This window comes from Vreelandella sulfidaeris (assembly GCF_042429665.1).
Lineage (GTDB): Bacteria > Pseudomonadota > Gammaproteobacteria > Pseudomonadales > Halomonadaceae > Vreelandella.
This window is the reverse complement of record NZ_JBHMAC010000006.1, coordinates 1-114,337: the sequence shown is the minus strand read 5'-3', so window position 1 is coordinate 114,337 and position 114,337 is coordinate 1. Positions and strand designations below refer to the sequence as shown.

At 51.9% G+C, this 114,337-nt stretch carries 97 protein-coding genes; 13 read left to right on the top strand and 84 right to left on the bottom strand.

Translation table 11 applies throughout. From position 1 onward, the window contains the following. Positions 1-122: 122 nt before the first annotated feature. From pssA to rluD, 6 genes are all read right to left on the bottom strand, one after another. Entirely contained in the window at positions 123-1,094 is a 972-nt protein-coding gene (gene pssA, locus ACFFLD_RS03995; protein ID WP_386036390.1) for a CDP-diacylglycerol--serine O-phosphatidyltransferase, read from the bottom strand. A 206-nt stretch (positions 1,095-1,300) separates the two neighbouring features. After that, entirely contained in the window at positions 1,301-1,792 is a 492-nt protein-coding gene (gene ilvN / locus ACFFLD_RS03990; RefSeq protein ID WP_007113940.1) for an acetolactate synthase small subunit, read from the bottom strand. Then, positions 1,792-3,516 (bottom strand): acetolactate synthase 3 large subunit, encoded by a 1,725-nt coding sequence (locus ACFFLD_RS03985; protein WP_386036395.1) that lies wholly within the window; start codon positions 3,514-3,516, stop codon positions 1,792-1,794. The genes ilvN and ACFFLD_RS03985 overlap by 1 nt, the downstream gene beginning before the upstream one ends. Before the next feature lie 465 nt (positions 3,517-3,981). Next, the gene (gene clpB, locus ACFFLD_RS03980; protein WP_386036398.1) at positions 3,982-6,561 is read right to left on the bottom strand and encodes an ATP-dependent chaperone ClpB; all 2,580 of its coding nucleotides are present in this window, start codon (positions 6,559-6,561) and stop codon (positions 3,982-3,984) included. A 166-nt stretch (positions 6,562-6,727) separates the two neighbouring features. Beyond that, a complete protein-coding gene (gene pgeF / locus ACFFLD_RS03975) occupies positions 6,728-7,483 on the bottom strand; it encodes a peptidoglycan editing factor PgeF (RefSeq protein ID WP_386036401.1) in 756 nt (251 codons plus the stop codon). Further along, positions 7,480-8,439 carry a 23S rRNA pseudouridine(1911/1915/1917) synthase RluD gene (gene rluD / locus ACFFLD_RS03970; RefSeq protein ID WP_386036404.1) on the bottom strand — a complete coding sequence of 320 codons (960 nt, stop codon included), beginning with the start codon at positions 8,437-8,439 and terminating at the stop codon, positions 7,480-7,482. Before rluD ends, pgeF begins: the two co-directional genes overlap by 4 nt. 237 nt (positions 8,440-8,676) lie before the next feature. Here rluD and ACFFLD_RS03965 point away from each other — a divergent pair, with 237 nt between their 5' ends. Both ACFFLD_RS03965 and ACFFLD_RS03960 read left to right on the top strand, forming a co-directional pair. Continuing rightward, positions 8,677-9,477 (top strand): outer membrane protein assembly factor BamD, encoded by an 801-nt coding sequence (locus ACFFLD_RS03965; RefSeq protein WP_386036407.1) that lies wholly within the window; start codon positions 8,677-8,679, stop codon positions 9,475-9,477. A 220-nt stretch (positions 9,478-9,697) separates the two neighbouring features. Then, positions 9,698-11,395, top strand: coding sequence for a methyl-accepting chemotaxis protein (locus ACFFLD_RS03960; protein WP_386036410.1), 1,698 nt, complete (start codon positions 9,698-9,700; stop codon positions 11,393-11,395). A 58-nt stretch (positions 11,396-11,453) separates the two neighbouring features. On the opposite strand, the gene ACFFLD_RS03955 is transcribed toward ACFFLD_RS03960, so the two are convergent. After that, positions 11,454-13,088, bottom strand: a complete 1,635-nt coding sequence (locus ACFFLD_RS03955) for an NAD+ synthase (protein WP_386036413.1) — start codon at positions 13,086-13,088, stop codon at positions 11,454-11,456. 136 nt (positions 13,089-13,224) lie between these two features. On the opposite strand from ACFFLD_RS03955, the gene ACFFLD_RS03950 reads away from it, so the two are divergent. Further along, on the top strand, positions 13,225-13,497 hold the full coding sequence (locus ACFFLD_RS03950; protein WP_386036416.1) for a PP0621 family protein: 273 nt from the start codon (positions 13,225-13,227) through the stop codon (positions 13,495-13,497). Here the strand turns inward: ACFFLD_RS03950 and thiO are convergent. Further along, positions 13,494-14,597, bottom strand: a complete 1,104-nt coding sequence (gene thiO, locus ACFFLD_RS03945; RefSeq protein WP_386036419.1) for a glycine oxidase ThiO — start codon at positions 14,595-14,597, stop codon at positions 13,494-13,496. The two genes, ACFFLD_RS03950 and thiO, sit on opposite strands and share 4 nt — an antisense overlap. Before the next feature lie 223 nt (positions 14,598-14,820). On the opposite strand from thiO, the gene ACFFLD_RS03940 reads away from it, so the two are divergent. Then, complete coding sequence (locus ACFFLD_RS03940; protein WP_386036422.1) at positions 14,821-15,357, top strand: GspH/FimT family pseudopilin; 537 nt, start codon at positions 14,821-14,823, stop codon at positions 15,355-15,357. Between the two features lie 77 nt (positions 15,358-15,434). Here ACFFLD_RS03940 and trxB read toward each other — a convergent pair whose 3' ends face one another. Further along, the gene (trxB, locus tag ACFFLD_RS03935) at positions 15,435-16,385 is read right to left on the bottom strand and encodes a thioredoxin-disulfide reductase (RefSeq protein ID WP_386036425.1); all 951 of its coding nucleotides are present in this window, start codon (positions 16,383-16,385) and stop codon (positions 15,435-15,437) included. Positions 16,386-16,605: 220 nt separating this feature from the next. Here trxB and acnA point away from each other — a divergent pair, with 220 nt between their 5' ends. Continuing rightward, the gene (gene acnA, locus ACFFLD_RS03930; RefSeq protein WP_386036428.1) at positions 16,606-19,338 is read left to right on the top strand and encodes an aconitate hydratase AcnA; all 2,733 of its coding nucleotides are present in this window, start codon (positions 16,606-16,608) and stop codon (positions 19,336-19,338) included. An 85-nt stretch (positions 19,339-19,423) separates the two neighbouring features. On the opposite strand, the gene ACFFLD_RS03925 is transcribed toward acnA, so the two are convergent. From ACFFLD_RS03925 to tssB, 30 genes are all read right to left on the bottom strand, one after another. Further along, a complete protein-coding gene (locus ACFFLD_RS03925; RefSeq protein WP_386036431.1) occupies positions 19,424-21,103 on the bottom strand; it encodes an NAD-dependent malic enzyme in 1,680 nt (559 codons plus the stop codon). Positions 21,104-21,290: 187 nt separating this feature from the next. Beyond that, positions 21,291-22,502, bottom strand: a complete 1,212-nt coding sequence (locus ACFFLD_RS03920; protein ID WP_386036434.1) for a YeeE/YedE family protein — start codon at positions 22,500-22,502, stop codon at positions 21,291-21,293. A gap of 141 nt (positions 22,503-22,643) precedes the next feature. Next, positions 22,644-23,657, bottom strand: coding sequence for an AI-2E family transporter (locus tag ACFFLD_RS03915; protein ID WP_386036437.1), 1,014 nt, complete (start codon positions 23,655-23,657; stop codon positions 22,644-22,646). Positions 23,658-23,954: 297 nt separating this feature from the next. Then, positions 23,955-24,209, bottom strand: a complete 255-nt coding sequence (locus ACFFLD_RS03910; RefSeq protein WP_386036440.1) for a hypothetical protein — start codon at positions 24,207-24,209, stop codon at positions 23,955-23,957. 12 nt (positions 24,210-24,221) lie between these two features. Then, positions 24,222-25,556: a hypothetical protein gene (locus tag ACFFLD_RS03905; RefSeq protein WP_386036443.1), complete on the bottom strand. Its 1,335-nt coding sequence runs from the start codon at positions 25,554-25,556 to the stop codon at positions 24,222-24,224. A gap of 126 nt (positions 25,557-25,682) precedes the next feature. Then, the gene (locus ACFFLD_RS03900; protein ID WP_386036446.1) at positions 25,683-26,720 is read right to left on the bottom strand and encodes a hypothetical protein; all 1,038 of its coding nucleotides are present in this window, start codon (positions 26,718-26,720) and stop codon (positions 25,683-25,685) included. Positions 26,721-26,942: 222 nt separating this feature from the next. After that, positions 26,943-28,136, bottom strand: a complete 1,194-nt coding sequence (locus ACFFLD_RS03895) for a hypothetical protein (RefSeq protein WP_386036449.1) — start codon at positions 28,134-28,136, stop codon at positions 26,943-26,945. A gap of 99 nt (positions 28,137-28,235) precedes the next feature. Then, positions 28,236-28,847: a hypothetical protein gene (locus ACFFLD_RS03890; protein WP_386036452.1), complete on the bottom strand. Its 612-nt coding sequence runs from the start codon at positions 28,845-28,847 to the stop codon at positions 28,236-28,238. Between the two features lie 191 nt (positions 28,848-29,038). Continuing rightward, complete coding sequence (locus ACFFLD_RS03885; protein WP_386036455.1) at positions 29,039-29,413, bottom strand: hypothetical protein; 375 nt, start codon at positions 29,411-29,413, stop codon at positions 29,039-29,041. A gap of 99 nt (positions 29,414-29,512) precedes the next feature. Next, on the bottom strand, positions 29,513-30,727 hold the full coding sequence (locus ACFFLD_RS03880) for a hypothetical protein (RefSeq protein ID WP_386036458.1): 1,215 nt from the start codon (positions 30,725-30,727) through the stop codon (positions 29,513-29,515). Beyond that, positions 30,727-34,296, bottom strand: coding sequence for a hypothetical protein (locus ACFFLD_RS03875; RefSeq protein WP_386036461.1), 3,570 nt, complete (start codon positions 34,294-34,296; stop codon positions 30,727-30,729). The genes ACFFLD_RS03880 and ACFFLD_RS03875 overlap by 1 nt, the downstream gene beginning before the upstream one ends. Before the next feature lie 11 nt (positions 34,297-34,307). Beyond that, positions 34,308-35,135: a DUF4123 domain-containing protein gene (locus tag ACFFLD_RS03870; RefSeq protein ID WP_386036464.1), complete on the bottom strand. Its 828-nt coding sequence runs from the start codon at positions 35,133-35,135 to the stop codon at positions 34,308-34,310. Next, entirely contained in the window at positions 35,135-37,219 is a 2,085-nt protein-coding gene (locus tag ACFFLD_RS03865) for a type VI secretion system Vgr family protein (protein ID WP_386036467.1), read from the bottom strand. Before ACFFLD_RS03865 ends, ACFFLD_RS03870 begins: the two co-directional genes overlap by 1 nt. Before the next feature lie 4 nt (positions 37,220-37,223). Then, positions 37,224-37,763 carry a hypothetical protein gene (locus ACFFLD_RS03860; protein WP_386036470.1) on the bottom strand — a complete coding sequence of 180 codons (540 nt, stop codon included), beginning with the start codon at positions 37,761-37,763 and terminating at the stop codon, positions 37,224-37,226. Continuing rightward, positions 37,757-38,641 carry a type VI secretion system PAAR protein gene (locus ACFFLD_RS03855; RefSeq protein WP_386036473.1) on the bottom strand — a complete coding sequence of 295 codons (885 nt, stop codon included), beginning with the start codon at positions 38,639-38,641 and terminating at the stop codon, positions 37,757-37,759. The genes ACFFLD_RS03860 and ACFFLD_RS03855 overlap by 7 nt, the downstream gene beginning before the upstream one ends. 71 nt (positions 38,642-38,712) lie before the next feature. After that, entirely contained in the window at positions 38,713-39,300 is a 588-nt protein-coding gene (locus ACFFLD_RS03850; RefSeq protein ID WP_386036476.1) for a GNAT family N-acetyltransferase, read from the bottom strand. Beyond that, on the bottom strand, positions 39,284-42,931 hold the full coding sequence (tssM, locus tag ACFFLD_RS03845) for a type VI secretion system membrane subunit TssM (RefSeq protein ID WP_386036479.1): 3,648 nt from the start codon (positions 42,929-42,931) through the stop codon (positions 39,284-39,286). Before tssM ends, ACFFLD_RS03850 begins: the two co-directional genes overlap by 17 nt. Positions 42,932-42,968: 37 nt before the next feature. Beyond that, entirely contained in the window at positions 42,969-44,420 is a 1,452-nt protein-coding gene (tssA, locus tag ACFFLD_RS03840) for a type VI secretion system protein TssA (protein WP_386036483.1), read from the bottom strand. A gap of 10 nt (positions 44,421-44,430) precedes the next feature. Continuing rightward, positions 44,431-45,084 (bottom strand): type VI secretion system-associated protein VasI, encoded by a 654-nt coding sequence (gene vasI / locus ACFFLD_RS03835; protein WP_386036486.1) that lies wholly within the window; start codon positions 45,082-45,084, stop codon positions 44,431-44,433. Further along, positions 45,081-46,685: a sigma-54 interaction domain-containing protein gene (locus ACFFLD_RS03830; protein WP_386036489.1), complete on the bottom strand. Its 1,605-nt coding sequence runs from the start codon at positions 46,683-46,685 to the stop codon at positions 45,081-45,083. Before ACFFLD_RS03830 ends, vasI begins: the two co-directional genes overlap by 4 nt. Positions 46,686-46,688: 3 nt before the next feature. After that, positions 46,689-49,337, bottom strand: coding sequence for a type VI secretion system ATPase TssH (gene tssH / locus ACFFLD_RS03825; protein ID WP_386036492.1), 2,649 nt, complete (start codon positions 49,335-49,337; stop codon positions 46,689-46,691). Between the two features lie 8 nt (positions 49,338-49,345). Next, on the bottom strand, positions 49,346-50,188 hold the full coding sequence (icmH, locus tag ACFFLD_RS03820; RefSeq protein WP_386036495.1) for a type IVB secretion system protein IcmH/DotU: 843 nt from the start codon (positions 50,186-50,188) through the stop codon (positions 49,346-49,348). 3 nt (positions 50,189-50,191) lie between these two features. Continuing rightward, positions 50,192-51,526: a type VI secretion system baseplate subunit TssK gene (gene tssK / locus ACFFLD_RS03815; protein ID WP_386036498.1), complete on the bottom strand. Its 1,335-nt coding sequence runs from the start codon at positions 51,524-51,526 to the stop codon at positions 50,192-50,194. Continuing rightward, on the bottom strand, positions 51,526-52,077 hold the full coding sequence (tssJ, locus tag ACFFLD_RS03810; RefSeq protein WP_386036501.1) for a type VI secretion system lipoprotein TssJ: 552 nt from the start codon (positions 52,075-52,077) through the stop codon (positions 51,526-51,528). The genes tssK and tssJ overlap by 1 nt, the downstream gene beginning before the upstream one ends. After that, positions 52,074-53,456 carry a type VI secretion system-associated FHA domain protein TagH gene (tagH, locus tag ACFFLD_RS03805; RefSeq protein ID WP_386036504.1) on the bottom strand — a complete coding sequence of 461 codons (1,383 nt, stop codon included), beginning with the start codon at positions 53,454-53,456 and terminating at the stop codon, positions 52,074-52,076. Before tagH ends, tssJ begins: the two co-directional genes overlap by 4 nt. A 3-nt stretch (positions 53,457-53,459) precedes the next feature. Beyond that, positions 53,460-54,482: a type VI secretion system baseplate subunit TssG gene (gene tssG / locus ACFFLD_RS03800; protein WP_386036507.1), complete on the bottom strand. Its 1,023-nt coding sequence runs from the start codon at positions 54,480-54,482 to the stop codon at positions 53,460-53,462. After that, positions 54,446-56,209 carry a type VI secretion system baseplate subunit TssF gene (gene tssF, locus ACFFLD_RS03795; protein ID WP_386036510.1) on the bottom strand — a complete coding sequence of 588 codons (1,764 nt, stop codon included), beginning with the start codon at positions 56,207-56,209 and terminating at the stop codon, positions 54,446-54,448. The genes tssG and tssF overlap by 37 nt, the downstream gene beginning before the upstream one ends. Before the next feature lie 18 nt (positions 56,210-56,227). Beyond that, the gene (gene tssE / locus ACFFLD_RS03790) at positions 56,228-56,659 is read right to left on the bottom strand and encodes a type VI secretion system baseplate subunit TssE (protein WP_386036513.1); all 432 of its coding nucleotides are present in this window, start codon (positions 56,657-56,659) and stop codon (positions 56,228-56,230) included. Between the two features lie 15 nt (positions 56,660-56,674). Then, positions 56,675-58,153 (bottom strand): type VI secretion system contractile sheath large subunit, encoded by a 1,479-nt coding sequence (tssC, locus tag ACFFLD_RS03785; RefSeq protein WP_386036516.1) that lies wholly within the window; start codon positions 58,151-58,153, stop codon positions 56,675-56,677. A 56-nt stretch (positions 58,154-58,209) separates the two neighbouring features. Next, on the bottom strand, positions 58,210-58,716 hold the full coding sequence (gene tssB / locus ACFFLD_RS03780) for a type VI secretion system contractile sheath small subunit (RefSeq protein WP_386036519.1): 507 nt from the start codon (positions 58,714-58,716) through the stop codon (positions 58,210-58,212). A 647-nt stretch (positions 58,717-59,363) separates the two neighbouring features. On the opposite strand from tssB, the gene ACFFLD_RS03775 reads away from it, so the two are divergent. Beyond that, positions 59,364-59,882 (top strand): Hcp family type VI secretion system effector, encoded by a 519-nt coding sequence (locus ACFFLD_RS03775; protein WP_386036522.1) that lies wholly within the window; start codon positions 59,364-59,366, stop codon positions 59,880-59,882. Between the two features lie 75 nt (positions 59,883-59,957). On the opposite strand, the gene ACFFLD_RS03770 is transcribed toward ACFFLD_RS03775, so the two are convergent. The 20 genes from ACFFLD_RS03770 to ACFFLD_RS03675 all read right to left on the bottom strand — a co-directional run bounded on the left by ACFFLD_RS03770 (position 59,958) and on the right by ACFFLD_RS03675 (position 78,980). Then, the gene (locus tag ACFFLD_RS03770; RefSeq protein WP_386036525.1) at positions 59,958-60,980 is read right to left on the bottom strand and encodes a tryptophan--tRNA ligase; all 1,023 of its coding nucleotides are present in this window, start codon (positions 60,978-60,980) and stop codon (positions 59,958-59,960) included. A gap of 70 nt (positions 60,981-61,050) precedes the next feature. Next, positions 61,051-62,676 carry a pilus assembly PilX family protein gene (locus tag ACFFLD_RS03765; protein ID WP_386036528.1) on the bottom strand — a complete coding sequence of 542 codons (1,626 nt, stop codon included), beginning with the start codon at positions 62,674-62,676 and terminating at the stop codon, positions 61,051-61,053. Next, positions 62,673-63,158 (bottom strand): PilW family protein, encoded by a 486-nt coding sequence (locus tag ACFFLD_RS03760; RefSeq protein ID WP_386036531.1) that lies wholly within the window; start codon positions 63,156-63,158, stop codon positions 62,673-62,675. Before ACFFLD_RS03760 ends, ACFFLD_RS03765 begins: the two co-directional genes overlap by 4 nt. Next, positions 63,155-63,598, bottom strand: a complete 444-nt coding sequence (gene pilV, locus ACFFLD_RS03755; protein WP_386036534.1) for a type IV pilus modification protein PilV — start codon at positions 63,596-63,598, stop codon at positions 63,155-63,157. The genes ACFFLD_RS03760 and pilV overlap by 4 nt, the downstream gene beginning before the upstream one ends. Then, complete coding sequence (locus ACFFLD_RS03750; RefSeq protein ID WP_386036537.1) at positions 63,595-64,179, bottom strand: pilus assembly FimT family protein; 585 nt, start codon at positions 64,177-64,179, stop codon at positions 63,595-63,597. Before ACFFLD_RS03750 ends, pilV begins: the two co-directional genes overlap by 4 nt. After that, on the bottom strand, positions 64,166-64,570 hold the full coding sequence (locus ACFFLD_RS03745; RefSeq protein WP_386036540.1) for a type IV pilin protein: 405 nt from the start codon (positions 64,568-64,570) through the stop codon (positions 64,166-64,168). Before ACFFLD_RS03745 ends, ACFFLD_RS03750 begins: the two co-directional genes overlap by 14 nt. 81 nt (positions 64,571-64,651) lie before the next feature. Further along, on the bottom strand, positions 64,652-65,632 hold the full coding sequence (ispH, locus tag ACFFLD_RS03740) for a 4-hydroxy-3-methylbut-2-enyl diphosphate reductase (protein ID WP_386036672.1): 981 nt from the start codon (positions 65,630-65,632) through the stop codon (positions 64,652-64,654). A gap of 94 nt (positions 65,633-65,726) precedes the next feature. Continuing rightward, positions 65,727-66,173, bottom strand: a complete 447-nt coding sequence (gene fkpB, locus ACFFLD_RS03735) for an FKBP-type peptidyl-prolyl cis-trans isomerase (RefSeq protein ID WP_386036543.1) — start codon at positions 66,171-66,173, stop codon at positions 65,727-65,729. A gap of 19 nt (positions 66,174-66,192) precedes the next feature. Further along, positions 66,193-66,747: a signal peptidase II gene (lspA, locus tag ACFFLD_RS03730; RefSeq protein ID WP_386036546.1), complete on the bottom strand. Its 555-nt coding sequence runs from the start codon at positions 66,745-66,747 to the stop codon at positions 66,193-66,195. Continuing rightward, positions 66,740-69,610, bottom strand: a complete 2,871-nt coding sequence (ileS, locus tag ACFFLD_RS03725; RefSeq protein WP_386036549.1) for an isoleucine--tRNA ligase — start codon at positions 69,608-69,610, stop codon at positions 66,740-66,742. The genes lspA and ileS overlap by 8 nt, the downstream gene beginning before the upstream one ends. Beyond that, positions 69,594-70,673: a bifunctional riboflavin kinase/FAD synthetase gene (gene ribF / locus ACFFLD_RS03720; protein ID WP_386036552.1), complete on the bottom strand. Its 1,080-nt coding sequence runs from the start codon at positions 70,671-70,673 to the stop codon at positions 69,594-69,596. Before ribF ends, ileS begins: the two co-directional genes overlap by 17 nt. 66 nt (positions 70,674-70,739) lie before the next feature. Next, positions 70,740-72,311 carry a murein biosynthesis integral membrane protein MurJ gene (gene murJ, locus ACFFLD_RS03715; RefSeq protein WP_386036555.1) on the bottom strand — a complete coding sequence of 524 codons (1,572 nt, stop codon included), beginning with the start codon at positions 72,309-72,311 and terminating at the stop codon, positions 70,740-70,742. 72 nt (positions 72,312-72,383) lie between these two features. Next, positions 72,384-72,650, bottom strand: a complete 267-nt coding sequence (rpsT, locus tag ACFFLD_RS03710; RefSeq protein ID WP_022521977.1) for a 30S ribosomal protein S20 — start codon at positions 72,648-72,650, stop codon at positions 72,384-72,386. 268 nt (positions 72,651-72,918) lie between these two features. Then, complete coding sequence (locus ACFFLD_RS03705) at positions 72,919-73,491, bottom strand: PIN domain-containing protein (protein ID WP_386036559.1); 573 nt, start codon at positions 73,489-73,491, stop codon at positions 72,919-72,921. Beyond that, complete coding sequence (locus ACFFLD_RS03700) at positions 73,491-73,946, bottom strand: helix-turn-helix domain-containing protein (RefSeq protein ID WP_386036561.1); 456 nt, start codon at positions 73,944-73,946, stop codon at positions 73,491-73,493. Before ACFFLD_RS03700 ends, ACFFLD_RS03705 begins: the two co-directional genes overlap by 1 nt. A 76-nt stretch (positions 73,947-74,022) precedes the next feature. Continuing rightward, the gene (locus ACFFLD_RS03695; protein WP_386036564.1) at positions 74,023-74,778 is read right to left on the bottom strand and encodes an amino acid ABC transporter ATP-binding protein; all 756 of its coding nucleotides are present in this window, start codon (positions 74,776-74,778) and stop codon (positions 74,023-74,025) included. Then, complete coding sequence (locus tag ACFFLD_RS03690) at positions 74,775-75,443, bottom strand: amino acid ABC transporter permease (RefSeq protein WP_386036567.1); 669 nt, start codon at positions 75,441-75,443, stop codon at positions 74,775-74,777. The genes ACFFLD_RS03695 and ACFFLD_RS03690 overlap by 4 nt, the downstream gene beginning before the upstream one ends. Before the next feature lie 174 nt (positions 75,444-75,617). After that, the gene (locus ACFFLD_RS03685) at positions 75,618-76,388 is read right to left on the bottom strand and encodes an amino acid ABC transporter substrate-binding protein (protein WP_386036570.1); all 771 of its coding nucleotides are present in this window, start codon (positions 76,386-76,388) and stop codon (positions 75,618-75,620) included. A gap of 159 nt (positions 76,389-76,547) precedes the next feature. Further along, positions 76,548-77,267, bottom strand: a complete 720-nt coding sequence (locus tag ACFFLD_RS03680) for a cell division protein ZipA C-terminal FtsZ-binding domain-containing protein (protein WP_386036573.1) — start codon at positions 77,265-77,267, stop codon at positions 76,548-76,550. A gap of 252 nt (positions 77,268-77,519) precedes the next feature. Then, a complete protein-coding gene (locus ACFFLD_RS03675) occupies positions 77,520-78,980 on the bottom strand; it encodes a flagellin N-terminal helical domain-containing protein (protein ID WP_386036576.1) in 1,461 nt (486 codons plus the stop codon). 572 nt (positions 78,981-79,552) lie between these two features. On the opposite strand from ACFFLD_RS03675, the gene rfbB reads away from it, so the two are divergent. The 5 genes from rfbB to ACFFLD_RS03650 are packed head-to-tail and all read left to right on the top strand — an operon-like array spanning position 79,553 to position 85,869. After that, positions 79,553-80,623 carry a dTDP-glucose 4,6-dehydratase gene (gene rfbB / locus ACFFLD_RS03670; RefSeq protein ID WP_386036579.1) on the top strand — a complete coding sequence of 357 codons (1,071 nt, stop codon included), beginning with the start codon at positions 79,553-79,555 and terminating at the stop codon, positions 80,621-80,623. Continuing rightward, complete coding sequence (gene rfbA / locus ACFFLD_RS03665) at positions 80,620-81,489, top strand: glucose-1-phosphate thymidylyltransferase RfbA (RefSeq protein ID WP_386036582.1); 870 nt, start codon at positions 80,620-80,622, stop codon at positions 81,487-81,489. Before rfbB ends, rfbA begins: the two co-directional genes overlap by 4 nt. Then, positions 81,486-82,595 carry a DegT/DnrJ/EryC1/StrS family aminotransferase gene (locus ACFFLD_RS03660; RefSeq protein ID WP_386036585.1) on the top strand — a complete coding sequence of 370 codons (1,110 nt, stop codon included), beginning with the start codon at positions 81,486-81,488 and terminating at the stop codon, positions 82,593-82,595. The genes rfbA and ACFFLD_RS03660 overlap by 4 nt, the downstream gene beginning before the upstream one ends. A gap of 11 nt (positions 82,596-82,606) precedes the next feature. Further along, positions 82,607-84,541 carry an NAD-dependent epimerase/dehydratase family protein gene (locus tag ACFFLD_RS03655; RefSeq protein ID WP_386036588.1) on the top strand — a complete coding sequence of 645 codons (1,935 nt, stop codon included), beginning with the start codon at positions 82,607-82,609 and terminating at the stop codon, positions 84,539-84,541. 2 nt (positions 84,542-84,543) lie between these two features. Then, entirely contained in the window at positions 84,544-85,869 is a 1,326-nt protein-coding gene (locus ACFFLD_RS03650; RefSeq protein WP_386036591.1) for a capsular polysaccharide export protein, LipB/KpsS family, read from the top strand. Between the two features lie 76 nt (positions 85,870-85,945). Here the strand turns inward: ACFFLD_RS03650 and ACFFLD_RS03645 are convergent, their stop codons facing one another. The 15 genes from ACFFLD_RS03645 to ACFFLD_RS03575 form a co-directional block, all read right to left on the bottom strand. Beyond that, positions 85,946-86,617: a PIG-L deacetylase family protein gene (locus tag ACFFLD_RS03645; protein WP_386036594.1), complete on the bottom strand. Its 672-nt coding sequence runs from the start codon at positions 86,615-86,617 to the stop codon at positions 85,946-85,948. Continuing rightward, the gene (pseI, locus tag ACFFLD_RS03640; protein WP_386036597.1) at positions 86,614-87,675 is read right to left on the bottom strand and encodes a pseudaminic acid synthase; all 1,062 of its coding nucleotides are present in this window, start codon (positions 87,673-87,675) and stop codon (positions 86,614-86,616) included. Before pseI ends, ACFFLD_RS03645 begins: the two co-directional genes overlap by 4 nt. Further along, positions 87,665-88,591 (bottom strand): GNAT family N-acetyltransferase, encoded by a 927-nt coding sequence (locus ACFFLD_RS03635; protein WP_386036600.1) that lies wholly within the window; start codon positions 88,589-88,591, stop codon positions 87,665-87,667. Before ACFFLD_RS03635 ends, pseI begins: the two co-directional genes overlap by 11 nt. A 41-nt stretch (positions 88,592-88,632) precedes the next feature. Beyond that, positions 88,633-89,127, bottom strand: coding sequence for a UDP-4-amino-4,6-dideoxy-N-acetyl-beta-L-altrosamine N-acetyltransferase (gene pseH, locus ACFFLD_RS03630; protein WP_386036603.1), 495 nt, complete (start codon positions 89,125-89,127; stop codon positions 88,633-88,635). A gap of 4 nt (positions 89,128-89,131) precedes the next feature. Next, complete coding sequence (pseG, locus tag ACFFLD_RS03625) at positions 89,132-90,226, bottom strand: UDP-2,4-diacetamido-2,4,6-trideoxy-beta-L-altropyranose hydrolase (RefSeq protein ID WP_386036606.1); 1,095 nt, start codon at positions 90,224-90,226, stop codon at positions 89,132-89,134. After that, the gene (locus ACFFLD_RS03620) at positions 90,217-91,017 is read right to left on the bottom strand and encodes an SDR family NAD(P)-dependent oxidoreductase (protein ID WP_386036609.1); all 801 of its coding nucleotides are present in this window, start codon (positions 91,015-91,017) and stop codon (positions 90,217-90,219) included. Before ACFFLD_RS03620 ends, pseG begins: the two co-directional genes overlap by 10 nt. Beyond that, positions 91,010-92,641 carry an aldo/keto reductase gene (locus ACFFLD_RS03615; protein WP_386036612.1) on the bottom strand — a complete coding sequence of 544 codons (1,632 nt, stop codon included), beginning with the start codon at positions 92,639-92,641 and terminating at the stop codon, positions 91,010-91,012. Before ACFFLD_RS03615 ends, ACFFLD_RS03620 begins: the two co-directional genes overlap by 8 nt. Continuing rightward, on the bottom strand, positions 92,638-93,795 hold the full coding sequence (pseC, locus tag ACFFLD_RS03610) for a UDP-4-amino-4,6-dideoxy-N-acetyl-beta-L-altrosamine transaminase (RefSeq protein WP_386036615.1): 1,158 nt from the start codon (positions 93,793-93,795) through the stop codon (positions 92,638-92,640). The genes ACFFLD_RS03615 and pseC overlap by 4 nt, the downstream gene beginning before the upstream one ends. Beyond that, positions 93,795-94,793 (bottom strand): UDP-N-acetylglucosamine 4,6-dehydratase (inverting), encoded by a 999-nt coding sequence (pseB, locus tag ACFFLD_RS03605; RefSeq protein ID WP_386036618.1) that lies wholly within the window; start codon positions 94,791-94,793, stop codon positions 93,795-93,797. Before pseB ends, pseC begins: the two co-directional genes overlap by 1 nt. Before the next feature lie 58 nt (positions 94,794-94,851). Beyond that, on the bottom strand, positions 94,852-95,808 hold the full coding sequence (locus tag ACFFLD_RS03600) for a glycosyltransferase family 2 protein (RefSeq protein WP_386036621.1): 957 nt from the start codon (positions 95,806-95,808) through the stop codon (positions 94,852-94,854). A gap of 10 nt (positions 95,809-95,818) precedes the next feature. Continuing rightward, positions 95,819-99,343: a glycosyltransferase gene (locus ACFFLD_RS03595; protein ID WP_386036624.1), complete on the bottom strand. Its 3,525-nt coding sequence runs from the start codon at positions 99,341-99,343 to the stop codon at positions 95,819-95,821. A gap of 186 nt (positions 99,344-99,529) precedes the next feature. After that, entirely contained in the window at positions 99,530-100,411 is an 882-nt protein-coding gene (locus tag ACFFLD_RS03590; RefSeq protein ID WP_386036627.1) for a flagellin N-terminal helical domain-containing protein, read from the bottom strand. Positions 100,412-100,702: 291 nt separating this feature from the next. Then, positions 100,703-101,584 carry a flagellin N-terminal helical domain-containing protein gene (locus tag ACFFLD_RS03585; RefSeq protein ID WP_386036630.1) on the bottom strand — a complete coding sequence of 294 codons (882 nt, stop codon included), beginning with the start codon at positions 101,582-101,584 and terminating at the stop codon, positions 100,703-100,705. A gap of 327 nt (positions 101,585-101,911) precedes the next feature. Then, the gene (fliD, locus tag ACFFLD_RS03580; protein WP_386036633.1) at positions 101,912-103,261 is read right to left on the bottom strand and encodes a flagellar filament capping protein FliD; all 1,350 of its coding nucleotides are present in this window, start codon (positions 103,259-103,261) and stop codon (positions 101,912-101,914) included. Positions 103,262-103,414: 153 nt separating this feature from the next. Continuing rightward, entirely contained in the window at positions 103,415-103,672 is a 258-nt protein-coding gene (locus ACFFLD_RS03575; protein ID WP_386036636.1) for a hypothetical protein, read from the bottom strand. A 573-nt stretch (positions 103,673-104,245) separates the two neighbouring features. Here ACFFLD_RS03575 and ACFFLD_RS03570 point away from each other — a divergent pair. Both ACFFLD_RS03570 and ACFFLD_RS03565 read left to right on the top strand, forming a co-directional pair. Then, the gene (locus ACFFLD_RS03570) at positions 104,246-104,587 is read left to right on the top strand and encodes a hypothetical protein (protein WP_386036639.1); all 342 of its coding nucleotides are present in this window, start codon (positions 104,246-104,248) and stop codon (positions 104,585-104,587) included. A 493-nt stretch (positions 104,588-105,080) separates the two neighbouring features. Further along, positions 105,081-106,109 carry a serine hydrolase domain-containing protein gene (locus tag ACFFLD_RS03565; RefSeq protein WP_386036641.1) on the top strand — a complete coding sequence of 343 codons (1,029 nt, stop codon included), beginning with the start codon at positions 105,081-105,083 and terminating at the stop codon, positions 106,107-106,109. A gap of 13 nt (positions 106,110-106,122) precedes the next feature. Here ACFFLD_RS03565 and ACFFLD_RS03560 read toward each other — a convergent pair whose 3' ends face one another. The 10 genes from ACFFLD_RS03560 to ACFFLD_RS03515 form a co-directional block, all read right to left on the bottom strand. Beyond that, positions 106,123-106,680 carry a YqhA family protein gene (locus ACFFLD_RS03560; RefSeq protein ID WP_386036643.1) on the bottom strand — a complete coding sequence of 186 codons (558 nt, stop codon included), beginning with the start codon at positions 106,678-106,680 and terminating at the stop codon, positions 106,123-106,125. A 110-nt stretch (positions 106,681-106,790) separates the two neighbouring features. Further along, complete coding sequence (locus ACFFLD_RS03555; RefSeq protein WP_386036646.1) at positions 106,791-107,384, bottom strand: exopolysaccharide biosynthesis protein; 594 nt, start codon at positions 107,382-107,384, stop codon at positions 106,791-106,793. Then, entirely contained in the window at positions 107,377-107,841 is a 465-nt protein-coding gene (locus ACFFLD_RS03550; RefSeq protein ID WP_386036649.1) for a tellurite resistance TerB family protein, read from the bottom strand. Before ACFFLD_RS03550 ends, ACFFLD_RS03555 begins: the two co-directional genes overlap by 8 nt. Before the next feature lie 35 nt (positions 107,842-107,876). Continuing rightward, positions 107,877-108,896, bottom strand: a complete 1,020-nt coding sequence (locus tag ACFFLD_RS03545; RefSeq protein WP_386036652.1) for a nucleoid-associated protein — start codon at positions 108,894-108,896, stop codon at positions 107,877-107,879. Positions 108,897-108,918: 22 nt separating this feature from the next. After that, on the bottom strand, positions 108,919-109,680 hold the full coding sequence (locus tag ACFFLD_RS03540) for an ABC transporter permease (protein WP_386036655.1): 762 nt from the start codon (positions 109,678-109,680) through the stop codon (positions 108,919-108,921). After that, positions 109,677-110,612 (bottom strand): ABC transporter ATP-binding protein, encoded by a 936-nt coding sequence (locus tag ACFFLD_RS03535; RefSeq protein WP_386036658.1) that lies wholly within the window; start codon positions 110,610-110,612, stop codon positions 109,677-109,679. The genes ACFFLD_RS03540 and ACFFLD_RS03535 overlap by 4 nt, the downstream gene beginning before the upstream one ends. A 50-nt stretch (positions 110,613-110,662) precedes the next feature. Next, entirely contained in the window at positions 110,663-110,941 is a 279-nt protein-coding gene (locus ACFFLD_RS03530; protein WP_386036660.1) for a peptidylprolyl isomerase, read from the bottom strand. Positions 110,942-111,011: 70 nt separating this feature from the next. Next, the gene (locus tag ACFFLD_RS03525; protein WP_386036663.1) at positions 111,012-112,085 is read right to left on the bottom strand and encodes a serine hydrolase; all 1,074 of its coding nucleotides are present in this window, start codon (positions 112,083-112,085) and stop codon (positions 111,012-111,014) included. Positions 112,086-112,151: 66 nt separating this feature from the next. Further along, complete coding sequence (locus ACFFLD_RS03520; protein WP_386036666.1) at positions 112,152-113,261, bottom strand: heparan-alpha-glucosaminide N-acetyltransferase domain-containing protein; 1,110 nt, start codon at positions 113,259-113,261, stop codon at positions 112,152-112,154. A 295-nt stretch (positions 113,262-113,556) separates the two neighbouring features. Continuing rightward, positions 113,557-113,949 (bottom strand): hypothetical protein, encoded by a 393-nt coding sequence (locus tag ACFFLD_RS03515; RefSeq protein ID WP_386036669.1) that lies wholly within the window; start codon positions 113,947-113,949, stop codon positions 113,557-113,559. Positions 113,950-114,337: the final 388 nt, after the last annotated feature.

The window sequence follows — 114,337 nt, the reverse complement described above, 5'->3', positions numbered from 1 at the left end:
TTACACCTCATTCACCGCTGGTAACGCTTGGCGTCCCCGGCAGCGGATGCGTACTTTACGGATTCGCGGCCGGGTTGGCAAGGGGGGGATTATGAAAAAGTTTAAAAAAGCTGCGTCGGCTGTTAATTCTTGGGTTTTGCTTTGCGCATCACGGCTAATACAGGGCCCGACGCCACATACGTACCAAATAACAGTAGCAGCATGACGGAGGGCTCAACCGAGATCATGACGAACCCCAGCACCACCGCTAGCAGCACTACAAACGGCACCGGCTTTTTAAAGTCGAGGTCTTTAAAGCTGTAGTAGCGGATATTGCTCACCATCAACACACCTGCCGCTGCCACCACTACCAGCATCAGCAATTTAAAACCAAACGCGTCCGCATCAAAGCTATGGAAGGTCCAGACACTGGCGGCGACAAGCGCTGCCGCAGAGGGACTCGGCAAGCCGATAAACCATTTTTTATCAACGCTGCCGATCTGAACATTGAAGCGTGCCAGGCGAAGCGCCGCGCAGGCCACGTAAAGAAAAGCGACTACCCATCCTGTCTTACCAATATCTTGAAGAATCCAGGTAAAGGCCACCAACGCCGGCGCCATGCCAAACGAAATCATATCGGCCAGGCTGTCGTATTCGGCGCCAAACTCACTTTGCGTATTGGTCATGCGGGCAACACGGCCATCTAACCCATCTAGTACCATCGCAATAAACACCGCGACGGCAGCAGAGGTAAACTCCCCATTGATACCCGCGACAACCGCAAAGAAGCCTGCAAAAAGCGCCGATGTCGTAAACAAGTTAGGCAGCAAATAGATACCTTTACGTCGGATCTTCTTGCCGTCCTCAACCGTCTCCTCAACCACCTCCGTATCACGCAGGAAAGCAGCGGCCAAATCTTCATTCCCCCCTACCTTTGACCGGTCTTGTTCGCGGCGCTGGTCAGGGTTGACTTGGTCGTGGCTTGCTTGATCCGTGCTTACTTGATCCGGACTTACTTGGTCTGTGCCTGCTTGACCATCGTTTGTCTGGTCAATGCCAGGCTTATCAGCACCGGAAGGCATTTGATCGCGATTGTCCTGTGTCATAGGTTTCATCCATTAAAAGTGAAGTCACGGGAACAGTAGTTGCTCTCATTCTACACGGTGGAGACCTCTCAGCCAGTCCATTACACCGAGGCTTAACCATTCAGCAGCACGAAAGTGATAAACGCAACGCGAGCCGCCAATAAAAAAGCGCCGCCCTAATTGAATCATAAGGGCGGCGCTCTAACGGTCGGATTAATGAGGAGTGCGCTTAACAGTTAAAGCGACAGAACCTTATCACCCCGTGCGATACCTGAAACCCCGGTACGCGCAACTTCAAGAATGCCTACCGGCGCCATGGCCTGTAGAAAGGCATCCAGCTTGCCGGCGTCACCCGTGATCTGCACGGTATACAGGCTTGGCGTCACGTCGACGATCTGCGCACGGAAGATATCCACCGTACGCTTGACCTCATCACGCGCCGCGCCCAGCGCCTTCACCTTGACCAGCATTAGCTCGCGCTCAATATGATTGCCTTCCGTCAGATCTACCAATTTAACCACATCAATGAGCTTATTGAGGTGCTTGGTAATCTGCTCGATCACCCGGTCATCGCCCACGGTAGTCACCGTTAGACGCGACAGAGAAGGATCTTCGGTGGGTGCCACGTTAAGCGTTTCGATGTTGAAATTACGCTGGGAGAACAGCCCGACTACACGTGACAGCGCACCCGGTTCATTTTCTAACAGAATCGAGATGATATGACGCATCAGGTACGCTCCGTTTTAGACAGCAGCATGTCGCGCATGGCACCTAACGGCACCTGCATCGGATAGACGTGCTCAAAGGGGTCGACCTTCACGTCAAGGAACACCAGCTCATGCTTGTCAGCAAACGCCCTTTCTAGCGCGGGCTCCAGCTCGTCCAGCGTATTGACGGTAATAGCGGTAAAACCATACGCCTCAATCAGCATATGGAAGTCCGGGAGCGACTCCATATAAGAATGTGCATGACGGGACTTGTAGTTCAGATCCTGCCACTGGCGCACCATACCAAGTGAAGCATTATTAAGGTTGACGATTTTAACGCCCACCCCATACTGCTTACAGGTAGAGAGCTCCTGCATCATCATCTGGAAGCTGCCCTCACCGGTAACGCACACGACATCGTCATCCGGGTAGTTCTGCTTAATCCCCATCGCCGCGGGGAAACCAAAGCCCATGGTGCCTAAACCACCCGAGGTAATCAGCCGGTTGGGCTTATCAAATTTATAGTACTGAGCCGCGAACATCTGGTGCTGTCCAACATCGGTAGTCACATACGCTTCACCCCTCGTAACGCGGCATAGCGCTTCGACCACTTCCTGAGGTTTGATCACCTCACCGGGCTTGGACGGCTCATAAAGCTTACCTTCACGGTCGGCTTTCCAGCTATCGATCTTCTGCCACCATTCGGTTAATGCTTCAGGATGAGCAATCGATTGTCCTTGCACCAAACTGATCATTTCATTGATAACGCTAGAGGCAGGACCTACGATCGGCACGTCCGCGCGCACCGTTTTCGAAATGGAACTTGGATCAACGTCGACATGGATGATCTTGGCAGTGGGGCAAAATTTCGACGTATTATTAGTCACGCGGTCGTCGAAACGTGCCCCGATGGCAATAATCAGGTCGGCATGGTGCATCGCCATATTGGACTCATAGGAGCCATGCATCCCCAGCCAGCCCAAACACTGCGAGTCACTTTGCGGATACGCGCCAATCCCCATCAAGGTCGTCGTAATGGGAAAGCCCAGTTGCTTCACCAAATTGGTCAAGCCTTCGCTAGCTTTACCCGTCACCACGCCACCGCCGGTATAAAACACCGGCCGCTTGGCCTTGAGCATCAGCTCGACAGCTTTTTTGATCTGCCCGGTATGGCCGCGTGTGACAGGATTATACGAACGTAGTTTGACCTTTTTGGGATACACATATTCATAGCGTTCGGTTGGCGCGGTCATGTCCTTGGGAATATCCACAACGACGGGGCCCGGGCGGCCTGTTGACGCCAGATAAAAGGCTTTCTTCAGCACTTCTGGAATTTCAGAAGGATGGCGAATCGAGAAGCTGTGCTTCACGATGGGCCGAGTGACCCCAACGATATCGGTCTCTTGAAAGGCGTCTTCACCAATCAGATGGCTGGCTACCTGACCACACAACACCACCATGGGAATTGAGTCCATGTAGGCGGTGGCAATGCCGGTGACGGCATTGGTGGCACCTGGGCCTGACGTGACCAACACACAGCCTGGTTTACCCGAGGCACGAGCGTAGCCGTCAGCCGCGTGGGTGGCTGCTTGCTCATGACGCACCAGAATGTGCTTAACTTTATCTTGGCGAAAGAGCGCATCATAAATATGCAGCGCTGCCCCGCCAGGGTAACCATAAATATATTCGATGCCCTCATCTTGCAAGAAGCGGGCGATCATATCTGCGCCGGAAAGCAATTCCACTGTATTTCTCCCCTAGAGGTCTCGAGTGCGATCCGCAGGTTATCCTGCGGTGTCGAGTGCGGCGGTATGCCGCTGCCGACCCGTGTCGGCACCTGATGCCAAACCCTGGCAGGAGGCCCGGTTAGGGCCTGCACTCTTATCGGGAGCATGTGTGTTATGTCGATATAAAACACATGCTTCCTTTCACGGCAGTTCGCCGTGTCGGGGCGTTGGCCAGGCTGGACGGTTAACCCAAGCCCGGAAGTCCTTCGGCGGGTAGAGGCCATTGCCTACCCTTCGCGCGGTGGTTAGGGGTTGCCTGTAGTGACCGCGCCCGCAAATCAGGAACCGACAAGATTCCATTAGCGCTGGCAGACTGTCAACCTCGTAACAGGCCAAACGCAACAATCGTCGTAGGAAGGCTAAAAAAAAGCCCCACCAGCGATGCTGACGGGGCGTTTAGCCTATTCAATTGCGCAAAGTGGCTTACTCAAATACCAGCTTACCTTCCTCCGCGCTGATACGAATGACACTGCCTGGCGCATATTTACCCGCCAACAAGTCTTGAGCCAATGGATTCTCAATACGGCTTTGAATGGCCCGCTTGAGCGGTCGCGCGCCATAGACAGGGTCAAATCCCACCACCGCCAGTTGCGCCATGGCCTCAGGACTCACCTCTAACCTCAAGTCATGTTCCGCTAGGCGTCCTTTCAAGCGCTCTAATTGAATACCGGCAATCGCCTGGATTTGCTCCTGCCCTAACGCATGGAACACCACGACTTCATCGATACGGTTAATCAACTCCGGTCGGAAATGATTGCCCACTACTTCCATGACCATGTTTTTCATCACTTCGTAGTCGCTATCGTCACCCCCCATGCGCTGAATAACGTCCGAGCCCATGTTGGACGTCATTACGATGACGGTATTACGAAAATCTACCGTACGCCCCTGTCCATCGGTCAAGCGACCATCTTCCAATACCTGTAGCAGGATATTGAAAACGTCCGGGTGGGCTTTTTCTACTTCATCCAGCAGCAGCACCGAATAGGGCTTACGCCTTACCGCCTCGGTTAAATACCCGCCTTCTTCATAACCCACGTAGCCGGGGGGAGCACCGATCAGACGGGCCACGGAGTGCTTCTCCATGAACTCCGACATATCGATACGCACCATCGCCTCTTCGGTATCGAACAAGAAAGTCGCCAAGGACTTGCACAGCTCGGTTTTACCCACCCCAGTCGGGCCAAGAAACAAGAATGAACCGTTGGGACGATTGGGGTCAGACAACCCTGCCCGAGAGCGGCGCACCGCATTCGCCACGGCTTCAACCGCCTCGTGCTGACCAATCACCCGCTGGTGAAGCGCTTCTTCCATACGCAGCAGCTTGTCCCGCTCGCCTTCCAGCATCTTGGAAACCGGAATGCCGGTCCAACGCGAAACGACTTCGGCAATTTCCTCTTCGGTCACATTGGAGCGCAGCAGCTGATGACTGGCGATATCCGCTTCGCCCTCGCCGCTTTCGGCAATTTTCTTCTCAAGCTCAGGGATCTTGCCGTACTGAATTTCCGACATCCGACCCAAATCGCCCTGACGGCGAGCCTGCTCAAGATCAAGCCGGGCTTGCTCCAAATCGGCCTTGAATTGAGCTGCCCCCTGAATACTGGCCTTTTCGGCTTTCCAGATTTCATCCAGGTCGGCGTATTCACGCTCTAATTCGTGAATCTGGTTATTGAGCGCTTCCAGGCGTTTTTTGGTCGCCTCATCGGTCTCTTTCTTGAGCGCCTCACGTTCCATCTTGAGCTGAATCAAGCGGCGATCCAGACGATCCATAGCCTCTGGCTTGGAATCCAGTTCCATGCGAATCCGCGAGGCCGCCTCATCAATCAGGTCAATGGCTTTATCCGGCAACTGACGATCGGTGATATAGCGAGTGGACAGCTTCGCCGCGGCGATAATCGCCGAGTCGGTGATATCCACCCCGTGGTGCACCTCGTAGCGCTCTTTCAGACCGCGCAGGATAGCGACGGTATCCTCTTCACTGGGTTCATCAACCAGCACTTTCTGGAAGCGGCGCTCAAGGGCGGCGTCCTTTTCGATATACTTGCGATACTCATCAAGAGTAGTGGCGCCCACACAGTGCAGTTCACCACGCGCCAACGCAGGCTTGAGCATGTTGCCTGCGTCCATGGCACCTTCGGCCTTGCCTGCGCCAACCATGGTATGCAGCTCATCAATAAACAGGATGACTCGGCCTTCCTCCTGGGAAAGCTCTTTCAGCACGGCTTTGAGGCGCTCCTCGAACTCACCGCGAAACTTGGCGCCCGCCAAGAGCGAGCCCATATCCAGCGAGAGGACGCGCTTATCCTTCAGGCCTTCGGGGACCTCGCCATTGACGATGCGCTGAGCGAGCCCTTCTACGATGGCGGTTTTACCCACGCCTGGCTCACCAATCAATACCGGGTTGTTTTTGGTGCGCCGCTGCAAGACCTGGATGGTACGGCGAATTTCGTCATCACGACCGATGACGGGGTCAAGTTTGCCGTCCAACGCGCGCTGGGTAAGGTCAAGAGTGTACTTGTTGAGCGCTTCACGCTGATCTTCGGCGTTGGCATCATCCACCGTGGCGCCACCGCGCAGGCTGTTGATCGCGGCTTCAAGCGACTTACGGTTAATCCCCACGTCTTTAAGCAGCTTGGTAATCGCCGAGTTCATTTCAAGCGCTGCCAGCAACACCAGCTCACTGGCAATAAACTGGTCGCCGCGCTTTTGCGCCTCGCGATCCGTCAAGTTGAATAACTTGATAAAGTCCCGTGAGGGCTGCACTTCGCCATCGAACTGACCCACTTTGGGTAAATTATCCAATTGCTGCAGCAGCCCGTCACGCAGGCGGGAACTACTGCCTTCCGCTTTTTCAATCAGGGCTTTAATGCCGGTATCTTTGGTATCGAGCAGCGCAAGCAGCAAATGCGCAGGGTCTAGCTGATTATGACCGCGACCCACTGCCAACGACTGCGCTTCGGCAATCGCACTTTGGAGCTTGGCGGTAAATTTATCGAAACGCATGGAATTCCTCCTGGGGATGGCGTGCGTTTGGACGCATCGCGTGGCCCACTAACGTGTCATTAGATGTGCTAATCATTACTTAGCTTGACAAGTTAAATGGCGTCAGTTCCATGCTTTTCAAGAGGCAGACGTGTAAACCGCAGACGTAAGGAAGGGCTTCTAAACGTTAGTTGATCCAGATCACGCTTGCCATGCGGCCGGTGTTACCACCGTCGCGGCGGTAAGAGTAGAAACGCGATTCGCAGGCAGTACAGAAGTGGCCACCACTTATGTGATGCACCCCTAGCGCCTCAAGACGAAAGCGCGCCAGCCGGTAAAGGTCGGCCATGTAATGGCCCAGCCGGTAAGGGCTGTGATCAAAGGCGTCGGCGGTATCAGGGTGCACGGCGACAAACGCACCGTACACTTCTGGCCCCACCTCAAACTGAGCGTTGGAGATAGCGGGCCCTAGCCATACCAGGATGTCGTCCGGGTCGGTGTTCATGGCGGCAATGGTGGCTTCCAATACGCCGCCTGCCAAACCGCGCCAACCGGCATGCGCCACGGCCACCTGAGTCCCTGCCCGATTGCAGAACATTACTGGCAGGCAGTCGGCGGTGAGCACCACACAGGCGTACTCACTTGAGCTTGCAATCGACGCGTCAGCGTTGGGAGTATCCGCTTGATAACCTTGCTGTACGCGTGCGCCATGGGTTTGATTCAGCCACAACAAGGGCCGCTCATCACCCATCTCCTTGTTTAACAACCGACGACATAGCGCAACATGATCAGGGTTATCGCCCACATGAGAGGCGGGATTAAACGCGGCAAATTCGCCCTGACTAGGCCCCGATTCGCGGGTAGTCACAAACGCGCGCACGTTACTCGGCGCAGGCCAATCTGGCGTTAAAAGCGTCGGCCGCAAATTAATGGCATCGCTCATCGCATGGTCTCGTTATCTTCGCGCAAATAATCCAACAACATTAACAGGTCATCGGGCAAGTCCGCACGAAACGTTAACGTTTCGCCACTAACAGGATGCAGAAAACTTAACTTACGCGCATGTAGCGCTTGGCGAGGAAATTCGCGCAGAATCTCTTTTAACGGCTCCGCGGCACCGGGTGGCAATTTCGCACGGCCACCATACATAGGATCACCAATTAGCGGATAGCGGGCATGGGCCATGTGTACCCTGATTTGGTGAGTACGCCCGGTTTCCAGCTTACAGCGCACATGGGTATGCGCGCGGAAACGTTCAACCACACGAAAATGGGTGATAGCGGGCTTTCCCGATGCCGTGACAGCCTGGCGTTTGCGATCTTTAGGGTGCCGGCCAATCGGCGCATCGATGGTGCTGCCAGACACTGGCTTACCGATCACCACGGCGTCGTACTGGCGTGACACGCTACGTGCCTGTAACTGTTCCACCAGAATCGTCTGCGCAGGGAGCGTTTTCGCCACCATCATCAGTCCGGTGGTGTCTTTATCCAGGCGATGGACAATCCCCGCCCGAGGCACTTCGGCAAGCGCTGGTTGATGATGCAACAGCGCATTGAGCAACGTGCCGTCCGGGTTTCCCGCTGCAGGGTGTACCACCATACCCGCGGCTTTGTTGATTACCATGACCGCATCGTCTTCGTACACGATATCAAGCGCGATATCCTGCGCTTCAAAACGCGTGTCGTCTTCAATCGTCGCCTGCAGCGCCAGCACTTCATGACCATGCAGCTTAGCTTTGGGCTTGGCTGGCACGCCATCCACCGTCAGCTCTCCCGCGTTAATCCACGCTTTTAAGCGCTCACGGGAGTAATCGCTGAACAACTCGGCCGCGGCCTGGTCTAAACGCGCGCCAGCTAGCGTGGCGGGCACACGCTGCGTGTCTTCAACTACTCGAGACATGACAAACCTCTTTCAAACGCAAAGAACCCCTTTAAAACGCCAAACACCTGAGCAAGGCGATCAAAATTAGCCGAGGCATGGAAATATTTCCGTTGACGACACCCGACGAAACACCGCTAAGCCTGCGTTTTATGTCGAGGTGTTTTATAGTGGGCGTACTGCGACCTATTCTACCATTTCTACTTACGGCCATCGCCGCTTTTTGGTGATAGAGGCTTGTTAGCAACGAGGATGATGATGCGCGTTTTTTCAGCTGCCAACCGCTTTGGCGCTCTGGCCTTAAGTTTTGCCCTTTTAGCGGGCTGTGCAAGTAACACGACTAGCGAAGAAGAGGACGACGAATTTGCTGGCGTACAGGAGCGTGAGCTCTATGAGCTGGCCCGCACAGCCCTAGACAGCAACCGCTACCCCGTGGCAATAGAACGCCTGGAAGCGCTCGATACACGCTATCCATTTGGCGCTCATGCCGAGCAGGCACAGCTTGAATTGATCTATGCCTACTATGAAAACAGTAACTGGGAAGAGGCTCGTGCAGCCGCCAGTCGCTTTATCCGCCTTCATCCAGACCACCCTCAGGTCGATTACGCCTACTACCTGCGCGGGCTTTCTGCCTGGCAGGCGGGCCGTTTCAGCTTAGAGCGCCTGCGTCTGATTGATATCTCAAAACGCGATCTGGGCGCCTCACGCGATGCCTATAATGATTTTCGTGAGCTGATTCAGCGCTACCCGCAAAGTGACTACGCCGCCGATGCCCAGCAGCGTATTGTCTATCTACGTGAACTAATGGCCCGCCATGAACTGCACGTAGCGGACTACTACCTGCGCCGAGGTGCTTATTTAGCCGCCGTTGAACGAGGCCGCTGGGTCATTGAAAACTATCCAGAATCCAGTGCCACCCGCGACGCACTCGCCACGATGGTCGAAGGGTATCAAGGGCTAAATATGGACGACCGGGCCAACGAAGTGCTGGCGGTATTGCGTGAGAATGCGCCCGACCATGAGCAGTTACAGAACGGCAGCTTTGAGCCCAAACATTGAGCGTAAATGCGTAAGCGCTCAACCCCCTACTGCTAGACCTATACAATCATTAACTTTCGACACCACGCTTCGGCGTGGTGTTGTCGTTTTTAGAAGGCTAAAAAGCGCACCCATCTTCTTGTACAAATAAAAATATTATATGTACAACTAGTGTACAAAAATATAAGATCGTCGCTTCTCACATAATAAAGCGCTTAAACAGCGCCTAAGGCGATATCTAATGCGACTCATGTTGTCTGGCACAAAGATCAGCACCCGGCTACTTACCGGCTTTTCCGCGCTTCTGGGCTTGCTGATTCTGCTTGCCGCCGTCGGCGTTTATCAGGTTAATCAAATTGACCGTGATCTAACCACCATTAACGACGTTAACGGCACTAAACAGCGTTTTGCCGTGGACTGGCGGGGTAGCGTTCATGACCGCGCCATTGTGCTCCGCGACATTGTTATCACCGCGGGCAACGGTAATCTCAGCGAGCTTGAGGGCGAAATAGAACGCCTGCGTGAGGTTTATCAGGTCGCCACCACAGGAATGGAGCGGGTAACCAGTGAACATGCTGGCACGCCGCAAGAACAAAGCATTCTCACCAGTATCAACGAACAAGCGCTGGTTACCGAGGCATTGACCGAACAGGTCATCGATGCTCGCCATGCAGATGATTATGCTCGTGCGCAAGCACTAATGCTGGAGCAAGCAGGCCCCGCCTACACCCAATGGCTTAATCGCATTAATCAGTTCATCAATCTTCAACAAGAAATAAACAATGCCACCACCGCCAGCGCTCGCGATACTGCTTCAGGTTTCCAAATGCAGATGCTGGGGCTAACACTGTTTGCACTGCTGGTGGGCGGCTTGATTGCGGTATTTTTATCGCGCCAGCTACTGCGTGAATTAGGCGCCGAACCTCACGAAGTCAAAGCCTTTGCTGAAGCTATTGGACGTGGAGAACTGACCAACCAAGGACGCCTGAAGAAAGGTGATAACCGCAGCATCATGGCCTCTCAGGTGGCGATGGCTCAGCAGTTACAAACCATTGTGGCCCAGGTGCGTACCTCTGCTGAGGCGGTGTCTAACAACAGTGAACAAATTGCAGAAGGCAATAATGACCTTTCCTCGCGCACGGAACAGCAGGCAAGTGCGCTGGCAGAGACCGCGTCGGCAATGGAGCAGCTTAATAGCACGGTAAAACTCAACGCCGATAACTCCGAGCAGGCAAGTCAGGAAGCTGCCAGCGCGTCCAACACTGCAAAACAAGGAGGCGAAGCCGTTAATCAGGTCGTGACCACGATGAACGATCTCAACAAGAGTTCGCAGGAGATCGCGGGCATTATTTCCACCATTGACGCCATTGCCTTTCAAACCAATATTCTTGCCCTGAACGCGTCAGTCGAAGCCGCTCGCGCAGGTGAGCATGGCCGTGGCTTCGCAGTCGTCGCTGAAGAGGTACGCCGGCTAGCGCAACGCAGCGCCGATGCTGCCAAAGAGATCAATGTGTTGATTACCAGCAACCTGGAGCGGGTAAGCCATGGTAATAAACGCGCCGAAGAAGCCAGCAAATCAACCGAACAGATTGTGGCCGCTATCGAGCGCGTGACCAACATCATGAAGGAGATCAGCAACGCAAGCGCTGAACAGAGCGCTGGCGTGCAGGAGGTCGGCCAAGCAATAACAGAGATGGATCAGGCAACTCAGCAGAATGCTGCCATGGTCGAAGAGAGCGCCACGGCGGCCAATAGTCTGCGCCAGAACGCTCACTCGCTACTCAATGCCATGGAAGTCTTTAAACTACCGACGAACCAACAGCAGGCACGGCCGCCGCATACCGCCTCGCTATCGACGCCGCCCGCCAATACCGCCAACAGGCTCTCACTGCCGGCCAAACAACCGTCACAGCTTGAGCCTGAGTGGGAAAGCTTTTGATTGTTGATTAAACCAAGGCTTTTGAAGCGTATTGATGCATGAGTTGACGCATGAATAGTTAATCGCCGGGCTGCCAGCCATTCACGATTGGATAGCGGCGGTCCCGGCCAAACCCTCGCGGCGTCACCCTGACACCGATAGGCGCTTGGCGGCGCTTATATTCGCAGCGGTCGACCAGCTTAACCACTTTATAAACATCATCTTCGTCGAAACCGGCGGCGATGATGGCCTCGGCACTCATGTCGCCCTCGATGTAGCTGACTAATATGGCGTCAAGCACATCGTAATCGGGCAAGGAATCACTGTCTTGCTGCCCAGGCGCCAGCTCGGCGCTAGGCGGACGCTCAATCACCCGTTCAGGAATAGCCAGCGACTGGGTATTACGCCAGCGAGCCAGGCGATACACCCAGGTTTTATAGACATCTTTAAGAGCATTATAGCCCCCCACCATATCGCCGTAGAGCGTGGCATAGCCCACCGCCATTTCGCTCTTATTGCCAGTGGTCAGCACCATCAAGCCTTTTTTATTGGAAATCGCCATCAGCAATACACCACGACAGCGCGATTGAAGATTTTCTTCCGTCGTGTCCCGCTCGGTTCCTGCAAAGCTCTCTGCTAGCGTGTCCGTAAACGCTTCTACCATCGATGCAATGGGCATGACCTCGTAGTGCACCCCCAGCATATCGGCTTGCTCGGCGGCATCCTGCTTGGAGATATCGGCGGTGTAGTGGTAAGGCATCATCACTGCCTGCACCCGCTGTGGTCCCAAGGCATCCACGGCAATGGCTAGCGACAGCGCAGAATCGATGCCGCCGGAGAGTCCCAGCACGACACCCTCGAAACCACTTTTGTTGACATAATCGCGCACCCCAGTGACCAAGGCACAGTAAAGGCTCTCTTCAGGTGCCACTTCAGCATCAATCTCGCCCGGCTGAGGTTCCCAGTTAGTCGCGCTGGTTTGTAAAAACTGAATCGGCATCAGCCCCGCTTGCCAAAAGGGCGCCAGCACCTGCAACTCGCCACTCGCGTTAACGCAGCACGAGCCGCCGTCGAACACCAGCTCATCCTGACCACCGATGGTATTCACATACACAATTGGCCGTTTAACGTCTAACGCATGCTGCTCCAACAAGCTCAGCCGTTCAGCGGGCTTATCCTGATGATAAGGCGAGGCGTTCAAGGTGATCAGGATTTCCGCGCCCGCCTGATTAGTGGCCCTGACGGGGGCGCCATCCCACAAGTCTTCACAGATCAAGATGCCGAGTTTTGCGCCCTTATGCTCATACACCAAAGGCTCAACGCCCGCCGTGAAGTAACGTTGCTCGTCGAACACCTGATAGTTGGGTAGCGACTGTTTGGCGTACTCCGCCTCCCATTGCCCATTAAAAAGCAGCCCAGCCAGGTTGTAACAACGCCCCTCGCGAACACCGGGATAGCCAATAATTACCAGCACGTCACGGGCGACTTTCGAGGCCATGAGGGCACGTGCTTCACGCAGGCGCGTTTCCATCGAGGGGCGCAGCAATAAATCTTCGGGTGGATAGCCCGACAAAAAAAGCTCAGGAAAGACAACAATGTCCGCCCCATGCTCAATCCGCGCTTCCCGCACGGCTTCAATCGCGCGTGCGGCATTGCCGGGAATATCCCCGACCAGAGGATCGAGTTGGGCCATTACCAGCGTTAAGTCTTGCATGGGCGTCAAAATCTCTTGAGAATCTTTAGAATTGGTTTACACCGTCATACACGCATTGTCCCGTAAGGGCCGCCAACTGGCAAAGGGCATGCGTCTATCCCACTGTCGAGATCCCACCACGGGAGACAAAATAAGGATGAACCTTTTGATCATTCGGCTGATTATCTTTGCCGTTGTATTTTATGTCGGTTTAAAGCTTTACGGCATCTACCGTGAACGCAAACTTGAGCACGATGCGCAGCATCAAAAAATCAACCGTCATGAAGGCGGTAAAATGGTCCGCTGCCGCTGGTGTGAGGTCCACGTGCCTGAAGATGAGGCACTGCGTGACCACGAGCAGTGGTTCTGCAGCAGCGCCCATCGTGACCGTTTTCTGCAGGAGCAGCAGGATAAAGACCAAACACCTTAACCGTGTACTAATCGCTCGGGTGTAAGCTGATAAGGCGCAGGGTCAATCAACGGCTCACGCCCCAGCAGTTGGTCTACCAGCAAATGGGTCGAGGCCGGCGCCAGCACTAATCCATTACGATAATGCCCCGCGTTGACAAACACATTGGGCCAGCCAGGTAGCGCGCCGATAAAAGGGATGCCCTCAGGAGAACCTGGGCGTAGCCCCGCCCACTGGTGCGCTACCGGGCAATCCGCCAGGGCAGGCAGGATCGCTTCAGCGCTCTGCCTGAGCGACGCCAAGGCCAGCGCGTCAGTGGTTTTATCAAACCCGACATCTTCAAGCGTCGAGCCCACCAACAACAGCCCATCTGCACGTGGAATGATATAGCGACCGTCTTTCAACACCACACGTTGCACCAAGCCTTTTGGTGCTTGATAAGCAATCATCTGGCCTTTGACGGGCTTGACCGGCAACTGCACGCCAAGCTGGGCCAAGAGCGCCCCCGCCCAGGCACCGCCACAAACGACAATCTGGCCCGCCGTTAGCGAGCCTTGAGAAGACGCCACGCCGACAACCTGGCCATCCTGATAAACGAAGCCACTAACGTCACACTGCTCGTGCAGCGTTACCTGTGCCATCGCGCTTAGCCGCGCCTTCAATGCTTTGGCCAAGCGAGGGTTGCGCACACTGCCCAATGTCGGCATCCACAGTGCGCCTTCATCGGTGACCGCCACGCCTGGTTCCTTGTCGCGGACAAACCCGGCCCCGACCCGCTCTAACGGCTTGCCTAATTGATGCGCCCAGTGAAGTGCGGCGTCGGCATCGTCCACCTTCAGGTAGAGCAGCCCTTTTTGGCGATACTCTGGATCAATACCGGTCTCTTCCAACAAACGCAGTGCCAGGGAGGGATAAACACCTTCTGACCAGCGTGATAGCTGCGACACCTCAGTGGCATAGCGCCAGGGATAAAGTGGCGACACGATTCCACCGCCAGCCCACGAGGCTTCTTTACCGCACTCGCCTCGCTCAACCAGCGTCACCTGCTGGCCTGCGTCAGCTAATTGCAGCGCCGTCATCATGCCGATCACGCCGCCACCAATAATTAAGAAATCGCTCACATGAATGTCCGTTTTGGCTTACATAAAAAAAACGTAGGGCCGACTAGGGTGAACTTTACCTACAGCGTGTTCGCTGCTGAACCATTCGCAACTGAACCATTCGCAACTGAACCATCCGCAGCTAAGCATTTTGAAAATAAGCAATTTGCAGCCAAGCAATATACAGATACACAAGGAAAGTGAGCATAGCGCGGGAAGAAGCAGGGTCAAGTGAGGCAAGTCAATGAATGACGGTGATAACAACCTTAACGTTGTCTCTAACAGTGGGTTCACACTGCTTGAGCTACTCATTACGCTGTTACTGGTGGGAATTGTGGCTGCCTGGGGGCTACCAAGCTTTCAACTATTAGCGGAGCGTACCGCGAGATACAGTGACATAAACCGACTGCAGAGCGCTTTTACGCTGGCGCGTAATAGCGCGATCAGCCAACGCAGCCAAATGACGCTTTGCCCTGCGACAGAGGATCGTCAATCCTGCGCTCATGAGTGGAGCGGTGAGTTGATGGTGGTACGGGGTGATAAAACACAGCACATAGCCAACGACGATATCTTGCGTATCTTCCCTACCCAGCGGAACACCCAGGTGGCCTATAGCCGAGGGTGGTCGAGAATACGCTACGACTCGCTTGGTTACACCAGTGGCTTCAACGGTAGTTTTACCATTTGCCCTGCTACTCGCACCGACGGGGCTCAAGGCAGAAAGCTGGTTCTCAGCCAATTGGGACGGCTAAGGATCGATGAAGCGTCGATTGATTGCTGATGGCTATCGACGCTTCATCGCCGCGGAATAAACTATCCAGCAGTACCGTCTAAGCAGTACTGTCTAAGCAGTACTGTCTAGGCAATGCCGTCTAGATAACGTTCGGCGTCCAGTGCCGCCATGCAGCCACTGCCCGCCGAGGTGATTGCTTGGCGATAGACATGATCCATGACGTCACCGCAAGCAAATACGCCCGGCACGCTGGTCGCGGTGGCGTTGCCTTCCAGGCCTGAGTGCACCTTGATATAGCCACCGTTCATGTCCAACTGGCCGGCAAAAATTCCCGTATTGGGGCTATGGCCAATGGCAATGAACAACCCTGGCGCATGAATCTCTTTGCTGGCGCCATCTTGGGTGGATTTAACCCGCACGCCCGTGACACCAGTATTATCGCCGAGTACTTCCTCGACTTCCTGGAACCACTCCAGCGCGATCTTGCCAGACTCGACTTTCTCCATTAGCTTATCCTGGAGAATTTTTTCTGCGCGTAACGTGTCGCGCCGGTGTACCAAGGTAACTTTAGAGGCAATATTGGCCAGATACAGTGCTTCTTCAACGGCCGTGTTCCCACCGCCCACTACTATCACTTCTTGGTTGCGGTAGAAAAATCCATCGCAGGTGGCGCAGGCAGAGACCCCTTGGCCCATAAACTGCTGCTCAGTGGGCAAGCCCAAATACCGCGCGCTGGCGCCGGTGGCCACAATCAACGCATCACAGGTATAAGTACCGCTATCACCTGTTAAGGTGAACGGCTTTTCACCTAAGCTGACCTCATTGATATGATCAAACAGCACTTCAGTGTTAAAGCGCTCAGCATGCTGTTTCATACGTTCCATCAATTCAGGGCCTTGTACCCCTTGGGCATCACCCGGCCAATTATCGACGTCGGTGGTCGTGGTCAACTGGCCACCCGCCTGAATACCGGTGATCAACAACGGCTTCAGGTTTGCCCGCGCCGCGTACACGGCGGCCGTGTAGCCCGCCGGGCCGGATCCAAGAATAATCAAACGTTCATGACGCGTTTCCATGACACCACCTTGTAAAGATCTGACTGAATAATTTTGCTGAGAGTCTGCCTGAAATGGCGCCAAGTACAAGCTATTGCAAGGTTTCATCTACGCTATTAGGCGAAGAAACCTTGAAAGCGACGGCGGAAACACTCATGTGTTATTACTATGGTAAGCCATACTAAAGGAAAACCGTGACCGACACGCTGAGCTAACAACCCAGCAATAAGAGGAGAATGGCATGAGCAAGATAACCGATACGCTAAATAGCCTAGAGGTGGGCAGTACCACCTACCACTACTACAGCCTCCCCCAAGCGGCAGAGGCATTAGGCAATATTGACCGGCTTCCCAAGACGCTCAAAATTCTGCTCGAAAATCAGCTACGCTTCGCCGATGACGAAAGCGTTGCCGAAGAAGATATGCAGGCCCTGGTGGATTGGCAGAAGGAAGGTAAATCCAGCCGGGAAATAGGTTATCGCCCAGCGCGTGTATTAATGCAGGACTTTACGGGCGTGCCTGGCGTGGTCGATTTAGCCTCCATGCGCGCCGCCGTAGAAAGCCTTGGCGAAGACCCCGCGAAGATCAACCCACTTTCGCCTGTCGACCTGGTCATTGATCACTCGGTCATGGTCGACAAGTTTGGCAATCCGGCGGCCTTTCAGGAAAACGTCGACATAGAAATGCAGCGCAACCGCGAACGCTACGAATTTTTGCGCTGGGGCCAGCAGGCGTTCGACAATTTCAGTGTTGTGCCGCCGGGTACCGGTATTTGCCACCAGGTTAACCTGGAGTACCTGGGCAGAGCGGTCTGGACCAAGCAGGAAGACGGTAAAAACTTCGCCTATCCCGACACACTCGTTGGCACCGATTCTCACACCACCATGATCAACGGCCTGGGTGTGCTTGGCTGGGGTGTGGGTGGTATCGAGGCCGAAGCCGCCATGCTCGGCCAGCCGGTATCCATGCTGATCCCGGAAGTCATTGGCTTCAAACTAACCGGTAAGCTACGCGAAGGCATTACGGCCACCGACCTGGTACTCACCGTTACCGAAATGCTGCGTAAAAAAGGCGTGGTGGGTAAATTTGTCGAGTTTTACGGTGACGGCTTGAAAGACCTGCCGCTTGCGGATCGCGCGACCATTGCCAACATGGCCCCTGAATACGGCGCAACTTGTGGCTTTTTCCCGGTTGATGATGAAACGCTGAACTATATGCGTCTAACCGGACGTGAAGATGAGCAAGTCGCGCTGGTGGAAGCCTATAGCAAAGCTCAGGGTCTATGGCGCGAGCCCAACGATGAGCCGATCTTTAGCGACGCTCTGCAGTTGGACATGACCGAGGTAGAAGCCAGCCTTGCAGGCCCTAAACGTCCCCAGGATCGCGTGGCGCTGAAAGACATGGCGGCGGCCTTTGACAAGTTCATGCAGGAAGATGCGAAAGCGAAGCCGACCGAGAAAGGTAAGCTATCGTCGGAAGGCGGCCAGACCGCAGTCGGCATCGAGCGCAGCTTTGAGCATGCCGACAGCCAAGCCGTGAAGCTTAATGCGCAGGACTTTAATCTCCACCCCGGCTCCGTGGTAATTGCAGCGATCACCTCCTGCACCAACACCTCCAACCCAAGCGTCATGATGGCAGCGGGCTTACTCGCGCGTAAAGCGCGTGAGAAAGGCCTGGTAACCAAACCATGGGTAAAAACCTCACTGGCACCTGGCTCCAAGGTAGTGACTGATTACCTGGCGGCAGCGGGCCTCAATGAAGATCTGGATGCCCTGGGCTTCAACCTGGTCGGCTATGGCTGCACCACCTGTATCGGGAACTCCGGCCCATTGCCTGAAGCGATAGAGACGGCGATCAGCAGTGGCGACCTTGCCGTGGCGTCGGTACTTTCCGGCAACCGTAACTTTGAAGGCCGTGTACATCCTCTGGTCAAGACTAACTGGCTCGCCTCGCCGCCCCTGGTCGTCGCTTATGCCTTGGCAGGTAACGTCCAGCACGACCTGACGCAACACCCGCTGGGAGAGGACAGCGACGGTAACCCGGTTTATCTGAAAGACGTATGGCCCAGCCAGGCCGAGATCGCCAGCGCCGTCGAGAAAGTGAACACCGCGATGTTCCGCAAAGAGTACGGCGAAGTGTTCGAGGGCGACGAAGTCTGGAAAGCAATCGATATTTCTGAAAGCAAGGTTTATCAGTGGCCTGAGTCGACCTACATTCAACACCCGCCGTTCTTCGAAGGCATGGGACGCGAGCCGGATCCCATTGAAGATGTTCACAACGCGCGCGTTTTGGCCATGCTGGGTGACTCGGTAACTACCGACCACATTTCGCCCGCTGGTGCTATCAAGCCAGACAGCCCCGCAGGGCGTTATCTGCAAGAGCATGGTGTTAAACCAGTCGACTTTAACTCTTACGGCTCGCGGCGCGGTAACCATGAAGTGATGATGCGCGGCACCTTCGCTAACGTGCGGATCAAAAACGAGATGCTCGATGGCGTGGTGGGTGGCGAAACACGTCACGTCCCCAGCGGCGAGCAGATGGCGATTTATGATGCCGCCATGAAGTACCAGGAGGAAGGCAAACCGCTTGTCGTGATTGCAGGTAAAGAGTATGGCACCGGCTCTTCACGGGATTGGGCGGCTAAAGGCACCCGCCTGCTGGGCGTTCGCGCCGTCATTGCGGAATCCTTCGAGCGCATTCACCGCTCCAACCTGATTGGCATGGGCGTTGTACCGCTGCAATTTGCCGAAGGCGAAAGCCGTCAAACGTTGAAATTGACCGGTGATGAAGAGATTTCCATTGCAGGATTAAGCGATCTGACACCAGGTGGCACGGTGAAAGTAGTGATTAAAAATGCCGATGGTGAACGAAGCGTTGATGCCAAGTGCCGAATTGATACGGCAAACGAGCTGTCTTACTACCATCATGGTGGTATCCTTCACTACGTGCTGCGCAAGATGATCGGCGCAGCCTAAAGGTAAAACCTACCAATGCTTGCATGCCCCCACCTCGGTGGGGGCTTTTTTTGCCGCTATTTATCAAACACCTATAGCAGCATGTTTAGAAAGCACGACGACGATAGGTGCGGTAATCCGGCGACCAGGAGGCTTTTTCGATCAGTTCCCGCAATGTCGTGCCACTGGTTTTCAACGCGACGCCGTTTTGCTGCGCTTGAGCCGCCACTTCAAACGCGATCGACTTGCTGATATCGCGAATACGCGACAGCGGTGGCAGCAAGGCTCCCTTGCCCTCTTTTACCAACGGCGCCTCACGGGCCAGGGCTCGCGAGGCGCTCATGAGCATTTCATCAGTGACGCGGGTAGCACTGGCAGCGATCACACCCAAGCCAATCCCGGGGAAGATGTACGCGTTGTTGCACTGAGCAATCGGGTAAGTACGGCCGTTATAAATCACCGGCGCAAAGGGGCTACCGGTGGCCACCAGAGCTTGGCCATCGGTCCAGCGGATAACATCTTCAGGTACGGCTTCTGCTTGCGAGGTAGGATTAGAGAGCGGCATGATGACCGGGTGTTCGCAGCCAGCATGCATCGTGCGCACCACCTGCTCGGTAAAGATACCGCGCTGACCACAGACACCGACCAATACCGTGGGTTTGATCTGTGCAATCGTTTCTTCAAGGCCCTGGCCGTTCCACTGCGCCACTAGCGAAGGGTCGTGGGCGAGGCGGCGCTGAAAATCGCGCTGCCACTCTTGATCACTGGTCATTAAACCATCGCGATCCACAACGAAAATGCGCGCCCGCGCTTCGCTTTCGGTCAGGCCTTCGGCTTCCATCGCCACTACTACTTGCTCGGCAATACCACAGCCTGCCGAGCCACCGCCCACAAACACGACGCGCTGTTGAGCAATGGTTTCTTCACGGGCCTGGCAAGCGGCCATCAAGGTGCCGACCACCACAGAGGCAGTGCCCTGCACATCATCGTTGAAGCAGCATAGTTCGTCACGGTAGCGCTCCAACAGCGGCACCGCATTGGCCTGGGCAAAATCTTCAAACTGCAACAACACATTAGGCCAACGCCGCTTCACGGCAGCAATGAATTCCGCCATAAAGGCATCATATTCTTCCTGGCCTACCCGCTCATGACGCCAGCCCATGTACATAGGGTCGTCCAACAACGCTTTATTATTGGTGCCTACATCGATCATGATCGGTAGCGTGTAAGCGGGGCTAATACCACCACAGGCCGTGTATAGCGCCAGTTTTCCAATCGGGATGCCCATGCCCCCGATACCCTGGTCGCCCAGGCCCAGTATCCGCTCGCCGTCAGTGACCACGATAACTTTGACGTTATCCTTGGTGGCGCTACGCAGGATATCGTCCATATGTTCGCGGTCGGGGTAGCTAATAAACAGCCCACGGTGATTACGATAGATATTGGAGAATTCCTGGCACGCCTGTCCAACGGTAGGGGTATAGATAATCGGCAGCATCTCTTCAAGATGCTGTGAAACCATACGGAAATAGAGCGTTTCATTATCGTCTTGAATAGCGCGTAAATGAATGTGCTTTTCAAGATCACTATGACACAACTGGTATTGGCGATAGACCCGCTCTAGTTGGTCCTCAATGGTTTCCACCTTTTGCGGCAGCAACCCGATCAAGTTAAACGCCAAGCGCTCCTGCTGAGTAAACGCACTGCCTTTATTCAATAGCGGCATTTCGAGCAAAGAAGGACCGGCGTAAGGAAGGTATAGGGGGCGTTTACTCTGGGTAGTCATAAGCACTCTCTTTGTGTCATTTACTGCTGCGATGCAGCAAAATCAGGCGTTTGCAGCGTTTGAGCGTAATGTAACATGCTCCTGCGACAAAGGTGGAAGAGACATGTCGAGAAGCAATGAAAAACGCCTCGGTTTAAGAGGCTTAAAACCGAGGCGTCATCACTTTACTCTAGCAGTTGCGTCACAATTAGCTTGTTTTGGCGACGGGTTTACGCCCCTCCACGCCATCAAAGAAAAACGGCCGCAATTTCACGCCCAACATGTTGCCTGCGAAAGCGGCGACCAGCCACACCCAGCCATGTAAGCTGCCTGACGCGATACCGCTGAAGTACGCGCCAATGTTGCAGCCATACGCAAGCCGTGCCCCATACCCAAGCAGTAAGCCACCAATCACTGCCGCCAACAGCGATTTCAACGGAATTTTAAAATTAGGCGCAAACCGTCCGGCCAAGCTAGCCGCGGCCAGTGCGCCCAGCATAATCCCCACGTTCATGACGGTAGTAATGTCACTCCATACGCTGGCTTCCAGCGCCGCCGCATTGCCAGGAGACTGCCAGTATCCCCACTGGCTTACATCACCGCCGACCAGCTCAAAGCCTTTCGCGCCCCATAGCGCAAACGCGGAGGTAATTCCCCACGGGCGGCCAGCCAATGCCAGGGTGACAAAATTCAGTAGCGCCAGCGCCACCGCACCGGCCACTAACGGCCAAGGGCCCGTTAACCAACGCTCATAGCCATGTTTAGCCACCTCAGGCGCCTGTTCAAGGTGACCATGACGGCGTTTTTCCATGATCCAGGTAAACACCGCAATCGCCGCAAACAGCACCAAACTGATCGCAATGCCGCCGCTTACCCCAACGACATTAACCAGCGATACCGGCTGAAAGGCAGGCAAGCTCTGCCACCAGGCAAAATGCGCCGACCCAATCACCGACCCGACAATAAAGAACACTAACGTCATCAGCATTCTTGCGTTGCCACCGCCTGCAGTGAATAGCGTGCCAGAGGCGCAGCCGCCACCTAATTGCATCCCCAGCCCGAATAAGAACGCCCCCACCAGTACGGAGATTCCAATCGGTGCGACAAAGCCCGAGACCTCATTACCAAACAGGCTACCTGCGCCTAATGCTGGAAAAAACAGCACCACGGCAATCGCCAGCATCACCATCTGCGCCCGCAGCCCACGCCCGCGACGCTCGGTGATAAACACCCGCCACGCTGACGTGAAGCCGAACGCGGCATGATAAAGCACCATGCCAAACAGCCCACCCACAATCATCAGCAGGCCCGTATTGGCCTCAAACACCACCCCGATCAGCAGTGCGCCGAGCACGATCGCCGCCATGGCGATGAGGGGCACACGGTAGCTCTGAGGCGCAGTCATCGTCGCTGTAGACATACATTCACCTTTAGCAATGCCAAAAGCGCCTGTTAAGGAACAGGCGCTTTCGGTCAGTATGGATAATGATGCACAGCTTAACGCTGTCGGTATAGAACGTAAAAGTATTTATCAGCCGCTAGTTATTACGTTTCTATCTAACTAGCTCGCGTCCTGCTCTCGGGTAACGTATAAGCGATTCAGCAGCACGAAGACCACGACGGTAAGCGGTGCTGCGAGCAATAAGCCTGCCAAACCAAATAGCGTGCTTGCCGCGAACAATGAAAACAGCAGCAATGCCGGGGGCAAGTGAACGGCGCGCTGTTGCACCAGAGGCTGCAGGATATTCCCTTCTATTTGCTGAATGATCGTATACGCAATAAGCACAAACAGCGTGGTCTGAGGGCTCACCGTAAAGGCAAGCAACAGCGCGGGGATAGCCGCGATCAACGGCCCCACCAGCGGCACAAAATCCAACAGGCCGGCCACAAGCCCTAAACCAAGCGGGGCGGGCACGCCTAATAGCCACATACTGACCCCCACCAATAGCCCGGTTACCACCATGGCCACTAATTGCCCGCCAAGCCAAAAACGCAGCGCCCTGCCGCTCTCGTCCAGCGCGTCCGCCAACTTGGGCCGGCTCTTGATCGGTGCCAGCAGCAGCAAGCCGCGCCGATAGACACTCGGCTGGGCAGCAAAATAGATCATGCCAACAATCAGCGCGAAAAAGCTAACAATACTGCCGCCCATAGACACCACGATCATTCCCACTTGGGACAGGCCGTTGCCAAACATGTCGCCTGCCCGGTCAGCCGCATCATTCACCAAAGGCGCCAGCTGTGAGCCTTCAAGACGTTCCTGAAGCTGCTCCCAGGCATTGGGTAACAGGCTGACTAATGATTCCAGTTCCGCAGATACCTGCGCCCCAAACGCCCAACTGATCAGTCCCAGCACCACTACCAATCCGATAATAACGGTTAACAGCGCAAGCCATCTGGGCGCGCCCAACCGCAGCAGGGGGATCATGCAGGTTTGCAGCACCGCAGCCCCCACCACCGCACCAAAAATCAAGATGAGTAGACCCACAATTTTCCACAGCATTAATGCGATGGCCCCCAGCGCTAATACAATGAGCGCCTGCTCCGTAAATGTCTGGTGTCGGTAGGTGTTTCGCATTCACTAATCCCTTTGTTGATGCGTTGACGTCACCAAGGGATAGTCAAAATGAATAACCGCTTGGCTTCGTTAAGGAACACTATAGAAGGTTAGTCAACATTAAGTGTGAGTTTCCAGGCTGCGCTTGGCGCCTCTTCATGGAAGGGATGGCTACACTAGCGCCATGATTGAAGCGGGACGATCCATTGCCAGCTTACATAGCCGCTTGAATATTTCGTTGAGCACTACCTTGTATTGCCCACCTTAAAGCTGAGTTCGTGAGTTTGACGATGCACAGCAAGAAAAGCTACCGGCTCGCTAAGCTGAGAGTGTCGTTTCCTCGCCGTAGACCTCAGCGAAAATGGCCGTAATGGGCCGGTTGGGCTGTTGGGCATGGCGCTCTTTGACCTGCCAGTTGCGGTTAAAACTCATGCTGTCGTGATCGGTACGAATAAACGAAGAGCCGGGAGCGAGCTCGGGCAGGTCGCTTTCGGCGCTGGCAGTGATGGCGTCGCAGCTGCTCCCGGCAGGTGCGGATGAAGGGTGGGCAGAAACGTCAGAAATTAACGTCACTCCTCCGCTTTTTCACACCGATTGAGCATTTGCTCTAAAGGGAAAGGTGGGATAAGCCTTTTGATTAGCTGTAGGTGCCGCTACTCCAAAATGTTTTTCAATATCACCCATCTCGATAAATTTCTCGCCACGCTGGTAGGCGGCCCGTAGGTGTTTACTGAGCTCGACTATCTCACTGGACGGCGCAGCCCACTCCGCCTTTGGCAAGGGTGTCGACCACTCCGCCAGCCAGTCGCTGGGCACTGCTTTGGGCAGGATATGTTTCATGCGGTACTCGGTGTACCAGTGAGCAAAACGGGTATGTTCCCAAATACGCTTACGCCGAAAGCGCCGCCAGCGGGCCATGTCGTTAGTGCGTTCGCATTCGGCTTTTTCACGGGCTACATAGGCGTCATACCACTCCACGCCCCACTCCCGGGCGGCGGGAGTAACGGCCTCGGTGCCTTCTTCCATAAAGCGACGAATGTACTCCCACTGGGACAGCGCCCCCGGCAGCCCGCCCACGCTAACGATGATGCCCGCACCAGGCAAGGTGTAGCCTGGCCGCTCTGGGTCTGGGGGCAGTAGCGCAAAGTTCCAGCCAAAACCGGTGATCGCCCCTGGCCCCAAGCTGGGGTTGAAACCACAGACTGCCACCACGTCTTCCCAAGGCACTAGTACCGTGCGGCGCTCGCGCTTGCAGAGTCGGCAGATGAGATCGTAAAGAGGCGGATATACAAAGAAAAAAGCGAACCCACCCACATGCATCAGCAGAAAACCGAAGGGAAACCCCTCTCGCGCCCCACGCAGCCACTCGCCTATTTCAATGAGGCCCATGAACCCAGAAATATTTACTGCAAAGCTGGCCGTCGACGCTAGCCAAAGATTGTGAGGGGCAGGCAGCCAGAAGCGCCCTGGAGGATCCACCACAAAAGCCACTTCCCGGCGCTGACGGTTCAAGCGAATGGGCGGCATACGCTTGAATAACGTATTGAGCCAGAGGATCGCTAGGGTAAATACAAATAGAAATGAAAAATACAGCCCACCCCCCCATGCGATAAGCACCATGTTGTATAAAGAATTTTTGGCAATCGCTATCATTAACAGCAGTAAGCCAAAGCCGCTCATAAATAGCGTTAAACCACTTAACATATGCCCAGCCGTCATCATACTGTCTGGGCTAGCACCCTGGCGAATATCCATGGTGGATTCATCGTGGCGCACATCGATATGGGCCACATCCACGGCGTAATCGCTCTCCACCGGTAGCGGCAACGGGCTTAGGCAGTACTGCTCACCCCCGGCTCGGCTTTCCCGCTCGCCAGCCCGCATAGGGGGCAGCGCTTTGTTGGGAGTCGTTTTAAACATTCGGTTTACATTCAATCACTTTAGGAGCGATACCGTTTTTTGGAGCCATACTGCCATTTTTTCACCTGACGTCACGTTGCTCCCATTGTTGATTGAACCGATGGCATATCTTTTATGAGGTTTGATTCAAGCTGTGAGTGACGTTTCCTCGGCATAGACCTCGGCGAAGATTGCTGTAATAGGCCGGTTGGGTTGTTGCGCATGGCGATGTTTGACTTCTTTTGATAGGCGCGTCAGCTCTTCACTGGGCTTGGCCCACTGCTCTTCGGCCAGGGGTTTTGACCACTCATCAAGGCTCGCCGGTAACGTCTTCTGTCCGGCCTTTTGGATAACGCGTATTTCCCATTCCGCCAGATGGAAGGGAATCGTCCATAGGTCGAGAATGTGCCACAGGTACCACATAGTGACCGCGAACAGACCTATCTCGCCCTCGCGGTAGCGGCGGTGCAACCGGCGCCGGGCATTATGGAAGGTGTGTACGCCCTCGTAGGGCGGATCACCGGGGCGATGCAGGCCGTGGGGATCTTGAATTTCTTCCCGAGTGTTGACCTCGTACTCCATGTAAGCCCGCACCGCTTCCCAAAGCCCTAAGGCCAATGGCATGCCGGGCTGTGATAATTCAATAAAGTGTTGCTGTCCGGTTTCAGGTTCGATAAAGCCGACCCCTAAGCCATACTGACGCTGCACACCATATTGCGTTACCCCCTGCGCTTGAGTCACCCAGGCTGCCACGTTTTCCCAGGGCACGATGATGGGCGGTTTGCCGCCTCCCGGTGCAAAGGCGACCTCACGGCGCTGGCGATGAAAACGGGTGGGCACAGCCTCACGGAACTTGAAGTGGTAGTGGGCTTTAATCACTAAGGCTAATAGTAATACCAATGTCGAGAACACTACGGCTTGAGCAAATACCTCATTAAAGAGCCCAGCAATCCCTGCGTAAAATAGTGCGATATCCTTCCCTATTATCCACATTAGCCCCCCCCCCAACATTGGAATAACAAAAACCAACATTAAAAAACCTATAAAGGGTATGCCTAACGTAAACTGCCAAGTGAAGGGAGTAGGAAGACTGCCTCCGAAATCTAGATAGGCATCGTTGACTTCACCAATGGCCTGATTAAAATCCAAGGGGGCTGTTCCGATAGGCAAGGGAGTCGGCGACAAATAGCTTACCTTGCCACCAGGAAAAGGCTTAACATCACCAGCCCGTTGGGGCAGGCCCGATATTGGATCGGAAAACGCTATGGTGTATGTCTTTTTTACCATTAGATACTTAGTCGTTGCGGGTGGCTGGAGCTACAATGATTCGGCCGCCAATACCAATATCATGCCAGTTAACATTAGCGGAGTCCGAAAGTAATCAATGAAAGCTTACCGCAACCGCCATTAGCGTACAGTGTCGTCGTTATTCTGATGTTTCGACACATCCTCGGAAGGCGGCGCTGATGCCGGGCGATCAATGAACTTGCCTGCCTTCCAGGGGAAACGGCCAAAGGCATTCACGTCTTCTGGTTCGCCCTTGCGGGTCTCGCGGTAGTTAGGTACTGAAAGCTCCATCAGATCCGGGCGGCCGCCCCAGTGGGTAGCATCCACCTCGGCGCGATGCGTATCGCGCAGTGCTTTGAGCTCTTCCGCGCTGCTATTGGCATACAAATCTCGCCAGTAAGTCGCGGGGCGGCCACGCTTATCTGCTTCGTCATAGACCTTAGTAGTGGGGTCGAGGTGACGGAAGGGCTCCACCTGGGAAATATCTGGCAATGGCTGGGAGACATCCATATAGCGCTGCAGCATATCCCAGGCGGCATAGAGCTGAGCAATGCTGCCATCCACAGTAAAACTAAACTCCAGTGGATCTTTGGTATGAGGCTGTTGACTGCGATGAGGGTAGCGATGGATCAGTTTGAACGAATGGAAATGTGAGCCTTGAGTACCCACTCGCATTTCGATATAGGCATCAAACTCGTAGAAAGGAAAATTACCTCGAGAGGATTTGACCATGCCCGTACGCCGACAAAAAGCATAATCGTCCGACCAATTACGGTTGCCTTTATAGAATTTTAATTCGTGCTTTTCCCAAAGTTGAAGAAGAAGCGTGGCTCCCCCACAAAAAGCCGATACAATGGCAAGAGGTATAAGCCCTTGTATCCATATATCCGCAGCAAAGATGAATAGCGGGGTTCCAAATGCAACTATACCAGTAAACATCCATCCACCGCCCACCCCCCCTCCAGCTCTAATAAAGCTAAATCCATGAGAGTAAATAACAAAGATAAAGCGTATCAAGCGATAAGTCATACCAATATTTTCATCAACCCGCTTTGACCAGCGCTTCTCGTTGATCATAGTATGATCGTGATAATCACTTCCCATATACTCGTACTCTCGAAACCAGCTTTCCGAGTATTGATGAGTGGTTGGGCTTACATGTAGATAGCTTCCCCAAGGCAGGCGGGTTTCGAGAATACGTCCGCGCAGCATCTCGTTCTGGGGAGCATAGCTTTGTTCGGGGATTTCATCAGCACGGTAAACGGTTTCGGCATAGCCTTCCACTGGCGTTAGCGGTTCGTTTTGCAAGCTCATCGGCGGCGGCCCTGCTTGATCCTATTCAAACTATTCCCGAGGAAAGCGTGTACACCCTCTCCCCGGCAGATAATCAATATACGTTTGGCGCTATGGGTATTAGCGTGCAGTGTCGTCGTTATTCTGACGATTCGCTACCTCCTGGGAAGGCGGCGCTGCTTCCGGGCGGTCAACGAACTTGCCTGCCTTCCAGGGAAAGCGGCCAAAGGCGTTAACGTCTTCTGGTTCGCCCTTGCGGGTTTCGCGGTAGTTGGGCACGGAGAGTTCCATTAAGTCTGGACGCCCACCCCAAAGGGTGCTGTCCACCTCGGCGCGGTGCGCCTCGCGCAGCGTCTTAAGCTCTTCCGTGCTGCTATTGGCATATAAATCGCGCCAGTAGTTAGCAGGGCGACCACGTTTTCCCGCCTCATCATAGGCCTTGGTGGTCGGATCGAGGTGACGGAAGGGTTCAACTTGGGGAATATCGGGCAATGGCTGACTGACATCCATATAGCGCTGCAGCATATCCCAAGCGGCGTATAGCTGGGTGATACTGCCATCCACCGTAAAACTAAACTCCAGTGGGCGCTTAGAAAAGGAGTCTGGACTGCGATGAGGGTAACGATGAATTAATTTAAGGGAATGGAACTGCGAGCCCTGAGTGCCTACAGTCATCTCGATATAAGCATCAAACTCGTAAAAAGGAAAGATCCCTCGAAATGTCTTGACCATGCCGGTGCGCCGACAGAAAGCATAATTATCCGACCAGTTGCGATTGCCTTTATAAAATTTTATCTCATGCTTTTCCCAAAGCTGGCGTAGAAGAGTTGCAGTGCCGCAAACCGCAGTTACAATGGCTAAGGGAGTAAACGCCTGAAGTAATGTATCAGCTGCAAATATGAATAAAAGAGTACAAACAGCAGTTACACCAAAAATAAACCATCCCCCCCCCCCTTAAAACTAAAGCCATGAGAGAAAATAACAAAAAAGAACCTAGCGATTCGGTACAGATCGTTGACATCTTCATCGACTCGTTTAGACCAACGTGACTCGTTGATCATGGTGTAGTCATGATAATCATCGCCGATATATTGATACTCCCGAAACCAAAGATCAGAGTATTGATAAGTAGTAGGGTTTATACCTAGATAACTGCCCCAAGGCAGACGGGTTTCTAGTATGCGCCCGCGCAACATCTCGTTTTGAGGGGCATAACTCTGCTCAGGAATAGCATTGGCGCGGTAGGCGGTTTCTTCGTAGCCTTCCACTGGCGTTAGCGGTTCGTTTTGCAAGCTCATCGGCGGCGGCCCTGCTTGATCCTATTCAAACTATTCCCGAGGAAAGCGTGTACACCCTCTCCCCGGCAGATAATCAATATACGTTTGGCGCTATGGGTATTAGCGTGCAGTGTCGTCGTTATTCTGACGATTCGCTACCTCCTCGGAAGGCGGCGCTGAGTCCGGCCGATCAACGAACTCGCCGGCCTTCCAGGGGAAGCGGCCAAAGGCATTCACGTCTTCCGGCTCGCCTTTGCGGGTTTCGCGGTAGTTGGGCACCGAAAGCTCCATCAGATCCGGACGACCGCCCCAAGCAGCACTATCGACTTCAACACGGTGTGCTTCACGCAGTGCTTTGAGCTCTTCCGCGCTGCTATTGGCATACAAATCGCGCCAGTAAGCCGCGGGGCGGCCGCGTTTACCCGCCTCATCGTAGGCTTTGGTAGTGGGGTCGAGGTGACGGAAGGGCTCTACCTGGGGGATATCGGGTAGCGGCTGACTAACGTCCATATAGCGCTGCAGCATATCCCAAGCAGCGTATAGCTGGGCGATACTCCCATCCACGGTAAAGCTAAACTCCAACGGGTGTTTGGTATGCGGTAGTTGACTGCGATGGGGGTAGCGATGAATCACCTTAAGTGAGTGGAACTGAGAACCTTGAGTCCCTACTGTCATCTCGATATAAGCGTCGAATTCATAAAAATGAAAGTCTCCGTTAGACGTCTTCACTATACCAGTACGACGACAGAAGGCCAGTTCATCTGTCCAGTTACGATTGCTTTTATAAAATCTAAGCTCGTATTTTTCCCAAAAGTAAAGAATGAGAGTGGCAAAACCACATAATGCAGTGACGCTCAGCGGCACACCTAGAAGTACAAAAGGAAATTGAGGTTCCTCAACAAAAAGCTGTCCTATCGTTACTATCAAACAGGCAAAAATTGCGATGCTTGTAAATATCACCCCTCCGCCGGCCCGCCGCCCGCCAGGAAGAATAAAGCTAAAGCCATGGGAGTACAGAAAAAGCAGGAAACGGCATATACGATATATTGCGCCTAAGTTCTCATCGACATATTGTGACCAGCGTCCCTCATTGATCATGGTGTGATCATGATAGTCATCGCCAATATATTCGTACTCCTGAAACCAACTTTCCGAATACTGATAGGTAGTTGGGTTTACTCCCAGATAACTGCCCCAGGGCAGGCGGGTTTCGAGAATACGCCCGCGCAGCATCTCGTTCTGGGGAGCATAGCTTTGTTCGGGAATGTCATCAGCACGGTAGGCGGTTTCGGCATAGCCTTCCAGAGGCGTTAACGGTTCGTTTTGCAAACTCATCAACGGCCTCTCTGCTGTTGCCATACCCAAGTCAATGCCGAGGGATGTGTTGTAAAAGTCATTTCGTCCTCAATAGGTCGATAGGTTCTGCTGGCCCGATCCCAAAACTGAATGCTGCCTTGGCCCGTTAGGTCGTCAAGATATAGACGTACCAAGCTAGCTTTCTGATGATACTCCCGTGTGTAATCCGGCTCATGCTGGAAACGACCATGGCTATTGCGCAACCAGCGTGGGTCTACACCTAGATGCGAGCTGGGAATACCCATGCGACGCCAATCACGGGGCAAACTGATTCCCAGATAACGGATAGCCTTATCTTCAGGATCTTCCGCCTCAGCCGAGGCTACTAAACGCTGCCCTTTTACGACAGGGTAATACTGATAGGTGAAGCCCATATCAGGTATTGGTGCCAAGTAGTCAGCGCTAACTCCTAATGGGGGAAGCTGGAACTCGCCATAACGTAACCCGGCGCAGCTGAACTTGATCGCGATATCGCAGTCCGCAAAGCGCGGAGACCGGCCAGCTAACGCTCGAGGAGATATCAGTTCAGCATAGGTATCATGCAAGCCCTGCAGTAGGTAAAGATAGGCCTGATGGGGACTACCTCTTCTTAACTGTTCCAGGTAATTATGAATAGTGACTGAATCCTGGTCATCTTCTTGCTCAGAGAGCTTCGCAAGGCGCCCTTCAAGCTCATCGCGGCGGCTGCCAAACGGACCATACTGTACCCAGAGAGAGAAACCGTCATCGCGGCTATTGGTTGCCAAGTATTGAAAGAAAACGGAGGCCGCCAGGCTAATTACGGTGATGGGTACGGGCCTTGATGTACCAATCCAGCCAAGCACACGATTAAGCAACTGATAACGTGTTAGCTGAGCTTTGGATATACGCCCAGCGGCTTCACCAAAGCCTGAACCATAAACAGTAGCTACTCCCATTGTAGCGGCTTGAGCGCCGGTCAACCATGCAGCTCGATGCTCGCCTCTTTGGGCAAGTTGATAGGCATCATTGGCCACTAGGGTGGTGGTCAATAAGCCTGCTATCAGTGTAGCGAAACCGCGCACTCGACCAGCTTCCCCCATAGCTTGGCGCCAACCATCTGTACTAGTGTAATTATAATCTAGAACATTGTTGACCTTAACGGCCCAGCCCCATTGGCTATTGGCCAGCTTAAGACCCTGAGCACTAAGAAGGAATACATCAACAGAAGCACTACCGATTTTTGCAATACTCTCAATGTTCGGCTCAGTGATGGCATCCGCGCTACTCTTCGATACATTAATTATTTCTAGTACCACCAGAACTGCCCAGAAAGCTGTATATCCGGTTCTTGCCCCATAAAAACGCCACTCACTCGTTTCACGGCCAGTAACGCGAACGGTCTGGCTTCCGGGCGAAGATACGGCATTCCCACCCAGTGCATTGGTGGTAGCAGTGGCCTGGAGTGCAGCACTGGCCTGTGCCATTTCTGTGGTCACTACATGGAAATCGTGAGGGGCGAGCCAAACAACTTTACCTCCCCTCAGCTCTGCCTTGATCGACAGGCCTCCTCCTAATGCGCCCTTTAACTCAGCATAGTCTGTGGCAATATCTATATGCATAGTCTGGCCAAGCTCAAGCCAGGGAATTGCAGCAATCAGCGGAGGGAGTGTGCTGAGAACAACGGCGTCAGCACCATTGAGCAACTGGCGCATGATACCTGCTGTAGGATTGGCTTCTTCGACAAGTTGGTTCTGCAGAGCCAGTAGGTCGTCTGCCGTCATCGTGGCCGCGCTAGCTTCTTGTGAAAGTATCTGCTGCGAGGCCTGGGTGATGCGATCCAGGTCTCGTGCATAGGCTTCCCCCCAACCATTTTCTATTTTGCACCACTCAAGATCGAATAGCAGGGATGAGGCAAGATGTTCGCCCTTATACAACGTATCCAAGGTCGAGCGACAGCGCGTAGGTGATTGATAATCACTCAGCTCGTCGGTTGTTCCCTTCGGGTCAAACGGCTGAGTTCCGTTGAGCAGGAGATCAATACTGCGGGCCAGGATGACATAAGGCTCAAGCAGGTTGATGTCATCAAACAGCATGGCATCGTGCAGTGTGTGAACCAGGGCACCCGGCGCGGTATCGTCCCATAGATCGGCCAGTGCAGATAACGCTTCATCGCGTCGTAACCGCGCCAAGCGGCGCTCTTCGATTTTGGTCAGCCGTGAAAACAGGCTTTCTCGGCTCCTATCCAATCGGCGATCCAGCCAGTCATCAAGATAGCGTGGATTGTTTTCACCATCAGGACCTTTGTCCATGAAGCAGTTGGCATGCACCAGTTCCGCCGAAGCGCCATGGGGGTGATATTTCATGCTTTCCGCCAGCACCATCAAAAGTTCGGTACTGGCCTGTATATCGGCGATGAGGTGTTCGGTTGCCTGCTTGGGGTCACGCAAGAAAATACAGCAGAGCTTCTGATCGCGTAACGGCGCCAGACAGTCACCTGTGGCCGCCGGTGTTGGCATGAGCGCCAACTGGGCTTCTTCGGCCTGTTCCTCATCCGGGCGCAAGGGGTTGCACCACTGTTGCAGCAACGTGCCACGTAGCGCTGGTGAGAAGTTGCGCTGCTTTTTCGCCATATCGATATCCGGCAGTGTGGCTTCCTGCTCATCGGAATCGAAGAAGGCTCGCTCGGAGGCGAGCTGGTCAAGCAGTGCATTCCAAACTTCTGTAGTAGGATCTTCAATATAGTCGCGTGGGCTGCCCCACGCTTGCTCATACACGGCATCGCGGGCGCGCATGGGCGGCAACCAGTCCAACCAGGCTTTGCCCGCACATTCATCACGATTGACCTCAAGCCCGTGCTGGTAGAGGTTTTGCCCCTGCCCTTGAAGCATGACGGCAACAGAGGACTCGTTCAGCGCTAGAGGCTGGCAACGCTTTTCGATCAGGTCTGGATTGGCTTCCAATTGTTCAATATGCGCCCAAGGCCAGGGATGGTCAGAGAAGGCCAAGCGTACATTGGCGGTCTCGCCATTGAGCTTGAGCGGTAAATGCAGGTGTGCCAAGGCAAGCCCTGAAAACTCCCGTACTGTCGGTACCTCGCCCTGCTCACGGTAGGCCGCAATATCGCTATCGAGAAATTGTAATGTGCCATTAACGAGACTGGATGCGACCAACTCACGAATCAACCGCCCCTGCAGAAATACGTAAATGAAACCACCACGGCAAGGCCCTGCTGCCAACTCATGGTGGTCGAGATACAGCATAGGAACGGTCGACACCATCAGATTATGCTGAAAAGCCCGTTGCTTGGGGATCAGGCCACATTGAGAAACTTCTTCTACCTGAAGCAACGGTATCTCGATATCGCCTATCTTCTGTACTAGGCGGTAGTCTGCCAGCTCCTCTTCTAAAAACTCTTTCTGTGACTCGACAATGGGTCCGAAACGCCCCTCCGACGCATCTCCTTCAACCAGGCGCTCAACGGCATCGTCTCCCTGATAAAGCCAGTATTCGTTCTGAGCGTTATCTTCATGATGGCCAGTGATTTCCAGATAGATTGCCTTGGGGCTGCATGCGTGGTTCTGTGGCATTCCTGTGTCCTTTATCGTGTCATCGCATCAGAGAGAGGGGCATTCGCGTACGCGCTCAACTCGTTGACAAACTGTTCAAGCGTATCACTACGCGCCAGCATACTTTCTACGTTTTCAACCGCTTGCTTACGCTTCAGGCTGACTTTCCAGGTGGCGTGCCAGTAGTGTTCCAGCTCGCGCCAGAGAAACGTAATATCTTCTTCTCTTTGCAGCAGGTCGAAACGGTGTAAGGCATCTCCCAGCAGTGCCGTTAACCGTGAAAACTGCCTCAAGCCTGCAAGCCGCTGCTGAGTGATGTTATCCAGTTTTAATGCCTCGCTCGGCTCGGTCCCTGTACTGTTAATGGAGTAATAGCGCTCATGAATGACATCCCCCTCGCGTTGGCATAGCGGCCAATGCCAGCAAGCGTCCTCGCCCATCAGTGCTAAGCAGTTGGCAGGTGAAAGCAGTTCCTCGCCCAGCAGTAGATGCAAAAGGGCAGGCTCATGAAAACGCAGTAGTCCTACTCCGCCTCCAAGCGTGCGGATGGTAAGCGCTGAAGCCAGACGCTCTTGCATCTCATCAATCGATTCTGGGGTATCGATCACTACTGATGCGGCTTGTCCCACCCACTTGAAGCCATAATGCTGCCAGACGTTATCATCGTGCGTGATATCCAAAAGCACCGGCCCGCTATCCCGCACCACTTGGTAAGGCGTGCCATCGTAGAGCCAGCGGAACATGGGTTGCTCCGTGATGGCGTAAAAGCGGCGCAACACCTCGCCCTCGGGCAGGCTAGCCGTATCAACCAACCAGTAACGATTATTCCTTGGTTCAGGTAGGTTTAATGCGTAACGCATTAGTTAGCCCCACCCCGACACGGGCAGTCAGCCAAGGGACAACTGCCATCGGTTTGCTTTTGGCATAGTTGCACGATGCTGGCTTCTACTGCAGATGCTTCCAGTAGTGCTTCATGAGTCACGTGCGGGGTCGCTTCATGCGTCTCCGCGACCGCCTGCCCCGGTAACTGCGGCGCTTGCGCGGCTTGGCCACTCCCTGAACCCGGGCTACCACCGGAGTTGATCTTGACCTGCGGGCCGACAATGGTGACGCCGCTGGGGTCGATTTTCAGGAAGCTGCCGCCGGCTTTCAGGGTGATCTCGGCGCCGGCTTCAATCACGACCTTCATCCCGGCCTTGTGGTGTATCTCCTGTCCGGCTTCCACCAGCTGCGCCTGGCCGAACTTTTCATGGCGGGTGCCGTCCACGGTGAGGTGGTCATCGCCGTCTACCTTGCCGTAGCGATTGCCGTGCACCGTGTGGTGGTCGTCATTATCGATCTCGCTGATGCGGTCGTTATGCACCTTGAGGTGGCTGTCGTTCTGGATCTCTTCGGTGCGGTCGTTAAGCGTTAAAAGCTCCAGGTCTTTCTGGGCGTGCAGCCAGATCTGCTCTTCGCCCGCTTCGTCTTCAAAGCGCAGCTCATTAAAGCCTTCGCCCTTGTGGCTCTGGGTGCGCAGCACCGTGCGGGTCTTGTGCTCGGGCAGCGGGTACGGCGCGGTGTTCACGGCGTGATAGGTGCGCCCGGTCACCAGCGGCTGATCCGGGTCGCCTTCGAGGAAAGAAACAATCACCTCATGGCCGATGCGCGGTATCGCGATGCTGCCGTAGCCGCCACCGGCCCAGCCTTGTGCCACACGCACCCAGCAACTAGCGGTGTCGTTGGGTTCGGCGTAGCGGTCCCAGGGGAACTGGACTTTTACCCGGCCATGCTCATCACAGTGAATCTCTTCGCCTTCCGGGCCCACCACAAATGCGACCTGAGGGCCGTCCACGCGGGGCTTGGGATTGGGTGTGGCGCGCCAGGGGGCGTCGCCGGGCATGAGCGTGACCTGATTCACGTAACGCGTCATGCCGTTGGCATCGGCCTGGGTCATACCATCTTCTTCCAGCGCCTGGGGCTGTTCGCCCGTGTGGCGCACTTCCACTACCTGCCAATCACGATTAAGGCTTTCTGTATCGTGATCGGTCAGGCGAAAGCGCACGCCGGGAGCGAGTTCCGGCAGGTCGCTTTCAGCACTCGCGGTGATCGCTTCACGGCGCAGCTGCTCCAGACGGATACGGGTGAACGGCTGGCCCGAGGCATCCTGTTTGTAGCGGCCGGGGTAATCGAAGTGTTCGTAGTCGGCTTGCTGGCCGTGGGCTTCCACGTCGCGGCCCAGGTGTTCGTGCAGCTGGGCGTAAGCCGGGTTCTTGAAACTGTAGTCTTTCAGCGTGGCGGTGGCCGCCGCCACGCGGGCGGTGTGGCTGAGTTTTCGCACATGGCGCGTGGGCGCAGTGCCGCCGGCGCGGCTGTGGTAGGTGCGCTCGCCCAGGCTTGTAAGTACCTGGGGATCGTCAGAGAACACCAGCCGGTGAGTGCTCTCTTCGCCTTTTTCATCAAACAGATGAAAGTAGAACAGGCCCTCTTCGGCGGCCAGGCGCTCGATAAACGCCAGGTCGGTCTCGCGGTACTGCACGCAGTATTCGCGCTCCGGCAGCTCACGGGTGACGGCGAAAGCCACATCGGTGATGCCACGCTCGTCGCACAGGGTATTGATGATGGTGAGTGGGTCGACTTTCTGGAAGATACGCGAGTTGTGGCGCAGCGAGAGCCGCCAGAGCGCGGGGCGCAGCACCAGGGAGTAGAAGGTGCGTCGGTGGCCGCGGTCGCCGCGGCCAAACTCGCTGACGATACCGTGCACTCGGCGAAGCGGCTCGCCGTCCTGCCAGATGGTGAGCAATGCTTCGCGGTCCAATAGCTCGGCAGCGTCCAGGCTGCCGTCGCGGCTGGCCAGGTTAAGCACCAGTTCAAACGGCTGGGAGAGCGCTTCGCGGTGGGTAAAGTCGATTACCGCGATGTCATCAACATCGGGTAGCGTTAGGGTGAATTGCAGGCCTGTCATTACATCATCCTCTGATTTCGTTATTTAAGCAGGAACCAACATTCTTATTAAAAGAAAGTGGATCATCACCGGAGGAGGTTCTTTCAAGTCTGTAAAACCACCCGTCTAAAAACATCCATAGCTCATCTTCCACCACTTCAAATATATAAGGGAATTCACTGGATTCTTTGCTATAAACATTCAACGTTTTGATATTGTCTCTTTCATGACCATAGCCGTAGAAATCCCCAAACCTTTCAGCTGAACTAGGAACAACACCCTCATCATTTGATACTAAGTGGTCTTCCATTTCATAAATAGGGTTTTCATAGATCGTTCCATCCCAAAATGAAAACTCACTTTCTTTTACCGCCACTAGCGTATTGACCTGTTTAAAAGCGTCCTCACTACTCGTTAGACCGCCACGGTAGCGTTCAACATTGGACACGACATAGATCCCATACAGCCTTTCAAGCGTTTCATTTTTTTCAACAACATCAGCATTAATGGTTGATAAAGGAATAAGAACAAAAAAAGATATAAGTGCTTTCAATACATTTACCATCTTTCGTACACTCCCTTTGAAAACATCTCCCACTCTGCTGAGCGCCGATTTATGAGCCCTTTATTCACTTTTCCTTGAGAGATATTCCATGCCTTCCACGCATTTTCAAGAGAAGAGTAAGGTGTTTTAGCCTGAGGATCGTTTATCAACTTAGCTGCCGATGAGGAGCTAAAGCCGCTAGCTCCAGCGTTATAAGCCAGCATAACAGCAGCATCAAATTGATGAGACTTAAGGGAGATTTTAATAACACGGTTGACTATATTTACGAACGGTGCAAGGTCATCAACAAACAGTTGTTCGGCTTGTTCAGGGGTGATGCCACGTTGGTAGATCGACCATTCTTGTTGCCCGACAAGATGCCCATAGCCAATAGTGGCACCGGGTGACCACCGGTCAATATCCTCACCTGTTTGATCGTCATAAGGCATCAAGCGCAGCCGCTCAATACCCTTTAACCATTGCTCACCGTTAATACTTAAAGCCATAGAACCAGAATGACTAGCGGCTTCGGTATCAGCTGACTCCGGCGTGGGTGAGCTGATCGCCGTTGTCATAAAAGCCATTGCAGAAGCTCCAGTAGCCCCAAGGATATCGCCCCCCTCCCCTGAGCCAGAACCAATGACCATGCCACCGCAATCGACTGCGTGGCCGGTCAAGGCCGCTGGTTTACCGTCAATCAGAATCGTGCCGGAACCTTGGGCAATCGCCCGTGGGTGCATAGAGTGCTTGGGTTTATCATGGGGCTCCAACGGGTCGCCCACCCGTGCCACTGGTTTGCCATCCATGATCACCGTGGTGCTCCCCGCGATGACGGGGGTAGGCGGAAAACCATCGTGGTCGGTTCCTATATCACCAACGAGTACAAATTTCTGGCCCATTATCACTGCTCCTGTTCCGGTCCCGCGTATTCGTTCTACCTGCCGCTGTGCGATTGTGCTTACTTGCTTAGTTACTCATCCCACTGGGCGGGAGCTTCATAGCTTGCGACTTCCAGGGCATCCACGTATTGACGGGTAAAGCCTGCCGCCTCCAGGCTGTCGATGGCCGAATGGCAGGCCAGCGGCAGGCGTGTTTGCAGCGGAACCCCGCTTAAACTGCGCCTTACTGCCATCATCAGCCTCGTGCCGTGGCCGCTGCCTTTCCACTCCTGGCTGATGTAGAAAAACCTGAGCTGCCAGGCGGCTTCGTCATCTGGACGGCAGGCAAGCACCATGCCCAGTGGCGGGCCGTCACCATGACGCAGCGCCAGCAGGCGACCCTGCCAATAAGCCACCTGGCCATTGTCCCGCTGCATCCACAGCTGCCGATTGACGGTGAACTCAAGCGCCCGGCGCAGCGTGTCGAGCACACTTTTATCGCGCAGCACCCAGGGAGAGTGGCCTTTGGCATCGGCCTGATACACCGCCTCGATAAAGCTATCGATGTCTTCGTTACGCGCCTCCACCAGCGGGTGTGAACGCTTTACCCCATGGCGCTTGTGGCGTGCAGTTGTCTTGGCTGAACCAGAGGTAAACAGCTGCTTAAGTTTGGTCAGCATTGCTACCTCGCTCTGCGTAAAGGGCGGAAGGTAGTTGGAAACCTGCCGCCAGCGGACGCGTGAAGGGGTTGGGTGCGCCACTGGCAAACAGCCGATAGCGCATGGTACCGCCATCAACGTTGAATCTTAGCTCAAGCTCGCGCTCGCTCACGCTGGTGATATCGGCCTGCTCCAGTAGCCGAAACCATGCCCAGGCGCCATCCTGGGAAACGCTACGCGGTGAGCGGTTCACTTCGCTTGGCACCATGGTGAGTCGGCTTTCGGTACCGCCACGCAGCGCATTTGGCCAAATCATCGACACCCGCTGGCTGGCACTGTGGGCATACTCGATCAGTTGGCCATCGACACTAATGACGCTGCGCCGCTTGTCGGGTGACAGGCTGATGGGCTCGAGCGCAAACTCCACGTCCAGCGCGCCGTCACGGCTGAAGTAGGCACGCCTAATTTGCTCTGCCTGCTGAATGGCGGTGTACAGGCTATCGCGTAGCAGCGAATTACCCTCGGCATCCACCAGGTACTCAGGCGCGCCTTCGATAAAAGGCTGCAGGCTATCCTGATAGAAGGCATCCAGCGTGCCGCCGGGGGCGAAGAAGTCTTCGAAATCGCTCAACGCCACTTCCTGTGTGGCGTTGGGCGCCAGCGGGTAGCGGCCCGCCAGGCGCTCCTGGTAAGGCGCGACCACATCATCGAGCCACTGGTTTTCAAGATGGCGTGTGGCGCTTGCCATCATCAGCTGCCAGCTTTGATCGGTCAGGTTATGCAGCATACTGGCCACCGGCTCGGGGGTGTTGTCGGCAATGCGCTGCAGGTTGTAGATGGGGTCGTTGCCCCGCAGTGATAGCCGGTCACGCACGCTGACAAAGGCGGCACGCCCTGCGTTACTCGACTCTTCAATTTCCAGCAGGTAATCGCGCAGCGCCGTCACGGCGGTTTTGATTTCTTCAAGCGAGGAAGGATTATCGTTGCGCGCCTGGCTCAGCTGATTGATCGGCGTAAACGGCTGCTCAATGGCAAACGCAAGCTGGTAACGCTGCGATTGACGTAGTGCCTCGCGGGCCTGTTCGTCGTCTTCGGGCAGCTCTGGGTAGAGGCTGGTATTGCGCTCAACCTCGGCCAGCAGCCTATCAAGCGGGCGCTGACTGCCGACCAGGGCATCCGCCACCACAATGGCCTGGTGGATATCCGGCAGGGGCACTAGCTGAGTATCACGCAGGGCATCGCGCCAGCTGGCATGGTAATCCGCCACGTAGTGCTCGCGCAGGGCCACCTGCAGTTGCTGCCTGTCGGCATCGCTGAAGTTGATGTTATCGCGCTGACCCAGTACCCACGCATCAATCAGGGCAAGCTCCGTCGCCCGGTCAAGCTCCTGCAGGAAGTAGTTTTCAAAGCCTTCACGGGTGAGCAGGTGTGGCAGGCTCACATTCTCTGGGTCATCATTACGCGACATGAACACGGTGTTGAATAACGTGCCCACGCTGCGGCGCAGATCCAGTGGCTCTCCGTGACGGTTGCCTGCGACCTTCAGCGATGCGTATACACGCTCGTCGATGGCCTGGCGCGAAAGCTCCTGCTGAGCAGCGGCAATGCTTCCCTGAAGCGGCGCCATGGCCTGCTCGGCGCTTGGGCTTCCTTCAGCAATACGGCCTTCCAGGTCGCTATGCTCGAGCGCGTAATCCAGATGCACCAACAGACGCCGCTGAACCTCGCCCTGCTGGGGAAAGTAGCCCTGCCAGCGGTTTGCCATAAATCGCTCGACGCGTTCCGGCTGACGGCCACTGGCATCCGACATCATGCGCAGCACGCGCAGCAGGGAAAGCTTCGTGTTGCTGCCTTCGTCAGCACGGTTCATGTCGTCCATGATGCCGATCATCAATGCTGGCAGGAACTGACGCTCCAGCATGGCGAGATAGGCGCGTTCTACCTGAGCACCGATGATATGGCCCTGATACAGCCCCATATCCGCCAGGTACGGTGTATGTGTACGGTATCCATCAAAGGTTTCCAGGGCATGGCGCAATCGGTCAAGCGGGTCGAGAAGCTCAAGACCGGTAGGATCATCGCTCTGAAACGCTTCAGGCTGGGTGGCCAGGAATGTTTCAGCGCGCTGCTCAACTGCCGCCAGCGACACGCTGTTTTTCTGGTAGAAGTGGGTCCAGCCGCCCACCAGCCCAACGCCCAGCACAAGGCATGCCGCCAGGCTTGCCTTGCGCACGCGCCTGCGACGCTGGGTAACACGGGCGTTGTCGCCGGCCAGCCCCGCTTCGGGGTAAATGACCTTCTCAAACAGCTCTTCGGTAAAGTAGAGAGCGCTGCGCGTGGCTCGATGGGCTGGCTGCACGCTGTCATCCATCCCGTAGCGACGGGCTGCGGCGTCCACGAACGGGTCTTCCGGCACGCCCTGCTGATACACCGAGGTAAAGTAGGTACCGCGCACCATGGCAGCGGTTGAAAAGCGGTCGCTGGAAAGCGCTTCGGTCAAAAAGCCAAACAGCACCTCGCGCAGCCCTGCCAACTGGCGCACAAAACGGAATACCGACTCGCGCTCTTCACGGTCGCGGCACTCGGAAAGCATGGTGGGCATCAGCTGGTTCAGGCGCGTCAGCATGGCGTCGTAGTCAGCCTCGAACTCGGCCTCCCACTTGCCTGGGGTGTTCATGGAAGCTGGGGTAAAGGTAAAGCCCAGCGGCGCCCGGCGGGCAGCGCGGGAGTAATGGCGAAAGAAGTCATCAAAGCCGTGCAGCAGGTCCATCTTGCTGAAAGTGACATAGACCGGCAAGCGGGTGCCGTGACGCTCCATCAGTTCGCGCAGCCGGCTACGCAAAAGCGCGGCATAAGCCTTGCGAACGGCTACCTGCGCATGGCTTAAACGGGCAAGGTCCAGCACCAGCACGACGCCATCCAGCGGGCGCTGGGAGCGATTGCGCTCAAGCCAACCAACAAAATGATCCCACAGCCTGCTTTGAAGCTCCTGAGGTTCGCCACCTTCCATCGCACCCTGGGTTAAAAGCTCGCCGTCCGGGTCGATCAGTACCGCCTTGTCGCCGATCCACCAGTCAAAACCGAGCTGGCCCTGCTTGCTGCTCTGCCCCGAGGCCTTCATGACATGGGTCAGGGCAAAGTTCTGGCCCGAGCGGTTGATCAGGCTGGTTTTACCGGCGTTCTCAACCCCCATCACCAGGTACCACGGCAGGCGATAGCGGCTGTTGCTGCCTCCAAGGCTCTCTGTGAGCTCATTGAGCACCTGATTCAGCGAGTCTTCCTGACGCTCTACCTGAGACATGATCGGGTCTTGCAGGCGTGACTCTTCCTGCTGACGCTCTTCATCCAGGTTGCGCAGGCGCCGGGCAAGGCGTACCCCCCAGATAACGGCCACCAATGTGACAACAGCCAGCGTGGCCAGCAGGCGATTGGTGAGCGGTGCCAGGGGCATCACATCACGCACTTCCCAGCTTGGCCCCCACCACCAGATAGCGACCACCAGAATGATCAGCAGTACCGCCCACAACAAGGTTGAGATCCGCAGGAGCCCCTTGGCTTTATTCCCGTGAGCGTTGGCCCGGTTTTTTGCTGTTTGTGCCCGCGACAAGCCAGGCACCCAGCGGCTCAGCTTCGAAGTTATAGTTGACCACATTAGCCTTTGTCCCTCGTCCCTTTAATGATGACCATTGTCAGTGCGTTTCTTGAATCGCGGCTTTAAGGCGTGATACCAACGCGGGTTCCCACTGCTCTAACGCCAGTTCCGTTACCGTCTGGTACAACGTGCGATAGTGCTGCTGCGCGAGACTTTCCAGCTCCGTTTCATGCAGCAGATCCGCACTGGCCAAGCGCCAGTACGCACTTTCTCTTGGTGTTCTGGCACTGCTCAGGCCTTGATCAAGCACCTTGAGCGCCATGCCTAAATCGCCGCTGGCCACGGCTTCGCGCGCTTCTTCAAGCCCGGCGTGCCAAGCCTCGCCCCCCCCTGCCGAACCGCCACTGTTTTCGTTGCTGTATAGCCAGCGGGTCGTTTCTTCATCGACAAATAAAGCGCCGCTGTTGAAGGTGAGCTTCTCGATACCTGGCAGACGCTCTACAAACCGCTGCGTTTCATCACGGATTGCCTCCGCGCAGCGGGTGTGGCCAAGCTGCTTGGCAAGCCCGGCGCTTAGCCGGTGCCCTTCCAGCCAATAGGGACTTAGCGCCAGGCTATTTTCGATACGCTGCCAAAGCTCGTTGTCGCCCCCCTTGGCAAGCGCTTCGCGGTAATCGGCGATGCGGTCCGCCGACACCGGCGCAAGCTCGGTTTTGCCGTTTTCCTTGGCCGCGGGCAGCGCTTGAATCGTGCTCCAGACCGCGTAGCGACGCAGGCGATAGGCCAGCGGTTCACTCGGGGACTGTTCGCCCAGGAACTCCGCCATCTTGAGCAGTGCCTGACGGTTCGAGCGCTCGTTGCCCGCCTCCAGGCGAAGCTCGGGGGCCTTGGCCGCCGATGAGGCGGTGGCTGTCTGCTCCCGACTCGCGGCGGGCTGGCTTGCCGACGGCTCGGGTGGCGTTTGCGACGCGGCTTGCGCTGTTTGCTGGGTCGGGCGCTGCGCCTTTAGCTGGCGGCTTAGTTCGGCAAGCGCCTCATCCGGAAGCGACTTTTCAGCCACCTGATGTTCAAGTTCGGCAAGCGATGCCTGGCATGCTTCAAATTCATCGTCGGCATTGTGGAAGTCGAGTGTTGATACGAGCTTGACGCTGCGCTGAATCAGTTGCTGAAAAAGCCTGGGACGCATTTTGGCGCCGCGTTTTCCTGCAAACGGGTAGGCATGCTCCCACCAGGGCTGGTCGATACTGCGGGCAAGCAGCCGTAACGAAAGCGCAAAGCGCACGCCGTTACTTCCGTGCTGCATGCAGTGGATTAAATGGCCCAGCACTTTCAGGTCTTTGCTACGCTCGCTCAGCATACGAATAGCCAGCGTTTCGGCGGTCTCCCACTCCACATTGGCATGCTGGAGGGAGCCAATCTTCATCATTTCCTCATCCAGCAATAGATAGTCGTTACTATCTTCTAAAGGCTCGCCCACCGGTGCGCCCTCATCATTGGCGGCCAGAGGGGCCAATAAGGGGTCCAGGTGTGACTCGGCGGTAATGCGCATAAAAACTCCCTTACCAGCGGCACGCTTCGCGTAACGGAGCGATATCCTGACGTAGTCCCGCCACGTTAAAACGCAACCCATCCAGTTCAGCCACATCGCTTTGTAGCGTCACCACCTCGGCATCCAGCAACTGACGCAGCGTATCGATGGCGGGCAACCCGCGGCCGCCGCTGATGATCCGACCGCCGTCACGTACGCGCCACTGCTGTTGTATCGTGCGTCCATTGCCCGTGAGCTCCAGATCCACACGGGCACCGTTGATGGGAGTGGGCATGTGCAACTGGAAACGCGTGATCAGCCTCTCGCAGGCCATCACCATGATGGGTCTGGGTGGCGTGGTACCGAGTGCCGGCACGCTGATCAGCACGTTATCCCCCGCTTCATGCACCATCGGACCAACGTTTTCATTGGGCCGGGCGGCTTCCTGACGCTCGATAGCTCGCCACAGCGCAGGCAGCTCGTCGTCAGCCACGCTGATATTGGCCTCCAGGAAAAGCGCGTCGTAACAGTTGAGGCGCTCCAGGCGGGAGGTGTCTTCCGCGCATGTCTGCGCACTTTTCAGCAACGCGTTTTGCTCGTCTGCCTGAGAGGTCGTGCAGGCCAACAGGCAGAACATCAGCACGCCACCGATCGTGCACTGGCGTTTTAGCAGCATCGCGTTCATTTAATATCCAATTCCAATAGCTGACATTTGTGGGCAAGCGTCCGTTTGGGCAGTCCGAGGCTTTGTGCCGCCTGGGCACGATTACCCCCAAAGCGTTGCAACCGCTGACGGATAATGGTGGATTCGATATCGCGCATCGTCTGACGCAGGTCATCAATGTCGCTCGGCAAAGAGAGCGCCCCCTCTTCTGAGGGGGCCTCCGCCTCTTCCCGACCGCTACCCGATACTTGGCTATCCTGCTCGCCGGGTAACAGGTAGGTGTCAATGTCGGCGCCCTGGGGCGTCATTGCGCAGGCGTAATCCACCACGTTTTTAAGCTCACGCACGTTGCCTGGGTAATCCCGGCGGTACAGTAAGCGCAGCGCTGCTGGCGTAATGCCCATCTCGTCGCGTTCTTCGCGCGAACAGAAATCGGTAATGAAGGACTGCGCCAACGTGGCAATATCGTCCCGGCGCTCACTCAAGGCCGGCAGAGTGATAGGGAACTGACCTAACCGATAGTAAAGATCCGCCCGAAACCGCTGCTCCTTGATTTGCTCCCGCAGCGGTTGATGAGTCGCGGCCACGACTCGCAAGTCAGCGCAGCGCTCGTCATTTGCTCCCAATGGCCGATAACGACCACTTTCGAGTACGCGTAATAGTTTGGCTTGCAGCGACAACGGCATATCGCCGATCTCATCGAGAAACAGCGTGCCGCCATCGGCCTGGCTGATAAGCCCTTCGCGGGCATGGTCAGCCCCCGAGAAAGCGCCCTTGCCGTGCCCGAACAGTTCAGATTCCAGCAGCGCTTCAGGAATTGCGGCGCAGTTGATCGCCATGAAAGGGCCGCTCGCCCGCGCCGAAAGCTGATGAATAGCACGGGCCACACGATCTTTACCTGTTCCCGTTTCGCCTTGTAGCAACACCGCCAAGTTGGTTTCGGCCGCCCGAACGATATGCCTGCGCAGTGCCTGCATGGCGGCGGAATGCCCTAGTAAATCTTCGGCCAACTGATCGGCCAGCGCCTGACGCCGCGTGCCATCATTGAGCTTGGCCAGAGAGTCCTGGAGTATCTGCGAGCGATGCCGCTCGCCCTGCTCTCGGGCAAGGCGCATCCATAGCCGGCACAGCAGTGCTTCAAAAGCCGCCATACCCGGGTCTTCAGCCAATGCCTTCAGCCTTGCCGGAGTATCTGCCAGCAGCATGACCCCCAACCATTCACGCCCGCCCTCGACCCCACGCAGCGGCCTGATGTGAAGATGCAGCGCGGCACCTAGTGTTGCCACCTGCGATTGAAAACCGGGGTGGTCCAGACGAATACGCGCATCAGCAACACTCAGCGTTAGCGGCTTGCCGCTACGGATGACGTGGGCATACGGATGGTGGAAGTCGCCGCAGTCAAACTGGTCCTCATCGCCATCGCGACCCAGCCAGCGCCCACTGCCATCGATATAGAGGCACTCCGCCAGCGCAAGCCCTAGATGGCGCTGCAAAAGCGTGGCCGAGCGTTGGCGCAAGGCAGCCGCTGAAAGGCTCTCCACCAGGGTTAACGCCAGCGGCATGGCCGATAGCTCAACCGATAGCGCCGAATCAGCGGCGGTGTGGGCGACGGGCTGTGTCATCGGCTAGGCAACCTCTGCAGTGAAGGTGCCACTTTGTGGGTCGACCCCCAGCACTACACTGGAAACTGTCTCGCGGCGCGCCATGCGTTCAAGCAGCGCTCTTGAAAGCGGGGGCAGCAGTTCACCATCAATCACCGACTCCAGCATTCGTGCGCCATTTTCGCTTCGCGTGGCCCGCACACATATTGCCTCGGCCAGGGCGTCTGCCAGCACCACGTCAGCCTTGCGATGGCGCTCACGGATACGCGTGGCCAAAGTCGTAAGCTTGGCTTTGACGATATCGCGCAGCGTATCGCTATCCAGCGGCAGGTAAGGCACTACTTCCATGCGCGCCAGCAGGGCTGGCTTGAAAAAGCCAGCGAGCACCGGGTAGAGCGCCTCATCCAGGGCTGAGGCATTCTCCCTATGGGTAACAATCGCCTCGTAACCAAGGTTGGAGGTAAGAAAAAACAGCACGTTCTTACAGTCAATCAACCGCCCTTCACCATCGGCCAGCTCGCCTTTATCAAACGCCTGGTAGAAGAGGTTCAGTACATCGGGGTGGGCCTTTTCGACTTCATCAAGCAAGACGACCGAATAAGGACGCTGACGTATCGCTTCGGTCAATAATCCACCCTCCCCAAACCCGACATAGCCGGGGGGAGAGCCAATCAGCCGCGAAACGGTGTGCTTTTCCTGGTACTCGGACATATTGATTGTGGTCAGGAACTGACGGCCGCCGTACAGCTGGTCGGCAATCTGTACCACGGTTTCGGTCTTGCCCACCCCACTGGGGCCAACGAGCAGGAAAGCGCCTAACGGCCGGCCCGGGCGGCGCAAATCGGCACGTGCCGTCAGCAGGTGACGGTGAATGCGTTCGATGGCGATGTCCTGGCCCTGGATCTGCTCGCCAAGGTGGCTGGGGAGTTCGGTCAGCCGGGTCAGCTCATCACTGGTCATACGCTCGACCGGCACCCCCGTCCAGTCGCCAATCACCTGAGCGATCTGGGCTTCTTCGACGCTAGGGTTTACCAGCGCATGAGCCTGCTGCAGGCGCGTCAACTGTTGTTCGCGCTCGGCAAGCTCAGCGTGTAGCTGCTCGGGCAAACGCACCTCAGCCGAGTGATCGTCGTCCTCTTCATTTTCGTCAGCGCCGTTGGTATCCAACAGTTGGCGGTGCAGCGCGACAATGGCGTCAACACATTCGCGCTGCTCCTGCCAGGCGGCTTCAAGCGTGGCGAGTTCAGCGTCTAGCGTAATTAGGCGTTCACTGAGAGCCTCGGCCGTCGAGGTATCGGGTTCACGACCCAACAATTGTTCACGAGCCAGTTGGTCGCGCTCGCGCAGGGCGGCGACATGCGCACTTTGCAGGTGGCTTAACTTGCGTGGCGGCGTATCCAGCGCTTGCGCCAGCCGCGTACACGCCGTGTCCAGCACATCGATGGCTTTATCAGGCAGTTGCCGCCCGGCAAGATAACGGGCAGAAAGCGATGCCGCGGCGCGCAGGCCACTATCGCCAATCAGCACTCCATGGGCGCGCTCATACACATCCCGCAACCCGCGCAGGATCACCAGCGCCTGTTCAACACTGGGTTCGGAAAGCGCCACCGGCTGAAAACGCCGTGACAGCGCCGGGTCCTTCTCGAAGTACTTCTTGTACTCGCGCCAGGTGGTCGCCGCGATGGTGCGCAGCTCGCCCCGCGCCAGGGCCGGTTTGAGTAAATTGGCAGCATCACCACCGCCCTCCTGATTACCGGCACCAATCAGCGTATGCGCTTCATCAATAAACAGCAGCGTAGGCCGTGGGGCATTCTTGACTTCATCAATCACGGCCTTGAGACGTTTTTCAAACTCGCCTTTTACCGCCGCGCCGGCCTGCAAGGCGCCCAGATCCAACGTCAACAGTTCAACACCTGCCAGTGCGGTGGGCACCTGGCCTGCCACAATACGCGCGGCCAGCCCTTCCACCACCGCGCTTTTGCCGACGCCTGCGTCGCCAATCACGATAGGGTTGTTTTTACGCCGGCGCCCCAGGATATCGAGCATCTGGTCGATTTCGGGATCGCGCCCGAGCACCGGATCCAGCTCGCCATTGCGCGCCTGCTCAGTGAGCGAGGTCGCAAAGCGGGCAAGCGCGCTGTCATCGCCCGAGCCGGGTGCGCCTGCACGCGGCGTGCGGGCATCCGAGTCCTGGGGCGCTTCTGCCGAATTGGCAGTCAGGCGGTTAAGGTTGCGACGCAGATTTTCCCGGTTGATGTCAGCAAGCAAACGCACTGTACCAGCGCCAAGGTAGCGCTCGGGGTTGTGCAGCAACGCAGTCAATATCGCGCCACTACGCAGCGTCTGGTGCTGATACTCGGTTGATGCTAGCAGCCACGCATCCTGCAGTAACTCGACCAGCAGCGGTGAAAAGCTGGGCGTCGCCACTTCCAGGTCACGTGGTGGGCGCGTTTCTTCCGCCAGTTGAGCACGCAAGACCGCTGTATCGAGTTCCAGGCTTTCACAGAGGCAGCGCACATCGCACAGCGGTTGATCAAGCATCGCCTGCAATAAATGCCCAGCGGTCACTTCAGGCGCCTGCTGCTGCGCGCAAAGCACTGCCGCTTGCTCCAGTCCTTGGCGAGCAATGGTGTTGAGGCGGTCAATAAGCGCCGGTAGCTCTACCCTGAGCATGGTATCTCCTAGCGATAAAGTTGATTGAGAAGGGTGGCAATCTGTTCGGCCTGCTGATCTAGCGACCAGGAGAAACCTAGGTAGGTCGCGACCATGGCAATGGCAAAAAGCGCAAAGATGCCCCAGGTCGGGAAACTGGCAGTACGCTGCGTGCGGCCCTGCACCACGTTTTTAAGCGGCTGAGTCAGTGTGTCTTCAGCGGGCTGCTCCAGCGCCGAGAGCTGATCGCCCAAGGTACGAACAATCTGCTCATACTCATCACGTCCATGGGACATGACGCGGTAACGGCCTTCAAAACCAAGGCACAGGCATAGGTAGATAAAAGCCAGCATGTCACGATAGCGCTGAGGCTCTTGCTGCAGACGCGCCAGAATGGAGAACACTTTTTCCCCGCCCCATGTTTCGTTGTGAAACCGGGTCAACAGCGAGTGTTCGGCCCACTTGCTTTGCCGCCCCCAGGGCATGCCCATTACCGCTTCATCAATAAAGGAGCAGAGTACATAGCGGTAAGCAAGCAGTGTGGCGCGATCGTAGCCCTGTTCGGTCAGCTCGATCTCGATAGCGGCAATTTCATCGACCACCTGGCGATAGAGTCGCTCTACATCACCCGCACTATCGAGCTGGCGAACCCTGACCACCATGCCTAACAGGCTGCTGGCGGCGTCCACCAGCGGATTGAGGTTATGCCCACGTAACCGGAACCAGTAGTCTTCGTCAGCATCCAACTGCTCGGCGTGACTATGGATGAGATGCTCAAGCCCACGCTCGTTAATGAGGTCCTCGTGGCGCATCTTATGCGCCGCCGCGCGCCCCCGCGTCGAGCCTTGTCCATCTGTGACAAGATGTTGCATGGTTTAACTCCTGATCGCCCAGAACTGCATTTCCAAACCCGGAAATTCCCCGGCCACGTGAAACGCAAAGCCGCTGGCGCCATTAAGCATTCCCCACGCTTCGCTTTGGCGGTCCAACTGGAAGTAGGTATAACCGGCGTGATAAGGCAGCTCCCGGGGTGCCACCGGCAGTGGCTCAAGCGGTACACCGGGAAGCTGCAGGCTGATGAGATCGCGGATACGTTCGACGCTGGCGACCTTGGTCTGCTGCAAAAACAGCTTGCGCAGTCGCTCGTTGGGCATGTCAGCACGCACGGCCAGAATGAACTCGGCGGATTCGATCAAACTGAGATCTGAAAGCGGTGCGACCAATAAGCCAAAGCGGCGCGACTGCAGTTGGATCGCTACCGCACGCGGCTCAAGCACGGTGGAAAGCGCTTGGCGCAGCATTTTCATCAACGGCTTGAAGGCCCGCTCAGGATGGTCGTGATCATAAGCCGGGCACTCGGGCGGCAGCCGTGATTCATCGGTAAAGGTCACCAGCTCACAGGCAATTTCATGCATGGTGTCGTAGAGGCGTTCAGGGTGCAGTTGCCCCAGGCGCGCCAGATGTTGAAAGCGTGGCTGGGCGCGGTTGAGCAGTTGCAGCAGCATGAAGTCAGACACATCCGCAACGCCTGCCTGATGAGGCGTAGAAAGCCGTTGTGCGATATTACGCGCACGCTCGCGCATCAAACCGGCCATTTCGCCAACAAACCGCTGTAGCCCGGGCGCGGCCTGAACGTTCATCAGGGTGGGCAGGAACTGCTCATCCAATACCAGACTGCCGTCCGGCCTACGCTCGACAATGCGCGCCACCGCCAGGCAGGCATAGCCGCTTCGGTCATCGCGCTCAAGCAGCAGACGCGGTGAAACCCGCGCGACCTCAAGCTCAGCGGTGGCACCATCCTGCGAGTGGAGGTCACGAACACTGCGCGATGAGAGGCGATAACGGGCAGGCAGATCGTCTTCAGGCCAGCGCACCTCACCAACACCGTCGGTGGCCAGCGGCAGGCCCAGATAGACGACTTGGTTGGTGATGCTTGCATCAGCAATTTCAAGCGGCGTCGGTTCGATATCATCTGCGGGCAGGTCAAAGGCCACGCCATCGGGTGTTACGCCGCTGGCCCGGCTAATCGCTATTCGTCCGAAGCTGAGAAATTCGTTGTTCAACTCAAGAGACAAAAATCCGTAAAGGTAATGGCTAACCCCTTTGAGGCGTGTGTCCAATAGCCCTTCAAGGCTGCGCTGCTGCTGTTGAAAGTGCTGGGGCTTGATAAACAGCCCTTCACTCCATACCACTCGATTTCGGCTAGCCATTACTCCTCCTTCCTTAGCTCTACTTCACTGTCACGGAGGTGAACCAACAGGTGGTAATGCTCTCCACGGCTGGTGACTTTCACGACTTTCTTCCATTCCGCTTCATTGGGCGTGGCATAAAAGGCAATCAACCCGATGTAGCGCGTCTCTTCATCGATCTCGAATGGCTCGTAGAACTTCCACTGCCCCGGCAACAGGGTAAAGTCGTCATGGGTCAGGTAGTTGGTGCCCAGCGCGGCTTCAAGGTCTGCATGCAGTTGGCTAAGATCGGCCGCCATCAACATGGAATCATCTTTCAGTTGCAGCACCTGAAAGCGCAGCGGCGTGCCTTCTCCCTCCACGTTGGGATTCACATTGGGCTCGGCCACCATGCTGAGATCCACCGTTGTCGGGCGGTCTTCGGGGTAGCCAACCGGAACGGAAGGGTCTCGCATGACCTGCCATGTCTTGCCTGCGGCCTCACGGGTCGATGCGCAGCCGGCCAGTAGAAGAAGCAGACAGAACAGTCCGGCAAGACGGACTGCCGTCAGGTGCAGGCCTGCCGTGCTCATGCCTCCTCCCGTTGCTGGCGGCGTACTGACTGGTCATAGCCTTGCTCGAATACTTCCCAGAACAGCTTTTGAAAGCCCTGTTGGCGGCCTGAATTCAGCTCACGGTAGTAGTGCTGATACATTTCCCACGCCCAGCCGCCTTCGTCTTCGATGCGATTTCCAGCGCCACGATAGGCGTGAAAACGCTTGAGTAGCGCCTCGGGCGAGAAGGCATCCAGAATAGCGCCAAGAGCCTGACCGATGGCCTCTTCAACCGCCGCCTGGTGCTGACCCTGGTGGCGCAGACTCTCGGCGACCGCTTCTGGGGCTGAAAGATGAACGGGGCTACGCTGAGCCGAGAACATGGTTTCCGCCGTCTCTTCAAACGAAAGACCCAGGCGTAGAGGATTGTCCTCGATCGGCTGGAGGCGTCGGTCGCGAAGCGGGTACTTGCTATCATTCTGGCTCTGCTGTAGCTGGCGCAGTCCATCGATGGTGGCGCGCAGCGTTTGGCCCGCGTCTTCAAGGAACGCCTGCTGCTCTTCGCTATCCCGAAAAGGCAGATCAAGCCCTAAGCCTCTCAGTAACGGGTCGGCACCCACATGACCAAGCGCCTGTGTGGTTGGCTGCTGCCAGCGATCTTCCAGTTGCTCGCCAACAGAGCGCTCCAAGTCGTTTAGCTGCCGTTCATCCATGTCACTGCTCCTCTGGTTTGTCGTGCCGTTCAAGGGTTTGATATCGGGAAGGCGCACCGCTTCATCGCGCTGCTCTTGCTGCCGCCATTCACGAAAGTGGCTGCGGTACGCGTCGGAGCCCACTTCCAGGGGCTCCAGGCTAGATGGTGGGGCTGCGTCTTTATCCAGTGCGACCATGGGGTCATGCTGCAGCGAGCCGGGTACAACGCCCCCTAGCGCTTCGATCGGGTCTTCCTGCTGGGTCTGATGACGCCGCCCTTGCTCACTTCCCATGGGCCAGGCGGTGTGCTCATACGCCGTGACGTCTTCGTGATCTTCATCAATAAGTGTGGTGAGCGAATGCACCCCGGGCTGCCAGGCCTGGCGATCACCTGTATGCACCTTCAATCGATACACCCCAATCGTCAGCTCATCACCATCGCGCAGGGCCACTTTTCGGTTACGCCCAACCGGCAGCGTGGCGCGATTGATAAAGGTGTGGCCACTGCAGTCAATCAGGCAGAACTTGCCATCGATCTTGGTAATTTCGGCATGCTGGGGGCGCACTCTCCCGGCGTGGTCCTGCAGCAGCCAGTCGTCGTAATCACTGCTGCCAAGCGTTCCTCCCTCACCCAGGAACACATAGCTACTGGACGAACGACCTTCCAGCTGTTCGCTGTTCACAACCACTAGCGTTACGGCATCAAACGGATCGACTTGCTGCATGCGTTAACTCATCATCTGAATGCGTACACGGCGACGCGTCGAGCTATCGTCGCCATCAGGATCTACAAAGGTTGTCCAGCCCAGCTGGCATGACCCGGAGTCGCCAAGGCGCATGGGCTTTACCTCGCTTTCGAGCAGTTCAAGCTCCAGGTCGTAGGCAAGCGGTTCGCGGAGTACAAAGCTGACCAGCGTCTTTAGCGGCTGATGCTCTTCTCCGTCGGGCAGAAAGTCCCGGAAACGCGCCAGGCTCAATCCACGCAGGCACAGCGCAAACTTGCCGTTCACATCGGCCACGCGCTCGCCTGCGACCATGTCCACACCCAACGTCATGCCCGACACTCCTGTGCGGCTTCGCTGATTCAAGGGAATATCTACCCAGCGATGAATCCATTCCTCGATTTCCACCTGGGCCAAGTCAAAGCAGTGGCTGACGATGCCAATCACCACATCCGGGGAACGCGAGCGGCCTGCCAGCAGCCCGGCGTAAGCCAGCATCTTGCTCCAGTTGATGGGTGTTTCACCGCGCAGGTCGCTGTCCGCAAGCCCCACCAACGCAAATACGGCCGCTGAGAAGCCATCCCGAGCATTGTCCTGATAGCGCACATAGTGGCGATATTTCCGCCAGTTCTGATGCATCAGGGTCAGCAGGCGATGATTGAAGAAATCCAGGAAGTCGCCCGCCGCCCCCTCCTGATGCGCAGACTCATGCGCCAGCGCCTCCAGGTAGTAGCTGGGTAGCGGTGATTGCGCGCCCTGCAGCCCCAGGAAACTGACTTCCATTGCATACTGGCCATGCTCGTCGACATCCAACGCCAGCACGTCGCTACCCGGAAAACCGAGCGAGGCAGAGGTCTTGTAGCGCACCCGCTGAAATAAAGGCACGCTACCGCCATGCCGCTGCTCCTGATCATCCCCGTGATGACGGTGCAGCAGCTCTACCAGTTGGAAAAATTCGTAGCGGCGCGCCTTATGAAGCAGGGGCGCCAGCGCTACATCAGTGGCTGCTGCCCTTCCTGTAAACTCCATACGTAGCGCTCTTGGTTATGACGATTGATGACCTGCAACTCGTGAAACGAATTAATGCTGGCGTACAGCGACAAAAAGCGGGCAAGTACACTGCCAAACAGGTACAGACTGCCTTCATCGCCAAACGCGTCCTGATCAAGCGTCATGACCGAGCGCAAACCGCGTACCGGCAGCCCTTTGCGCAGACGATCAACCGGCTGGGTGTCGATGCTGATAATGCCCGTCAAGCGCTTTTGGGCAATGCGCTCTGCCTGGCGGTCTACCAAGGCGCGAAAGTCATACGCCCTGAGTACCGAGCAAAGTGCGTCGCGATTGAGGAGCGAAAGATAGTTAAGCGACAGATTCGAGATCAGTATCCACAAGAGCCCATCATCAATGGCTGGGCGAAGCACTGGCGTGGGTCGGGTTATGTTGGAAAACGTGGCAAACGAGGGGCTCTTTTCCGTGCCCACGCACACATCGCCAACGGTTAACTGCTCTGGCAGCTCACGATTGGAGCAGGTAAGGGCAAGAGAAATGGTTTCTCGTCGCCCCAGACAGGCCTTTTCGTCCTCACGTATAAACGCAATATCGTGATCGAAACCATCGCTGCGCAGGCTGTTACCAACGCGCACACGAAAATGAAGCGCCTGACGCCCTCGGTCACGCTCGATTTGATGCTGAAAACTTTCAAAAGGCACATACCGACGCGATGCTGTCTGCGAGGTACTCTGCTCTCCTTCCAGACGCCCTACCACGCTATCGACACTAAATATTTCATAATGCGAGGGGGCCTTGCTGCTGGGACGAATGCGGTATTCACTACGCTCGCCGGTCAGGTCAATAGGCTCTGCATCGTGCTCGAAAAGATTAATGGCAGGCGTGCAGTAAAGAGCCAGGTGCTCATTCTGGATGCGCGCATCGGTCGGCAATGGCCGCGCAAAGACAAAGCGGAGCGTGACCCGTTTTGCAGGCTCGGCTGGCAATACCTGGTTTAATCCCTGCACATCAAAAAAATGGAACGCCTCTGGAAAACAGAGATACTCCTGCAGGATGCGATACCCCTGATGGACATTGCTTGGGTAGGGCAGCAACGCCTGTTCGCGCTCAAACCCCACTGGTTTCAGTGCACTGGCGGGTAGCGTCTGCCGCTTGCCATCAACATCCAGTTCAAGGCGAGTCAGGTAATGACTCATCCACAGATAAAGCGTGCGCGCTGTGTAGGTATCCCCCCCCAGATGCAAACGCAGTGACGTTATTCCCATCTCGTTCATGGGCTGATCACTGCGTACATCCATCGAAAACTCGACCAGCGATGTGTCACGCGTGTGCCGCGCTTCTACCCCAGCATGCTCCAGCGGATAAAGCGCGACATCATGGCAGGTACGAAACAGGCAAGACGTGCTCTCGACCGCGTTACTGGCAAGCTGGGTTCCCCGACTCACTTGCTGATGCTGACTCAAGGAGTGCCACAGGGGAGTGAACTGCACAACCGTCATGCTGGGCACGGGCCGCAAATAGTTCGGCCACAGCATGCTGATCAATGAGTGGGTGAGCTCCGGGAACTCATCTTCCACTTTCTCCCGCATACGCCCGGTCAGAAAGGCAAAACCTTCCAACAGTCGTTCAACGTCCGGATCCGTGCTGCGCTCAGACAGGAATCGGCTGAGGTTCGGGTTTGCTTGTGCAAACTCGCGCCCCTGACGTTTTAGAAAATTGAGTTCATCACGATAATAACGGTTGAGCATGCGTGCCCCTCGGGTCAATCAATTGAGACACTGATAACGCTTGTTGTTTAACAGCAGATCGATAGTGGTAAGCGCACTTTCCTTGCCTAACGCTACCGTGGCATGAACCTGAAAACGCAGCTGTAACGGGTCGCCTGAATCAGGCAGCGACTCAACATCAACCCGCTGTACGCGCGGTTCAAATCGCTCAATGCACTGGCGGATGGCCTGCTGAATATTGAGTTCCAAATCAAGCACGCCAATGGTGGCGTCATTGAAGTCGAGCAGGCCCAGGTCAGGCGCACAGGCATTGTTGCCCGGGTGGCTATTAAGCAATTCAACCAGGTGCCGTTTGATCGACTCGACCACCTCCACCAACCGCTCCTCTTCTTTAAGCGGTGCAGATTGGTGGGGGGTAGCAAGGCGCTCAAACAACCGACTGCTTAACAATCCGCTACTGTCAGTTGCCATGACATCGCCAGCCCTTTATTCCTTGTCGAGACGTCCGACCAGTGATAGCTCAAAATTCGCCCCCATGTATTTGAAATGCGGGCGTACCGACAGGGACACCTGGTACCAGCCTGGCTCCCCTTCAACGTCTGACACCTGGATCGAGGCGGCACGCAGAGGACGGCGACTACGCACATCTGCCGGCGGGTTTTCCTGATCGGCCACATACTGACGAATCCAGGCGTTAAGCTCACGCTCAAGGTCCTGACGCTCTTTCCAGGAGCCAATCTGCTCGCGCTGCAGCACTTTGACGTAGTGCGCCAGGCGATTGATGATGAACATGTAGGGAAGCTGGGTACCCAGCTTGAAGTTTGTTTCTGCCGCCTTGCCTTCGGTGGTATTGGGAAACACCTTCGGTTTTTGCACCGAATTGGCTGAGAAGAACGCCGCGTTATCGCTGCCTTTGCGCATGGTCAGCGAGATAAAGCCCTCTTCGGCCATCTCGAACTCACGGCGATCGGTAATCAGAACTTCCGTTGGAATCTTGGCCTGCAGTTGGCCAAATGCCTCATAGGTATGAACCGGCAGGTTTTCAACGGCGCCACCGCTTTGCGGACCAATGATATTGGGACACCAGCGGTATTTAGCGAAGCTGTCCGTCAAGCGCTCAGCCAACAGATAGGAGGTATTACCCCACAGATAGTGTTCGTGATCTTCACTAACCGTTTCACGATAGTTGAAGGTCTTTATGGGATTCTCAACCGGATCGTAGGGTGTACGCAGCAGAAAGCGAGGAGCCGTCAGCCCCAGGTAGCGCGCATCATCGGACTCACGCAGGCTACGCCAGCGGGCATACTTAGGGCCTTCAAAAATGGCCTTGAAGTCCTTGATGTTCGGCAGCTCTTCAAAACTTTCAATGCCGAAGAACGAAGGTGCCACTGATGACATGAAGGGCGCATGCGCCATCGCCCCCACCGCTGCCGAGTACTGCAGAAGCTTCATATCGGGGGTTGAGGGCGAGAAATCATAGTGGCCGATAATTCCCGCCACCGGCTCACCACCAAACTGGCCATAGCCTGCGTTATAAACGTGATGATAAAGACCGCTTTGACTGATTTCTGGCGCGAACTCAAAGTCGTCAAGCAACTCTTGCTTGGTCGCGTGCAGGACATCCAGCTTGATATTTTCACGAAAATCGGTGCGATCAACGAGAAGTTTCAGGCCGCGCCACGCAGACTCCAACTGCTGGAAATCACTTTCATGCAGAATTTCATCGACCTGATGGCTAATCTTTCGGTCAAGCTCAACAATCATGTTATCGACAAGCGACTTATTGACCGTCGGGGTTTCATCATCACTGTTTAAAAGCTCTGCAATGAAGGCTGCCACACCCTGCTTGGCAACGTCATATCCTTCATCTGCCGGCGCCATCCGCGTTTGCGCCATCACCTGGTCCAGAAGCGAACCCTCTGCTGCTTCTGTTACTGTCGCTTGCTGCTTAGCCGTTTTACTCATCGCTGTGCCTCGAAATCGTTATGCCGTTTGATAGATGCGCTGCTTGCGATAAATCGTTAATCGCTCTTGCGATCTTTATCTAGCAGCTCAAGCTCATTCAGCAGCTGCTGGCGAGCATCATCGTTCTCAAGAAGCTTCTGTAAACGGTCACGAAACGCGGGAACATTTCCCAGTGGCCCCTTAAGTGCTACCAGCGCCTCACGTAGCTCAATCAGCTTGCGCAGCTCGGGAACCTGTTTGGCGATTGCATCCGGGGAGAAGTCCTCAAGTGACTTGAACGTCAGGTCAACGGCCATATCGCCAGGCTCATCACTGTCGTCCAGGCGATTAGGCACCGCGGCCTGAAGCGTCAACCCAGCTTCACGCATCACCGACTGAAAATTATTTTTATCGACTGAAACGGCCTTGCGCTCTTCAATGGGCGTTTCTTCTTCCCCACCTTTAAAGTCGCCAACCACCAGCAGCTTTAGCGGAAGCTCGGTATCGGCCTGCTGACCATCGGTAGCTGGCACGTACTTGATATTAATGCGCTCTTTAGGCGCAACGGTCCCTTGTTTAGCCATGATGTTTAGCCCTGGTGGAAAGGTGAACCAATGTAAACGTGAATAGTTCTCAGTAATGGCACGTTAACTAATTCTCGAAACATCGCCAAACCCCTCTTTTACTCACCACTAAGTCAAAGTCCCTTTCCTTTCAGCTCACACACCACTTCTTTCTCCAATTTGTATGGTTTTTGGACGAATTTAACTGAACATAGGAGTAAAATTAACATTCAAAAAAATACTAATTAAAATTTGTAAGAAATGTCTTACAAATTCTATCGGCAATCTCTTAAGGTTATTGACAGAAATAACGCACAAACAAAATTAATAAAAATAGATAAGACGAGCGTTGGGCTACTTATTGACGCATTACTTACCATTCAAAAGCTAACAATCAGAACCTTAATGTTACTAAAAGAAACTTAAAGCAAAAAAATCTGTTCAAGTCATTTTTAAAAACGGGCTGAATAGGAATAACTAAGCAAGACATTGCCTAACAAGCAAAAGCTTGCTAAAAACAAGCAACTTATTGCCTAATAAAAATTATCAAATAAATAAATAATACTATATATTATTGAAAATTAATAAATTTTAAAAGATGGCATAGCCTTTGCTCTATTTAAATGGCGACGTAATTAACTATTAACGCTTAAGTTTAGGAGCACATCATGCCAACACCATGCTATATCAGTATCGAAGGGCAAACCCAGGGCAACATCACTTCCGGTGCGTTCACCCCTGATTCCGTAGGCAACATCTACGTTGAAGGCCATGAAGACGAAATGCTGGTGCAAGAATTCAAGCACGTCGTCACCGTACCGACCGACCCCCAGTCAGGCCAACCTTCCGGTCAGCGCGCTCATAAGCCTTTTATCTTTACCGTTGCTCTCAATAAATCCGTGCCCTTGATGTATAACGCTCTGGCATCCGGCGAAATGCTGCCTAATGTAGAGCTGAAATGGTACCGCACCTCCGTTGAAGGCAAGCAAGAGCACTTCTTCACTACCAGCCTGACCGATGCCACTATCGTGGATATCAACCTGCGTATGCCGCACGCTCAGGACATCAACAAGTCAGAGTTTACCCAACTGATGGACGTCTCTCTGGCGTACCGTAAGATTGATTGGGAACACACCGTTGCCGGTACTTCTGGCTCGGACGACTGGCGCGCTCCCATCGAAGGCTAAGCCTTCGTTTGATGCTCGCACAAAAAAACCCCTTCCAACTGGAAGGGGTTTTTAGTGGGAAATGCATCGTTTTATCTAAATGAAACGCCCAAGACCTACTGCGCTACGCAGTCTTTCCATCGTCATAGTTGCCTCTTCACGCGCCCGTTCAGCGCCTTTTTGCAACACCGCCTCTATGTGGGCAGGATCTTCCATCAAGGCATTATAGCGCTCACGAGGTTCGCTCAAGTGGGCATTCAAATATTCAAACACCTGATTCTTGGCCTCACCCCAGCCAATACCATTCTCATACTGATCGCGCATAGCCGCGGTTTCCTCTGCCGTCGCAAAGGCAGAATAAATCTGAAACAGTGTGCAGCTATCGGAGTCTTTGGGCTCACCAGGTTCAAGCGAGTTGGTCTTGATCTTGCGCACCAGTTTCTGAAGCTTTTTCTCAGGGGCAAAAAGCGGAATCGTATTATCATAACTTTTGGACATCTTGCGTCCGTCCAAGCCATTCAGAAGCTGTATCTTGTCGTCTACCACGGCCTCAGGGAGAGCAAAGTGCTGGCCCTTGTAGAGATGATTGAAGCGCCCGGCGATGTCGCGGGCCATCTCGATATGCTGAATCTGGTCACGCCCAACCGGTACCTTATTGGCATTAAACATTAAAATGTCTGCCGCCATCAGCACAGGGTAACCAAACAGCCCCATGGTGATACCCTTGTCTGGGTCCTGGTTTTCTGCCTCTTCGTTCTCAGCCACCGCTGCTTTATAAGCATGAGCACGGTTCATCAAGCCCTTGGCGCAGACACAGGAAAGCATCCAGGTAAGTTCGGGGATTTCAGCTATATCGGACTGGCGATAGAAAATAGCGTTGTCGGTATCCAGCCCAAGCGCCAGCCAGGTAGCGGCTATTTCCAAACGCGATTGCTGAACGCGCTTGGGATCCGGGCACTTGATCAACGCATGGTAATCTGCCAGAAAATAGAACGACTGCACGTTCGGGTCCTGGCTTGCCTCAATGGCGGGCTTAATGGCGCCCACATAGTTGCCTAAATGGGGCGTACCTGTGGTGGTGATACCGGTGAGGACGCGGGTTTTATTAAACGATTGCATATGGGATGCAGATCCTTCAGGGTGCAAAAGAGATAACATACCATAGCTACCTACCTACATATATTCTCGACTACTGCCAGCGCGGTTTAAATCCTGTTGCAGTGCCGCTGCTAGACTCTGTCTCAATGTACTGCCCATCTGCAACACTGTTTATTTCATTAAAAATCAAATGGCTGCTACCTATAGCGTTAATTTTATTTGCCCATACACTCCCTGACACTCTGCTGCCCATCAGCGTCACTCCTGCGCTGGGCGCATATATATTACCGACCAGATGGCTTCCACCACTTAATGTCACCGCATCTTCCACCCCGGCATAGCTTGAATTAATCGTCAAAGGGGCTTGGCCGTTACGTGTTGCAGACCCGCTTCCCATCTGTAAATTAGACGCTAGAGTTGTTTTCCCTTTAACAAAAAGCTCCAGCCAGGCATTATCTTCGATAATTAGTCCATTACCACCTCCGCTAACACTAAAAGCTCCTTCGACCACCATACGAAGTTGGGCAGGCTTTGCCTGGCTATCACTTTCAACTCCTGAAACGATGAAAGTCGAGTTGCTCGCTAATATTAAATCATCGACAACGATAGCATTATTAATAACTTGAGAATGCTTCGTCCAACCATTCTGACTACTATCACAAGTGACATATTTATTGTTACAAATATCAAAACCCAATAAGTTCCAAAAAAAATTCAAAAAAAAGTTAATTATGCATCTTAAATCTAAAAACCCACACTGATCAAACACGGGCGATCCAGATGTTCTAGGCTTTTCATCATAATAAAACAGCCCTTCTGGAGTTAATGCCCATTGGCGACGTGGGTAGTCACCCATCGCTATATTCCCCACACTTTTACCATACTGCTGTTTTAATGTGGCTGTATGCTGAGCCAGAGCTGACGAATCAAAAAAAACATCACAGCGTTGAGGAGTACCTGTGATGTTAGCAGCGTTGCCAACAATGCGGGTTCCTGATGGCTGAAAGATGACACCTTGAGCATATGCATTACCTGTAATGGCCGAAGAGCCAGTTAACATAATATCTCGTTGAGATCGCACATTACCGTAAGCGTCAGCATCTCCGTCTAACGTAATGCTATCACCCTGCTCACTGCCTAAATTATAGAGAAGATTGTAGGTTTGTGAGTCAGCCGAAATAAATCCCGCGGGATCTTGTGAACATACGGTGTCGTTAGAGCGACAGCTAGCAGCCAAAGAACTTCCGTTGAGCAACATTTGCCTGCATGCCAAGAATGGCGAACGAAAATTCTGCGCGGTTCCTGATGCATTGAAAGTAATCACTGTAGGTGCTTTAGCGCCAGCCTGCGCTCCCCATGCTTCTAACGTAATTTGGTCGCCACTGCGAGACACATTCACTATCAGGTTGCTATCAGCTTCACTAAGACTATTGCCCGAGAGAGCTATTAATTCATCTTCGCTAAGCGTTTTACTCTCTCCATCATCTAGATCAGCCAAGCTACTTTTTAAAAATTCGGTTAAGTTGTCCTTGTTTTCATCACTGATAGTTGCCGCCAAAAAACCCTCACCCCCCATTTGCGACTGCACAGAGGCGCGATAGTTGCCCGCCAGTCGTTCATCAATCAAGGCGCTCTGCATACCTGACATGCCTAACATCAGCGCGCCTGATAACAGGGCCATCACAATGACTAACGCGGCGCCTTGTTGCTGTTTCATGAGGTTGGCTCTAGTGAGGTGATAACTTTATTGCGCTCGCTGACGATAAAGCGAATCTCGTCGCAAATATTCTCGCCGCCTTCTCGGCAATCCCCGATCGGCAACGTTAGTGTATGAGATATGCCATCACCGTTGGTGGTTGAAAGTTCTGGGCAATCTGACTCGCCATCAACTCGGGCAAGATCTACTAGCGGCTGGTTATTATCCATGTTCTGCAACACACAGTAATAACGAGTGCTGCTACCCGAACCGCGTTGATCAGAGACAATCGCATAGTTAGCAATGTCTCCTTTACGTCCCGCTTCTGAGAGGGTGCTGGCAGCAAAAATGAGAGCTTCTTGTTTACGGCTCACTTGGTCAACGGTTCGAAACGTTTGAAAAGTCGTTAAAAACAGCTGGCCAGCGCCTAGAATAATGACCGTACCGATGGCCATGGCCACCATCAGCTCAACCAGGGTAAAGCCTTGCTGGCTATTACTCATGGCGTGCTCTCAATACGCACTATGCGTGGAAGGCTAAAGGTGTAATCAAACGGGTCGCTGCTTTCGTCACTCCCCTCCACTTTTACGCTCACATGGATTCGGCAGCCATCACCCTTCTCCCGCTCAATACTATTTTGTGCTTCATTAACGCTACGTAAAGGCGTTACATTACTGCCCTGAAACCAATGCGCCCTCCATGCCGCTTGTACCGCGGTAACATCGATATTGTCACAGTTTTTGCCTGCTTCCAGATCAGCTAGCGCTGCCCAGAGCCTTTCCTGAGCATCTACAGCCGCCACACTGGCTACCGAGCGCTGGTAACCTGCGTTGGCGCTTTGCAGCGCTTTAAGTTGCATGGCAGCCACGCCGATCAAGCCAATAGAAAGAACCAGCAGTGCGATAAGTGCCTCTATTAAGCTAAAGCCTCGCTGGTGGGTCATAAAAATGACTCCTTCCTACGAATGCTGCCCGTTGTGTTAACACTCAGCGTAATAGGGGCAATCGCGTCCTTCTGAGGGTTAGAGCTAATCGTAATATCACAAGGCGTGGAGGGACATCCCTCAAGACTCGCATCCCCCAGCCCTTGGAAGGTAAGTGAAAACGCTTGCTCTGGCGTTGTTATCGAGGATAGCTGACCTACCCTCAATACCTTATCGGTGTCAGTACTTGTTGCTACCCAGTAGCACCAGCCTGAGTAACGGTAGCGGGTGCTCTCCTGACCGCCTTCGCCTGTGGTATCCGCGACTTCGTTACTGCGACACGATTCAGGTCGACGGTTAGCGGTGGTGGTATCGGGAGACGAAAACATGACGTCTATATCCGTGCGCTGTTTAATTGCTTCGCTGCGGGCAAAGCTCAACACGGAGATCATCTCGTTAACATCGCTTGCTAGCTGTTGGCGGACAACAAAGGTCGCGAATTTAGGCACCGCTATCATTGCGATAATCGCAGCGATCATGAGCGTAATTAACAGCTCAATCAGAGTAAAGCCGCGCTGTTTTCTGGGCTTACCAGCAGGCATCGGGTAACCGTTCGCCGCTTGAGCTGAGGGTCAACTCGTTGCAACCGTCATCTTGATTGGGCTTTTGATTGGATTCGGCGGTGAGTAGATAACCGTCGCCGGTACTCGTCATCTCAATCGTATAGTTGCTTTCAGGGGAGGAGCTACTGATAGAACAATTACTGTACGTATAGGAACGCGTATAGCAGCGTTCCAATTCAGATGCGGCCTGCATCAGGTCCGCATGAGCATCGGTTCGCACTGATTTTTGTACGTAGCGGGTGTAGCTGGGATAGGCAATGGACGCGACAATGCCAATAATCACCAGCACTATCATTAGCTCAATGAGGGTAAAGCCGCGCTGGCCATTCACGAAAGAACGGCCAGTGAAAGAATGAGAAACATAAGGCACGCAGCTTTGCTCCTGTATTAGTCGACTCATACTCTTTGAGTATGTCGCAAACCAATACACTTTGCATCACGAAACCTATGATTAACTGCTAGCGATTACCTTTTCTCTCAACTCTTTAGGCATTGAGAATGTAATGGTTTCTTCACGCCCCTGAAGCTCTTCGGGTATCGCGGCCCCCAGGCTTTGCAGCTTGGTGATCACCCCTTTCACCAGCACTTCAGGAGCACTGGCACCGGCGGTAACGCCCACACGTGCCACGTTTGCAAGCCACTGTGGATCGATTTGCTCGGCATTATCGATCAGATAAGCGGGGGTGCCCATACGCTCAGAGAGCTCTCGCAAGCGGTTTGAGTTAGAGCTATTGGGGCTGCCGACGACCAGCAGTAAATCGCACTGGGCCGCGAGCTCACGCACCGCATCCTGCCGGTTTTGAGTCGCGTAGCAGATATCATCATTACGTGGCCCCTGAATCTCGGCAAACCTCTCACGCAACGCGTCAATCACTTTGGCGGTGTCATCCATCGACAGCGTTGTCTGGGTCACGAAGGCGAGCTTGGAAGGGTCACGCACGTCTAGCTTAGCGACGTCGTTTTCATCCTCTACCAAGTAGATACTGCCACCGTGTGACGTGTCGTAACGCCCCATGGTACCTTCTACTTCTGGATGCCCTTGGTGCCCTATCAGGATGCACTCTTGCCCACGCTTAGCGTAGCGCAGTACTTCCAGGTGAACCTTGGTCACCAGCGGACAGGTCGCATCAAACACCTTCAAACCGCGCCGTTCGGCGTCGGCCTGCACTGCCCGCGAAACACCATGAGCAGAGAAGATGACGATGACATCGTCAGGCACTTCATCCAACTCTTCGACAAAGACGGCCCCACGGTCACGCAGCGTTTCCACGACGAAGCGGTTGTGGACAACCTCGTGGCGCACGTAAATGGGCGGGCCAAAAACGTCCAACGCGCGGTTAACGATATCAATAGCGCGGTCTACACCCGCACAAAAACCGCGCGGATTAGCCAGCTTGATTTCGATGGGCTGTGTTTGCTGCTCTGGTTTCATAAGCTCGGTCTGCATAAGCTCTGGTCGCATAAGCTCTGGTTGCATAAATAATGCCTTGATGCCAGAAGCATCGTTGGATGAATTCTGCCGCCTGCTAGTGGGTCGTGACGGGTTTCACGTCAAGCACTTCGACCTCAAACGTGAGCGTACGCCCCGCCAAAGGATGGTTGAAGTCGACCTCGATTCGATCACCCTCGATAGTTTTGACCACTCCGGGCAATTCAGTTCCCGCTTTATCGGCAAACGACATTACCATACCCACTTCCGGGGCCTCGTCGCCAAAGTCAGCCCGCTTCAGGGTCTGAATATTCTGCGGATTGTGTTGGCCGAAGGCATGTTCGGGGGTTATCTGGAACGTTTCGTTCTGACCTGGGGCCATGCCTTTAATGGGGTGTTCAAAGCCGGGCGGCAAGTTACCGTCGCCAACCTCAAAGGTGGCCGGTGCCTTGTCTTTAGTGGAATCCACCAAGGTGCCATCTTCCAGCTTTAAGGTGAAGTGCAGCGTCACTTCCATGCCATCATCTATACGGTAGTCGCTCATTAAAGCTCTCAATATTCAGTTAATGCGAAGCGGCATGCGCCTTTTTGCGCCGCCGTTCTCCCATGATAGATTCCCAAATCAACCCAACCGCTCCCAGGGTAATCGCAATATCCGCCACATTAAATGCTGGGTAGTACCATCCGGCAGCGTGGAAGGAAAGGAAATCAACCACGTAGCCATGCACCAAACGGTCATAGAGATTACCCAGCGCCCCGCCGATAATCAGTGGCAGCGCAATCGCTAATAATTTTTCGTCGTTTTTAATACGCGACAGCCAAACGGTTAAGCCTATGCTGGCTCCTATCGCAATCAGTGCAAACAGCCAACGCTGCCAGCCGGGATGAGTCGCTAAAAAGCTAAACGCCGCCCCCGTATTGTGCAGAAGCGTGAGATTAAAAAACGGCAGCACTTCCACTGGTTGCGCATAGCCAAGTTGGCTACTGGCCACGTACTTGGTGGCTAAATCCAACACGATGATCGCCACCGCCAGCCACAGCCAGCGCAGTGGCCGTCGCATGGGCGGACGCTGCGCTTCTTCACTGCTCGACTCATTGCTGGACAGAGTATTAGGCATAGTAACGAATCTCACCGCTGCCGTCGGGAAGATTACTGATACAACGACCACATAGATCTGGATGCTCAGCATGTGCGCCCACATCTGGACGATGGTGCCAGCAACGCTCGCATTTGGCGTTGTCGCTGACTTTAACGGCCACTTTCAAACCTTCAAGTTCCGTTGCTTCCGCATCGCTCACCTCAGCCTCACTCGCAGCAGACAGCGGCTTAAGCGTGACTTCGCTGGTCAGCATGACGAAGCGCAACTCTTCACCCAGTTTGGCCAGGGTGGTGTTCAGTTCGTCACTGACATACAAGGTAACTTCTGCTGCCAAACTACCTTTGATCACTTTGGCATTACGCGCATCTTCCAGGCACTTATTGACCGAGTGCTTAACTTCCAGCACCTGCTCCCAGAAGGCACGGCCTAACTCGGCACCTTCGTCAAGGCAGCCAAGGTCAGTGTAGTAGGTCTCAAGCAGTACGCTATCGCCACGCTTACCGGGGATATTTTCGTGGATCTCTTCGGCGGTGAAGGAGAGAATCGGCGCGATCCAGCGGCTGAGCGCTTCAACCACATGATAGAGCGCGGTTTGTGCACTACGCCGCGCGACAGAGTCAGTTTGCGTGGTGTATTGGCGATCCTTGATGACATCCAGATAGAAGCCACCTAGCTCGCGTGCACAGAAGCCATGCACTTGCTGGTAGACATCCAGAAAGCGGTACTCTTCATAGGCTTTCTCAATGCGTGCCTGCAGCTGGTAGGCACGATCCACCACCCACTGATCCAGCGCCAGCATATCGCCAAACGCGACCTGGTTGCGCTCAGGGTCGAAACCATTAAGGTTCGATAGCAGGAAACGAGCGGTGTTACGAATCCGGCGGTACACGTCGGAGGTGCGTTTCAAGATCTCATCTGATACTGCCATTTCGCCGGAGTAATCCGTTGACGCTACCCATAAGCGCAAGATATCGCCACCCAGCTTATCCATCACTTCTTGCGGCGCGACCACATTGCCCAGTGATTTGGACTGCTTACGCCCCTGCGAATCAACGGTAAACCCGTGGGTCAGCAACTGACGATACGGCGGATGTCCGTCAATCGCCGAGCCCGTTAGCAGTGATGAGTGGAACCAGCCACGGTGCTGATCCGACCCTTCGAGATACAGGTCAGCGCGCGGGCCGCTTTCATGACCGTGCGGGTGCGAGCCACGCAGTACGTGGCGATGAGTGGTACCGGAATCAAACCAGACATCCAGGGTATCGGTGACTTTATCGTACTCGGCGGCTTCTGCGCCCAGCAGCTCGGCCGGGTCCAGCTTGAACCACGCGTCGATGCCTTCATTTTCAACGCGCTTGGCGGCCTCTTCCATCAACTCGACGGTACGCGGGTGCAGCTCGCCGGTTTGCTTATGAAGGAAGAACGGAATCGGTACGCCCCAGTTACGCTGACGTGAGATACACCAGTCCGGGCGGTTCGCGATCATACTGTGTAGGCGCGCCTGCCCCCAGGCGGGAGTGAAGGCGGTGGCTTCGATACCTTCCAGGGCACGTTCACGTAGCGTTACGCCATCTTTCCCCTGAATGTCCATGCCCACAAACCACTGCGCCGTTGCGCGGTAGATCACCGGCGTCTTGTGGCGCCAGCAGTGCATATAGCTGTGCTTGATCGGCGTGTGCGCCATCAGCGCCTTCACGTCGCTCAGCTTCTCGATGATATGAGGATTAGCCTTCCAGATCATCTGCCCGCCAAAAAACGGCAGGTCATCGACATAAACACCGTTTCCCTGAACCGGATTGAGCATGTCGTCGAACTCCATGCCATGCTCGCGGCAGGTGATAAAGTCATCCATGCCGTATGAAGGCGCTGAGTGAACAATACCGGTGCTGCCAACCTCGGACTCGACATAATCCGCCAGGTAAACCGGCGATAGACGATCATAGAACGGGTGGCGGAAATTGATCAGATCTAGGTTTTTGCCTTGAGTGGTGGCAATGACCTCACCCTGCAAGCCAAAGCGCTCCAAGCAACTTTCTACCAACTCTTCGGCCAACAGCAACAAACGCTCGCCGGTATCGACCAGTGCGTAGGTAAACTCAGGATGTACGTTGAGCGCCTGGTTGGCTGGAATGGTCCACGGTGTTGTAGTCCAGATCACTACCGCTGCCGGTTTGGTCAGCTCAGCCAACCCAAACGCAGTCGCGAGTTTATCGGCATCTTCTACCGGGAAGGCAACGTCGATGGCATCGGACTTCTTATCCGCGTATTCGACTTCAGCTTCCGCCAGCGCGGACCCACAATCAAAGCACCAGTTGACTGGCTTCAGGCCTTTAAAGACATACCCCGCATCGACCATATCGGCCAACGCGCGGATCTCGCCGGCTTCGTTGGCGAAATTCATGGTGCGATAAGGGTGGTCCCAGTCACCGATAATGCCCAGGCGCACAAAATCAGCCAACTGCGTTTCAACCTGCGCGCCAGCGTATTCACGACACAGCTCACGGGCATGTTCTGGTGCCAGGTGCTTGCCGTGGGTGGTTTCTACCTTGTGCTCAATCGGCAAGCCGTGGCAGTCCCAACCGGGCACGTAGGGCGCGTCGAAACCGGCTAAATTCTTCGATTTAACGATAATATCTTTCAGAATTTTGTTAACGGCGTGACCAATATGGATACTGCCGTTGGCGTAGGGAGGGCCATCGTGCAGCACAAACAGCGGCGCCCCCGCACGCGCTTCGCGCAGGCGCTGGTAAATATTCATATCCTGCCACTGGGAAACCCGCCCCGGCTCTTGCTTAGGCAGCATGCCGCGCATGGGGAAATCAGTTTCAGGCAAATTCAGCGTGTGCTTATAATCCATGGTCTGGTCAGCCGTTGTTAGCATCGGCGGCATCATCCGCCGAATATGAATCAGAAGAAATCGTATTTGAAGACGCAGTATTTGAAGACCCGGTATTTGAAGACATGGCCTCACGCCCAAGTGGGGCCGAGGCCAGCGGAAGAGAATAGTATTGCTCGCCCGCCGCTGTTAAATACTGTCGAGCACGGGCCTGATCACGTTCAATTTGCGCTTTAAGCGCCTCAAGGTCGTCAAACTTAACCTCGCCCCGCAGGCGCGCACAGGGGTAAACCGTCATGTGCTGGCCGTAAAGATCGCCCTTAAAGTCCAGCAGGTGTACTTCCAAGGTGGGTCGCTTTGCGCCTACCGTCGGACGAAAGCCGACATTGGCCACCGCCGGGTAGCGTTTACCATCATCCATTTCCGCTACCACCGCGAAGACGCCTCGCAGCGTTAATGGTTGCGGGAGCAGCGGCAAATTGGCGGTAGGAACACCAATGGTGCGGCCTAGCTGCTGATCGCGAACCACCCGGCCAGCCAATGAATAGGGACGTCCTAACAAACGCGCAGCAGCGGAAAAATTACCGCTTGCCAGCAGCGTTCTAACCCGCGAACTGGATACGCGCTCGTCGTCGACCGTGAAGGTACGCGTATGCTCTACCCCATACCCCTGCGCTTGCCCGACCTCCGCCAGCAGCGCAAAATCACCACGGCGATCACAGCCAAAGCGGAAATCATCGCCTACCACCAAGTGCTTAACATCTAACCCGTCAATCAATACCTGGTCGATAAATTCACGTCCGGTAAGACTGCGCAGGGCATCGTTAAACGGCAACACCAGTACCTGCTCGGCGCCGAAATCCCGGAGTAGTCGCACCTTTTCACGTAGCCGTGTCAGCCGTGGAGGTGCTTGATCACCAGCAAAAAACTCGCGCGGCTGAGGCTCAAATACCACGACCGTCAGCGGTACATGAAAGCGCGCGGCGTGTTCACGACACTGCTGAAGAATGGCTTGATGACCACGATGCACCCCATCGAAATTTCCGATCGTCGCAACGCAGCCACGATGAGCCGCTTTCAAGTTGTGCAGACCTCGAATGACGCGCATGGCACCTCAGCCGTTGGAGGATATAAAGCCTCTGATTATAACGAACACACCCACCAGGGCGCAGTATTACGAGTGAATTTTAAAATGACGAACGCGCAGACCAAGTGCCGCCAGCCACGTGAAGTAAAGCCCGCCGCCCAACACCACTAACCCGGAGACCCAGCTGATTCGTTGCCAAAGCCCGAAAGAGAGCCAGTCATGCCAGTCTGGTGCTACAAAATAGAGCGCCAGGCTCATCAACGTACTACCACCCAAGAGCTGGAAAGCAAAGCGTTGCCAGCCTGGCTGAAAAACCAATACGTCGCGCTTATATAACAAATAACCCAATAAACCAGCATTTAAAAACGCTGAGAGCGCAGTAGCTAGCGCCAACCCCGCATGGGCCAGCGGCCAAATCAGCAGTAGGTTAAACACCATATTAGCGACCATGGCGATAATGCCGACTTTGACAGGGGTGCGCGTGTTCTGCTGAGCATAAAACCCTGGCGCCAATACCTTAATGAGCATAAACGCCACTAAACCGAACGAATAGGCTCGCAGGCTCATGGCCGCCATTTGGATATCGGTGTCAGTCATTGCACCATAATGGAAAAGGGTAATTAATAGCGGTTCAGCCAGTACCGCCAGCGCCAGCGCGGCGGGCAAGCCCAACAGTAGTACCATTCGAATGGCCCAGTCCAGCATCGCTGCAAAGTGCTCTTTCGATTTTTCAGCATGACGTCTGGACAACGCAGGTAAAATGATTGTACCAATCGCCACGCCAAAAACACCCAGCGGCAGCTCCACCAAACGGTCCGAGTAATAAAGCCATGACACGCTACCCGCCGCCAGTAGCGAGGCTAAAACGGTATCCAGCAATAGATTTATCTGCGATACCGACACCCCGAACAGTGCAGGCCCCATCAACTTGAGTATGCGCCGCACCCCCTCATGGGCAAAATTGGGCCATGGGGTAGGTAGCAACCCTAAACGCACCAGAAATGGCACTTGAAAAGCGAGCTGCGCGACACCTGCAATTAACACTCCCCAGGCCAACGCCATGGCAGGCTCTTCCATCAACGGCATTAACAGAAGTGCTGAACCGATCAGTGAAAGATTTAACAGCACCGGGGTAAAAGCAGGCACCGCAAAACGACTCCAGGTATTCATGACACTACCTGAAAACGCGGTGAGCGAGATCAGCAATAAATAAGGGAAGGTAATGCGCAGCATTTCCGCTGTCATTGCCAGCTTTTCAGGATCGCGCCCAAAACCAGGCGCAAACAACCAGACAAGCCAAGGCGCACACAGCATTGCCAGCGCGGTAATCAGCGCTAATACGGCCGTTAAACTGCCGGCGGTGGCATTCAGCAGCTCGCGTATGTCTTCTCGGCTACGCTGGCTCGAGTACTCTGAAAGCACCGGCACAAACGCCTGATTAAAGGCCCCTTCCCCAAATAGCCTGCGCAGAAAATTAGGGATTTTAAAAGCCACAAAAAAGGCATCGGCGCCGCTTCCTGCGCCTAACAACGTCGCCACCACCACGTCACGCGCAAGCCCCATCACCCTTGACAACATGGTCATGGCACTCACTACCAGCCCGGAGCGCATGAGGCCACTGCGGACGGTGGGGGGATTAGGTGTTTTGATCGCCGTCATAGGTTATCCAGCAAAAAGCATCCAGACACAAAAAAACCGGCCGTAGCCGGTTTTTTTAGGGCGCCTGCCGACTTACGCCGCCAGTGCCTTAATACGCTTGTTCAAACGGCTCTTCAGGCGAGCTGCTTTCTTCTTGGACAGCACGTCTTTGTCAGCAATACGGTCAACGACCGGCTGCATAGCCTTGAACTCTTCCATTGCCTTGGCGTGGTCGCCGGTGCCGATCGCTTTCACTACACGCTTGATGTAGGTGCGGACCATGCTGCGCTGGCTGGATTTCAGGACGCGACGGTTCTCGGCCTGGCGGGCGCGCTTGCGAGCTTGCTTGCTGTTCGCCACAGGGTATCTCCTTGGAGAATAAAGGTTGCCGATAAGCGGCAACGAAATTAAATATATATTTGTCGACTGCGCTATCACAGCTCGACATTTCCGCAACAACCAATTGATTTGGCAGGCGATTCACCCTACCAAAAAGTGTAACGGGCAGTTAAAATACGCTGCCCATTCACGGGTCTTGTCTGAGAGGATGGCGTAGTCTATCACGCGCTACGCGTGCTTGCCAGCGTCATTCAGAGCAAGAAAAGCACTCACCAGACTAGGCGAAACTTCAAAGCATTAAACGGTATCGCCTAAGCTCGCTGACGGTTTCAGGAAGCCGCTGATTCAACAACAAACCAAGATACTCATCCACATCAAAGGGCGGATGCTGCAAGCTTTTCCTATGCCGTTGAGCCGCCTGGATAACGTCGCCAGGGCTTAATGCCATCATGTCCGATAAAAACTCATCAGGGTGGATTGCCATAATATCGTAATCAGCGACAATAGCGTCTGGAAAATCTTTGAGGTTAAACGTAATAATCGCTTCAGCACCACTATGAATAGCGCAAGCGAGCACATGACAGTCATTGGGGTCTGGCAACTTAAGCCCATTAATTAATGGCTCAAAGCCTACTACAACCGCATCACGGGTATGTTTATCCATTAGCTCACGGACACGTTCTAGCTTTTCCCATGATAGATCACTGCGCTGAGCTAACAGGCTTCTCATCCATTCCTCATGTATTTGGCGCGACCAGCGCGCCCGATACAAATCGGTCATTGCCAGATATATAAGTAAGCTTCTTAGCGGAGCAGGGTAGAGGACGCAGGCATCGTAAACCACCGTGTAGTAAGAACTCATTAATAGCCCAGACCCAGTGACTGGTCGAGCGACGACAGTTCATCAAGCACCTTAAGCCGCTGCTGATCCACCTCCTGCTTGTACGTCATCACATCTGTGTACTTAACTTTTCGACGATTACCTACACGATGGTAAGGAATGCTTCCTTCATCCAATAGCTTGATAAACGTTGGACGCGACATATTCATCAAATCGGCCGCTTCCTGAGTCGTCATTTCAGCATGAACAGGAATCAATTTTACGCTATTACCTTCACCTAACTCTGTCAGTATATCGACCAACAAACGAAGCGCACTTACGGGTATCTCTACATGGCGCGCACGACCATCTTTGCCTGGGAGAACTACCTGCTGCGTAGACGCATTAGCTTCTACATAAGCAGCCAACTCGCGGCTCGAAAGCTTTGCAAACGCGGACTCTTCTTGGCTAGGTAACGTGTCAGTAAGCAACACCATTATCTCATCTCCTCAAAAGGGATCACCTACCAGAGTAGCATTATTCGAAATTTTCGCAAAACCGCATTGGTACCATTTATGGCGAAGGCTGCCCGCTGGCGGCGAGGATTTTATGCAAGAACTGACGTGTGCGTTCATCTTTTGGTGCAGTGAACAACTCTTCAGGCGGAGCTTGCTCAACGATGCCGCCATCATCCATAAAGACAACCCGGTCGGCCACATCTCTGGCAAACTGCATTTCATGCGTTACCACGATCATTGTCTGCCGCTCTACCGCCAACTGCTTCATCAGGGCCAAAACCTCTTCCACCCACTGAGGATCAAGGGATGAGGTTGGCTCATCAAACAGAATCACATCGGCATTGGCGGCCATGGCGCGGCCAATGCCAACACGCTGCTGCTGGCCACCAGATAGAGAAGCCGGATAAGCATCGGCTTTTTCCGCCAAACCAATACGCTCCAGAATCTCCCTGGCTCGCGCATGTGCCTGCGCCTTTGGCAGCTTATCCACCACAATCATGCCTTCGCTGATATTCTCAAGCGCGGTTTTATTGGCGAACAAACCATAGTTCTGAAACACAAACGCTGTGCGGCGACGCAGTGCCAGGATATCAGCCCGGCTGGCACGCTGAGTATCAACGCTTAAGTCACCCACTTTCAAACGCCCGGAATCGGGCCGCTCCAGAAAGTTAATACAGCGTAAAAGCGTCGACTTACCAGTACCCGAAGGCCCGATGATTACGATAATTTCCCCTTGGGAAAGGGTTAAATCAATATCGTTAAACACCGTATGGTCGCCAAACCGTTTAGTGATGCCTTGCAGCGAAATCATCGTTGATAGGCCTTGTTCAGGTAAATTTCCAATCGACGCTGCCCCCAGGAGAGCACCTCCACCACCGCCCAATAAATAAGCGCCACCAGCAGGAAAGCCTCTAAATAAAGAAAGCTGCCCGCCGCCTCTTTTTGCGTAGCGCCCATCAACTCGGTGACCCCTAACGTAAAGGCGAGCGAAGTCGCCTTGATCATATCGATAAAATAATTCATCAGCGTAGGCGTCGCCACGCGAGTGGCTTGAGGAAGAATAATACGCCGCATCAACTGGGACTGGGTCATGCCGATGGAGAGTGCCGCTTCGGTCTGGCTACGATCAATCCCGACGATCGCCGCGCGGATGGACTCGGCCATATAAGCCGAGAAATGCAACGTTAATCCCAGTACCGCGGCCGTTACCCCGGTAATCGAGATCAACGCACTGATCAGCTGCGGCAGGCCGTAGTAAAAAAGAAACAGCTGAACCAGCAGCGGCGTACCGCGGAAAAACGAGATAAACAGTAGCGAAGCCCCGTTCAAGAACGGCACCCGGGAAACACGCACCACCGCCAGCAGGCACGCCAGGATGAGTGCAAACACCATAGCTATCGTTGCCATTTCCAGCGTGAGCGGCAAATAGCTCAGCAGAATCGGCAACAGCTCCCACATATACTCAAGGTTAAGCATGGTCATTCAACATGGTTATTCAAAAGGGTTTTTCAAAAGAATTATTCAACATAGTCATTCAATAAGAGCATTCAGTACGGTCATTCAACGCGGTCATCAAAAACATGGCCAAATTGCTGATAAGCAAACGGCCGTGGCAATGCCACGGCCGCGTTATAACAATAGCCCAAGCGCTTAAGGTTGCGTGATATCGCTATCAAACCACTTTTCAGATATCTCGCTCAATTCACCACTTTCGTGTAGCTCCGCTAGCGCGGCGTTAACACGGTCACGCTGTTCGCGGCCTGTCTCGTCATCACGGAACGGTAGCGCGTTCTCAATGGTTGAGAAGGGCTGGCCCGCCAGCTCTAATGGTAAGCCTTTCTCTTTAATGACTTGCGTCGCGCTCACACGATCCATGACAAACGCTTCAACACGGCCCAGCGCTACATCCTGCTCAATGTTGGACTCATAGGTACGGATATCGATCTCATCGGCATTGGGCTGCTCACGTAGTAGCTGCTCGTAGTTAGACCCCAGGTTCACCGCCACACTTTTGCCGGATAAGTCTTCAACCCCCTGAATGGTGTCATTACCTTCACGCACAACGACTTGCGCACCGTCATATACATAGGGTTCGGTAAAGACATACTTGGCTTCACGTTCTGGCGTAATGGTGATCTGATTGGCAATGGTATCGACACGGCCAGACTCAAGCATGCCTGCCAAACCAGAGAAACTTGCGGTAACGAACTCGATGTCATCACCGGTGATCTCACCCACGGCATTCATCACATCGACCTCAAAGCCCTTTAGCTCGTCCTGTTCAACGAAGGTGAAAGGGAAATAACCGCCTGACATACCCACGCGGAGCGTGTCTGCTTGGGTAGAGGCAGCGAATACGCCGCTGGCCACGCTCAGCGAAAGCGCGGCGAGGGTAATATTAAATGTGCGTAATAGTGGCATAAATTTATTTCCTCATGTCGTGATAGCGACGATCCGAATAGCCGCACATAAACGCATGCAGCATTATGGCTACTATCTTACCCTCACGACAAAAAGCAAACAAAAGAATATAAAAATTAATTTTTATTCTTTTTCAGAATATACCACTTACACTAGACACTACCGGTGACGGATTGCATGGTATGTTTTAGTAGTCGCCACCTGACGTTCAGCATCCAATACGCTTCCACCTAACGCGGCCAACGCCTGCGCAAACGTGACAAATTTTTCCAACTGTACTTTATCAAACCCGCGTTTGCGCTTGGGCTTTTTAAGGATCACGCTCACACCACTAATCAAGAAATCTTCTTTCTGGAACGACTCTACGGGGGGCATCACCCCAGGCGGGTAGGCGTTGGTGACTAAAAATGGGTTCTGCGGAGTGACTCCCGGGACGCTATATACATGCAGTGCGTCATCGTAGTGAGCCTCCCACTGTTGCAAGCTTAGCTGAAGTTGCTTATTAAGCTCAATGCTGGGCTTTTCAAACATGACGAAGAGCACGTGATTATCGCTGTTGTCGTCAGCATCGACACTTTTAGTGTCCATTTCTAGGCTAACATCCGGCTCGGGTGACATAGAGACAGCGCCCAACTTAACAACGGCATTATCGATAGCGGCTTTATCAACAGCAATATCGTTACCTAGAGGCGGCTTTACCTCTGGCTTAGTATTAGATGCCAGCTTCCGACCGAACTTCAACCACTCCCCACCGCGGGACATTCCTCCTTCCAGCACTCCTTTCCTTCGCAACAAGTAATACATCAGGATTATCAAGCTATTGAAACTTAGCCAGCCCGCAGCGATCGTCATCATTAATGCTATTTTTTGCGGATTCATGGGTGGTCTCCCGCTAGTTAAGTAGACCGTGGTTTGCATTCTTGTAAGTGATCCAAACCTTACTATAACTTAATCATTATTAAATACTAAGTAAGATTTACTCTAGCGAATAAAGCCACAAAGGGAGGTGCTTCGGCGAGTAATCGGATACGGATTACCAAAGGGTGATAAGTCATCTTCATCAATTACTGGCATAAAAATGGGACCTTATACGGTCCCGTTTTGACTATTAGCTACCTATCGGTTAGCTAATTAACCCAGCAATGAAAGAACATTTTGTGGGTGCTGATTGGCCTGTGCCAGCATCGAAGTACCCGCTTGCTGAAGTATCTGCGCTTTAACCATATTGGACGCTTCAATAGCGTAGTCGGTGTCTTCGATTCTCGATTTAGCAGCCCCTAAACTCACTTGCTCATGGCTCAAGGTGCCAATGGCAGATTCGAAACGATTATTTAGTGCCCCATATTCACTCCGATAGCCATCTACCTGCCCCATCGCCTGCTGAAGTTTTTGCATTGCCTCAAGCGCTTTCTCTCTGGGGTCCAGCGCCACGCCTTTGAGTCCCAATGAATAGGTGTCAGAAGGTGTCGGAGCAATCGTGATACTCTCGGCTTTCTGACCAACGCCAGCACTTACCAATATATTGGTAGAGGTGCTAACAGGAGTTAATGCAGGTTCGGGATCGTCATATTCAATCGGCATATCATCCCAGGTAGCGCTGGCGTTAAAAGAGCCCTTACCCACTACGAAAACGATCAGGTTTTCCGTCACCTTGTCGATGGTTACTCGTTCTCGCATATTGTCAGTCAGCTGGCCATTGTTGAACTCGGTACTGTCATCATCCGCCGACGCCAGCGCAAGCCGATCACCGTCTCCACTAAAGGTAATTTTCATACCGTTGTAGTCGAGCTCAACAGGCGGCGAATTCAGGTCATAGCTTCCAGCAGCATCTTGAAACAAACTAGCATCGTAGCTGGCACTCGGTTGAAAGCCATTATCAGTCGTAATCAAAGCAGTATTAGCAGACGCTGTATCAGTGATGTTTTGAAATTGCCATACATAGTCAGGATGGTCACCATCAATAGGGGTACCTATCAGGTGCTTTCCATCTTGAGTGAATATCTGAAAATCATCATCGTAAGCCTGAGAATCAATTTCAAGCACAACGTTGGTAGCGCCAACGGGTATGTAAGACAAGGAAACCGTGCCCGAGGTAAAGCCCTTAAAGCTAGGCTCAAGAAGCTCGGTAATATGGGGTGCATTACCCAGTTTAACGGGTAACGGACGCGGTTCAGCGGGCGCGAGCGGTGTTTTCCCAAACGCCTCAGTACTGAATGCTAACCGATCGATCTCCTCAGCCAGTTGCTGATACTCGGCATTGATTGAGGAGCGATCAGCATCCGAAAGGGTGCCATTTGCGGATTGAATAGCCAGCTCACGTGAGCGCTGCAAAATATCGTTAATACTATCCAATCCACCTTCGGCAGTTTGCATCAACGAGATACCATCATTGATGCCTCGAGTTAAGGTTTTCCCAGCCTGGAGGGTGGAATCCATACGATTAACAATAGCCTGCCCAGCAGCATCATCTTTCGCCCCGTTAATACGCAACCCAGATGACAAACGCTCGATAGCTGTCGCCATCGAAGACTGGGAGCGCTGGAGCTGATTTTGGCCGCTTAAAGAGAGCAGGTTCGTATTAATAACCGCCATTCAGGGCATCCTTGTACACAATTCATTGCAATTGGTAACGGCAGGAGGAATAGGAACTTTAGTTTTTATAAAAAAATTTTCGAATCTCGCTACAGTACATTTCCTGCCCCGACCTACTGCCGATAGGCGATTAACTCTTTTTTGGCCTAAAGTAGCGCGACATGGAGCTTGTTGGGAAAGGTTTCGGGGGAGGCCTATCAGCCGTCAGCCCTAGGTGAATTCGCCCGCTGAGTCTAGTGATCGGTGCTTGAGCGCTTTAAGAACTGAAAAGCTGCACAACAATCAAGTGTTTAGTTACCTCTATACTCATCAAAAAGATAAAGTGAATTTAGGAATTGCTAGGCTCTTACTGTAACCGCGCATGCGTAGCTCCAAAGACCAATACATACAGCGCATCTCGTGGATCAACACTCTCTTCAGTGACAACCATCCTATGCTTAAATGACATTCATAAGCACCACGAACCACTCTTTTCTCTCGTTTGCAGCCGCAGCAGTATGACAAGATATCGATATGCGCAATGGCACCATTCATTCTGATTCAACAACTTCGCACCAAGGCACCCCATCATAATGACGACATTATTCATCACAGGCGGCGCAGGGTTTATAGGTAGCGCTGTTGTCAGATTTTTGATGACCCATACCGATTGGCAGATTATCAATATCGATAAACTGACTTACGCTGCCAATCTTGATGCGCTAGAAGGCGCTGCCGCCAGTAAACGTTATCACTTGGCCCAAGTTGATATTTGTGATGGCGCCGCGATAGAACAGGTTTTTCATCAGTATCAGCCTGATGCCGTTATGCATTTGGCCGCTGAAAGCCATGTGGATCGGTCCATCAGTGGCCCAGCAACGTTTATTGAAACCAATATTGTGGGCACTTACACACTGCTAGAAACGGCAAGGCATTACTGGATTAGCCTAAGTGGTCAGAAAAGAGAAAAATTCCGTTTCCATCACGTATCAACGGATGAAGTATATGGCGATTTAGCGCCTAACGACCCCGCTTTTTCAGAAACAACCCCTTACTCCCCCAGCTCACCCTATTCTGCGAGTAAAGCGAGTTCCGATCACCTGGTACGTGCTTGGCACCGAACCTATAGGCTTCCGGTAGTAATCACCAACTGCTCAAACAACTACGGCCCTTGGCAGCATGAGGAGAAGCTAATTCCCTTGATGATTAACCGCGCGCTCGCAGGCGAAGACTTACCTGTCTATGGAAATGGGCAACAGCGACGAGACTGGCTGTATGTAGAGGATCATGCCCATGCCCTTTATCAAACATTGACTCAAGGTAGCATAGGACAGACCTACAACATTGGTGGCAGCAATGAGTACAGCAATATCGAGGTTGTGAAAAAAGTGTGTGCGCTACTGGATGAGCTGGTCCCTAGCGCTCAAGGGACTTATACAGAGCAAATTACGTTTGTAAAAGATCGGCCAGGTCATGACCAACGATATGCTATTAATAATAACAAAATCACCCAAGAACTAGGCTGGCTCCCCAAAGAGACCTTCGATAGCGGGTTGCGAAAGACAGTGCATTGGGCCGTTAGACTCCATTCACTTAAGCATGATAACGAAACGCAGCCACGGGTCGAGATGGCACTAATAACAAACCACAAGGGCCACCCATGAAAGGTATCATCTTGGCAGGGGGCAGTGGTTCACGGCTATACCCCATCACTATGGGCGTTTCCAAGCAACTTCTGCCCATCTACGACAAACCGATGATTTACTATCCGTTGTCAGTGCTAATGCTAGCGGGCATTCGAGAAGTATTAATCATCACTACGCCTGATGACCAAACAAGCTTTCAGCGATTACTGGGGGATGGAAGTCGTTTTGGTATAAATCTTACCTATGCAGCACAGCCCAGGCCAGAAGGCTTAGCACAAGCATTTATTATTGGGGAAAGTTTCATTGGTGGCGATAATGTCTGTCTCGTACTTGGCGATAATATCTTTTATGGTCAAAGCTTTACACCCAAGCTCCGCCAAGCGGCTGCTAGGAATGGCTGTGCAACCGTGTTTGGCTACCAAGTAAAAGATCCCGAACGCTTTGGCGTTGTGTCATTTAATTCTGAACGACGCGCTGTCAGCATAGAAGAAAAACCCAAACGACCGCTCTCAAATTTTGCTGTTACCGGCCTCTACTTCTATGACAATGATGTTATTGAGATTGCCAAGCAAGTCCAGCCGTCCAAACGAGGTGAACTAGAGATCACCTCTATCAATAAAGCCTATCTTGAACGTGGCGACTTACACGTAGAGCTACTTGGGCGGGGGTTTGCATGGCTTGACACAGGCACTCATGCCAGCCTACTAGAAGCCGCACAATTCGTTGAGACGATCGAAAAACGCCAAGGTTATAAAATCGCCTGCCTGGAAGAAATTGCCTTCAACCAAGGTTGGTTAAGCAAGGAGGCTTTGATTAGCCTAAGCCAACCGTTGGAGAAAAGCGGGTACGGAGCTTACTTAAGACAATTAACGAGTGAAACATGAGCGATAAGCCCATTTATGTGACAGAGCCATACCTTCCTCCACTGGAAGAGTTCATTCCCTATTTGGAGAAAATATGGGAAAGCAAGCGGCTAACCAATAATGGTCCTATGCATGAGCAGCTCGAAGAGGCACTTTGCGGGTATTTAGGCGTGCCAGAGATAGCGCTCTTCAATAACGGCACTATAGCATTACTCACCGCATTACAAGCACTGAGAATTACTGGTGAGGTCATCACCACCCCATTTTCATTTGTAGCAACAGCACATGCCTTAACCTGGAATGGTATAACACCTGTTTTTGTCGATATTGACCCTAACACCTTTAATATTGATCCAACTAAAATTGAAGCTGCGATCACCCCCCGTACCGCTGCTATTATGCCTGTACATTGCTATGGAAACCCTTGCGACATCGACGCAATACAAGCAATAGCAGATAAATACAATCTAAAGGTTATTTATGATGCTGCCCACGCTTTCGGCGTTGAAGATGAAGGGGGCAGTATACTAAGACATGGGGATTTGAGTGCAGTTAGCTTTCATGCCACTAAAGTTTTCAATACGTTTGAAGGCGGCGCAATCATCTGCCCTGATAAAAAAACAAAGCAGCATATTAACAATTTAAAAAACTTCGGCATTGTTGATGAAATCACGGTCGTAGCAGCTGGCATTAACGGCAAGATGAGCGAATTAAATGCTGCTTTTGGCTTGCTACAGTTACAATATATCGACAATGCCCTCCAAAAGCGCAAGGCTCTTGATAATCTATACCGGCTTTCGCTAGAGAATGTACCAAGTATAACTTTACCAAACAGCTTATGCCCAAGAAAACACAACTACGCATACTTTCCTATTATAATTGAAAAAAATTATCCATTAAATAGGGATGAGCTGTATCACTTCCTTAAAGAACACAACATTCACACCCGCAGATATTTCTATCCGCTAATTAGTGATACTACCCAGTACAACAGCATGAACAAACAACATGATCTAAGCCACGCAAAAGCTATTTCTGAAAAAATCTTATGCCTACCAATCTTTCCTGATATGGAAGATGCCACGCTTAAAGAAATCATTACGCTGATCGAAAAACCCACAAAATGAATGATACCAATATGCAGAAGATAGTTATTGGCGTTTGCTCTGTAGGAAGTGGCGTGGGTCAGTCTGTAGTAGACTCATGTTCTTTTTTTAGGGAAAAAGTAACACTGATTGGTCTAGGGAATAACCCATTGGCCTACGGCGCATTCGATTGTGACGACTATGCACTAATCCCCAGCTACTATGACAGTGACTACATAACTCAGTTAAAGAACTGTATTCAGTATTATGGTATACAAGTTTTAATTCCTGGACATGATGACGAAGCCCTCCTATTAGCCAGGTATCATAAGACGCTATCATCACTGGGAACCAAACTTATTGTTTCACCTCACGAATTAATTAGCAAATGTCGATCTAAATCGACATACATAAATAGTTTTCATGAAGCAGCCAAATATTTCGTTAAAAGCTACCATCCTGATGAAATAAATGATCAGGATTTACCTTTAATAAGGAAACCAGAACAAGGGTTCGCTTCTAATGGAATCAGCATTATTAATACTAGAAAAAAACTTGATGCTTGCAAACATGAATCGGGCTATATTTATCAGGAAATAGCATCGCCTCGAAAAATCGACCCAAGCTATACTACATTCTCTAAAAAGCTAGCAACGGGCGGAAACTTACAAGTTTCAGAAATCTCACTGCAGTTAATTTTAAATAAAGACTCAACCGTAGTCGAATCATGTGCAACTTACAACTCTCTCAAAGATGGTATTCCTATTGAAATAAAGCCCTACCCGCTTTGTGAATTAGCAGAATTTATAAAAAACATAGCTTTGTCGCTAAAAAGACTTAATGCATTCGGCCCTATAAATATTCAAGGAAGAATGACGGACAATGGCTTTAAAGTTTTTGAAATCAACCCTAGGTTTACAGGCATTACTGGCTTAAGAGCGAAGCTTGGATTTAATGAAGTCGAGTATTGTGTCTTCAATTTAATATACAATCAATACACGAAGTCTCTATCGCTTGCTGACGGATACATAGGGATTAGACAAGTTGCTAGCAAAAAGGTACAAAAGGCTAGAGTAAAACCAATAGTAAAAGAAGATGTTCTCCAAAAAAGAATTCTTCTTACTGGATCAAGCGGAATGATAGGAAGTCGTCTTTTTGAACAACTATCAAGCCAGGGTCATAACATTGCTAAGCTTTATACACAAGAAAAAAAGACAAATGATAAAAACGCATACTCATTAGGAGATTTAAACTCAGGAACAATCAATCTTTCAAATTTTGATACCATTATTCATCTAGGTTTTGCTAGACCGAATAGCAATGATAATGAAATACACTCATCTTTAGTTAATAGCTTTGAATTAATCACCCAGACAATTCAAAGCTCGGTAGATCAATTTATTTTTGTATCATCACAGAGTGTATACGGATTTTCAGAAAATGAAACATTCACTGAAGAGTGTGAGACTAATCCGCAAAGTAGCTACGCGCGGGCCAAGGTAACTGTTGAGAATCATATAAAAAGCCTAACTAAATTATCGAACGAAACTAGATTCACAGTACTCAGGCTTGCTTCTGTCATAGCTCCTATTGAGAGCAATTTAGCTCATGAAGCATATTCATCAATGACAGCAGACCTACTTCAAAATAAAACTATCACTCTTAACACACCCAATCGTTTAATAAGTAAAATTGATATTAATGATGCATTAGACGCTATAGCCCATTTCGTTAACTACACTTCAAATCATGCATACGAAATAGTCAATATAGGCCCAGCTAAAACCTACAGCTTATTAGACACTATAAAGACAATAGCTACCGAACTAGGGAAACCCGAGAAATCGATTCACATCGACTCCACAGAAGACAGTGCAATTAACAATCTAGTGGTTTCTGCAGAAAAAGCAAAGAAGGAATATGGCTGGGAGGCGAAAACAAGCATCACTGAAACAGCAAATTATTTTAAAGATTATCTCGGATATTAAACATGAACTATGTCTACTGCAGCGACTTAAAGAACTATCAAGTCTTAGGAACGTTTCTAGAACTACTTTATTATTTAAAAGTAACAAAAAACGAAGATCCGATTCCTCTAGTAATTGTGGGCGCTCGTGATGCTAACAAGATTCCTTCTTTGAAGAGTTTTCTTTCAGAAAAGCTCGGCATCGAAAATGGAATTTTCCAAACAAATGACAAAATAAGCTTTAATGGCACTATTGAAAAGATAGCAGAATCTCTTACCTATGGAATTACTAATGTTAAGAAACTTCAATCATTAGAATATAATAGCATCAACATTGGAACAGGTATTGCTTCTAGCTTAATATCAAAGTATAGATGCACAAACCTTGAATTAATTAAAATTCGGAATGAGCTAAACACATATACCCAACAAACTGTTCTTTTCCTTGAAACATTTCAAGAACTAGCTTCAAAAACGGTGAAACCTGGCGACACGATATATATTTATAATGGCAGACATTACAATACTTACCCACAGTCTCTTTTCTGCGAGCAGCTTGGGTGTAATATATTTTATTATGAGCGAATGAACAGCTGGAAGAATCTTAAAATACAAAAACCCAGAATTCATGATTTCGTTGCCACCTCTCATATTGTCAAGAACTTATGGGAAAGCACCAACGATAATAAAAAGAAAATAATAGGCCAATCATTCTTTGATAAAAACATGAACAATCAATTCACACGCAATTTTTCAGAGAAATTGGATATAAATAAAAATATCATCTCTTTTTTTACTTCTAGTGAAGATGAATTTGCATCATTAGATCCACGAATTTGTTTATCCGATATTTTTGAGGACCAACGCCAAGCTATTGAATGGTTAATCAACTGGGCAGCATTGCAACACGAATACACGCTAGTTATTAGACTGCACCCGAATCAAGAACGTATATGCACAAAGGATTATAAATATTGGCATACCCTTTCGGGTAAAAATGTTGTTCTAATTCCTAGCTCTTCTAAAATAGACTCATATGATTTAATTAATCGCTCATCGAAGGTAATTACTTTTTTATCTACGATAGGAATTGAGGCAACTCGAGCCAGTATTCCTAGCATCACATTAGGCAACCCTATCTATAAAGGACTTGATGCAGTTTATGAGCCAACGAATATTGAACAGCTAAACTATCTTCTAGAAAATGACATAAAAACAAAAAAAAAGGAAAATACAACACCTTATGGATACTATAATTTAAAGCAAGGACCAAGCTTAGATTTCCTCCCTCATACTGGGTTTGCCTCTTTTGAAAGCTATCCTGAATTTCTTAACAGCAAAATTTCTTGAGTTAAGCATTAAAGTGCCAAGCAGCTGTCTTGCCCAATTGACTTGACAGCTATCTTCAAAAAATAAACAAGTTAGCTTATTTAATAATTCGTATTAATGTAAATGCCTCTGCTGCTTTAGTACCTACCGAAGCTCCTCGGCCCTCGCTTTGCCTTTTAGAATTCATGATTGATCGAGCGTGAGGCTCATTCCGCATTTCCTGCTTATATGCTTCCAGCGCTTTAAGCTTTGTTTCAAGATATGCTGAAATATCAACGAAAACATTAGGAATGAAAGGAGCAACTCCGGGTGTGTACCATTCAGTAGAAGATAGTACTTCAAAAGCATAGATTTCTTTGACAGAAGCACCTGGTACAGGTCTACATGCTGTGAGTACGGCTTGATGAGTAATTCGATGATCTACATTCAAATCACCGTTGTGGTGAGTGTAGATTACTTGGGGCTGCACTTCGTTCAGTACGCTTTCCAGCTTCTGAACGATGTCTAGTAAAGGTATGTTATCCATACGGTTGTCAGGAAAGCCAAGCATGTATGTATGCTTTATTCCCAAGATCTGGTGAGCTTTAGCAGCAGCTGCGTTTCTTTCTTCAAGCTCCACATTACTAGCTTCCGGACGGGAGGTTACACCGTCTGCCAGAAAGACTGCATAAACGCTATCGCCCTGAGCGACGTGTTTTGCGATAGTTCCACCGCAGCCCAGCGCTTCATCATCAGTGTGAGCAGCTACAAGAAGGATTTTTTTATTCACCCGATATACTCCCATTTCATAGCAGTGCCAGCAGACAAGTCTTGATTCACCCTCCGACCCAATAATATATCGATGTATTTCGGTGCCAAGCCATATCCTGGGCGTACTATTTTTAAGTTTTCTTCCGTCAGGACATCATCCTTTTTGACATTCTCAGCAATGTATAGAGAGCGCCGGAACTTAAGGGATTTCTTTTCAACAATAGTGCCACCATATACAACATTACCCACACTTGCCCAGGCACGCTCACTTTCTTCTACTAAAGATGAGAATTCATCCGGTTCAAGTGAGAACGAAGCATCCACACCTCCATCTGAACGTTTCAGCGTAAAGTGTTTTTCCACAACAGTTGCACCAAGCGCAGCCGCTGCACATGACACCCCAATACCAAGAGTGTGATCAGACAAACCAACCTGAAGCCCAAACATATCACGCAGGTGTGGAATCGTTGCAATGTTCGCGTCTGACGCAGTTGCGGGATAACTGGAGGTGCATTTCAGCAAAATGATTTGTTCATTACCCTCTGACCTAGCTGCACTCACCGCATCATGAATATCAGCTACAGTGCCCATTCCAGTAGACATAATCAATGGCTTACCGGTAGCTGCCGCTTTTCGGATCAGAGGAAGATCAACTAACTCAAATGATGCTATTTTGTAACAGGGCGTGTTTAACTCCTCGAGAAAGTCGATTGCTCCCAGCTCGAATGGCGAACTGAATACCGTCAAGCCTAGCTTTGCACAACGGTCAAATATGGGTTTATGCCACTCCCAAGGCGTTACCGCCTCCTTATACAGCTCGTATAAATTTCGACCATGCCATGGGCTTTGAGGGTCGTCGATCAAAAACTCTGGGGTAGTAGCATTTAAAGTAAGGCCAGCCGGGCTTGCAGTTTGTAACTTCAAGGCGTGCACACCTGATTTTGCAGCTGCATCAACCAATTCCATTGCACGTGCTAAAGATTGATTATGATTGCCTGACATTTCGGCTATGATAAATGGAGGATATTTTTGTCCTACCTTTCTTCCATTTATTAAAATATGATTATTAGTAAACATCGTTATCTCCCAAACACAAATTCACGCATGACTCAAAGAAAACAGGCCTCAAATCATCTATATGAATAGCAATAAAATTATCGTTCTCGCTAGAAACCGAGTAACCTTCAGAAATAAATAACATTTTGTGAATAGTAGAAGACCAAAGATTAATTCTATCAAAGTCTTCAGGCAAAAATTCAATATCATTAATAAGTGATCGAACAGAATCTTCGTCCGTTCCGTCAATATCAACCACGTGCAATACTTTTTTTTCACGGTAAAACTTACAGACACAATAGGCACTAACATGCCCCTTCTTTTTAGAAAAGCCAAACCAATAATTGACTCCTGGCTTAGATTCATAACGCCATTTAATAAATTTTTCGTCTTTTATAATTGAAAATATTCTATTCTTTGATGACATTTCTGAACAGGCAGCGAAAGCGCGCCTAACATCATCGCTTATCGTACCATAATGCCACTCATTTACTGGGCTGCCTTCCCTAGAAATCGCTTTTTTCTCTATAAACTTGACAGGGTATTGTACTCCCCAACCAACTTTTTTATGTCCTGGAAGTGCCAATGAATTTGGGATACCGTAAGCAACTTTAGCAACACTATTTCTGCTAGCATCATTAAGGGCTTCCTTACTAATCTTTACGAATAATTGTTTTCCTTGATGGCCAGGACAAACAAAAACGTTATTGCATAGTAAAGCTATCGAACGGCTCCCTTTCCAAATACAAGGTAAAGGATAAAGGCAATATCCCGCAACTAACTCACCATTATAAACCAAAGAATATTTAATATTTTCTTCATTAAAAATCCATTCGTAAATCTCACGACTCAACTCTCTTTTAAAAGCCGCTTCCCAGGACAAAATGAAATCATTTTTCTTTTCACTTCCAATCTTTATCAACTCATAATTACTCATTGCAAGCCTCATAACTCGAGAGAAAACTACTAAAACTATAACTAAATATAGTCATCAGCCAGTAGCGCAAAACGAGTTACTGACTCATAGCCTTTAAAACCTAAATAATGATCGTTAAAAACACCTTCAATTTTAAAATTAAGCTTTACATGAAAAAAATAACTTCGATTATTGCTCTGCAAAACTTCTGCATTTAGCTTATGAAACTTTAAAGTATTGAAAAAATAGTTAAGAGCCTCGCGGCACATACTGGTTCCTGTGCCCGGTGGAGCATCTGGTGCAGCGTAAAATCCCCAAAAGGCATGGCTAGAAGCCTTATCCATATCAGTGAAATAGACTATACCTGATGGTATTCCTTTATCATCAACGAATAGCAGCCATAAGGAGTCATTTTTTTTGGCCTTACGTTTGAACCAAGCTTTATGCTGATCAAAATCAATGATCGACTGAGAGAACATTTTTGAACGGATAGCAGGATGATTGCGCCAACCCAGCATGAGTTCCAAGTCATCTTCTTTTATTTCACGCAGAGTCATAGCCTTAATTTCCTGTCAGCACCCGACAAACATACTGCGCGCCATAACCATCCACTATCTTTCTCATAACGTCGGAGCGTTGGCTATTCGACTCGGGCTCGCTGATCACAGACCGAATAGCGCAAGCGATGGCGTCGGTAGTCAATTCGTCGGCCTTCCCAAGGAAAGTTACTAGGGAACGATTTCCTAGGACCTGATTAATTTTATCTTGATTACGTGCAATGCTTGCAACAATTACGTTTAATCCTAGACACATTCTTTCCCAATTCGTTGTTCCGCCCGCTCCTAGCATTAAGTCCGCTCGCACCATCAAAGCTGCTAAACTAGGCAGCCCTGAATAAAGCTGGGTATTGGCACGTTTATTAACCAGTTCTTGTATAACAGCAGACAATGGATAATTTTTGCCAATCACGACGTCAACGGATAAATGACTGAACTCTTGCTTTGCAAGAACTTTCAGGTACAACTCAGTCAGATGGAAGGGATCGCTCCCGCCCACGAAAATCAAGATTCTAGCTATAGAGCCGTTTCGCGAAGGTAGAGCATTGGCCAATACGGCGTATTCATGACTCAGTAAAGCGTATGTTGGCCCCAGCAATAGTCTACAATTTTCATTTACGTTGGATTGATACCGTCGCTTAAAACAACAACCCAATACGTTCTGATCTAACAACACCGCACAGTCATGCTCCCGATCTGCTAAGTCATCAATCACCATAATCTGGCTAACGGCTTCCGCCAATTTACGCTCCCACTTGGCATCAAGGGCATAATGATCGACAATCAACCACTCTGCGTTGGAGCTGGAAAGCACTTGAAGCGTTTGGTTTGCGTCGGTCTGCCATGGAACACCCAGCCAATCGGCATGAGCAAGCACTAACTCATCTTTTGCCAATGTTTCTAATTGTTCAGGTGGCTGCAGCAGGTGTAGTTCAAACCCCTTTTGCGTGATTATATCTGCCAGATGACCTTCATGATTTCTGCAAATAAATAAGCATTGATGCCCCTGCCGACGCAGCTCTTCAGCCAGAGTCAGGCAGCGCATGACGTGACCAGTACCAATCTGTACAGAAGCATCAGCACGGAAGGCTACCAGCATGTCCACCCTCCATCGACCACCAGATTGGCGCCATTAACAAAGCTGGAAGCATCCGAGATCAAAAATGTTAACGGGCCCTGCACCTCTGCCGCTTGACCAATCCTTCCCATCGGCACTTTACTCGCCAATGCTGTCACAAATCCCGGGTTGGATAGCTGTATGCTTTCAGATGGAAAAGGACCTGGAGAGATGGAATTGACTCGAATCCCCTCATTCCCGAATTCACAGGCAGCATAGCGGGTCCATTGCAACAAGGCAGCTTTAGCCGCACCATAAAAAGGCGGATTAGCCGTAATTTTGTCCTGATAAACTCTCTGGTCAGGGCTGACAATTCCGTACATAGAGCCGATATTGACGACCGATGCATGCCCACACGACTTCACAGCTAGCTTCAAACCAGGAAGGGCCTGCTGCAATAATCGATGAGCCGATACCACGGATACTTCATAGCTATCACGATATTGATCTACTGAAGCTGTCTCGATGGAGCCAGAAGCACCAGAATAAGCGTTATTAACCAAACCATGTAAAGGGAAGTCGATACTCTGAGAGAACCACTGCCTAACTCCATCATCATCATTAACATCAAACACAGCCGGTAATGCAGAAAGACCTTCACTACGAAGTTTACCAACCACCTCTTCTGCCCGCTCGCGATTGCGACTATTGATCAGTACTGTGGCACCCATTTCTGCAAGACCACTAGCCATTGCTCGCCCTAAATAACCAGTAGCCCCCGTAATCAACACATTCCGGTGCTTAAGGGAAAATTGTTGAGACATGTTAGTCATTGGTTTGTTTCCAGGTAGCTGGGTTAAGAGTTTCGTAAGAAACAAACGGGCGGTCGTTCACTATCGAAGCCAAGGTTGCTTCATTCCATGGTTTGGTCGCAGCGTTCGCAAGGTTATGAATCAGTTGCTCCTGATTGTCCACACCCATTACCAATCCATCGATCCACTTTTGGGAAAGGACGAACCGGATGCACAGATTAACCACATCGTCATGAGTATGCTGTTGAGCTTTCGCTCTCAACCAATCAATCACGCTTTCAGGTTTTGTACACCACGCCCGTTGCCAAAGTTCATCGTGGTCAGTCGTTAAGAGCCCTTGAAGTAACGCACTTCGAGCATGAATGATTAACTTCCTACCTTTACGCACGTGAGCTATTTTTCCGACAACACTACCCCAACGATCGTCCAATATATTAAAGGGTAGTTGGATAAGAGAAACATTTTGAAAACCCAGAGCGTCTAAAGCTTCTTCTGGGGATTGCACAGAAACCCCCAGTTCTTTAATCACTCCTTGTTGCTTTAAGTCGCTAACAGTTTTCCACACAACGCCTTGCCATTTCGTAAGGTGAGCAGAACGGTGAAGCATGAGAACATCTAGCTTCTTGGCATTTAACGCATGGCAGGATTGGTAGACACTGCGTTCAACAAAAACACGTACTAATTTCGGGTCCGCATCAATTGGACAATCACTGAGCGGCGAGAGCTTAGTTATAACAGTTGCTCTTGATGCCCAGCCATTGGAAAGCGCTTTTCCAACAACATTTTCACTATCACCGTAGGCACGGGCTGTATCTATATATTGTACTCCGTTGGCAATAGCGGTACGGATCAGTTGATTTACTTTGGCCTGCTCAGGACGTCCTTCACTGTTGGCAATACCGTAATCGAGACCAAATTGTGCGCTGCCTAACACCATTCGAAATGCGGGGGTAGTCATAAATACATTCGTTGTCACTTCTCTGAGTCTGTCCAGCAAGACTTCGAGTGGCAGCTGTTCGATAGACTCATCATGTCCAAATAGTTTTGAAACCAGGAGATAGTCATCCAAAGTGTCAACTGTACATCGCCACTGCTGCATCTCTAGCTCTTGATATCGCAGAAAACTGTTCCGACCATATTTTTTAATAATCCAAGGAGTTACATGTTCTCGATCAAAGCCTGACTCTGTATATTGATGAGCTTCTCTTAAATACTTCGCTCGAGTAATCTCTGCACTGACGCCATAAGGCAACCCGGACAATTCACCACCACAGCATAGATAAGGTAGCTTGCGTTGTTCAAAGTACGTCAGCAGCTCATCGATGAAAGGGCCATCAGGGAAAACGTTGTCACCAGTCAGCCTGACAACCACCTCATCATCAGCAAGGTTCTCCAGCGCATCCACAAAGCGCTTAAGCGTATTGTCTAACTCACCACGAAAATACTCGACTCCCCAGCTTTTCAAAACCTCGCACAAAGCATCGTCTGAGCATTCATGAGAGGTGACCACAATAACTCTTTGCCCGGTATTTCCAGCACGTCGAGCCGCTAATACTACTAGGGGCATTCCCCCCACAGGCAGTAAACTCTTGCCCGGTAAGCGTGAGGAGTTCGTCCTTGCCTGCAATAAGAGTATAGCGCTCATACTAGAGCTTGCCCCAGCGCCGTCACTACCGCGTCTTGCTGCTCATCCGTCAGCCCCTGAAACATAGGTAAACTGATGGCTTCACGGTAGTAATTCATTGCTTCGGGGTACGTCTCCGGTTCAAACCCCATTTCCTGGTAATAAGGCTGGATATGAACGGGGATGTAGTGCAGGTTTACACCGATGCCCTGCCCTCGTAGAGACTCAAATATCTGGCGATGTGTTTTGGTGATGGCATTCAGTTGCAAACGAATTACATACAGATGCAGGCCGGAATAGCTGTCCGGGTGCTGCCAGGGCGTTGTTACCGGCAGGTCGTTTAAAAGCTCATCGTAACGTTTGGCCAGTTCATGCCGACGGGTGACAAACTCATTAAGCCGATCCATCTGACTGATCCCCAACGCAGCCTGCAGCTCGGTCATGCGATAGTTATAGCCCAGCTCGATTTGCTGGTAATACCAGGGACCATCGGTTTTATGTGTCATCTCTGCAGGGTCACGGGTAATGCCATGACTGCGCAGCAAAGCCATCTTGTTGGCTAATTCGTCGCTATTAGTGACCGCCATGCCGCCTTCTGCCGTGGTGATGATCTTCACAGGGTGAAAACTAAACACAGTGATATCGCTGTAGCGTCCATTGCCTATAAATTCACCTTGGTATTTCCCGCCAATGGCGTGAGAGGCGTCTTCGATCACCTTAAACCCGTAGCGCTTCGCCAATGCGCCAATTGCTTGCATATCGCAAGATTGGCCACACAAATGTACTGCCACGACCACTTTCGGCAGCGTGCCCGAGCGCTCAGCGCGCTCGAGTTTCGCTACTAGCGCCTCAGGACAGAGATTGTAAGTGAGTGGATCAATATCGACAAAATCGACATGCGCACCACAATAAAGGCCACAGTTTGCCGACGCCACGAATGTGATCGGAGAGGTCCAAAGCCAATCACCTTTGCCAAGTCCTAGCGCTAAGCAAGCAAGATGCAAAGCAGAGGTAGCGCTATTCACTGCCACCGCATACTTTGCACCTACATGGGAAGCTACTGCCTGCTCAAAGCGGGGTATTTGAGGCCCCTGGGTGAGGAAGTCGGACTCAAGAACCGAGACAACCGCATTAATATCAGCTTGGGTAATTTCTTGACGGCCATAAGGGATCATCAAATAGCTCCAATCTTCTCTCGATGCTGATCAATCCAAGCCTGCAGATCAGCATCAGACATCCATTCGCTATTGTTGTTACTTGCATAGACGAAGCCATCCGGCACACGCTTGCCATCTTTAATGCGATTGGCGTCTTTATCCCAACTGTTAATCTGCGGTAATATTTTAAAGTGTTCAGGATATTCATAAGTATAATGAGCGTCTTCAGCGCTTATCATCTGTTCATGTAGCTTCTCACCAGGGCGGATACCTACTACTTCCTGCTTGGCACCGGGTGCGATAACCCTTGCCAAGTCAGTCACCTTCATTGATGGGATTTTCTTTACGTAGATTTCACCGCCTTCCATATCCTCGAAAGCATGCCAAACTAGTTCAACACCTTCTTCCAATGAAATCATAAAACGCGTCATGCGTTCGTCGGTAATTGGCAGCACGCCTTTATCTTTAATCGACATAAAAAATGGAATCACTGAACCGCGTGAACCCATTACATTGCCGTAACGAACCACCGAAAATCGAGTGGAGCTATGACCGGCATAGTGGTTGCCAGCAACAAACAATTTATCGGAGGTTAACTTTGTTGCGCCATATAGATTAATTGGACTACTAGCTTTGTCGGTTGAGAGTGCTACCAGCTTTTTAACGCCCTTATCAATGCAGGCATCAACAAGATTCATAGCTCCTATAACGTTAGTTTTTATGCACTCAAAAGGGTTATATTCAGCGATAGGAACAATTTTTGTGGCAGCAGCATGCACGACATAGTCAACATCATCTAAGGCACGATAAAGGCGATCCCGGTCACGCACATCACCAATAAAAAAACGTACACGCAAATCGCCTTCAAACTTTTTTGCCATCTCCCATTGTTTCATCTCATCACGAGAGAAAATGATGACGCGGCGAGGGTTATAGCGTTCAAGCAGCATGGGCACAAAAGTGTGGCCAAATGATCCGGTACCACCGGTAATCAAAACTGACTTATCGTTAAACATATATACCCCTCTTAATTGCGCAAAAATATCTAGCTATTGTTATCATCCTTGAGGCACGTTAATATTCAATTGGCCCTAAACCTTTCAATAACTGACCTGCTTTATTCATGTATTCTTCACTTTTTTCTTTTCCATAACGTTTATCAACAATTCCATGCACTCTTAAAAGACAGTCAATCTCAACTAATGTTCTTTTTTTCATCATATGCTTTTCTAAATGTGGGCGACTCTCCAACAGAAGCCCAAGATTACTTGACCATCGTTCAAGGTCGTTATTTACATCGATTTCTGACGCAACTGTTTGCCTATGACTGTGAGAGCCGACGTTGCCTCGTCGGTAAGCTGCCATAATATCTGGAATATAAACCACGCCTTTATCAGACGCTAATACTTCCATAAAAAAATCCCCAGGCCCACCTTTAAGCTTTTTTCGGAACTGAGTGTACTCAAGGTACTTGTCCATCTTAATAAAGTAAGAAGCTGTAGGTGCGAACTGATTTTTTAAACCAAAAATCAATTTCTGAGGAAGAATTCTAACTTTATTACCATAATAACAAAACACATCTTCGCTATTGTTTTCTTGAGAAAAAATAATCGCTGGATGTACGCAAAAAAAGGCTTTTCGCCTAGTGGTTTCTTCATACTGTTTTTTTAATTTTGAATTATCGAGCCAATAATCATCTCCCTCGCACATAGCGATATAGTCGCCTTCTAGCTTATCTAAGTGCTCCTCTTTTTGCGCAATACCATAGTGGTTATACTCAGCATAATAAACATCCATGATATCTGGATAGCGTTCTTCAAAAGCTTTTAAAATCTCACGTGTGCCATCAGTGGAGAAATCATCATAAACAACCACCTTAAAGGCAAAATCGCTTTTTTGTGAAACAATACTTTTCAAACATTCAAAAATATAATTCTTATGATTATAACAAACAACCAAGCAAGTAACTTTTACTTGATTATTTTTCCACGCACTTTTAACACTAGCTTGATCGGGCAAAGAGGCCATCATACTTTATATCTCAACTAATTTTATTTGAAAAGGCTATTAAAACTTCTTCTGCCTGCTCGGTAAACTTTAGCCTTGCTCGGTAAGCGTCCAATTTCTCTTTGCTCTTAATACGTCCAATATATGACGAATTAAACCCATATTCGCTTGCTTTAGCAATTATATCTCGTATATTACTTTTCCCGGCTCTATTAAAAGCATGCTTAACTATAACAGTAGATTCTTTATTTGAAAGAGCATCAAACACTTCATAAACACTACATCTTTCGTCTAAAAACACAACATCGGAATTGCTGCCGATATCACCAAGATCGTGCGCTTGGTTATTGACACAAGAAATATCTATATCTGCAAACTTCATACATATTTCGCTCAAGCTCATACGAGATATTTTTTTCTTGGTAACTGATGGGCTTAAGCATTCATAGTAAGCATTTCCTGCACCGTAAAAAACTGATGCACTATTAGGCTTTTTATCGTATGTATTCTTCTGTTTATTTTTAACAGGAAACCCAAACTTTTCTATCAATTTACTCACAGCACGATCATTTCCACCTTCATGAATATTTTTCTTCCACAAGCTAGTTTCATCTTTAGCGGTAGTAGGCCATTCAATTAATCGAAAATCGTAGCTAGAGCGTTTTGCTTTAGCTCCATTGAGTGACGCCATCCAGTATAGCCAAATATCATCTGTGCTAGGGCAAAGCTCCAAGAAGCGCTCTACGTTCGAAACATCTGAATGAAACACATTCGGTGGGTATAAAACGCCTGCACAGCCCGTTGGAACAATCAGTCCATCTAATGTCTCGTCTGCACTAACCTCCCACTTCCATTGGCGATAAGGCACTGGCTTATTATTCTTATCAAGAAGAATTTTATGCGCCCTATGAGCTACAATTGTTTTTCCATTACCATCCCAGCTCTTAATTAACTCACTTAACCAATCTGGATCATAATAAATATCATCATCAGCAGTGACGATGAAGCTATTGGGGTATTTTTCAAGTGCTGGAATTATTTTTTTATACGAAAGGATATCTTCGCAAAACTGAATGCTCAGCCCATACTGCTCCAGTCGCCATACCGCTTTAGGTAAATCTTCTTTTTCGTTTTCTGCAATCCAGAGAACCAACATATCAGGAAACGTTTTTTGTAAGAGCAAACTACGCAGAGTAAGATGAAGGTTATCAAAACGTGGTTTATAAGACGTTAACGATACTACAACCTGACCCGGCAGAGAATGGTTTGCCTTGATCGGTGTAATTGATGCTTTGGCTACTACTTTTTTTAAATCTTCAACCGTGGAAATAGTTGTCTTTTTCTTGTCTACTACCTTAGGCAAAAGCTCTTGTGCTTCCAAAAATACCAATGCTTTTTCTTGACTTACGCTCGCAAGCAACTCAAAAGCTAAATCATGAGCAGCAAACACGGCACTCATTATAAAAGCAAGTTTCGTCTTATTTTCATTATCTAGCACAGCCATCCGGTCATGATTAGGCAAAAATAGCACATCAGCGCTTTCCTGCTCAGTAGCACATGATACCCGAGCATTAAGCTCGTCAGGCAAATGACTGTAGTGGCGAATATTTTGGAAACGGTAAAAACGAAATCCATTACGACTAGCCCAGTGCTGGAGCTCTGCCAAGCTGGGTTGTTTTTCATGGGTAAGCTGGAAGGGCACTCTCGCCTGAATCAACAGAGTGTCTTTAAGTGATTGCTTACCATTCTCCAGCACGGCCATGGCATTACTCAGCTCATCGAGAATCAACCAATCAAGGTTTCCCAAACCGTCGATACTATCCAGCGCTACAGTATTTATGGGCAGTTCAGCTAAAAGCTTTGCACCCAAGTGATGGCGCTTAGGTAGTTTTTCCGGTGGTAATGGTGTCAGTACACTGGTCATTTCCGGAGCTACACAGGCATGCAGCGTTGTCGCCTTTCCATCACCTAGTAGTGCGTGTTGAAATAATTGTATGTACTCGCTGCCTTCGTACTGTTTGGTATTTTTTACTTCGCTGGCGGGATCAAACGAGACGATACCAAATGCTTTTGTAGCAGCCATCTGCTCGGCAAGACCACTTGTAATCAAGCTCGCACGGTTATCGAGCACCATCACCTTGCCGTTAAATTGCCAAGTAAAATCATCTGGCAAACACAAGCGTGTCGCTTGTGACTGGACATCCAGTTTAGCTAAATGTTTTGTCTCTACCAATTGCTGCAACGAGCTATCGATCTTAAAGTCAGGCCTAGTTGCCCGGTAAGCCAAATTCTGTCGGTGGCGCTTCCTCTGGATAACAGTTAAGTCTTTATTACCGGCAAGTAGTCTTGCTAAAGGTGTTAAAGCGGTAAGCAATCGCTCTGTGGATCGATCAAGATGGTGTTGCTCTGTACCTACCTGCCACGCACGAGCAACATAATCTTGATAAAGCAATTCATTATCATAAAAATTAGTAACGGCATCTGCTAGTGGTTGAAGCTCTGTTTCGCTTAGTAAATGTTTATAAGGCTCCTCATAACAGGCGTGAGGAAAATCAAAGGCAACACCTGCGTTGCCAATCATTTCGGGCATACCGCCGCGGTTGGTAATCAGCGCTGGAATACCGTTAAGCATCGCTTCCGCTAGCATACGCCCTGAACTTTCCCACCATAGGCTAGGCGCAACCACCACACGAGCACGGCTGTATGGGCCTCTCATATCGCTGGTATTAGGAGTCACTACTACATTGCTTAAAGAACTACGTTGCCCCCCCATTAGCCCAGTGGCTTCGCGCAATACTGCTGACCAGTCGGCTCGTGCTTCTACTACTTCGAGCTCAATGTCAGGCCTTTCGCGTTCCAGCTTTTCTGCCAACTGTACAAATATACTGGCACCTTTCTGCCAGCTGGGATTAACAAACAATAGACGTTTGCGCTCATGTTGCTCAGCCACAAAGTTTTCTGGAGCTATAAATTTTCCCACTGGTGTAGCCGCAAAACCAACTTCTTTGCGGTACATATCCGCCGTAGCTTGACTATCCGACAGGATCAAATCTACATCACGACACCAATGTGGAGCTTTATAGTTGCCGTTAGCCAAATAGAAGGCAACAGGAATACCTCGGTCGCGGGCTTCATTGGCAATTAGCATATCCAGCGTTTGTCCGCCGTAGAACCAAACAATATCCGGTTTAAAAGAATCTAGCATATAGAGATATTGGCTATGCCAAAGGCTTTCTTCATAGGACGTAAAATGATTACGATTTTGGCTATAGCTGACCACTAATTGATGTGTTAGCGGGCCGTCTTCTGCTTCAATAAGTTGATGTAGGTGGGTTTTAAGAGCTGGAAACTGTTCTTCGAGCCGCCCCATACCTTTGGCGTTATCAAATATGGTCGCTCCTAACACCTGAATATCATAGCCATGAGCCACTAGCTGCAGCAACATTTGGCGCACGGTCATACTAGCGCCGCTGGAAGTATCTAGCAGGCAAAAAGGATTAGCCCATAAGAGGCGGGGTTTGCGTTTTTGAGTAGCAGACGAAGGAGTAACCTTAACCATGAAGCAGCTCACACGTGAAAATGGCAATGTGTCTAGCTTAACGTGTCCGCAGTAGCCGCAAAGGGAGGAATGCAGCTGTATTTACCTGGGTTTTCCCGCTATCAGCCTGTTCAAAGACGATAACAAACAAAAAACGAGGCCACTTGGCCCCGTTTTATTTTCTTTTGGTACATACCGGTTAGGGTATTAGCCCAGCAGAGACAATACAGACTGCGGCGTCTGGTTCGCCTGGGCCAGCATGGAAGTACCCGCCTGCTGAAGAATGTTGGCACGCGTCATGTTAGATACTTCTACCGCGTAGTCAGCGTCTTCAATACGTGAACGCGCTTCAGTCAGGTTGGTAGATGTCGTCGCCAAGTTATCAATGACTGAGTCGAAGCGGTTAAGCGTAGCACCCAAGGTTGCGCGGTTAGTGTCAAGTGTCTTAACAGCACTATCCACTGAATCGATCAGGCTTTGGAAGTTGACTTGTGCCGTACTACCACCGCTAGCAGTACCATCGGTAGAAATACCAGCTGTAAAGGTACTACCAGAGATACCGCCGCCGCTTAAACCAAGGCCTGTAACAGTCGCATCGATTGTGCTAACTGTAATAACGTCTTCTGATTCGGTATTAGCACCAACCTGAATCCTAAGAGTACCGCCCCCACTCACGTCAAGCAGATTGGTACCATTGAAATTGTTGCTGCCCGCAACGCGATCAATCTCTGATAAACGCTCGTTAATTTCAGTTTCAATGGCAGCACGGTCATCTGCAGTATTAGTGTCGTTAGCGCCCTGTACCGCCAGCTCACGAATACGCTGCAGGTTGTCGTTGATCTGATCAAGACCGCCTTCCATGGTCTGAACCAAAGAGATACCGTCGCTGGCGTTACGGCTAGCCTGGTCCATACCTTTAATTTGTGCCGACATTTTGTTGGCAATAGCCTGGCCAGCAGCATCGTCTGATGCGCTGTTAATGCGCAGACCAGAAGACAGACGCTCTTGCGCCTGGGCCAGCATCGACTGAGACTTGGACAGGTTGTTCTGGCCGATCAAGGCAGTAATGTTGGTATTGATAACTGACATGGGAGTGCTCCTCGATAATTGACTGGCCTGATGGCCTGCTTGGCGGCACTTTCGTTGCCGTTATTATAATTAACGGCAGGCCAGCCAATTTCTTTAAAGAAGAACGCTCTTTTTTTGTAAAATTGAGTAACGAAATTAGTTACTTTTTTATTTAACGCTAAGCATGTTTTTCTCATGCCCCAATAACCACTATAACTAGAAGCCGATTATCTCAATAGCTTTCTCAAACACAAAAAAACGGGGCCTACTGGCCCCGTCTTTACTTTCTTTTGGTACATACCGGTTAGGGTATTAGCCCAGCAGAGACAACACAGACTGCGGCGTCTGGTTCGCCTGGGCCAGCATGGAAGTACCCGCCTGCTGCAGAATGTTGGCACGCGTCATGTTAGACACTTCTACCGCGTAGTCAGCGTCTTCAATACGTGAACGCGCTTCGGTCAAGTTGGTAGATGTCGTCGCCAAGTTATCAATGACTGAGTCGAAGCGGTTAAGCGTAGCACCCAAGGTTGCGCGGTTAGTGTCAAGTGTCTTAACAGCACTATCCACTGAATCGATCAGGCTTTGGAAGTTGACTTGTGCCGTACTACCACCGCTAGCAGTACCATCGGTAGAAATACCAGCTGTAAAGGTACTACCGGACATACCGCCGCCACTTAAACCAAGACCTGTAACAGTCGCATTAATTGTGCTAACTGTAATTACGTCTTCTGATTCGGTATTAGCACCAACCTGGATCCTAAGAGTACCGCCTCCACTAACATCAAGCAGATTGGTACCATTGAAATTGTTGCTGCCCGCAACGCGATCAATCTCTGATAAACGCTCGTTAATTTCAGTTTCAATGGCAGTACGATCATCTGCAGTATTAGTGTCGTTAGCGCCTTGTACCGCCAGTTCACGAATACGCTGCAGGTTGTCATTGATTTGATCAAGACCACCTTCCATGGTCTGAACCAAAGAGATACCGTCGCTGGCGTTACGGCTAGCCTGGTCCATACCTTTAATTTGTGCCGACATTTTGTTGGCAATAGCCTGGCCAGCAGCATCGTCTGATGCGCTGTTAATGCGCAGACCAGAAGACAGGCGCTCTTGCGCCTGGGCCAGCATCGACTGAGACTTGGACAGGTTGTTCTGGCCGATCAGGGCAGTAATGTTGGTATTGATAACTGACATGGAAGTGCTCCTCGAAAATTGACTGGCCTACTGGCCTGCTTTGCGGCACTTGCGTTGCCGTTATTATAATTAACGGCAGCGCAGCCAACTTCTTTAGAAAAAATTGCTCTTTTTTTGTAAAGTGCTGTAACTTATCTAATTACTCTTCCAATCAACACAGTACTTCACGAAACTCAAACACTGGACGTAACAACCACATGTTAGCCGTCGTAGCCACCGTCTTAAATACAAAAAACGGGGCCAATTGGCCCCGATATATATTTCTTTTGTAGAATTACCAGACAAGAGTTTAGCCCGAGGTTATGTAGCGATAAGCAGCGATAAACATTAGCTTTTCTGCATAGAACTCAGCATATCGAACTGTTGGCCCAGGTAGTTGCTCATAGAGTTCATCTGCGCGATCAAGCCATCTAGCCCAGCAAACTGCTTACGGTAACGCTCAGTGCTTCGCTCTATACTAGCCTCCATGCGAAGTTTACGTTGATCCAAGCTATCAACGCGCAGTTCAGCGCTATTCACTGAGCTCTGAATGATGCCACTCTCCGACGTTATTTCTTCAAGCGTTGCATTTAACTTACCTGCAAAACCGCCTTCTTTAGTGTCACCTGCAAAAAAGCTAGACAGCCCCTCAGGATTGGTGACTATAGCCTCATCAAGCTTAGCCTCGTCAACTTTTAGGCGTCCTTTCTCATCAATGGCAATTCCCATCTGAGCAAGCCGCGATATATCACCAGTGCCAAAACTACCCGTTACATCCTGGCGGAGACGATTTTCTATGGTACGAACGGTGCGGTCGCCCACTAGCTCGCCCGAGGTTTCACCCTCTCCGTTATAGGCAGTCATACGCCCAACGGTAGATTTCATTTCGTTGTAATTACTAACGAATGCGTTAATGGCCTCTTTCAGTGAGCCTTCATCACGTTCAATCACAAGCGTAGCAGGCGTTTCTGAAACGGCGGTAAGGTCCAAGGTTACCCCTTGAATAGCCCCTTCAACCTTGTTGGTTTTGCTGGTAATAGCAATACCATTGACGTTCAGCTTAGCATCCTGGCCCGCGCGTAGCGTTGCCGCATCCATCGTCAGCGATGCTAGACCCGTGAAACCAGTGAGGGAAGCCTCTTCACCCGTTTCTTTGGAACTCAGCGCTAAGCGATACCCTGTGCCATCATTAACGAGGGAAGCGGTGACGCCTGCTTCTTTATCTGCATTGATTTGATCACGGACTTCAGCAAGCGTACTGCCTGCTGCAATATTGACGTCGTAGTTGGTTTGCGTTGTGCCAGCGCCAAAGTTAAGCGTTAGCGTTGCATCGGCTGCTGTTAATTCTTGATCTAGTGCCACGCTATTGGAAGCAGCGCTGCCTGCGCGGGCCAATTGCGAGACGGTCACTTCATAGCGACCTGCATTAGCGGTTTCGCCAGCGATCGCTAAAACGCCGTCGCCCGTCACCGTGCTTTTTTGCTTATTGAACGTAGCTGGGTCATTTAGCTTAGCGACAGAGGTTTGCACCCTATCCATTGCTGACTCGAGGCGTCCATAAGCAGAAATTTTGGTTTTTTGAGCGCTCTGCTGCTCCAAAATGGGTACAAGCTTTTGGCGTTCGGCCGCTTTAAGCTGGTCCACCAAACCTGCGAGGTCCAGTCCAGAACCTACACCAAGTGCAGAAATCGATGCCATGAGGATCAGTCCTTTATAAGTAGATGATAGAGGTATCTAAGTAGCTTATCGGCTGTTTAGGTGTAAACTTTAGCGGCTTCGCTATTCAACCTTTCGTTAACAAAACAACACACCTCTGTGGCTGAGCATTTCATAAATCGTTAATTTAGCTAATTATCTCTTATCTTGCTGTACCAGCACTAAGAACTGTTCAGCAAGATAAGCGCTCGTCTGGTTCATTTGTACCACCATGACATCCATTGCTGAAAGTTGCGCACGATAACACTCATTGATTTTATCGACACGGCATTCAGTGGTGGTGAAACGCTCGCCTAATGTTCCGCCCTGTCTGTCAGTAGAGCTAACAACCCTTTCTAAACGCCCACCAGCTTCGACAAAATCTTCAACCGACGATGCAATTTTTTCTGCCATACCGCCCTCTTCGCTGTTCCCTGCAAACACTGGCTACCTGATCCGGATATCTAAGCATACTGAAGACGAGTACAAAAAACCTTGACCTGCTCTCATGTCGCCTCGTTATCTTGCTAAACCCTTACTGTACTTATAATGCTCACGTCTACAAGGCTCAACATCAGTCCGATTTACTCTCGAATTAAAAAACACAGAGAAGCATAGCTTTATATAAATACCTTAACCAAAGACCGATGTGAATTATAATTCAGCTAATAAGCCCTTTTTTGCGTATTAAAAAGTTTCAATAAGTAACAAAACGTAGTAGCAAAACATTTTAAAAATTGAATATTAAAATCCAACGCTATTGTGTACAGGTTAGGCTAAATTGTTTTTCATTTTGATGAATATTATTGATAGTTAGCCAAGTAAGTACTTTACCCTCTTCCCAATGCCTACTACAAAAAGCTCAATTGCCAGCACAAGACAACGGTCATTAGGCGCAGTTAGTTATAGACCTTGGTCTAACGCCTCAAGTCCCTTATAATGCGCTGCAACAAGCCCACCTTGGTGCTGACTGCAGGAGAACGTTAGATGCCTCCCGAGCTGATTGAAGAACGGCCTATTATTTCCCCTTCCGGGATGTCGCCTGCTGCGAACGTTCAGCGTAGTCTGCGCCGTTGCTTATCGATTGCCGCTGAACTGCTTTACGACCATGGCCATGTGCTAGAAACCATTACCCTGCCTCAGCGTGGATTAGCCCGCCGTGAGCTGTTAGCGCTTAATGCACAAGCGCCTATGTGGGGCACCTGCCAGCAAGTGATGGAAACCAGTGACGCCGCTATCTTTAATGAGCATGACCGCTTTGTACTGACGGGTCTTGGGCGCGAAATAATGTTTGATATGTTTGGCCAGGGGGCTGCTGATTGCGCCTAGGTAGCTTAAGCGCTTAACAGAGTATTAGGTGCTTGACAGAGTTTTAGCTGCTTGACAGGAGATTACCTGTGCCCATGAAAAAGCCGCTCACTGATGAAAGCGGCGGCTTTTAATTAATGATCTAGCGACTAATGCTACTGGGCTGGTGCTACTGGGCTGGGCTTTTGACACCGAGCTTATTCACATTGAGTTTTATCGCAATTAGCGTAGGCCAAGCAGCGATAAGATGAACAGCACAACCACGATAAGACCAATAATGTAGATAATATTACGCATAGGGCACTCCTTGCTTATTGCGTTTCAGTGAAAATCAAAGGGTTGCTTACCCTTGAACTAACACCCCCATCCTAGCAGGCTTTTTCTCCTTTTGCGTAATCCATCTGCATTGTGCTCATAAAATAGAATGAATGGAGGTAACTCCTACCGTTGATTGAGGAACCGAAACAGCTAGGCAACCCTCCAACTAGACACCAGTTATTCATTCGGGGTTGCAATGCGTTCTATTATTTTACCGATCTCCTACACGATTATTGCCCTGTTCCACATCACCACGGCATCCGCTGAGCCGCCCTCTACAAGCGCATTGCAAGCCCTTGATCAGCAGACTCATGAACTTGACCGGGTACATAGCGTGGTGGTGGCGTACAACGGCGATATTGTTCATGAGTTGCACCAGGGTGGGCCTGGCGTGGCGGCGCCTGCCAACATCAAGTCATTATCGAAAACCGTGCTGGCCGCGATTACCGGTGCGGCCATAGAAGCCGACATTATTGAGTCTGTTGATCAGCCAATAATCGAGCTTTTTGGTGACCATCTCCCCAGCGGCACCGACCCACAAGTAAGCGAGATCACGGTGGGGCATCTGCTCTCTCAGCAAGCCGGACTAGAACGCACATCCGGTAGCAACTATGGCGCTTGGGTAGCCAGCGCCAACTGGGTCGAAGATGCCATTACGCGCCCTTTCGTGGATCAGCCAGGCGGCCAGATGCTCTATTCAACCGGCACTAGCCACTTACTTTCCGCTGCCCTTACCCATGCTAGCGGCGAGACGACTCATACCCTGGCTCAGCGTTTATTAGCCGAGCCACTCAATATTCATATTAGGCCCTGGCTACGCGACCCGCAGGGTATCTATTTTGGCGGTAACGATATGCAGCTATCGCCAAGAGCATTAATCGAGGTAGGGGAGTTATACCGCAATGATGGCGTCGTAGTTGATGAGAACGGCGAGACTCAGCGCGTGCTGCCCGAAGGATGGGTAGCAGCGTCATGGCAGCCGCGTGGTACGTCGCGCTGGACCGGCGATGGCTATGGCTTCGGTTGGTTTATTACGCGATTGGCGGGAGAAGATGTTTACTATGGGCGTGGTTACGGCGGCCAAGCGCTTTACGTTATTCCTGCACGAGGCATGACGATTGTGGTCACCTCTGACCCTACCCCACCCTCGCCGGGCGGGCAGTTTCAGCAGCAGTTGAATCAACTGGTAGTGGGTTTATTGACCCACGATAAGGAAACACCCTGAGGCAAAAAAGCTCCTATTCCCCTTTGTGCCCTAGGCTCATCAGGTAGAGGGCTGCCGCCAATGCCAACACCGAGAGGGCTAAATAGATGGCATCCAGGGGTGTGGCAAAGCGGATATCCACCACCGCGCGAAAAAACTCGATGATGACCGCAAGAATGACCACGCGGGCGATTTTGTCTTTTAACTGGTCAAGGGAGGCGACATTAAACGGATGGCGCGGATAGCGGACTTCCGCCTGATCAATACGAGATACAAACAGTCGGTAGACGCCTAAGCCAAATATCAACAAAACGATGGCAATCAGATAGATGTCGACCGCAATAATAATATCGGGGACCAACGTATCGTGGATATTCTGGGCGCTACCCAATACGTAGTAACGCATAACATCGGCAACGACCTTTAAAATATCCATGGTACCGACAATAAATAGCATGAGCGACCCCAGCAGGCTGGGCACCACTGCCAACATGACTAAAAAACGCGAGTTCCAAAGCGCCGTTTCTATACGCCGTTCCCAGCGGCTTTGGTCTTGCGGCGTTTTAGGCGGCGGCGCTGATGTATCTGACATGTTTGTTTCCTTATCTTTGCTTACTAACTCTTGCTTATCTACTGTTACTTACCGATTTTTGCTTATCGACCTGTGCTTACCGTTTTTGATTACCGTTTTTTGCTTACCGACTACACTAGGTTCATTACAACGATGGCACAGGTGGCGCCAAACAGGCTAAAACCCAACAGTAGCGCGACACCATCACGAGCCACCAAGCCCAAGCCCAGCAGCGTCAGAGCAAGCCCAGCACCGTTGGCCGAAAAGGGAATAAATTCCATTGGAGGCATGGCCAGGGCAATCAATAAACACACCACCGCCGTTACTCGAATACCGATATAACCCGTTAGCCACGGTAACCGCGCGCGCAACAACCGATCCACCCAGCGGGCGGGCTTTTTTATATAATAAAGCCCCTTATCAAAGGTCTGCCGCGAAATTGACCGCTTTAACAACCAGTTAGGTAGCCAAAGCGCTTTACAACCCGCGAGCAACTGGACAGACACAAGCAGTACCAGAATAGCCATGAGGGTTGGCACGCCGGGTATATCGCCGATAATGGGGGTCAGCGTAATCAGACCCGCCACCAACAACAGCGGTCCAAACGAACGCCGTCCTACGGCATTAACCACATCATCAACGCTGATCCGCGAAGCGTCCTGCTCCATGTTCTCTATTGAGTCAATTAAGTCCATTAAATCGGATTCTTCATTGCGATTACGCATTGCCTTTATTGCGCTCCTCAGTGAGCAATTTGGTGCGGATAAAATCGCTGTGGCTAACATGTAACAAATCGGCCAAGCGGCGGATACGGTGCTCTTCTAACGGGTCAATGCTGCCGTCAGCCCAAGCCAGCTGCCACATCAGCGCGACCAATTCACAGCGCTGATCATAGTCATAGTGCTCTTTAACAAGGCTTACAAATTGGTAGTGGTCAACAGCTTCATCCACTTCCGCCTGGGCCAAGCTCATTAATGCGTCGACATCGTCAGGGTGCAACTGATAGCGCTTTACCAGCATGCTACGTAATAGGGCGAGCTCTTCGTCGGTCGTATCGTAGTCGGCACGAATAACTTCACATAGCAAGGCGGCGGTGGCCAATTCAAGCGTCAGCGTTTGGTTATCTCGCTGCTCGGGTTGCGCCAGGGTGCGCTGAAAAAAATCACTAATGGCGTCCAGCATGGGTACCTCCTTGGTCACGTCGGCGTCGATTGGCCTTAATCCTGTTTGGTGAGCTGCTCTCTCAACTGTTTAGGTACTTGCTTGATAATCAGGCGATCCTGGGCAGCGTCATATTCGATACTGGACCCTAGCAAATGGGAGTCAAAACTAATCGAGACACCGCCTGCACGTCCGGTGAAACGTCGGAACTGGCTCAGCGTGCGCTTATCCGGCGGAATTTCCGGCGAGAGGCCGTAATCCGCATTACGAATATGTTCATAAAACGCTTTCGGCTGCTGCTCGTTTACCAAGCCGGAAAGCTCTTCTAGCGTCATTGGCTCGCCGCGGCGCAGCTGTTCATTGGCGTAATCCACCAGCGTATCGGTCTTTTCGCGACTCACTTCCTCATCGAAGTCTTCACTCTCAACATAGTCGCTAAACGCTTTCAGTAACGTGCGGGTTTCTGCCGGGGCATCCACGCCTTCTTCCATACCCAGTAGCGCCACCAGCCCTTCAGCAAGTTTTTTACCGCCGCGATCTTTTAGAAACGAGACATATTGCGCATTCGGTGCCTCGCTCTGCCACTGGGTGAGATTAATGCGCGCAGCCAGGGTGAGCTGACTGGTATTGAGCTGAGCGGCGGGCACTGCGTGATGATCACGATCGATACCGATGCCTTCACGCTGGTGCACCAAGGCGATCAGCAACGTTTCGGTATCGCCCTGACGCTGGTGACTGACGACCAAGTAACCACTCACTGACAGCTGCTCTTGAAGCTGCTTGGTAAGCCGCTCTGCTAACTCAACCGATAGCTCATAAAAACGTTTGTCGCCTGCTAGGTAATCTCGTAACCAAACGGCAAGCGGCCCCGCGTGTTCGCCTTCTTCGGCAAAACGTCCCCAACCTTTGGGCTTGGTGTTATAGGTGTCGTTAAGTGCGCCCACCAAACTCGTCATCACCGCGTCATCGCTGGGAGCTTGTCCCTGTTCAGAGGACTGTGGCGCGGCAGTAAGGGTTAAGCGCTCACCGTCGAGCGTGGGGTCAAGACGGTGCACCATACTTTGCAGTAGCGGCATAAATGAGTACTAGTATCCGTAGTCAGGGTTTAAGTCGGTAGCCAGTGCGGAAAATCCAGCCGATCATGGCTAGGCAAGCAACCAGAAATAGCGTAATCATGCCAACGCTCGCCGCTAAACTGACATCGCTGATACCGTAAAAACTCCAGCGAAAGCCGCTCACCAGATACACCACCGGGTTCGCCAGAGTGACGGTTTGCCAAAATGGCGGCAACATATCAATCGCGTAGAAGCTGCCGCCAAGAAAGGTCAGCGGGGTAATCACTAAAAGCGGCACTAGCTGCAGCCGGTCAAATCCATCGGCCCAGATGCCAATAATAAATCCGAGCAGGCTAAAAGTGACGGCGGTCAGCACCAAGAAGAACAGCATCCAAAACGGATGGGCAATCTCCAACGGTACGAAAAAGTTGGAAGTCGCCAGAATAATCAGGCCGAGCAGAATCGATTTCGAGGCCGCTGCGCCTACATAGCCAATCACTATTTCCAAATGCGAGATAGGCGCGGACAGCAGCTCGTAAATGCTTCCGGAAAACTTAGGAAAGAAGATGCCAAACGAGGCGTTGGATACGCTTTGCGTCAATAGCATCAGCATAATCAGCCCTGGCACGATAAAAGCTCCATAGCTAACGCCATTGACCTCGCTGATGCGCGACCCAATCGCTGCCCCGAACACCACAAAATAGAGCGATGTTGAGATGACGGGTGAAACAATGCTCTGCAACAGCGTACGGCGTGTACGGGCCATTTCCGCCATATAAATGGCGCGAACGGGATGAAGGTTCATGCGCGCTCCTTAACCAGATCGACAAAAATATCCTCAAGCGAGCTTTGCCTTGTATTCAGGTCTTTAAAGGTAACCCCTTCCCGTTCAAGCGCGGTTAACAGCTCGGAAATCGCATGGCTATCCTCTTCCTGGCTGCCGTCATAGGTGTAAATCAGTTCATTCCCATCCGCCGCCAGCCCTAATTCAAAGCGTTGCAAATTGGCAGGGATCTCGGTTAACGGGCTGTGCAGGTTAAGCATGAGTTGCTTACTGCCCAATTTACTCATCAACGCGGCTTTCTCTTCCACCAGTACCAGCTCACCACGATTAATCACCCCAATGCGGTCGGCCATCTCTTCGGCCTCTTCGATATAGTGAGTGGTCAAGATGATCGTCACCCCGTTATCGCGCAGTTGGCGCACCACGTCCCACATATCACGGCGCAGTTCTACGTCGACCCCGGCGGTGGGTTCATCCAGAAACAGAATGCGCGGCTCGTGAGACAGCGCTTTGGCGATCAGCACGCGGCGCTTCATGCCGCCCGAGAGCGTCATTAAGCGGTTGTTGCGCTTATCCCAAAGCGCTAATGACTTGAGCACGGCTTCAATATGCGCAGGATTAGGTGGTTTACCGAACAGACCGCGACTAAAACTCACCGTGTTCCAGACGGTTTCAAACGCTTCGTTGGTTAGCTCTTGCGGCACCAGCCCAATGCGCTCACGGGCTTGGCGATAATGGCTAACGGTGTCAAAACCGTCGACCAGAACCTGACCCGCAGTTGGGTTGACCAAGCCACATACGATGCTGATCAAGGTGGTTTTGCCCGCCCCGTTGGGGCCAAGCAAGGCAAAAATTTCACCACGTTGAATCGTAAGATCAATATGCGTTAACGCCTGAAAGCCACCCACGTAGGTTTTATTCAGACCGTTAATAGAAATAATCGGGTCGTTCAAGATGTACTCCTCACGCCGCGGCCTAACGACCGCGACGCTTCGAGGCGAAATTAAGTGCGGCTGGTGATTTCCAACAGGTGGTAGCCAAACTGCGTTTGCACCGGACCGTGTACTTGGCCTAGCTCACCACTGAAAACAACCTTATCGAACTCGGGTACCATTTGACCTGGGCCAAAGCTGCCGAGGTCGCCGCCTTGTCGGCTGGAGGGGCAACTGGAGTGTTCTTTGGCTACTTCAGCAAAGTCACGACCGTTTTCGATTTCCTGCTTGAGTGCTTGGCACTGCTCTTCACTACTTACCAAGATGTGGCGGGCGCTGGCGCGTGTCATACGTTACTCCTGACTGAATTGATAAATGAGGCTATGTCTCGGTGTTCCACCTCAAAAGGGGAGCATTAGTTTACCACGGCTTCCCTAGGGCACCGCTATAGCGCAAGGCCTCGCCTACGCTTGCCAACACCCGCTCGTGAGCACTCACTGCTGCGGGGCCGCGAGCGCAGCTAACGATCACCCAAGGCCCATCGGTTGCTGCCTCTGCGTTGGCACGCTCTGCAATACCTGCGTCACAACTTCGCCGTTGCTGGGTGCCGGTTTTATGGGCGAAGCTTACTCCGCTGCCCATCCCCGCCTTGAGACGCTGTTGTCCCGAACGGGTTCGCTGCATCATGCCTAGCAACCACTCGCGCTGATCGGCCGCTAAATTGCCCGCGCTGTGATCACTTTGCTGAACATCAAACAGGCTCGCCAATAGATCACCGTAAGCGCTGAGCGTTCCGACGTTCTCGCCGGTAGCCTCATAGGCATCAAACGCGTGGTCATAATCGGGCTGGGTGAACGATTCAGTGCTAACGCCGAGTGTGCGGGCTAATGCACGCCCACGCTGACTCACCGGGTGCTGGCGCAGGGCGATAAAGTCCATACCGCCGAGCTGGCGTGCGGCGGGATGCAGCTCGGCGTAAACTCCTTGGCGTACACCGATCAGTTTCGATATGTGACCGATCTCATCTGGATTACCTCCACTGGCGGCTATCATCAAACGGGCGCGTTGGTTAACCGCCGCCAACCCCACGCGATCAATCAACATATCGGTGGCGGTGTTATCGCTGACGGTAATCATTTGCTCCATTAAGTAGCCAATCGAGATAGGCGTTCCAGGATCGTGCCAGTTGGTGGGCCCTGCGCCATCCACAAAATCACTACGCGAAAGCGTTAAGCGCTCCTCAAGCGCCAAGGTGCCCGCCTGACGTTCAGCCAGCACTTGAGCGGCTACCGGCACCTTAATTAACGAGGCTAGATACCAAGGCTCATCGGCACGCCAGGAGTAGGCTTCACCCGTGGCAAGATTTTGTACATACACGCCCAACGTGCCTTCAAAAACGCCCTCAATGGCTGTTAGGCGCGCGGCTAAATCGCCCTGCCAAGGGCTACGCTTATCGACTTCGTAGTACCAATCCGCATGAGCGGGTAAGGCCATACATAGCACCAATGCTACTAGCGTTCGCTGTATCCACTGTCGCAATACATACCCCCCACGTTGATGTTAACGATGAGTACTTATCCAGCGTGTTATCCAAATCCACACCGCAGCGCCCAGTATTAACAGCCCGCCCACGCCTAGCGCCTGTGGATAGCTATACATTCCTTCGCCTTCCCACAAAAAGCGCAGCACCAAAAAAATCATCACAATATGGAAGATAAACGCTTTGAGCGCATCGCTACCGACCATGGCCAGCGGTAAAAGTGCCTTGGCTGCCACCTTACCGCCAGCCAGCGCCAAGGCAAGCAGTACCAGAGCGCCTCCTAAACTAAACAACATAAACGACAGCCCCGGCGGATGTTTGCCTACGTTATTAGCCACGGCAAGCATCGCTGCGTCTACATCCCCCTCTGCAAAGGCAAGGCCATAAAATCCAGCGACCATCAGCACGCCCAACCCCAGCAGAGTGAGCACTAAGCGGCGGCGTGCAGTCGGCTCAAAATAGCACCGTAACAGTGCTTCACCGATTAACAGGCCAACCAAAATCAACGGCGCACGGCTAATCTGCCCCCAGGTGTAGTGATCTTTATGGTCCACCAATAGCGCTTTCAAAATGTCGTTGCCACCAAAGGATAGGCTTTGCAGCCACACGGTCAGCGCCACTAGCACACTAATGGTGGCCAGGCGGCTCCACAGCGGCGCTCGCGCCCATAGCGGGAGCATCAGCGGCACCCAAAGTAGCGCAATAGCATAGAAGCCCAAGATCTCGACCCAAATAGCGAAACGCCCATAAAGCAAGGCATCGACGATGTCGCTTGGAGGATAAAACGGCAGCATTTCAATAATGAGTAACGCTTTGTACCAAAACCACACCTCAATGGCGCGCAGCCATAATTTTAAGCGACGTTTGGGCCAGTCATCGCTCTGAGTGTGGGAAAGAAAGGCTACCGCCAGCGCGATGCCAAACACCATAATGAACAGCGAAGAGGAGAATTTGGTCAGAAAATGAACAGGCACCATCCCCCACTCGGGCACGTTGCGAATCCCCACCAACCCACTCACTGAATGGCTGATAATCATCAGACCGATCGCGATGCCACGGGCTAAATCAATCGCCTCGATACGGTCTTCCGCTCTAGGCAATTGGGGTATTTCTGTCCATTTCAGTGGCATCGAGACATCCTAGTAGAGGGCAATCATCAAATCATTACCCAAATCGATGCGTTACACCACTTTAGGGCTCGCTTTATCCCCTACCAGCATTCCCCTTGGAGGTAACATTATGGCTGACCTAAAACGCAAAATGCCCCGCCATGGCGGGGCATTTGAGGCGCATCATTTGTAATTGAGGAATTATTCGGATTAGCCAAATAACATACCAGCAAATAACTGTCTGAATCTTGTTTAGATATTACCTAAAAAGTTCTAACCGTTATTGCTTAATTCCCCCAAAACTTCTGATAACGGCTTACTCTTCTTCATCATCTTCATCAAGATCTGGCTGACCACGAGTACCCGTGTCTAGACCATTTTGAGCACCAGTGCCGGGAATACCTACTTCGCCTTCACCTGCACCTTCGTTGGAAATATCTTTACCTTGGCCTTCGTCTAGTGCAGATTGCTGACGGGTTCCAGTTTTAGGATCATCAACATCGTGACCCATTGTAGGGTCTTGGCTTGCACCATCTGCTGAGTGAGAAGAGTCCATTGAAGTATTGCCGCCCTCAATATCGGTTTCCTGAGTAGTACCGATTTTGGGCTCTTCGTCATTATTAACCTGAGCAAAGGCTAATGGGCTGGACATCAAAGCAAATGAGACGCCTAGAATACCTAGTTTTTTGAAAGATTCCTTCTTCATCATGATAACTTCTCCTATTTAGCTTCGCTTGCGGGTAAGACAATCAGTCTTACTCTGCTTGTACAGAAATTACACTAGTAGATGATTTTGTATCGGTCAAGCATTACTAGTGAGCAACCTCAAAATTTCTACATCTGTAACAGTTGTAATAATACGACTGTTATAAGTAGGACTAACACTCATGATAATAGTTCATTTTGGTTCATCTCCCAGTGAGATAACCGTTCTTTTAAGCCAAGATGCCCGGCTACTATTAGCCAGTCAGAGCGGCCCCATCAGTTAATGCGAATGGCGCGGCACATCGGATCCACGGCAACCGACCAGAAAGTCGAAATCACAGCCTTCGTCCGCCTGAAGTACCCGCTCGATATACAGCTGACGATAGCCGCCC

What these genes read in the sequence shown, in the direction of transcription:
- pssA (WP_386036390.1), bottom strand. Translation starts at nt 1,094, where the DNA reads ATGAAACCTATGACACAGGACAATCGCGATCAAATGCCTTCCGGTGCT.
- ilvN (WP_007113940.1), bottom strand. Translation starts at nt 1,792, where the DNA reads ATGCGTCATATCATCTCGATTCTGTTAGAAAATGAACCGGGTGCGCTG.
- clpB (WP_386036398.1), bottom strand. Translation starts at nt 6,561, where the DNA reads ATGCGTTTCGATAAATTTACCGCCAAGCTCCAAAGTGCGATTGCCGAA.
- pgeF (WP_386036401.1), bottom strand. Translation starts at nt 7,483, where the DNA reads ATGAGCGATGCCATTAATTTGCGGCCGACGCTTTTAACGCCAGATTGG.
- rluD (WP_386036404.1), bottom strand. Translation starts at nt 8,439, where the DNA reads ATGTCTCGAGTAGTTGAAGACACGCAGCGTGTGCCCGCCACGCTAGCT.
- ACFFLD_RS03965 (WP_386036407.1), top strand. Translation starts at nt 8,677, where the DNA reads ATGCGCGTTTTTTCAGCTGCCAACCGCTTTGGCGCTCTGGCCTTAAGT.
- ACFFLD_RS03960 (WP_386036410.1), top strand. Translation starts at nt 9,698, where the DNA reads ATGCGACTCATGTTGTCTGGCACAAAGATCAGCACCCGGCTACTTACC.
- ACFFLD_RS03955 (WP_386036413.1), bottom strand. Translation starts at nt 13,088, where the DNA reads ATGCAAGACTTAACGCTGGTAATGGCCCAACTCGATCCTCTGGTCGGG.
- ACFFLD_RS03950 (WP_386036416.1), top strand. Translation starts at nt 13,225, where the DNA reads ATGAACCTTTTGATCATTCGGCTGATTATCTTTGCCGTTGTATTTTAT.
- ACFFLD_RS03940 (WP_386036422.1), top strand. Translation starts at nt 14,821, where the DNA reads ATGAATGACGGTGATAACAACCTTAACGTTGTCTCTAACAGTGGGTTC.
- trxB (WP_386036425.1), bottom strand. Translation starts at nt 16,385, where the DNA reads ATGGAAACGCGTCATGAACGTTTGATTATTCTTGGATCCGGCCCGGCG.
- acnA (WP_386036428.1), top strand. Translation starts at nt 16,606, where the DNA reads ATGAGCAAGATAACCGATACGCTAAATAGCCTAGAGGTGGGCAGTACC.
- ACFFLD_RS03925 (WP_386036431.1), bottom strand. Translation starts at nt 21,103, where the DNA reads ATGACTACCCAGAGTAAACGCCCCCTATACCTTCCTTACGCCGGTCCT.
- ACFFLD_RS03920 (WP_386036434.1), bottom strand. Translation starts at nt 22,502, where the DNA reads ATGTCTACAGCGACGATGACTGCGCCTCAGAGCTACCGTGTGCCCCTC.
- ACFFLD_RS03915 (WP_386036437.1), bottom strand. Translation starts at nt 23,657, where the DNA reads ATGCGAAACACCTACCGACACCAGACATTTACGGAGCAGGCGCTCATT.
- ACFFLD_RS03905 (WP_386036443.1), bottom strand. Translation starts at nt 25,556, where the DNA reads ATGTTTAAAACGACTCCCAACAAAGCGCTGCCCCCTATGCGGGCTGGC.
- ACFFLD_RS03895 (WP_386036449.1), bottom strand. Translation starts at nt 28,136, where the DNA reads ATGAGCTTGCAAAACGAACCGCTAACGCCAGTGGAAGGCTATGCCGAA.
- ACFFLD_RS03890 (WP_386036452.1), bottom strand. Translation starts at nt 28,847, where the DNA reads ATGGTCAAGACATTTCGAGGGATCTTTCCTTTTTACGAGTTTGATGCT.
- ACFFLD_RS03885 (WP_386036455.1), bottom strand. Translation starts at nt 29,413, where the DNA reads ATGAGCTTGCAAAACGAACCGCTAACGCCAGTGGAAGGCTACGAAGAA.
- ACFFLD_RS03880 (WP_386036458.1), bottom strand. Translation starts at nt 30,727, where the DNA reads ATGAGTTTGCAAAACGAACCGTTAACGCCTCTGGAAGGCTATGCCGAA.
- ACFFLD_RS03875 (WP_386036461.1), bottom strand. Translation starts at nt 34,296, where the DNA reads ATGCCACAGAACCACGCATGCAGCCCCAAGGCAATCTATCTGGAAATC.
- ACFFLD_RS03870 (WP_386036464.1), bottom strand. Translation starts at nt 35,135, where the DNA reads ATGCGTTACGCATTAAACCTACCTGAACCAAGGAATAATCGTTACTGG.
- ACFFLD_RS03865 (WP_386036467.1), bottom strand. Translation starts at nt 37,219, where the DNA reads ATGACAGGCCTGCAATTCACCCTAACGCTACCCGATGTTGATGACATC.
- ACFFLD_RS03860 (WP_386036470.1), bottom strand. Translation starts at nt 37,763, where the DNA reads ATGGTAAATGTATTGAAAGCACTTATATCTTTTTTTGTTCTTATTCCT.
- ACFFLD_RS03855 (WP_386036473.1), bottom strand. Translation starts at nt 38,641, where the DNA reads ATGGGCCAGAAATTTGTACTCGTTGGTGATATAGGAACCGACCACGAT.
- ACFFLD_RS03850 (WP_386036476.1), bottom strand. Translation starts at nt 39,300, where the DNA reads ATGCTGACCAAACTTAAGCAGCTGTTTACCTCTGGTTCAGCCAAGACA.
- tssM (WP_386036479.1), bottom strand. Translation starts at nt 42,931, where the DNA reads ATGTGGTCAACTATAACTTCGAAGCTGAGCCGCTGGGTGCCTGGCTTG.
- tssA (WP_386036483.1), bottom strand. Translation starts at nt 44,420, where the DNA reads ATGCGCATTACCGCCGAGTCACACCTGGACCCCTTATTGGCCCCTCTG.
- vasI (WP_386036486.1), bottom strand. Translation starts at nt 45,084, where the DNA reads ATGAACGCGATGCTGCTAAAACGCCAGTGCACGATCGGTGGCGTGCTG.
- ACFFLD_RS03830 (WP_386036489.1), bottom strand. Translation starts at nt 46,685, where the DNA reads ATGACACAGCCCGTCGCCCACACCGCCGCTGATTCGGCGCTATCGGTT.
- tssH (WP_386036492.1), bottom strand. Translation starts at nt 49,337, where the DNA reads ATGCTCAGGGTAGAGCTACCGGCGCTTATTGACCGCCTCAACACCATT.
- icmH (WP_386036495.1), bottom strand. Translation starts at nt 50,188, where the DNA reads ATGCAACATCTTGTCACAGATGGACAAGGCTCGACGCGGGGGCGCGCG.
- tssK (WP_386036498.1), bottom strand. Translation starts at nt 51,526, where the DNA reads ATGGCTAGCCGAAATCGAGTGGTATGGAGTGAAGGGCTGTTTATCAAG.
- tssJ (WP_386036501.1), bottom strand. Translation starts at nt 52,077, where the DNA reads ATGAGCACGGCAGGCCTGCACCTGACGGCAGTCCGTCTTGCCGGACTG.
- tagH (WP_386036504.1), bottom strand. Translation starts at nt 53,456, where the DNA reads ATGCAGCAAGTCGATCCGTTTGATGCCGTAACGCTAGTGGTTGTGAAC.
- tssG (WP_386036507.1), bottom strand. Translation starts at nt 54,482, where the DNA reads ATGGAGTTTACAGGAAGGGCAGCAGCCACTGATGTAGCGCTGGCGCCC.
- tssF (WP_386036510.1), bottom strand. Translation starts at nt 56,209, where the DNA reads ATGCTCAACCGTTATTATCGTGATGAACTCAATTTTCTAAAACGTCAG.
- tssE (WP_386036513.1), bottom strand. Translation starts at nt 56,659, where the DNA reads ATGGCAACTGACAGTAGCGGATTGTTAAGCAGTCGGTTGTTTGAGCGC.
- tssC (WP_386036516.1), bottom strand. Translation starts at nt 58,153, where the DNA reads ATGAGTAAAACGGCTAAGCAGCAAGCGACAGTAACAGAAGCAGCAGAG.
- tssB (WP_386036519.1), bottom strand. Translation starts at nt 58,716, where the DNA reads ATGGCTAAACAAGGGACCGTTGCGCCTAAAGAGCGCATTAATATCAAG.
- ACFFLD_RS03775 (WP_386036522.1), top strand. Translation starts at nt 59,364, where the DNA reads ATGCCAACACCATGCTATATCAGTATCGAAGGGCAAACCCAGGGCAAC.
- ACFFLD_RS03770 (WP_386036525.1), bottom strand. Translation starts at nt 60,980, where the DNA reads ATGCAATCGTTTAATAAAACCCGCGTCCTCACCGGTATCACCACCACA.
- ACFFLD_RS03765 (WP_386036528.1), bottom strand. Translation starts at nt 62,676, where the DNA reads ATGAAACAGCAACAAGGCGCCGCGTTAGTCATTGTGATGGCCCTGTTA.
- ACFFLD_RS03760 (WP_386036531.1), bottom strand. Translation starts at nt 63,158, where the DNA reads ATGAGTAATAGCCAGCAAGGCTTTACCCTGGTTGAGCTGATGGTGGCC.
- pilV (WP_386036534.1), bottom strand. Translation starts at nt 63,598, where the DNA reads ATGACCCACCAGCGAGGCTTTAGCTTAATAGAGGCACTTATCGCACTG.
- ACFFLD_RS03750 (WP_386036537.1), bottom strand. Translation starts at nt 64,179, where the DNA reads ATGCCTGCTGGTAAGCCCAGAAAACAGCGCGGCTTTACTCTGATTGAG.
- ispH (WP_386036672.1), bottom strand. Translation starts at nt 65,632, where the DNA reads ATGAAACCAGAGCAGCAAACACAGCCCATCGAAATCAAGCTGGCTAAT.
- fkpB (WP_386036543.1), bottom strand. Translation starts at nt 66,173, where the DNA reads ATGAGCGACTACCGTATAGATGATGGCATGGAAGTGACGCTGCACTTC.
- lspA (WP_386036546.1), bottom strand. Translation starts at nt 66,747, where the DNA reads ATGCCTAATACTCTGTCCAGCAATGAGTCGAGCAGTGAAGAAGCGCAG.
- ileS (WP_386036549.1), bottom strand. Translation starts at nt 69,610, where the DNA reads ATGCTAACAACGGCTGACCAGACCATGGATTATAAGCACACGCTGAAT.
- ribF (WP_386036552.1), bottom strand. Translation starts at nt 70,673, where the DNA reads ATGCGCGTCATTCGAGGTCTGCACAACTTGAAAGCGGCTCATCGTGGC.
- murJ (WP_386036555.1), bottom strand. Translation starts at nt 72,311, where the DNA reads ATGACGGCGATCAAAACACCTAATCCCCCCACCGTCCGCAGTGGCCTC.
- ACFFLD_RS03705 (WP_386036559.1), bottom strand. Translation starts at nt 73,491, where the DNA reads ATGAGTTCTTACTACACGGTGGTTTACGATGCCTGCGTCCTCTACCCT.
- ACFFLD_RS03700 (WP_386036561.1), bottom strand. Translation starts at nt 73,946, where the DNA reads ATGGTGTTGCTTACTGACACGTTACCTAGCCAAGAAGAGTCCGCGTTT.
- ACFFLD_RS03695 (WP_386036564.1), bottom strand. Translation starts at nt 74,778, where the DNA reads ATGATTTCGCTGCAAGGCATCACTAAACGGTTTGGCGACCATACGGTG.
- ACFFLD_RS03690 (WP_386036567.1), bottom strand. Translation starts at nt 75,443, where the DNA reads ATGCTTAACCTTGAGTATATGTGGGAGCTGTTGCCGATTCTGCTGAGC.
- ACFFLD_RS03685 (WP_386036570.1), bottom strand. Translation starts at nt 76,388, where the DNA reads ATGCCACTATTACGCACATTTAATATTACCCTCGCCGCGCTTTCGCTG.
- ACFFLD_RS03680 (WP_386036573.1), bottom strand. Translation starts at nt 77,267, where the DNA reads ATGAATCCGCAAAAAATAGCATTAATGATGACGATCGCTGCGGGCTGG.
- ACFFLD_RS03675 (WP_386036576.1), bottom strand. Translation starts at nt 78,980, where the DNA reads ATGGCGGTTATTAATACGAACCTGCTCTCTTTAAGCGGCCAAAATCAG.
- rfbB (WP_386036579.1), top strand. Translation starts at nt 79,553, where the DNA reads ATGACGACATTATTCATCACAGGCGGCGCAGGGTTTATAGGTAGCGCT.
- rfbA (WP_386036582.1), top strand. Translation starts at nt 80,620, where the DNA reads ATGAAAGGTATCATCTTGGCAGGGGGCAGTGGTTCACGGCTATACCCC.
- ACFFLD_RS03660 (WP_386036585.1), top strand. Translation starts at nt 81,486, where the DNA reads ATGAGCGATAAGCCCATTTATGTGACAGAGCCATACCTTCCTCCACTG.
- ACFFLD_RS03655 (WP_386036588.1), top strand. Translation starts at nt 82,607, where the DNA reads ATGCAGAAGATAGTTATTGGCGTTTGCTCTGTAGGAAGTGGCGTGGGT.
- ACFFLD_RS03650 (WP_386036591.1), top strand. Translation starts at nt 84,544, where the DNA reads ATGAACTATGTCTACTGCAGCGACTTAAAGAACTATCAAGTCTTAGGA.
- pseI (WP_386036597.1), bottom strand. Translation starts at nt 87,675, where the DNA reads ATGTTTACTAATAATCATATTTTAATAAATGGAAGAAAGGTAGGACAA.
- ACFFLD_RS03635 (WP_386036600.1), bottom strand. Translation starts at nt 88,591, where the DNA reads ATGAGTAATTATGAGTTGATAAAGATTGGAAGTGAAAAGAAAAATGAT.
- pseH (WP_386036603.1), bottom strand. Translation starts at nt 89,127, where the DNA reads ATGACTCTGCGTGAAATAAAAGAAGATGACTTGGAACTCATGCTGGGT.
- pseG (WP_386036606.1), bottom strand. Translation starts at nt 90,226, where the DNA reads ATGCTGGTAGCCTTCCGTGCTGATGCTTCTGTACAGATTGGTACTGGT.
- ACFFLD_RS03620 (WP_386036609.1), bottom strand. Translation starts at nt 91,017, where the DNA reads ATGACTAACATGTCTCAACAATTTTCCCTTAAGCACCGGAATGTGTTG.
- ACFFLD_RS03615 (WP_386036612.1), bottom strand. Translation starts at nt 92,641, where the DNA reads ATGAGCGCTATACTCTTATTGCAGGCAAGGACGAACTCCTCACGCTTA.
- pseC (WP_386036615.1), bottom strand. Translation starts at nt 93,795, where the DNA reads ATGATCCCTTATGGCCGTCAAGAAATTACCCAAGCTGATATTAATGCG.
- pseB (WP_386036618.1), bottom strand. Translation starts at nt 94,793, where the DNA reads ATGTTTAACGATAAGTCAGTTTTGATTACCGGTGGTACCGGATCATTT.
- ACFFLD_RS03600 (WP_386036621.1), bottom strand. Translation starts at nt 95,808, where the DNA reads ATGATGGCCTCTTTGCCCGATCAAGCTAGTGTTAAAAGTGCGTGGAAA.
- ACFFLD_RS03595 (WP_386036624.1), bottom strand. Translation starts at nt 99,343, where the DNA reads ATGGTTAAGGTTACTCCTTCGTCTGCTACTCAAAAACGCAAACCCCGC.
- ACFFLD_RS03590 (WP_386036627.1), bottom strand. Translation starts at nt 100,411, where the DNA reads ATGTCAGTTATCAATACCAACATTACTGCCTTGATCGGCCAGAACAAC.
- ACFFLD_RS03585 (WP_386036630.1), bottom strand. Translation starts at nt 101,584, where the DNA reads ATGTCAGTTATCAATACCAACATTACTGCCCTGATCGGCCAGAACAAC.
- fliD (WP_386036633.1), bottom strand. Translation starts at nt 103,261, where the DNA reads ATGGCATCGATTTCTGCACTTGGTGTAGGTTCTGGACTGGACCTCGCA.
- ACFFLD_RS03575 (WP_386036636.1), bottom strand. Translation starts at nt 103,672, where the DNA reads ATGGCAGAAAAAATTGCATCGTCGGTTGAAGATTTTGTCGAAGCTGGT.
- ACFFLD_RS03570 (WP_386036639.1), top strand. Translation starts at nt 104,246, where the DNA reads ATGCCTCCCGAGCTGATTGAAGAACGGCCTATTATTTCCCCTTCCGGG.
- ACFFLD_RS03565 (WP_386036641.1), top strand. Translation starts at nt 105,081, where the DNA reads ATGCGTTCTATTATTTTACCGATCTCCTACACGATTATTGCCCTGTTC.
- ACFFLD_RS03560 (WP_386036643.1), bottom strand. Translation starts at nt 106,680, where the DNA reads ATGTCAGATACATCAGCGCCGCCGCCTAAAACGCCGCAAGACCAAAGC.
- ACFFLD_RS03555 (WP_386036646.1), bottom strand. Translation starts at nt 107,384, where the DNA reads ATGCGTAATCGCAATGAAGAATCCGATTTAATGGACTTAATTGACTCA.
- ACFFLD_RS03550 (WP_386036649.1), bottom strand. Translation starts at nt 107,841, where the DNA reads ATGCTGGACGCCATTAGTGATTTTTTTCAGCGCACCCTGGCGCAACCC.
- ACFFLD_RS03545 (WP_386036652.1), bottom strand. Translation starts at nt 108,896, where the DNA reads ATGCCGCTACTGCAAAGTATGGTGCACCGTCTTGACCCCACGCTCGAC.
- ACFFLD_RS03540 (WP_386036655.1), bottom strand. Translation starts at nt 109,680, where the DNA reads ATGAACCTTCATCCCGTTCGCGCCATTTATATGGCGGAAATGGCCCGT.
- ACFFLD_RS03530 (WP_386036660.1), bottom strand. Translation starts at nt 110,941, where the DNA reads ATGACACGCGCCAGCGCCCGCCACATCTTGGTAAGTAGTGAAGAGCAG.
- ACFFLD_RS03525 (WP_386036663.1), bottom strand. Translation starts at nt 112,085, where the DNA reads ATGGCCTTACCCGCTCATGCGGATTGGTACTACGAAGTCGATAAGCGT.
- ACFFLD_RS03520 (WP_386036666.1), bottom strand. Translation starts at nt 113,261, where the DNA reads ATGCCACTGAAATGGACAGAAATACCCCAATTGCCTAGAGCGGAAGAC.
- ACFFLD_RS03515 (WP_386036669.1), bottom strand. Translation starts at nt 113,949, where the DNA reads ATGATGAAGAAGGAATCTTTCAAAAAACTAGGTATTCTAGGCGTCTCA.